Origin of the sequence: Pseudomonas sp. B10, assembly GCF_900156235.1 — a bacterium.
GTDB classification, from domain to species: domain Bacteria; phylum Pseudomonadota; class Gammaproteobacteria; order Pseudomonadales; family Pseudomonadaceae; genus Aquipseudomonas; species Aquipseudomonas siliginis.
This window is the reverse complement of sequence record NZ_LT707063.1, coordinates 2,373,417-2,486,140: the sequence shown is the minus strand read 5'-3', so window position 1 is coordinate 2,486,140 and position 112,724 is coordinate 2,373,417. Positions and strand designations below refer to the sequence as shown.

Genomic DNA, 112,724 nt, shown 5'->3' with positions numbered 1-112,724 from the left:
CTGTGTGGCAAGCCATGCGTCGGCTGATGGCGCGCTGGAAACAATCCGATGAGTGAGGCTGTAACCTTTCGCCCGATGACCGAGGCGGATCTGGACGCTGTGCTGAAGATCGAATACGCCGCGTACAGCCATCCGTGGACCCGGGGGATTTTTCTCGATGGCCTGGGCAAATACCAGATCTGGCTGATGTTCGAAGGCCAGCAACAGGTTGGCCATGGCGTGGTCCAGATCATTCTTGATGAGGCGCACCTGCTCAATATCACCGTCAAGCCGGAAAATCAGGGGCGCGGGTTGGGCCTGACGTTGCTTGAGCATCTGATGTCGCGAGCGTATGCGGCCGAGGCTCGCGAGTGTTTTCTCGAAGTGCGCGACAGCAACACGGCTGCGTTCAGGTTGTATGAGCGGTATGGCTTCAACGAGATCGGCCGGCGTCGCGATTATTATCCGGCGGTGGGTGGGCGTGAAGATGCGGTGGTTATGGCCTGTACCCTGGTTGACTGATCGACCTTGAAAGCTTCGCGAGCAGGCTCGCTCCCACATTTGATTCTGTAACCATCCTGAACCCTGTGGGAGCGAGCCTGCTCGCGAACGCGTCAGATCAGGCGCCTCTTATCTCCGCTTGCCATCCAGCGGATCCAGATCCGCCAGTTCCGCTTCATCCAGCCCGTCACCGCCGCCGATGTCGTTTTCACCGACCTCGCTCAAATCCCAATCCGCCGGATTGCCCTCGCCGATTTCCTCGGCATCTCTCGCACCATCCTCGCGAATCAACGTCTCAGGGCTCAGGTCATCGTCAGTCGGCTGATGATCATCCACCGAGGCACCGGTCATGCCAGCCTCACGCACTCGCTCAGCCGGCATCAATTGTTCACGTTCACGCTCGGGCAGCTCATCGCCGATCTTCGCGCTGGGCTCTTCATCGTCAAAGTCCAGCTCGTGCACCGAGCCCATGCGGTCTTCGTTATCATCGATGGGTTCCGGTTGCACCGCATCATAAGGGCGTCGTGAATCAGTCATGGCAATTCCTCATACTGTGGGCCTTACTGAGTGGACTCACCGGGCGCGCGAGAATTCCAACGAAAACACTTTGCGCTGGCGGCGTGACTTCGACGGGTGGTCGTCTATCAAACCTGCGCATCTTTCTTGAGGCCTTATCCATGCACGATCTACAAGACCTGATTGATAACAACGAGCGTTGGGCTGACGCGATCACCAAGGAAGACCCGGATTTCTTCGCCAAACTGGCGCGCCAGCAGACTCCGGAATATCTATGGATCGGCTGCTCCGACGCGCGCGTACCGGCCAACGAAATCGTCGGTATGCTGCCGGGCGATCTGTTCGTACACCGCAACGTCGCCAACGTCGTGCTGCACACCGACCTCAACTGCCTCTCGGTGATCCAGTACGCGGTGGATGTGCTCAAGGTCAAACACATCCTCGTCACCGGCCACTACGGCTGCGGCGGCGTGCGCGCGTCGATGCAGGATCGCCAGTTCGGCCTGATCGATGGCTGGCTGCGGTCGATCCGCGATCTTTATTACGAAAAGCGCGAAGAGCTGGCCAAGCTGGCGACCGAAGAAGAGCAGGTCGATCGCATGTGCGAACTCAACGTGATCCAGCAAGTGGCCAACGTCGCGCATACCAGCATCATCCAGAACGCCTGGCACCGCGGACAGCCGCTGTCGATCCACGGCTGCATCTACGGCATCAAGGACGGCCGCTGGAAAAGTCTCAATACCACCATAAGCGGTTTCGAACAGTTGCCGCCGCAATACCGCTTGCGTCCGGTCGGCGCGCCGTAACCGCGGCGTTCAGTTACGGCCTGGATGCCGCCAGCGCTGTAAAAAGCGCTGGCCTTCAGGCGTGGGTGGATCGTCGTAACCGGTGATCCAGCCACGGCAGCGCGACGAGCCGCAATCGCAGGCGAACTGGCGTAGCAGTTTGTCTTCGGTCGATGCGTAATCGATGCTCAGATGTTCGCCGCTGTGGATATCTTTCAAGGCCCACAGCCACAATTCGCTCATGTCGAGAAATACATTCGGGTCGCAGGCGTGTTCCAGCACCCCGCAAAAGCGCGGATCGTAAACGTGGATGCCGGCTTGCAGCTGACGGGTCTGTCGACAGCGATAGGGCAGCAATTGCCCGGAAACCCGGCACATTCGACTAATGCGCAGAAACTCGCGGCGTGCGACCACCGCCGTGGCCATGCCACGTTCGTCGTGGATAATCTGAAAGTCCTGGCAGGATGGAAAGCCCAGCCGCACCGGAAGTCCGGCGAACGGATAGATGCCTTCTGGATCGCGCGGCAGGTGCCGGCCCATGGCTTGATTGTTCATAACGATCCTTGTTGGTGAGTATTGCCTCCGGGTTGTGCCCACGCCCGCCAGGCGAAGCATGATTGGATCCAAGCGTCGCGCAATTGAAGGTACCGGTCTACTGTCAAACCTGACAGGCGCGATCACCGTTGGCCCGCGTCAGCATTGACTGACACGGGGGCTCCGGCAGCGACTACAGAGCGGGTGCGGGCACGGCGGCCGCAGGCAAGGGCGCTTTCAGCTGCTGCAGTTGTGTCTTGATTCGTGGCGTGGCGCACTTGGCGGCGGCTTGTTCTGCGCTGAGGTTGCGGATCGAGATATAGAACAACTCGCAGGTTTTGACCTTTTGCGTCACCTGCCATGTTTGTGTGCAACTGTTCAGCGTGGCCTGTGCATCGCTGCCCGGTTTGCTGCCCATCCCGGCCTGCCAGCAAGCCGCGCTCAAATCCTGGCCCATGACTTTCAGGCCCGCCGCGTCAGCCTTGGCCTGGGCATCGTCGCCGGTATAGCTCTTCGGATCGGCGGCGTACCAGATATAGCTCGGATGGTTGGAACCGAGCACTGGCACATTCACCCCTTCGGCCGAACTGATGCTCGCCAGCCCCAATACGCCAACCGTCGGCCCATATTGTTCCTTGATCCAGTTGCGCACCGGCGCCCCAAACGCAACCATCGGCAACGTCGTGCCACTGGCGGTCTGGCTGAACTGCTTGACCAGCGTGGTCTGGTAATCCTTGAAGTAGTCGTAGACGTCCTCCAGATCCCCGCCAGCATTGGACGGCGCGGCGATCGGCGCGATGTCGATGATGGTCTGGTAAGCCGGCGTCTGCCCGGCGGGGATACCGTTATCGGTCAGCAACGTCGCCCAGCGATCGGTGGTGTTCGAGCGCAGGTAGTCCTGCGCCTGGGTCAGTGAGTAGTCAGGCGGGAAGTGCAGCAACTCGACGCTCTTGCGATTTTCCAGAGCCATGCCCAGCGGCAGGAACAGATACCAGCTGTAGGCCCACTTGCCAGCGGCATTCAGCTTGCTGGCGCCGGCATACGCCAGGTCGCCGGCATCGAGCAACGCCGACAGCGGCTTGTCATAGCCGTCCGGCACTCCGGTGATCTCGGCGTAGAGCTGATCGTTGTCATTTTTCACCAGCACCTTGGCATCGGCGTAACCGTCGCGCTGGACGCTCTGGCTCAGGTAGTGAACAACGGTCTGCTCCAGCGTCCAGTTGCGAAAGCAGATCACGCTGCAATTGTTGGGGTAGGCGAAGAGGCGGGTGACGCGCTCGGTGCTGCCCAGTTTCACGTCGACATCGGCGTGGACGGCGGCGCTTAGCGTCAGTGCAACGAGGGTAAGTCCTGCGAGTTTGAACATGCTCAGATCCTTTTCAGCGTGGGTTCCCCTCGAGTTTGGGGGCGCTTCATAGTGGATCAGTGGTGTTTGACAGAAAAGCGGTTGGGTGTGGATTCTTGCCTGAATGCGGTATTACCCAAGCAGCGCACATATTGTTACGGCTGTGCCAACAAGCACGCTGCCTGGTGCGCGTCCGCACTGCTAGACTGCAGCGACATCGAATTTTCCAAGGGTGAGTCATGAAGCCTTCTACTGCTCTCGACATGCAAAGGTCCGCCGTCCGCGAAGTGATCAGGCGCTTTCGTGTGGCCAACCCGCGTGTATTTGGTTCAGCATTGCTGGGGACGGATCTGGACGGTAGCGATCTCGATCTGCTGGTTGACCCGCTGCCCGGCACGACGCTTTTTGATCTGGGCGGACTTCAGGTTGAGCTTGAAGACCTGCTGGGTGTTGCGGTCGAGGTGCTGACCCCCGGCGACCTGCCAGTGAAATTTCGTCAGCAGGTGCTTGATCAGGCGCGACCCGTCTAAAGCAACGATCAAACCAAGTTTTAAGAGCACCTGCCCTTGAGCAGGTGCGTTTTTATCGACTTACGGCATCACCGGCGGCGTATACGCCAATGTCGTCCCCAGCGCCCACAACAACAGCAGCACCAGCGGCGTGTGCACCAGCAGTTGCACGAACGAGAAGCCTATCAAGTCCCGCGCCTTCAACCCGAGCACGCCAAGCAGCGGCAGCATATAGAACGGGTTGATCAGGTTCGGCAGGGCTTCGGCGGCGTTGTAGATCTGCACCGCCCAGCCGAGGTGGTATTGCAGATCATTGGCGACTTGCATCACATAAGGCGCTTCGATGATCCATTTGCCGCCGCCGGACGGGATGAAGAAACCGAGAATCGCCGAATACACGCCCATCAGCAGCGCATAGGTGTCGTGGGAGGCGATGCTGACAAAGAAAGTCGAGATGTGATGCGCGAGGGTTTGCGCATCGGCGCCTTTGACCGTGGTCATCAGCGCGGCGATCGAGCCGTACAGCGGAAACTGGATCAACACGCCAGTGGTGGTCGGTACCGCACGGGCCACCGCATCAAGGAAGCTGCGCGGGCGCCAGTGCAACAGCGCGCCGAGCATGATGAACAGGAAGTTATAGGTGTTTAGGCCGGAAATCGCAGTGATCGCCGGTTTGGTCGAAAACTCGTGAAATAGCCAGCCCGCCGCCAGCAGCACCAGCACAATGATCAGCAACGGGCTGTGTTCCAGCCATTCACCGGGGCGAGTGCGCGGTTGCAGCGGCGGCAGGTTGAACGCCGGGTCGATGCCGCAGGCCTTGGCGTCGCGTGCCGAGTTCGGCCCGGGCGCGGTGGCGTAGGCGATGATGATCGAGATCACGATCAGCGCAAGCAGCATGACCCCGGACTGCCAGAGGAAAATGGTTTCGGTGAACGGGATCACGCCAGTGATCGACAGGATCGACGGCGGCAGGCTGCCCGGGTTGGCCTGCAACTGCGCGGCTGACGATGACAAGCCCAGCGCCCACACCGCGCCAAGTCCCAGATATGCCGCAGCTCCGGCCGCGCGGTAATCCATTTTCAGGTCGGTGCGGCGGGCGAGGGCGCGTACCAGCAGCCCGCCGAATACCAGCGACAGACCCCAATTGAGCAGGGAGGCGACCATCGAGATCAATGCTACCCAGGCCACGGCGGAGCGGCCGTTTTTCGGGATGCGTGCCAGTTTGTCGATCAGCTTGACTGCGGGCGGAGAGCTGGCGACGACGTAGCCGCCGATCACCACGAAGGCCATCTGCATGGTGAACGGGATCAGGCTCCAGAAGCCGTCGCCGAAGGCCATCGCTGCAGCGGTGGGTTTGGCGCCCATGGCCAAAGTGGCCAGCGCAACGATGATCACGGCCAACGCGGCGAACACCCAGGAGTCGGGAAACCAGCGTTCGGCAAAACTGGAACAGCGCAGGGCAAAGCGCGCGGAGCGGCTATCTTCGATATCAACGGCCACGGGAAGTACCTCGGATTTTTTATGGTTATTTTGATCCGCGGGAGCAGTCGCCCGGCTCGACAGCCACGGAGATCCCCTGTGGGAGCGAGCCTGCTCGCGAAGACGTCGGCACATTCAGCATCAGATTGTCTGAACTGACGTTTCGCGAGCAGGCTCGCTCCCACATGGGCGGCTGGTCGGTGTTGGCGTGGTCCCTTGGACAGGCGCTAACAGTAAATCAAGCGCCGCCCTTTTGTTGAGCAGGTTTTCGCAAACCGAGACTATGGTCTGACGGGTTGTCGATCCGCGCTTTTGCGTAGACCATGAGCGCCTTGGTTTTTGCCGATGCCTGAGTTCTTTGTCATGACTGCCAATTCTCCAGCCCGACCGGCGCCGTTCAGCCGTGCCGACTACAAGACCCTCGGCCTTGCCGCGCTCGGCGGGGCGCTGGAAATCTACGATTTCATCATCTTCGTATTCTTCGCGCTGACCCTGAGTCAGCTGTTCTTTCCGCCGGAAATGCCCGAGTGGCTGAGGTTGCTGCAAAGCTTCGGCATCTTCGTCACCGGTTATCTGGCGCGGCCTCTGGGCGGGATTCTGATGGCGCATTTCGCCGACCGTCTGGGCCGCAAAAAGGTGTTCAGCCTGAGCATCCTGATGATGGCCCTGCCGTGTCTGCTGATCGGGATCATGCCGACCTACGCACAGATCGGCTATTTCGCGCCCTTGCTGTTGCTGGCGCTGCGCATCCTGCAAGGCGCTGCGGTGGGCGGCGAAGTGCCAAGTGCCTGGGTGTTCGTCGCCGAGCATGCCCCGACCGGCCATCGCGGTTACGCCCTCGGTTTCCTGCAGGCCGGCCTGACCTTCGGTTACTTGATCGGCGCACTCACTGCGACCTTCCTCGCGCAGGTTTTCACGCCTGCCGAAATTCTCGATTACGCCTGGCGCTATCCATTCCTGCTCGGCGGTGTGTTTGGCGTGGTGGGCGTTTACCTGCGCCGCTGGCTCAGCGAAACCCCGGTGTTCATGGCCCTGGAAGCGCAGCGCGAGGCGCGGGTCGAGCTGCCGCTGCGCACGGTGCTGCGTGAACATCGTCTGGCCATGCTGCCGGCCATGTTGCTCACCTGCGTACTCACCTCGGCAGTGGTGGTGTTCGTCGTCATCACCCCGACCATGATGCAGAAAACCTTCGGCATGACCGCCAGCTACACCTTCGGCCTCAGTGCCTTGGGCATCGTCTTTCTCAACATTGGCTGCGTGATCGCGGGGCTGCTGGTCGATCGCATCGGCGCCTGGCGCACGGTCATGCTCTACAGCCTGTTGCTGCCATTGGGCATTGGCGTGTTGTATGGCTGTCTGATCATCGGCGGGCATTGGATCGGCATGGCCTATGCGGTCGCCGGTCTGGCTTGTGGGGTAGTGGGTGCGGTGCCTTCGGTGATGGTCGGGCTGTTTCCGGCGCGGATTCGAGTGTCGGGCATTTCCTTCACCTACAACATTGCCTACGCCGCCTGGGCAAGTATCACACCGCTGTTGCTGATTGGTCTGATGCCGTGGAGCCCGTGGGTCTGCGTAATCTTCTGTGCAGTGATGGGCGCGGTGGGAGTTCTGACAGCGGCGTATTTCGGTGCGCGCATGCCACGTAGCGGACCGTGTCAGGCGGCCGGCGCTGCCTGATCCGTAAGCGCCGGATTATTTTCGACTGACGGGTCTGGCGCTGGCTTCAGAAAAGCTGCGCAAGGCCGATGGCTAGGTTGTATCCGCTAACTACCCTGCCATCGGTGCTTTCCCATGTTCAATAAACGCTTGAAACAAGAGCTGGCCGCTCTGCGCGAAGAACTCTCCAGCCTTGTACAAGTGAAGGAAAGCCTGGAAAGCGAAATGCTCGCGCTGACCCTTGAGCCCGACGGGCGGATTCGTTCGGTCAACCAGAATTTTCTCGATGAAATGTTCTACAAGAGCCAGGACCTGATCGGCCGGGCAATCGAAGACATCGTGCCGGCCCACGTCAAAACCGACGAATTCCATCAGCGCTTCAAAAACTCGATGAGCCGTGGCGAGCATTTTGCCGGCGCCGTGCGCCTGTTGCGCGGCAATGGCGACGAGGCGTGGCTGCGTTCCATCGTGCAACCGGTGCGCTCGTCCGATGGCCGGATCAGACACATCTCCTTCTACGCCAGCGACCTGACCCGCACCATCGAGGCCTCCCGCGAGCATGAGAACCTGATCGGCGCGTTGGTGCGCTCCACCGCCGTGATCGAGTTCGATCTCAACGGCAATGTGCTCAGCGCCAATGATCGCTTCCTCAACGGCATGGGTTACAGCCTGGCGCAGATCAAAGGCAAACATCACCGCACATTCTGCGCCCCGGATGAGTACAACAGCGCCGAGTACCAGAACTTCTGGCGGCGCTTGAACAGCGGTGAGTTTGTCGCTGGCCGCTTCAAGCGTATCGACAGCCATGGTCGTACGGTGTGGCTGGAAGCGTCCTATAACCCGGTGGTTGATGCCAACGACAAACTGTACAAAGTGGTGAAGTTCGCCACGGTGATTACTGATCAGGTCAACCGCGAGCAGGCGGTTGCCGACGCGGCCAGCATCGCTTACAGCACTTCGCAACAAACCGACAGCACCGCGCAACGGGGCACCACGGTCGTCACCGAAGCGGTGAACGTGATGCGTGATTTGTCGCGGCACATGCAAGCCGCCGGCGAAGGTATCGAGGCGCTGAACGAGCAGTCGCTGGTGATCGGCACGATCGTCAAAACCATCAGCGGCATTGCCGAACAGACCAACCTGCTGGCGCTCAACGCCGCGATCGAAGCCGCCCGGGCCGGCGAGCAGGGCCGTGGTTTTGCCGTGGTCGCGGACGAGGTCCGGCAACTGGCCTCGCGCACCAGCCAGGCGACGGACGAAATCGTCGGCGTGGTACGGCAGAACCAGGAAATGGCCCGCAATGCCGTGGCGCTGATGACCGACGGCAAGCTTCAGGCTGAACAGGGCCTGGCGCTGGCGGCGGAGGCAGGCACGGTGATTGTCGAGATTCAGGACGGTGCGCAGAAAGTGGTGGATGCGGTGGGGCAGTTTGCCAATCAGCTCTCTCACTGACACCGCACTGATCGTTCCCACGCTCTGCGTGGGAATGCCGCCCGGGACGCTCCGCGTTCCTTCGCTGGCGTGACGCAGAGCGTCACAGGATGCATTCCCGCGCAGAGCGAGGGAACGATCACCGAGGGGCAGCGCCGCATCTGCTCACTCCCACAGGTTCTGTGTTTCGCCAGTGACAGCGCTACAATCGGCTCCTTTTCCTCCGGAGCAGATCCCCATGAGCGTCTCCCACCGCCGTCCGGTGCCCTTGAACAAAGCCTACCGCCTGCTCAACCACGGGCCGACCGTGCTGGTCAGCGCCGCTCACGACGGCCAACGCAACATCATGGCCGCCGCCTGGGCCATGCCGCTGGATTTCGAACCGCCGAAAGTCGCCGTCGTCCTCGACAAATCCACCTGGACCCGCCAGTTGCTTGAAGCCTCCGGCACCTTTGTGCTGAACGTGCCTTGCGTCAATCAGGCCGATATCGTGCAAACTGTCGGCAACACCTCCGGCCTGGAAATCACCCGCAACCAAGGTCACGACAAGTTTCAGGCGTACGGCCTACACACCTTTGCCGGCGAACAGGTTGAAGCGCCGCTGCTCGAGGGCTGTGTCGCCTGGCTCGAATGCCGCCTGCTGCCGGAGCCGCGCAATCACGAGCAATACGACCTGTTCCTCGCCGAAGTCATCGCCGGCCAGGCCGACGAGCGTGTGTTCAGCGACGGGCGCTGGCATTTCGAAGGGCACGATGGTTTGCGTACGTTGCACCACGTTGCGGGCGGGCATTTCCTGACGATTGGGGATGGGGTGGATGGCAAGACGTTGGCGGTCTGATTTACTCCCGGGAGAAGGCCTGCTGCTCGACAGGCCTTTTTTCAATGCAGTGTTTCAGTCCCCCAACGCCTCTCCCTCACGCCGAGGATCGGCACCCCCCGTCAATGTCGCTTTGCCCTGCGCGTCCTTCACCCGCACGATCGCCTGGGTGCCGCTGGTCATGTCGATTTCACTGACCGTGTGGCCTTTGTCTTTCAACGCCTGAATCAGCGCCGGGCTGAACTGTCCCTGTTCCAGTTCGGTGGGGCCATTGCGGCTGCCGAAGTTGGGCAGGTTGATCGCACTTTGTGCATCGAGGTTCCAGTCGAGCAGGCCGATGGTGGTTTTCGCCACGTATTCGATGATTTGCGAGCCGCCGGGGGAGCCGACCGTGGCGACAAATTCACCGGTGTTGCGATCAAAGATCAGCGTCGGCGCCATCGACGAGCGTGGGCGTTTGCCCGGTTCGACGCGGTTCGCGACTTTCTGCCCGTTCTCTTCGGGGATGAACGAGAAGTCGGTCATCTGGTTGTTCAGCAGAAAACCTTGAACCATCAGGTGCGAGCCGAACGCGGCTTCGATGGTGGTGGTCATCGACACGGCTGCGCCGAGATCATCCACCGCGACCACTTGGGAGGTCGAGATGCGCAACGGCGAGCGGTCCGGTGCGTAGGCAACCTGTACGCCCGGCGGTGTGCCCGGTTTGGCGCTGCCCATGCTGCGCTCGCCGATCAGGCTGGCGCGGCTGGCCAGATAGGCAGGATCGAGCAACCCTTTGATCGGCACCGGGACGAAGTCGGTGTCGGCCACGTATTGCGCGCGATCGGCATAGGCCAGACGTTCAGCCTCGGCGATCAGATGCACCGCTTGCGGCGCCGGTTCGATGCCGGCCGGCTTATTGGTGGTCACTGGTTTGAGTGGAGTCAGCGACAGGCGTGGGTCGCGAGTCTCCAGCGCCTGCAACGTGCCGAGAATCTGCGCCACGGCGATCCCGCCCGACGACGGTGGCGGCATGCCGCAGACCTGCCAACGCTTGTAGTCGGTACACAGCGGCGCGCGTTCCTTGGCCTGATAGCGCTGCAAATCGTTCAGCGACAGGCTGCCGGGGTTGGCGTGCTGTTGAACCTTGGCGACGATCTCTTCGGCGATCGGACCTTTGTACAGCGCATCGGCACCTTCGCTGGCGATACGTTTGAACACGGCCGCCAACTTCGGGTTCTGCAGGCGCGTGCCGACAGCTTTGACGCTGCCATCCTCATTCAGGAAGTAAGCAGCCATGTCTGGCGACTGGCGTATCAGTGGATCGGCAGTCAGCAGCGAATGCAGGCGCGGGGAAATCGCAAAGCCTTGCGCGGCCAGTTTGATCGCTGGCTCAAACAGCTTCGCCCATGGCAAGCGACCGTGCTGCCGATGCGCCAGCTCCAGCGCGCGCAATACCCCGGGCGTACCGACCGAGCGCCCGCCGATCTGCGCTTGCGTAAAGGCCATCGGTTTACCGTCAGCCTTCAGGAACAGCTTCTCGGTGGCCCCGGCCGGCGCCGTTTCGCGGCCGTCATAGGTGCGCACCTGCTTGCCATCCCACAACACAATCATCGCCCCGCCACCGATCCCGGAAGACTGCGGCTCAACCAGCGTCAACACCGCCTGCATCGCAATCGCCGCATCAATCGCCGAACCACCCTGACGCAACATCTCCCGCCCGGCTTCGGCCGCGAGTGGATTGGCAGCAGCGGCCATGTGTTTATTGGCGTGTCGGGTTTGCAGATCAGTGCGGTAACCGGATGCAGCTTCTGGTGCCAGTGGCAAGGAAGAAGAGGGCGGGGCGTTGCATGCGGTGAGGGTCAGAGCGCTGACAAGCAGTGTCAGGGCTGGCAGGCGAAAGCGCTTTAAGGGCTGGGCTGGAAACACGCGGGCTCTCCGTCCGTGGGGTAGAAGTCTTGAGGGACTTTATCGAGCGGGCGGACGGGGTGCAAACCGCGTGGGGATTACAGCCCTTCCGATCAGCGGCCGCGCCAATCGATTGGCCGAAAACGATGCCCTTGTGGGAGCGAGCCTGCTCGCGAAAGCGGTAACTCTGGCGATGCGATCTTCTTGAGAGTGATGCAGGGTTAGTGAGTCAGAAACTTATTGCTTGAAGCCGGGTAGACCATGGGTACAGCGCCACTTTTTCACGATTTCGGTAATGCCCTCGGCTGTTTGTTGTTTCATTTCCTCGGGCCAATAGATAAGGTCAGTGCCCGCTGGGTGCTCACACAGACGTACAAATTCAAACAACAGCGGATCGAGAATCTCGTCTGGGCTTGTGTTGGCTGCAAGAACAGATTGCACAAATTTCAAGAATTCCGCTTCGGTGTAGTCGGATATGTTAGTCATAACGTTCTCAAGTTGAAGTTCCACAGTTCAAATGAAACGGGCGGCAGGATTCATGTCTTGAACCCGGGTAGTCGATTCGCTTCGCGCCAAGCCATGACTGTACGAGCTATTCCGGCAGATGTTGTATCTGCTCCGGGCTCGGGGTAGAAGATCAGGTCTGTTCCAGCGGGGTGGCCGGTCAAAGCCCTGAATTCCGCCAGCAATCTGCCAAGCTCCTTGTCAGACCCACTTCTGTTGACTGCTCTTATATTTTTCACGAAACAGATGAATTCTGATTCTGTGTAGTCAGCTATGCTTTGCTTGGTGCGTTTTCTTATCATTGTTTGAAGCCCGACAGTCCATGGTCACTACGCCATTTCTTCAATGACTCAATGATTCCCTGTGCCGAGTCATCGGCGCCATCTTCAGGGTAAAAAATCAAATCGGATCCTGTTGGGTGTCCACAAATCAAATTGAAGTGAAGAACGAGCTTGCTTTCTTCTTCTTCGCTCCCCTCATTTCCGATAATGCGCTCAAGGATGTTGATGAATTCTTGCTCGGTGTAATCTGACAAATCGTCTTTAATAAGGAATTCCGTTGCCATTGCCTATCTCATGCACGAATCTTGGATGTGTTGAGACGCAATAAATCGTGACAGCCAAAGTTAACTCGATGGCTCGAACCCTCAACGACACGATTTATCAAGAGCCTTTGAACCCCGGCAATCCCTGTGCTTCTCGCCAGTCCCTGACACTTTGCATTACCCCCACAGGGGAGTTATCAGCACCAGGCTCCGGGTAGTAGATCAAGTCTGATCCTGCTGGATGCTCGCTGATTGTCTCGAAGTGCGCCAACAGTAAATCAGCACGATCATCGTTTTCAGCTTCTTCATCCTCTTTCGCGAGCTCTTGTAGTAGCGCGACGAATTCGGCCTCTGTGTATTCAGAAATGCTGGCTTTTAATAAGGTGTCTTTCATATTTGCCTATTCACGCCGGTGTATATCGATATGGTTCCGAGGAGTATTTACTCGAAGGTTATCTAGGTCATATACGCCACCACCCTTGGATATTTTTTCGAGATGGTGAATTTCATAAGACTTTCTACCGCCGACTCTATCGGCTTTACGCACACGTGGCGCCTTACCCTTACGCATGCGACCAACATTCTGTTCAATCAACTCACCCCCCGATGTTGACTCTGCAACAGTTTTCCAAAAGGTTGCTCTGAATGAGTCGAAGTTTTTGAATTCTCGTCCTCGTAGGGAGTTGGCAACGTCTGTTGGAATCGGAACCCCCACGTCCGAATCAGCACCCGCAAGCCATATCCCCGCCACATCCTCCCCCACCCCCGTAACGATCCCAGGCGTCTGCCTCGCCGGCCTCGAATAAACCACATACAGCGACTTCAGCCCGGTGTCCGCCGGGAACACCAGAATACAATCCTCGGCCGTTACATCCTCGCCCGGCAGACCCTCAATCTGGCTATCGGTATTGTCCGGAATCGGGTGGACGAGGATCGGGTCGAGTGCCTCACCGTGGTCGGGATAAACCAGCGGAGGCATCGACCCCAACGGCCCGCGTTGCGGCGTCCAAAGAATGGTGATGCCGTTGAGCTTGGCCTCCATGGCGGTCTTGTCGGCGTTCCACTTGACGTTCACCGTGCGTACGGCGTCGTCGCCAGAGGCGTCGGAGTGGATGCCGTAGACCCGCAGAACACCTTCGGCATCACGACGAAACTGGAAGCGCACGCGCGTGGTGGCGCGGCTCATGCGGCGTAGTTCTTCGTCGGTGTGAAGCGTGCCGTCGGCCATTTTGCTCGGCAGCATTCCCAGCACAAACACGCTGGCCGGCCCGCCGGCGCCACGGATGGCCCAGTTCAGGCGCTGTTGCAAAATCCCGCCGCCGGCCAGACGCCCCAAAGCCAGGTCGGCGCCTATTGCCGTCGCGACAGCGGTGCTGGCGGATGGCATGAGCATGGCGCCGGCGACCATGATCTTGCCGAAGTTGCTGGCTGGCTCCTTGGCAGTGCCAGCGTCCGTGCGACACCAGTTGTCCGGCGTGCAGGACTTGGCAAATACCCTGTCTTCGCGTGGCTTGGGCGCAGGCCACTCATCCTTCTCGATGTACACTGGCTCCGGCGCTTTCGGTGGAAGCAAAGTAAACCAGGCCCTGCCACCGCTATACGGATTTAATAACCAGTCATCGTCGAGAAGGTATTTGTATTGAGGCATGCCAACTCCCTGCATGGCGCTGAATCGAGCCAGGGGAGCTTGTCGGTATAGGAGCGATTCGGGGAGAGAGCGACAGGTGGCTGATGCTACGAAAGATCCGTTTCGTACCAGAGATCTACTTTTTTCTTACGGAGGTATCTGAATTGCATGCAGGGAGCGGGAGGAAAAGGACTTTTCCCAAGGCATAAAAAAACGGCCTACCTTTCGGTAAGCCGTTTTTAGTACTTGGTGGCTACACAGGGACTTGAACCCCGGACCCCAGCATTATGAATGCTATGCTCTAACCAACTGAGCTATGTAGCCAAGTGGCGCGCATTATTCCCCTGAAATGGCAAAGCGTCAAGCGTAAATCGAAAATATTTCTTCCTGTTTTCAACCGCTTATCCTCCAGCCCCGAAAATCGGGGCCGGGGAGGGCGTCAGCGCAGTTGGAATCTGGCGGTATTGGCGCTCAGGGCCTCGCTACCTTGGCTCAAGGTGTCCGCCGCGAGGTTCACCGCACGTGCGCCTTCAAGCAAACGCACCGCCGCTTGATCGACCTGCTGGATATTGCCGCTGACTTCGTCGGCGGTGCTGGCCTGTTCTTCCACAGCGGTGGCGATTTGCGCCAGGGTGTCGGTGACGCTCTGTACGGCGCTGGCGATTTCTCCCAAGCGTTCGCCGAGTCCGGTGACCGCCTCGGCATCCGATTGCGCCTGGCCGCAGGCGGCTTCCATCAGGCTCACCGCTTCGTTGACCGTGGCGCGCAGGCTGTCGACGGTGCCAGCGATCTGCGCGGTGGACGATTGCGTGCGTTGCGAGAGGCTGCGCACCTCGTCGGCGACCACCGCAAAGCCGCGACCCTGTTCGCCGGCGCGGGCGGCTTCGATGGCGGCGTTGAGCGCGAGCAGGTTGGTCTGCTCGGCGACGCCGCGAATGGTGTCCACGACCAGTTGAATCTGCTGGCCTTGCTCGCTGACCCGGCCGAGCGCGGCGGCGGTGTCGTTCAGGCGCTGATTGAGCTGCTGAATGCTGGCCGTGGTGCGCTGGCTGTCGCGGCTGCTGTCGGCGGCGATGCGCCGGGTTTGCTGGGCGCTGCCCGAGGCCTGTTCGCAACTCTGCGCGACGCCTTGCGAGGTGGCGGCCAATTGCGTGGCGGCAGCGGCGATCTGGCTGATCTGCAACTGCTGCGCCTCGACTTCGCTGAGGGCGCCGCTGGAGTGTTGGTTGAGGCTGCGTACCGCGTTGCTCAACTGCGAGGTTTCGTGGTCGACGCCGAGCATGCTGCTGCGCAGTTGCACCACAGCGACGTTGAGCGCGGTGCTGATCGCTGCCAGCTCATCGCGCCCCACCACCGGCACTTGCAGGCTCAGGTTGCCGTCGCGCAAGGCCTCAGCGAGCAAGGTGATGCCGCTGGCGCTACGGCGGATCGAGGCTTGCAGGCAGACGAACAGGTATAGCGCGGCCAGCAGCAGGCAACCGAAAATTGCGGCGACAAGAATGAACTGGCGAATCGCCGAGCTGTAATACGCATCGAGCCGCTGATCCAGCGCGACCAGGGATTGCTGGCGCAGGGAAGCGAGGTCGGAGAGCAGCGCGTCGAGGCTGCGTTCGAAGTCCTCTGGCTTGAGGTTGATGCTGCCGCCAAACACACCGTCGTCGAGGACTTTCAGGCCGCTGTCGAGGTGTTTCAGGCTGTCGTGATACTGACCGGCCCAGGCTTGCAGCTCGGCTGGCAGACGCGCCTCCAGCAGGCCGGCGGTTTTCACCAGTTGCTCGCGGGCGTCCCCGATGCGACTGCGCAGGTCGCGCAACTGCAAGCGGCTTTGCAGGGTGAACTGGCCGGAAACGACTGAGGCCTGACCGACCGCCGCCAGACGGCCGACCCGCTCGATCAGGTCCGGTGCGTGTTGCGTGGAAATCTGCGTCAGCAGGTAGGTTTCCAGCCACGGCGCGAGAGTCAGGCGATTGTCCATGACGATCTGCTCGCGCAAGGCTTGCAGCGCGCCCAGGGCATTGGTGAAGCGGTCATAACCGTCCGGCCACCAGCCGACACTGCTCAGGCTTTTCGAATCAAGGCCATTGAGCGCGGTTTGCAGCGCCTGAAAGCGTTCGAGGATTGCGCCGTCGGCGCCTTGCTGGTTCAGGGCATTGCCTAGCTCGGTGGTGGCTTGCAGCACCGCCGGTTGCACGGCGTCGAAGGCGGCCATGGCGGCGAGGGTGGCCGGTGTCGGCTGACGATTGGTCTCGGTGGCGCGCCAGCGGGCGGCGCGGTCGCGTTGCGCGGCGAGCAGGTTGTCCAGCGCATCCAGCGCGAGCAATTGACGCACACCGGCACGTTCGCCGGAAATCAGATTGAGCTTCTCGCGATAGTCATGGCCGATCATCAACAGGCTGCCGGCCAGCGGCAGAATGAACAGCAGAAACAATAATTGGAATTTACCTGCGAAGCCAAACCGCCCCAGCAATTTGATCCCCGGTGAAAGGAAAGCCTGCATGCCTCATGACTCCTCTGGACACCACGCACCATTGGCGTGCATCGCGAGCTGTTGGCTCACGACCCGTGCCCTCTAAAAGGCCTCGAAAGTTCACCCATGCCCGCTCTGTAGGCCGGCTCTGTAGCGAAACTTCCCATTGTCGAGCGCCTTTGTAAGGCGATCGTGTTCAAGGGCAGAAGCAAGGCAAGATTCAGACCATGGCGTTGCGCTATCACCGTTTGCTCGACGACCAGTCAGTTAGTTAGCTGCCTAAGGGGATAGCGCGAGCGCACCGAAAAATGGCACATTGACGCACCTGCCCGCGGGCACCCATCTGCTGTCCGGAATTTTCCATGGCTATCAGCAACGTTCAGACCGCCGCTGCCTCGGCGACCTCTGCTCCTCAAAGCAGCCCCTTGGTGATGCGCATCATCGGCGCGGTGGCGCTGGCGCATCTGATCAATGACCTGATCCAGTCGGTGCTGCCGTCGATCTACCCGATGCTCAAGGCCAACTATGGCCTGACCTTCACCCAGGTCGGCCTGATCACCTTGACCTTCCAGTTGACCGCATCGCTGTTGCAGCCGTGGGTCGGTTACCACACTGATCGCCACCCCAAACCGTGGCTTTTGCCGGCGGGCACCGTGTGTACGTTGATCGGCATTCTGATGATGTCGGTGGTCGGCAGCTTCCCATTGATTCTGCTGGCGGCGGCGCTGATTGGTATCGGCTCGTCGACCTTTCACCCGGAAGCCTCGCGTGTTGCGCGCCTGGCTTCGGGCGGCCGGTTTGGACTGGCGCAATCGACCTTTCAGGTCGGCGGCAATGCCGGTTCCGCGTTTGGCCCTTTGCTGGCGGCGGCGATCATCATTCCCTTCGGCCAGGGCAATGTGGCGTGGTTCGGTCTGTTCGCAGTGTTTGCGCTGTTCGTGCTGTACCGCATCAGCCGTTGGTACGCCAACCACCTGAACCTGTTCAAGCTCAAGGCCGGCCAAGCCGCGACGCACGGCTTATCGAAGGGCAGGGTGACCAGTGCCTTGGTGGTCCTGGGGCTGCTGGTGTTCTCCAAATATTTCTACATGGCCAGTTTCACCAGCTACTTCACTTTCTACCTGATCGAGAAGTTCGACCTGTCGGTGGCGAGTTCGCAATTGCACTTGTTCCTGTTTTTGGGCGCAGTGGCGGCAGGGACGTTCTTCGGCGGGCCTATCGGCGACAAGATCGGGCGCAAGGCAGTGATCTGGTTTTCCATTCTTGGCGTCGCGCCATTCACCTTGATCCTGCCGCATGTCGATCTGTTCTGGACCAGCATTCTCAGCGTGGTGATCGGCTTCATTCTGGCGTCGGCATTCTCGGCGATTGTGGTGTACGCGCAGGAACTGGTGCCAGGCAATGTCGGGATGATTGCCGGGATTTTCTTCGGGCTCATGTTTGGTTTCGGCGGGATTGGCGCAGCGCTGCTCGGGCATCTGGCGGATGTGCACGGGATTGAGTACGTGTATTTCCTTTGCTCGTTCTTGCCGTTGTTTGGTGTGTTGGCGATCTTTTTACCGCGTACCAGAAAGGCCTGAACAGACGAATCGAACTGTGGGAGCGAGCCTGCTCGCGAATGGGTGGGTCAGTTGACGAATGCTTAGCTTACACGCCGCATTCGCGAGCAGGCTCGCTCCCACAGGGAAATGTACTCAGTCACTGAATTTCAGGCACAAAAAAGCCGCGTATCAAACGCGGCTTTTTTATGTGCGGCTGTTGCTTAGACGTTGAAGCGGAAGTGCATCACGTCGCCGTCCTTGACGATGTAATCCTTGCCTTCCAGGCGCCACTTGCCGGCTTCTTTGGCGCCGGCTTCGCCCTTGTACTGGATGAAGTCGTTGTAGGCGATGACTTCGGCACGGATGAAGCCTTTTTCGAAGTCGGTGTGGATCACGCCAGCGGCCTGTGGTGCGGTAGCACCGACCTTGACGGTCCAGGCGCGGACTTCTTCGACACCGGCGGTGAAGTAGGTCTGCAGGTGCAGCATTTCGTAGCCGGCGCGGATCACGCGGTTCAGGCCAGGCTCTTCCAGGCCCAGGGCCTCGAGGAACATGTCCTTCTCTTCGCCATCATCGAGCTCGGCGATTTCCGCTTCGATCTTGTTGCACACCGGAACCACCATGGCGCCTTCTTCTTCGGCGATGGCCTTGACCACGTCCAGGTGCGGGTTGTTCTCGAAACCGTCTTCGGCAACGTTGGCGATGTACATGACCGGTTTGGTGGTCAGCAGGTGGAAGCCCTTGATCACGGCTTTCTCATCCGCGCTCATGTTCTTCATCAGGCTGCGCGCCGGTTTGGCTTCGGTGAAGTGCGCGATCAGTTGCTCAAGCAGAGCCTTCTGAACCACGGCGTCCTTGTCACCGCCCTTGGCGTTGCGCGCGACTTTCTGCAGTTGTTTCTCGCAGCTGTCGAGGTCGGCGAAGATCAGTTCCAGGTCGATGATTTCGATGTCGCGTTTCGGGTCGACACTGTTGGAAACGTGAATCACGTTGTCGTCTTCGAAGCAGCGCACCACGTGAGCGATAGCGTCGGTTTCGCGGATGTTGGCCAGGAACTTGTTGCCCAGGCCTTCACCTTTCGAGGCGCCGGCGACGAGGCCGGCGATGTCGACGAATTCCATGGTGGTCGGCAGGATGCGCTTCGGATTGACGATGGCCGCCAGAGCTTCCAGACGCGGATCCGGCATCGGCACGATGCCGCTGTTCGGCTCGATGGTGCAGAAGGGGAAGTTCTCGGCCGCGATACCGGATTTGGTCAGGGCGTTGAACAGGGTGGACTTGCCGACGTTAGGCAGGCCGACGATGCCGCAATTGAATCCCATGGTGTTTCCCCTCGGGTAAAAGTCAGGCCTTCTGGCTGTGCAGGTTTTTCATCGCGCGGTTCCATTCCCCGGCGAGGATATCCGGCAGCACGCCGAGGGCAAAGTCGATGCTGGCATCGAGTTTTTCCTGTTCGGCGCGTGGCGCACGACCCAGGACGAAATTTGAAACCATACTGGCAACGCCCGGGTGGCCGATGCCAAGCCGCAGGCGGTAGAACGTATTCTGATTGCCCAGTTGCGCAATGATGTCGCGCAACCCGTTGTGACCGCCATGGCCGCCGCCCTGCTTGAGCTTGGCAACGCCCGGAGGCAAGTCGAGTTCGTCATGCGCCACGAGGATTTCTTCAGGCTTGATGCGGAAGAAACCGGCGAGTGCCGCCACGGCCTGGCCGCTGCGGTTCATGTAGGTGGTGGGAATCAGCAGACGAACATCCTGACCCTGATGCGAGTAGCGCCCGGTCAGGCCGAAATATTTGCGATCGGCCACAAGATTCACATTCTGTGCGTGGGCGATGCGCTCAACAAAAAGGGCCCCTGCGTTATGCCGGGTCTGTTCGTATTCAGCGCCTGGATTTCCCAGGCCAACGATCAGTTTGATGGCAGTCACGATAGGGGCCCTTCCTTGGAGTGGTGGATAACATCGCCGCGATCGGGGAAAGCGGCGAAAGTGGACGAAAAATGCTCATTTACCATAGATGTAAACTCCGCGTTCTCGCCCGCTTTCTCGCTACGTTCCAGTCCGCGATGTTACTTGCTCACTCCGGCATGACAGAGTGAATTACTCTGCTTCGCCTTCTTCGGTAGGTTCTGCAGCAACACGTGGAGCGTGGACGTTGGCAACAGCCTTGTCATCGCCGTGTGCCAGAGCAACGAACTCAACACCTTTAGGAGCTTTGAGGTCCGACAGGTGAATGATGGTGCCGATTTCTGCTTTCGACAGATCGACTTCGATGAACTCAGGCAGATCTTTAGGCAGGCAGGTCACTTCGATTTCAGCAACAACGTGCGAAACTTCGCCGCCTTTCTTCACTGGAGCTTCTTCGCCAACAAAGTGTACAGGCACGATGGCGGTCAGTTTCTGGCCGGCAACAACGCGTACGAAGTCAGCGTGCATCACGTGGCCTTTGGCCGGGTGACGCTGCAGAGCCTTGATGATTACGTTCTGCTTGGTGCCACCAACGTTCAGCTCGATGATGTGGCTGTAAGCCGCTTCGTTTTCGAGCAGTTTGGCAACTTCTTTGGCCAGCATGCTGATGGATTCAGGGGCTTTGTCGCCACCGTAAACAACAGCTGGAACCAGAGCGGCGAGACGACGCAGGCGGCGGCTCGCACCTTTCCCCAGGTCGGAACGCACTTCAGCATTCAGAGTAAAATCGTTCATTTTGTATCTCCAAAATAGCCATGACCGAGTGGCGTTTGCGACCAGCGCCGAACACGGTATGGGCAAAAAAGCCCCGCCCCGACAGGAATGCCGGGGCGGGGCGCTTTTCGTCAACGAGACATTTCGCGAAGGGCAGGGCCCTTAACGGAACATCGCGCTGATCGATTCTTCATTGCTGATGCGGCGAACCGCTTCGGCAACAACCGGTGCGATATCCAGTTGACGGATACGTGCACAGGCTTGTGCTGCAGCGGACAGCGGGATGGTGTTAGTGACCACCAGCTCGTCCAGCACGGAATTTTCGATATTCTCGATGGCCCGGCCCGACAGCACAGGGTGTGTGCAGTAGGCAAAGACCTTGGCTGCGCCATGCTCTTTCAGGGCCTTGGCCGCGTGGCACAGGGTGCCGGCGGTATCGACCATGTCATCGACGAGAATACAGGTACGCCCTTCGACATCACCGATGATATGCATCACTTCAGAGTGATTGGCTTTCTCACGGCGTTTGTCGATGATCCCGAGATCGACGCCCAGCGACTTGGCAACAGCCCGTGCACGCACGACGCCACCAATGTCCGGAGACACGATCATCAGGTTTTCGAAGCGCTGATCTTCGATGTCATCCACCAGAACCGGGGAGCCGTAGATGTTATCTACCGGAATATCGAAGAAGCCCTGAATCTGGTCAGCATGCAGATCAACCGTGAGAACACGGTCGATGCCGACTACGGTAAGCATGTCAGCAACGACTTTCGCGCTGATAGCCACACGTGCGGAACGCGGACGGCGATCCTGACGGGCATAACCAAAATAAGGAATAACAGCAGTGATACGAGTAGCCGAGGAGCGGCGGAAGGCGTCAGCCATCACTACCAGTTCCATCAGGTTATCGTTGGTCGGAGCGCAGGTCGGCTGAATAATGAAGACGTCTTTACCGCGAACGTTTTCATTGATCTCGGCTGTGATTTCGCCGTCGGAAAACTTGCCGACAGAGATGTCACCGAGAGGGATATGCAGCTGACGTACGACACGCCGAGCCAGATCGGGGTTGGCATTCCCCGTAAAGACCATCATCTTGGACACGCGCAGTACCTAGAGGCTGAGGGTAACCTGGATGAGTAGAGAAAATGGCAGGGGCGGCTGGATTCGAACCAACGCATGGCAGGATCAAAACCTGCTGCCTTACCGCTTGGCGACGCCCCTGTATCTGTTGCTTTCAAGTGCCGGGCACTTGATTCCTTTAGAGCAGACTTTGCAGCTTGCGATGCAACATCGAAACGTTGCTTCCTTTCGCTACAAACCCTGTAAGGGTCTCTGTCAGAAGGGCCGAGACTTTATCAGCTTCAGCTTTGCTTGGGAAGCCCCCAAACACACAACTTCCAGTTCCGGTGAGCTTCGCTTCGGTAAATTTACCTAACAAATCCAATGCGTTACGTACCTCTGGATAACGCCTTGCTACCACCGGCAAGCAGTCATTTCGACTGTTTCCCTCGGGAACGGGGCGCACTTTAATGGGCGGTGTGTTACGTGTCAACAAAGGATCGGAAAAAATTTCTGCCGTACTAACAGCGACTTGCGGCACGAGCACCAGATACCACGGTTCTTCGGGGTCGACCGGGGTCAGTTTCTCGCCAACACCCTCGGCAAATGCTGCATGGCCACGGACGAACACCGGTACGTCGGCACCAAGTGACAGGCCCAGTTGCGCAAGACGATCTTCATCCCAGCCCAGTTGCCACAAATGGTTGAGACCGAGCAAAGTCGTCGCCGCATTCGAACTGCCGCCACCGATGCCGCCGCCCATGGGCAGGACTTTGTCGATCCAGATGTCGATGCCGAGCGCGCAGCCGGACTGTTGCTGCAACATCTTCGCCGCGCGCACGATCAGGTTGCTGTCGTGGGGCACGCCGGCGAACTCGGTGTGCAGCTGAATCACGCCGTCATCGCGCACGGCGAAAGTGAGTTCATCGCCGTAATCGAGGAACTGAAACAGCGTCTGCAATTCGTGATAACCGTCTTCACGGCGACCGAGAATGTGCAGCATCAAGTTGAGTTTGGCCGGCGAGGGCAGGGTCAGGCGTACAGCGGTCATGCTTTATTGCCCCAACTTGCGCGGTTGCCAGGTCTTGATCACCAGCGTCACGTCAAGGTCGGTGCCGTGCAGTTTGATGCGCTCGGGCAGCCAGTAACCATTCTGTTCGGTGTAGGCGGTGTATTCGACTTTCCAGCCGTCCTGCTCAAGGCTGGCCAGACGACTGTCGGCGTCCAGGTTCAAGCGACTTTTGCTTTCCGGAGCGGGCAGGCCACGAACCCACCAGGCCAGATTCGACACCGGTAATTTCCAGCCCAGCTGTTCTTCGAGCAGAGCTTCGGGTGATTGCGATTCGTAGCGGCCTTGGTTGGCGACTTCCAGCGACACCTTGCCCGGACGCCCGGTCAGGCGTGCCGCGCCGCGACCCAGCGGGCCGGACAGGCGAATGTCGTAATAGTCCTGGCGCTGCAGCCAGAACAGCGTGCCGCTGCCGGAATCCTTCGGCGCGCGGATGCCGATCTTGCCGTCGATCTGCCAGCCATCAAGGCCGGTCAGTTGCTGTTTATTCGCCGCCCACTGGGCCGGGCTGCCGTGGCCCTCGACCGATTCGCGAGTGCCGAAACCCGAGCAGCCGGCGAGCAGGGCGATGAAGCTGAAAACAATAATGTGGCGCAAAAGCATGGTTTAAAGATTCTCGGATCCGGTCAGGCGCTTGATGGTGCTGCGCAGAATGGTGCTGTCGGGCTGATCCTTGAGGAACTTGCCCCACACTTGTTTGGCTTCGCGCTGATTGCCCTTGGCCCAGAGGACTTCGCCCAGGTGCGCGGCGACTTCGTGGTCAGGGAAACGCTCGAGCGCCTGGCGCAGGTATTTCTCCGCGTCGTCCAGATTGCCCAGGCGATAGTTCACCCAGCCGAGGCTGTCGAGAACCGCCGGGTCTTCCGGATTGATCTGGTGCGCCTGCTCGATCAGGGTTTTCGCTTCAGCGTAACGGGTGGTGCGATCGGACAAGGTGTAGCCCAGCGCATTGAGCGCCATGGCGTTGTCCGGGTCGCGCTTGATGATCAGGCGCAGGTCTTTCTCCATTTGCGCCAGATCATTGCGTTTCTCCGCGAGCATGGCGCGGGTGTAAAGCAGATTGAGATCGTCCGGGTATTTCTGCAGCGCTTGTTGCAGAACCTTCCAGGCCTTGTCGTCCTGTTTGTTGGCCGACAGGCTTTCCGACTCGATCAGATACAGCTGGATCGCGTAATCGGGCTGCTCGTCACGCTCGGCCGCCAGTTTGCTCTGCGCTTCGGCGGTTTTGCCGTTGCTCATCAGGATATCGGCCTGACGCAGCTGTGCCGGCAGATAGTCATTGCCCGGGCCGACCTGGGCGTATTCGATGAGCGCGCCTTGCGGGTCGTTGCGCTCTTCGGCAATCCGACCGAGATTCAGATGCGCTGAATCGACGTGGCTTTCGCGTGCGATCAGGTCTTCCAGATAACCCTTGGCCTCTTCCCACGCCTTGGCTTCCAGGCACACCAGCGCCAGCGAATAACGCAGTTCGTCGTCTTCCGGGTATTGCTGAACGAGGGTGGAGAATTCGGCCTTGGCGTCGTCCATGCGGTCCTGTTCAACCAGCATGCGCGCGTAGGTCAGGCGCAGGCGTTTGTCTTCCGGGTATTTCCTGATGCTTTTTTGCAGCAGCGGCAGCGCTTCGTCGCCACGGTTGAGCAACTGAAGCAGGCGCGCGCGCAGCAGGATCGGTGCGATTTCGCCGTCTTCCGGTGGGTTGTCTTCGAGCAGAGTCAGCGCGCCTTGATTGTCGCCGTCCTGCTGGAGCAGCAGAGCCTTGCCGAAAATCAGCTGATTGTTGTTCGGGTGGCGCTCAAGCAAACGGTCGAAGCTTTTCATCAGGCCGTTGCGGGTTTCCTGATCGGTGTCGGCGGCCGACAGCGCGAGGAAGTCGAAATGGGTGTCGCCCTTGCCCTGCAGGACTTTCTCCATATAGACCATGGAGTCGTCGTAACGCCCGGCGCGAGCCAGTTGCACGGCAGCGGCGCGTTGCGCTTCGAGATCGTCCGGCGCGTTGCGCGCCCAGATCAGCGCGGTGTCGAGGGCCGGTTGATCGGCGCCCAGATATTCGGCGATGCGGAACGCACGCTCGGAAACGCCCGGATCCTGGGTGTTGATGGCCTGGGTCACGTAGTTGTCCAGGGCAATGTCGAAACGATTGCGCTGGCCGGCGAGTTCGGCGCTCAGCAGGCTGAACACGGTTTCCTCGCTGAATGAGCCGTAAACCTTGGGCTTTTCAGGTGCGGGCGTGGTGTCTTCGACCGGCGGGGTGCCGTCCGGCGCAACGGGCGCCATGGCCTGGCAGCCGCTGAGGAAGACAAAAGCGAGGAGCAACGCGGAAGATCTATTCATATAGGAAGAGGACGACTAACCTGCGGTCGGATCATCATGACACAAGCCTTCGGCCAAACATAACCGAGACTCAATTGTGGCCATTATAGGGGCTGACGATTGGGACAATAGTCAGCGGTAGTTGTTCTGAATCTTTCGAAGTAGGACAATTGCCGGCTTCACGTCACCACCAGCGACCTTGAATGGCCTTCCTTGCACTCGGTATTAACCACAAGACTGCTTCAGTAGACGTCCGCGAGCGCGTGGCCTTTACCCCTGAGCAACTGGTGGAGGCCTTGCAGCAGCTCTGCCGACTGACCGACAGCCGCGAAGCCGCGATCCTCTCCACCTGCAATCGCAGTGAGCTTTATATAGAACAGGATCAGCTGTCGGCCGATGTCGTGCTGCGCTGGCTGGCCGATTATCACCATCTGAGCCTCGACGAACTGCGCGCTAGTGCCTATGTGCATGAAGACGATGCGGCTGTTCGTCACATGATGCGCGTCGCCTCCGGGCTTGACTCGCTGGTGCTGGGCGAACCACAGATTCTCGGTCAGATGAAATCGGCCTACGCCGTGGCCCGCGAGGCCGGCACCATCGGTCCGCTGCTGGGGCGGCTGTTTCAGGCGACGTTCAATGCCGCCAAGCAGGTGCGTACCGATACTGCGATCGGCGAGAACCCGGTGTCGGTAGCGTTTGCCGCAGTGAGCCTGGCGAAACAGATTTTCAGCGATCTGCAACGCAGCCAGGCGCTGCTGATCGGTGCCGGCGAGACGATTACGCTGGTCGCGCGCCATTTGCATGAGCTGGGGGTCAAGCGCATCGTCGTTGCCAACCGCACGCTGGAGCGCGCCAGCCAGTTGGCCGAGCAATTCGGCGCTCACGCCGTGCTGCTCTCGGACATTCCGGCGGAGCTGGTGCGCAGCGATATCGTCATCAGTTCGACCGCCAGCCAGTTGCCAATCCTCGGCAAGGGTGCGGTGGAAAGTGCGCTGAAGCTGCGCAAGCACAAGCCGATTTTCATGGTCGACATTGCGGTACCGCGCGATATCGAGCCGGAAGTCGGCGAGCTCGACGACGTTTATCTGTACAGCGTTGACGATCTCCACGAAGTGGTCGCCGAGAACCTCAAGAGCCGCCAGGGCGCTGCGCAAGCGGCGGAGGAAATGGTCTCGGTCGGCGCCGACGATTTCATGGTGCGCCTGCGCGAACTGGCGGCGGTCGACGTGCTCAAGGCCTATCGTCAACAGAGCGAACGCCTGCGGGACGAGGAATTGCAGAAGGCCCTGCGTCTGCTGGCCAACGGCGGCAACGCCGAAGACGTGCTCGGGCAACTGGCCCGTGGCCTGACCAACAAACTTTTGCATGCGCCCAGCGTGCAGTTGAAAAAGCTGTCTGCCGAAGGCCGCCTCGATGCGCTGGCCATGGCCCAGGAACTCTTTGCCCTTGAGGGCTCACCGGATAGTTTTTCGGATAAAAAACCGCAATGAAAGCGTCACTGCTCAACAAGCTGGACATTCTCCAGGACCGTTTCGAGGAACTGACCGCGCTGCTCGGCGACGGTGAAGTCATTGCCGATCAGGCCAAATTCCGCGCCTATTCCAAGGAGTACGCCGAACTCGAGCCGGTAGTGGCCGCCTATAAAAAGCTGCTTGGCGTACAAAGCGATCTTGAAGGCGCGCAGGCACTGCTCAAGGACAACGACCCGGACATGCGCGAAATGGCCGTGGAAGAAGTTCGCGAAGCCAAGGAGTTGCTGGTCACGCTGGAGTCCGATCTGCAGCGCATGCTGCTGCCTAAAGATCCGAATGACGGGCGTAACGTGTTCCTCGAAATCCGCGCCGGCACCGGTGGCGACGAGGCGGCGATCTTCTCCGGCGACCTGTTTCGCATGTACTCGCGTTATGCCGAGCGGCGTGGCTGGCGCGTAGAGATCCTCTCGGAAAACGAAGGCGAACACGGTGGCTATAAAGAAGTCATCGCGCGCATCGAAGGCGACAACGTTTACGGCAAGCTGAAATTCGAGTCCGGCGCACACCGCGTCCAACGTGTCCCCGCCACCGAATCTCAAGGCCGGATCCACACGTCGGCCTGCACCGTGGCGGTGTTGCCCGAGCCGGATGAGCGCGAAGCCATCGAGATCAACCCGGCGGATCTGCGCGTCGACACTTACCGTTCCTCCGGGGCCGGTGGTCAGCACGTCAACACCACCGATTCGGCGATACGCATCACCCACATCCCGACCGGCACTGTCGTCGAATGCCAAGAGGAGCGCTCCCAGCACAAGAACCGCGCGCGGGCGATGGCGTGGCTGTCGGCCAAGCTCAACGATCAGCAAAACGCAGCGGCAGCCAACGCGATTGCCAGTGAGCGCAAGTTGCTGGTCGGCTCCGGCGATCGTTCCGAGCGTATCCGCACCTACAATTACGCCCAGGGCCGGGTCACCGACCATCGCGTCAACCTGACCCTGTATTCCCTGGATGAAATTCTCGCCGGTGGCGTCGAAGCCGTGATCGAGCCCTTGCTGGCCGAATATCAGGCTGACCAACTCGCAGCGATAGGTGAATAAATGACCATCATCGCCAGCCTGTTGCGCGCCGCCGAGCTGCCGGACTCGCCGACTGCGCGTCTGGACGCTGAATTGCTTCTCGCCGCCGCACTGGGCAAGTCGCGCAGCTTCCTGCACACCTGGCCCGAGCGCATCGTGCCGAGTGAAGCGGCGCTGACCTTTGCCGAGTATTTGCAACGGCGGCGTAGCGGTGAGCCAGTGGCTTACATTCTCGGCCAGCAGGGCTTCTGGAAACTCGATCTGGAAGTCGCGCCACATACGCTGATTCCGCGTCCCGACACCGAATTGCTGGTGGAGGCAGCCCTTGAGCTGCTGCCGGCAACCCCGGCCAAGGTCCTCGACTTGGGCACCGGCAGTGGCGCGATTGCTTTGGCTTTGGCCAGCGAACGCCCGGCGTGGAAGGTCACCGCTGTGGATCGCGTGCTCGAAGCCGTGGCCCTGGCCGAACGCAATCGCCAGCGTCTGCACCTGAACAACGCTACTGTGCTGAGCAGCCATTGGTTCAGCGCCCTTGAAGGCCAGCGCTTTCAACTGATCATCAGCAACCCGCCGTACATTGCCGCCGCCGATCCGCATCTGGTCGAGGGCGATGTACGCTTCGAACCGGCCAGTGCGCTGATCGCCGGTGAAGATGGCCTCGACGATCTGCGCCTGATTGTTGCGCAGGCGCCGGATCATCTTGAAGCCGGCGGCTGGCTGATGCTCGAACACGGCTATGATCAGGCCGAAGCCGTGCGTGATCTGCTGCTCACTCGTGGCTTTGAAGAAGTTCACAGCCGCACCGATCTGGGCGGCCATCAACGCATCAGTCTGGGGCGCCTGCCGTGCTGAATGATCAGGAATTGCTGCGCTACAGCCGGCAGATTCTGCTGCAACACATCGACATCGACGGGCAGCTGAAGCTCAAGGCCAGCCGCGTGCTGATCGTCGGCCTTGGCGGTCTCGGCGCGCCGGTGGCGTTGTATCTGGCGGCAGCCGGCGTCGGCGAGTTGCATCTGGCGGATTTCGACACGGTCGATCTGACCAACCTGCAACGGCAGATCATTCACGACACCGACAGTGTCGGCATGTCCAAGGTCGACTCGGCGCTCAAGCGCCTGGGCGCGATCAATCCCGAGATTCAACTGGTCGCCCATCGTCAGGCGCTGGACGCCGATTCCCTCGCCGCAGTGGTGGCGGCGGTGGATCTGGTGCTCGATTGCTCGGACAACTTCTCTACCCGTGAGGCGGTCAACGCCGCCTGTGTTGCCGCGCGCAAGCCCTTGGTCAGCGGTGCGGCAATTCGTCTGGAAGGGCAGCTGTCGGTGTTCGATCCACGGCGTGCCGAGAGCCCTTGCTACCACTGCCTTTACGGACACGGCAGCGAAGCCGAACTGACGTGCAGCGAGGCTGGCGTGGTCGGGCCATTGGTCGGTCTGGTCGGCAGCTTGCAGGCGCTGGAAGCGTTGAAGGTGCTGGTCGGCTTTGGCGAACCGTTGGTGGGGCGTTTGTTGCTGATCGATGCTCTGGGTTCGCGCTTCCGTGAGCTGCGGGTCAAGCGCGATCCGGGCTGCAGCGTCTGTGGCGCCCGCCATGCGTGAAGCGCCGATCGGCGTGTTCGATTCCGGGGTCGGCGGCTTGTCGGTCCTCGGCGAAATCCAGCGCTTGCTGCCCAATGAATCGCTGCTTTACGTCGCCGATTGCGGGAACATTCCTTACGGCGAGAAAACCCCGGAATTCATCCGCCAGCGTTGCAGTGCGATGGCAGGATTTTTTCGCGAGCAGGGTGCCAAGGCTCTGGTGCTGGCGTGCAATACCGCGACTGTGGCCGGTGTTGCCGACTTGCGTCGCGACTTTCCCGACTGGCCGATTGTCGGCATGGAACCGGCGGTCAAACCGGCCGCAGCGGCCACACGAAGCGGCGTGGTTGGCGTCCTGGCCACGACCGGCACGTTGCAGAGCGCGAAGTTTGCCGCGTTGCTGGATCGTTTCGCGGCTGACATAAAAGTCATCACCCAGCCCTGTCCGGGACTGGTCGAACTGATCGAAACGGGTGATCTGCACAGCGCCGAATTACGCACTTTATTGCAAGGTTACGTCGCTCCATTGCTGGCGCAAAACTGCGACACAATCATTCTTGGCTGCACCCATTATCCCTTCCTCAAGCCGTTACTCAGGTCGATGATCGCCGACGATGTCAGCCTGATCGATACCGGAGCTGCCGTGGCCCGGCAGTTGCAGCGCTTGCTCGCCGAGCGTGATCTGCTGGCGCAACGTCCGAGCCAGCCGGTGAAGTTCTGGACCAGCGGCGATCCGCAATCCTTCAGAAAAATCCTACCGTTGCTGGGCCAAACTGCGTCGAATGTGCAAAACTTCGACTTGTAAAAAAAATGTGAAATAACTAAAAAAACGCTGAACTTCTGACCAAGCGCGGATTTCTATAGCGACAGCAGCAACTAAAAACCAAACGATCGTTCCGGAAAAGGAAGTTTCAAAGTGAAGCGACTATTCTGCTTGGCCGCGATTGCGGCCGCACTGATGGGGCAAAGCATTACTGCACAAGCCGCTGGCGTTGAATTCGCCGTCGGCGGTACCAGCGATTCGACAATGACGTATCGCTTAGGGATGAATTTCGACTGGGACAAGAGCTGGCTGCAGAGCGACGTGGGTCGTCTGACCGGCTACTGGAGCGGTGCCTACACGTACTGGGAAGGTGACAAGACTTCCAGCAACAACAGCCTGTCGTTCTCACCTGTATTCGTTTACGAGTTTGCCGGCCAGTCGGTCAAGCCATACGTGGAAGCGGGTATCGGCGTGGCGTTGTTCTCCAACACCGAATACGAAAGCAACAACCTGGGCGGCTCCTTCCAGTTTGAAGACCGCATCGGTGTCGGCCTGCGTTTCAACGGCGGCCACGAAGTCGGCATCCGCGCCACGCACTACTCCAACGCCGGCCTGTCCAGCGACAACGATGGTGTAGAAAGCTACGCGCTGCATTACACAATGCCGCTGTAATCCGCCTACGCGGAACCAACGTGGGAGCGAGCCTGCTCGCGAAAGCAGAGTGTCAGTCAATTCAAATGGTGGCTGACACACCGCCTTCGCGAGCAGGCTCGCTCCCACAGTTGTTTCTGCGCCGTCAAACAAATCAGCGGTAGGCTGTCGCAATACCCCGGCGCTCTTCGATGCACTCCGGCGCGCCCATTTCAAACTCGCGGCAAATCAGCGGGCGTCGTTCATAGATCGTGCACATCATGCTGTCGCGATCCAGTGCCGCGCACCAGCCGTCGTCCAGACGCAGCATCACTTCGCCGCCCCATTCATCGGTATCGATAAAGCGATCAGGCACGCCGGTGTCGGTGATCAGCATCACTTCGAGCTGGCAGCAGCACGCCGCACAGGTCGAGCAGGTGACCGCCGGTTCGGCGATTTGTGTGTGAGGGATGGTTTTCATCGTGGCAGTGTAAGGCAGTGATCGCGGTGGGTGTGAAAGCGCTGACGGACGCTCACGGCGCCAGACGCCGCGCCATCAAATGCAACAGTGGGAACAAGCCTGCCCAGAGCAGCCCGATAACGATCAGCGTTGACACCTCGCCGTAGGGAAATTGCACGCCGGCCAGGCGTCCGCCACCGTAGTACGACAACGCCCCGCCCACCGCGCCAAGTCCGCTGGCCAGCCACCATGGCCGCGCGCTCCAGGCCAGGCAGTGGCGCAACGTGGTGGCGAGCAACGCCCACAGCAGCATCAGCCACAGCGGAATCAGCGGTGACGCGTCTGCAAAGCGGAACACGCCGAGATAACGCAAGACACTGTCCACCGCCGTGCCGACAATCACCACGCACAGTATCAAACGACCTTCCGCCGCCCAACTGCTGATCCAGCGCAGATGAATCACCAGCGCCGCCAGTGCCAGCAGCAGCCACAAACTGTTGCCGCCAAGTACGCAGGCCAGCCAGCCGAGCTGAAACAGCACGGCATTGGCGATTCGCTCACGCATCGAAGCGTCCGAGCAGGGGAGCGGTCATCGCCGCCGGTTTGGCCAGCAGCAATTGCGCGGTGCCGATGGTGCGTTCGAGGAATCCGCCCTCGCAGTAGCACAGATAGAACTCCCACAAACGCAGGAAATAATCGTCGTAGCCCAGTTCGCTCAGGCGACCGTGGGCGAGGCGAAAGTTCTCGTGCCACAGGCGCAGGGTCTTGGCGTAATGCAGGCCGAAATCTTCCATGTGCAGCAGGTTCATGTCGGTTTCGCGGCTGACCACATCGAGCATCTTGTGCACCGATGGCAGGGCGCCGCCGGGGAAGATGTAGCGCTGGATAAAGTCGACGCTGCGCTTGGCCTGTTCGTAGCGTTGCTCGCGAATGGTGATCGCCTGGAGCAGCATCAGGCCGTTGCTCTTGAGCAACTGCGCGCATTGCTTGAAGTAGGTGGGCAGGAACCGATGGCCGACCGCTTCGATCATCTCGATCGACACCAGTTTGTCGTACTCGCCACTCAGGTCGCGGTAATCCTTGAGCAGCAAGGTGACGCGGTCCTGCAAGCCCAATTGTTCGATGCGTTTGGCAGTGAACGCGAACTGCTCTTTCGACAGCGTCGTGGTGGTCACGCGGCAACCGTAATGCTGCGCCGCGTACAACGCCATGCTGCCCCAGCCGGTGCCGATTTCCAGCAGGTGGTCGCTGGGCTTGAGCGCGAGTTTCTGGCAGATGCGCTCGAGTTTGTTCAGTTGCGCCTGTTCCAGGGTGTCGCTCGGCGAAAGGAACTGGGCGGCGGAATACATCATGGTCGGGTCGAGAAACTGTTCGAACAGTTCATTGCCGAGGTCGTAGTGCGCGGCGATGTTTTTCTGCGAACCCTTGCGCGTGTTGCGGTTGAGCCAGTGCAGGCCTTGCACGAAGGGCCGGCCGAGACGCGCCAGGCCACCCTCCATGGCATCGAGTACATCGAGATTGCTGACGAATACGCGCACCACAGCAGTCAGGTCCGGCGAACTCCAATAGCCGTGGATGAATGCTTCGCCGGCGCCGATCGAGCCGCTGCTGGCGACCATGCCCCACAGGGCCGGATCGAGCACATGGACTTCACCAAGCAGAGCACTGCCCGGGGTGCCGAAAAGCATTTGTTCGCCATCCTCGACGACCATCAATTGTCCGTGTTTGAGCTGGGCCAATTGGCGCAACACGCCACGGCGCAGCAGCGAGCCGGTCAAACCGTTGGTGCTGAAGCGACCGAGCGGCAGGCTAGAGGATTTCATGGTGCGGCTCCTTCGGAGGCACAGTGGCGGTTTTAAAGCTGCCGTCGGCAGCCTGGTGAGGGAAGATCGGCGCGCGCTTGAGCAGCAGTCGCAGTGCTTGCCAATAAATCGCCAGAGCGGTTTTTGCGGTCATCCACGGGAAGCGCCGCAGATAGCGATGCAGGCTGCGACGATCGAGCGGTTCGCGGCGCAGATTCAGTGTGGCGTCGAACAGTTTCTCGCTGCCCTGCCAATCGGCCATGTGCACACCCAGGCTTTGCGCGGCCGGGCTGAAGCTCATGCGGTATTCGAGGTCACGGGGCAGAAACGGCGAGACGTGAAACGCCTTGGCTACAGCAAAATGTTGGTGGAAATCCACCAGACTGGTCGGCGTCTGCGCCGGCAACACGTAATGAAAACGCTCGCGCCATGGCGTATTGGTGACTTCACAAACGATCGCCGCGAGTTGTCCGTCGGCTTCATGGCAGTAGAAGAAGCTCACCGGATTGAACGACAGCCCCCAGCTGCGCGGCTGGGTCAGCAGGCATACCGCGCCTTGTGGTTCATGACCGATGGCTGCACCGACCTGCTGGCGCACGGCGTCGATCAGGCGCATGCCCTTGCCGGTGAAGGCTTTCAGGTAATCGGTTTCGCGAAACGAGAACGGCGCAAAGCGGCTGCGCCCCACCAGTGGCGACAAGGCCAGCACGGCGTCTTGTTCGCTCAGGTCGAGATAGAGCAGGCCAATGCGGTAGCGGAATTCGTGGCGGCGCGGCGCAAAACGTCGGTGGCCAATCACGCCGCTATACAGTGCGCTGTTCACAGGGTTTCACCGAACGCAGCGGCCACGCGCAAACCGCTGACCACGCCGTCTTCATGAAAGCCGTTGGCCCAGTAGGCGCCGCAATAATGCGTGTGCTGCTCGCCATCGAGTTCGCCCCATCGGTTTTGCGCGGCCGCTGCGGCGAGCGTGTATTGCGGGTGGGCGTAGGTGTAGCGGGCCAGTACCTTGTCCGGGCTGATGCCGGCGGTCTGGTTGAGGCTGACGCAGAACGTGGTGTCGCTTTCGATGCCCTGCAGGATGTTCATGTTGTAGGTGACCGCCGCGCGCGTATGGCCGGCGCCCCCGAGGCGATAATTCCAGCTGGCCCAGGCCAGTTTGCGCGTCGGCAGCAGGCGCGTGTCGGTGTGCAGCACGACGTCGTTGTCGGCGTAGAGCAGGGCGCCGAGAATCGAGCGCTCGGCGTCGCTCGGGTTGGCCAGCAGGTTCAGCGCCTGATCGCTGTGACAGGCGAACACCACTTTGTCGAAATGTTCGAGGCCGGCCGGGCTGTGGATAACCACGCCATGCTGATTGCGCTCGACGCGGCTGACCGGGCAGTTCAGGCGAATCCTGTCGCTGAACGAAGCGGTCAGCGGCGCGACGTAGGCACTGGAACCGCCTTCGATGACCTGCCACTGCGGCCTATCACTGACCGACAACAGGCCATGATTCTTGAAAAAACGCAGGAAAAACTGCAGCGGGAAATTGAGCATTTCCGCCATCGGCATCGACCAGATCGCCGCGCCCATCGGCACGATGTAATGCAGGATGAAACGCTCGCCGTAGCCGCCGGCCTTGAGGTAATCATCGAGCGTGGTATCGGCGGCGATGCGCAGTTCGATCAAGTCGCGCTGGGCTTCTTTGTTGAAGCGCAGAATATCGCGCAGCATGCCCCAGAACCCCGGCGACAACAGATTGCTACGCTGGGCGAACAGGCTGTTGAGGTTGTTGCCGTTGTACTCCACGCCAGTGTCCGGGTCGGTTACCGAAAAGCTCATTTCGGTCGGCTTGAACGCCACGCCGAGCTGGTTGAGCAAGCGAATGAAGTTCGGGTAGGTCCAGTCGTTGAACACGATGAAACCGGTATCTATGGCGAACGATTGCCCGGCCACGCTGACCGGTACGGTGTGGGTATGGCCGCCGACCCAGTCACTCGCTTCGAACACGGTGATGTCGTGGCGGCGGTTCAGCAGGTAGGCGCAGGTGAGCCCGGCGATACCGCTGCCAATTACGGCGATTTTCATATCGGGTCCCGCTGCGGTGGGTTCTTGCGCACCATGCGTTTGCCGATCGCCAGTTGCGCGCGAGCGGGCAGCTTGGACAGCGGCCACAGCGCGGCCATGAACAGCCCCGGGAAGGCAATTTCCAGCGGACGGTCCTTGAGTTTGGCGAAGATGTGCCGCGCCGCTTTATCCGCAGGCCAGCTCAGCGGCATCGGGAAATCGTTCCTCTCGGTCAGCGGCGTTTCGACAAAACCCGGGCTGATGATGGTGACTTCAATGCCTTCATCCGCCAGATCGATGCGCAGCGATTCGAACAGGTAACGCAGCCCGGCCTTCGATGCGCCATAGGCTTCGGCCCGTGGCAGCGGCAGGTAAGTCACCGAGCTGGCCATGCCGACCAGGTGCGGCGCCGTGCCTTTGCGCAGCAGCGGCAGGGCGGCTTCGATGCAATAGCTGCTGGCGAGCAGATTGGTGCGCACTACGTGCTCGATGATCGACGAGTCGAACTGGCGCGCGTCGACATATTCACAGGTGCCGGCGTTGAGAATCACGCTGTCCAGCGAACCCCAGGCCTCGGTGATCTGCTCACCGATTTCGCGCACGGTCTGACTGTTGGTCAGATCGCCGGGCACCACCAGCACCTGGCCCGGGTAGCGCTGGGACAAAACCTTGAGCGGCGCGGCCGAGCGCGAGCTGACCGCCAGGTGTGCGCCGCTTTTCAGAATGTCCTCACACAAGGCTGCACCGATGCCACTGCTGGCGCCGGTCAACCAATACCGCCGTGGAGGTGTACGACTCATCCCATTCTCCTTTTCAGCCAGGCAATCACCCGGCCCAATATTGGCAAGTGTTCATACAGCAGCGCCCCGGCATCGAAATAATCCCGATGGCGATAAACCTTGTCGCGCCAGAGCAGGTGCGAGCAGCCACCGACCCTGATTTCCCGACCGTTGGCCAGGCGCGGATGGCGATAACTCATGACCCAGCGCAGGTAACCCTCACCTTCGCGGGTCTGGTCAAAGCCGTGAAAATCGAAACGCAGATCGCTGACGTTGGCGTACAGCTCACTGAAGTAATCCCGCAGTTGTGCCAGGCCCTGAACTTCGTGCAGCGGATCGGTGAAATGAATGTCTTCGCTGTACAGCTCGCCGAGGCGATGCAGGTTGTCCTTGTTCAACCCGGAAAACTCGCGGGCGAAGCTGCGCAGGAATTCACTCATCGCTGCCGCCCACAGGCTGGCGCGACGGCAAGTTCTTGAACGCTGTCAGCGCACGCTCGCGTGAAGTGCTGAGGTTAACGATCGGCGCCGGATAATCGGCCACGCCGAACAGTCCTCCGGCTGCCGCCGGATTGTGCACTTCCTTCTTGTTGAGCCCGGCCAGTTCCGGCAACCAGTGCTTGATGAACACGCCTTCGGCATCGAATTTTTCCGACTGGCTCAACGGGTTGAAGATACGGAAGTACGGCGCCGAGTCGGTGCCGGTCGATGAGCTCCACTGCCAGCCACCGTTGTTGGCCGCCAGGTCGCCGTCGATCAGGTGGCGCATGAAAAAGCGTTCGCCCTCGCGCCAGTCGATTAACAGATTTTTGGTCAGGAACATCGCCACGACCATGCGCAGGCGATTGTGCATCCAGCCGGTTTCGAGCAATTGGCGCATCGCCGCATCGATGATCGGCAGTCCGGTGCGTGCCTCCTGCCAGGCCTTGAGTTCTTCCGGCGCATCGCGCCAGGCCAGCGCCTCGGTTTCCGGGCGGAAGGCGCGATGCCGGGAGACGCGTGGGTAGCCGACCAGAATGTGTTTATAGAACTCGCGCCACAGCAGCTCGTTGATCCAGGTCACCGCGCCGACCTTGCCGCTTTCGAACTCGCCCTGATTGCTTTGCAGCGCGGCGTGCAGGCACTGGCGTGGCGAGATCACCCCGGCGGCGAGGTATGCCGACAATTGGCTGGTGCCGGGTTTGGCCGGGAAATCGCGTTCGCTGCGGTAGTAGTCGATCTGCGCGTCGGTGAAGGTGTCGAGGCGGCGCCGCGCCTCTTGCTCGCCGGCCGGCCACAGGGCGCGCAGGGATTCGCTCGGCGTGGCGAAGCCTTTGACCGCCTCGGGAATTGCGTCACTTTCGATATCCAGCGCGGCCTGTTTGCCCGGTGCTTTGGTCAATGCAGGCATCGAGCGGTGCAGGCGTTCGTAGCAGACCTTGCGGAACTGACTGAACACCTGGAAATAGGTGCCGGTCTTGGTCAGGATCGTGCCGGGTTTGAACAGCAATTGATCCAGATAGCTGTGGAATTCGATGCCCTCGGCTCGCAACGTTTCGGCCACGGCTTCATCGCGGCGGCTTTCGTGAACGCCGTATTCCTCGTTGACGTGCACCGCCTCGATCTTCAATTGCCGGCACAGCTTGAGCAGTTCTGCCGGTGCCTGATCCCAGTGCGGTGCGCTGCGAATCAACAACGGGATGTTCAGCGCGCCGAGGCTCTGGCTCAGTTCGCGCAAATTGCGCAGCCAGAAATCCACTTTGCACGGCGCATCGTCGTGCTCCAGCCATTGCTGCGGACTCAACAGATACACCGCCACGGTCGGGCCGCGCGCTGCGGCGGCCGCGAGGGCAGTGTTGTCATGTTGGCGCAAGTCGCTGCGCAGCCAGATCAGTTGCATGTGATTAAACCCATCATCAAATCAATCCGCGCTCGAGCAGCGCCTGGTGTGCGGCAAGCGGATCTTCAGCCAGGAACAGACCGGCAGTCTGGGCGCTGCGTGCGGACAACTCGTCGTGGTGGATGTGCACCGCGGGGCCGGCAATCACGGTCGGGCAATTGACGTTCGCCAACAGCTTTGGCAACTGCGCCAGTTGCATGGCTTTGCTCGAATACAGCAGCACGCCACGGGCTTGCAGATGCTCGACGGTCAGCGCCAGTTCACCGGCCGGCAGTGGCCAGTCGAACACTTGCACCGGGCAATCGGCACTGCTGATCAGCCATGCGCACAGCCACAGATGCGGCTCCAGCGGCAGGTCGGAATGATTGATCAACAACAGCGGCGCCGAATGCAGCTGACGGTTGTTATGGTAGATGCGTGCGCCGAATTTGCTGCGCAACCAGGAAAAGAAAAACGTCCGTTCCATCTGTGCGCCGAACTGGCCCTGCCAGCGCTGTTCGAGCTCGGCCAGCAGCGGCATCAGCAATTGCTCGCACAACGTCCGTGGCGGATACAAGGCGATGGCCTGATTGACGCTGTCATCCAGCGCCCGCTCATTGAGCGCGGTGACCGCCGACAGCAAGGTCTGATGCAGACGCTGCCAATCGTTTTCCACGGTTTCCGTGAAGGCCTGCGGCGCATCGAGCAGTGGCTTGACCTGGCTGACCGCAACGCCACGGTTGAGCCAGGTGAGGATGGCCATGATTCGCTGCACATGTTCAGCGCTATACAGTCGATGGCCCTTGGGCGTGCGCTGGGGCACCACCAACCCATAGCGACGTTCCCACGCGCGCAGGGTGATGGCGTTGACGCCGGTCTGCCGCGCGACTTCGCGAATTGGCAACCAGCCCTCGTCGAGGGCTTTCTTGAAGTCGGCGCCGAGGTCTTCCTGGGCGCTGCTGTCGGTTTTATCGTTCATTAGATCGCGTTTCGCAGACTGAGGTTTTCCGGATGCGGCTGCAGGTAAACCTGCTGCGCGATGTACGGGTCCGGATGGAGTCGAAAATGGTGTTTGAGCAGCGTCAACGGCACCACCAGCGGCACGATGCCCTGGCGGTACTGGCCGATGATCTGCTGCATTTCCTGTTTGTCTTCGGCGCTCAGCGATTGTTTCAAATAACCGCTGAGGTGCAGCAGCACGTTGCAGTGGGTGCCGCGCGTGGCGCATTTCTTCAGCGCGGCCATCAGCTCGCTGAAGTAGCGCGGGCCGAGCTCGGCGGGATCGCTGTCAGCCATGTTGCCGAGCATCTTGCCGAGGTTTTTGTATTGCAGCGGGTTGTGCGCCATCAGCAGGTACTTGTAGCGCGAATGGAATTCGGTGAGGGCGCGGCGGCTCAGGCCCTCGGCGAGCACTTGCTGCCAGGCGCTGTAGGCGAGGACGCGGGTGATGAAGTTTTCCCGCAGCACCGGATCGTTGAGGCGCCCGGCTTCTTCCACCGGCAGATCCGGATGCTGTGCACAGAATGCCTGAGCATAGATGCCGCGTCCGCCACCGTTCACTGGCGCGCCGTTGTCGTGATAGACCTTGACCCGTTCCAGCCCGCAGGAGGGCGACTGCTGCATGAAGATGTAGCCGGACAGGTCCTGCAACTCGGCGGCCATTTTCTCGCCGTACTCGGCCAGCGGCCTGGTGACGTTGATGGTGCGGTCGACGGTGCCGACGGCCTCGGGTTGTTCAGGGTCGCCGACCAGCCGGATCGGCTCACGGGGAATGCCCATGCCGATGGCGACTTCCGGGCACAGCGGGACGAAGTCGAAATATTCGGTGAGGGTACGGCTGCACAGCCGCGATTCCTTGTGCCCACCGTTGTAGCGCACTTCTTCGCCCAACAGGCAGGCGCTGATGGCGATCTTCGGCTTGGACAGGGAAGCAGTAGACATGGGCACCTCGAATCTATACCTGTACAGAGAGTTATCGCTGTACAACTTTTCCTCAGCATAGATCGATGGATGTACAAGTCAAATGATTTGTATAAGATTTTTGTACGGAGCTGAATCTGTGGGAGCGAGCCGGCTCGCGAAAGCGGTGGGTCAGTAAAGGAATTCGCATCTGATACAGCGCTATCGCGAGCAGGCTCGCTCCCACAAGGGAAATCTATTTCCAGCCAAGTAACCAGTGCTCGCTGTCTTTCAGCACCTGCCAATCCAGTCGCTCGCTACGCTGGGTCAGCACCGCCTGCAATTCAACTTCCAGCACCGTACCTTCCTCGTCGCGGATCAGTTCGGTGACCAGAAAATGTTTTTCGCGATTTTGCGGGTGGGCTGCTGTCCACTTCGACAGCAGCAATTTGCGCGGATTGATGCGATTCATTGCAGGTGTTCGTGCAAGCGACGTGCAGCCTCCTGACCGCTCAGCCAAGCGCCTTCAACGCGGCCCGACAGGCACCAGTCGCCACAGGCGTACAAGCCCAGATCAACATCGGCAAGTGTGGTCCATTCATGGCCAGTGGCGGGGCGGGCGTAGAGCCAGCGGTGGGCGAGGCTGAAGGTCGGCGCAGGCATGGCGCTGTGCAGCAGTTCGGCGAACGCACCGTGCAGATGTTCGATTACTGCTTCCTTGGAGAGGTCGATGTGTTGCCGGCTCCAGGCGCTGGTTGCATGCAGCACCCACGTGTCGAGAGTGCTGTCGCGCCCGGGTTTGCTGCGGTTGCGCGCCAGCCAGTCGAGCGGGCTGTCCTGTACGAAGCAGCCTTCGATTGGCGTATCCAGCGGGGTTTCGAAGGCGAGAGCGACGGCCCAGGTCGGCTCCATCTTCACCCCGGCAGCGACGCCGGCAAGTTTCGGTGCGGCGGCCAGCAACGCGCTGGCTTGCGGTGCCGGCGTGGCGATCACCACATGGCTGAAGGGGCCGTGAGTGCAACCGTCGGCGTCCTGCAGATGCCAGTGTTCTTCACCGCGATAGACCTCGGTGATGCGGCAGGCAAACTGCACATCCAAGCCATCGAGCAGGCCGCGGGTGATGGCGCTCATGCGCGGCGTGCCGACCCAGCGGGTCTGCTCGTCCGGCGACATGTTCAATTGCCCGCCCTGGAAAGTGTAGAGCTGCGGCGCCCACTCGGCGGCCCAGCCCCGGCTCTGCCAGCGCTGCACCTCAGTGACGAAGCGCCGGTCGCGCGCGGTGAAGTACTGAGCACCCATGTCAAGCGAGCCAGCGTCGCTGCGCTTGCTCGACATGCGTCCGCCACTGCCGCGGCTTTTATCGAACAGTTGAACGGTATGCCCGGTCTCTGTCAGAGCCTGGGCGGCGGAGAGCCCGGCGATGCCGGTGCCGATGATTGCGATAGGTACAGTCATAGGGGCCTCGTTTACCTTTCTGTACAGACTACGCCGTCGATCAAACCTGTACAATTCTGTTTTTTGGTATAACTTCTAGCGTTCTCGTTCTGACAGCTTGGCCTATTGTTAAACCATAGAGCCTGCCCGATCGAAAAGATCCCTGCCTATAAAAATAGACTAGTGATCCGGGTTAAACGCCACGCGAGGAAGATGTCATGCACATATTGCTGACCGGCGGTACTGGTTTGATCGGACGTCAGCTCTGCCGGCACTGGCTGGAGCAGGGCCATCGGCTGACGGTGTGGAGTCGCCGCGCGGAAAAAGTCGCGCAGATCTGCGGCGCGCAGGTGCGCGGAATTTCGCGTCTGGAGGACCTCGGCGAAGAGCCGCTGGATGCGATCGTCAATCTCGCCGGCGCGCCGATTGCCGATCGCCCCTGGACCCATCGTCGCAAGGCGTTGCTGTGGAGCAGCCGCATCACGCTGACGGAAACGCTGCTGGCGTGGCTGGAAACTCGTGTGCAGAAACCGTCGCTGCTGATTTCCGGCTCGGCGATCGGCTGGTACGGCGACGGTGGCGAACGCGAGTTGACTGAAGAATCACCGCCCGGCATCGACGACTTCGCCAGTCAGTTGTGCATCGCCTGGGAAGAAACCGCGCTGCGTGCCGAGAACCTCGGCATCCGCGTGGTGCTGGTGCGAACCGGTCTGGTGCTGTCGGCTGAGGGCGGCTTTTTGTCGCGGCTGTTGCTGCCGTTCAAGCTCGGGCTGGGCGGGCCTTTGGGCAATGGTCGACAGTGGATGCCGTGGATTCACATCGACGATCAAATCGCCCTGATTGATTTTCTTCTGCACCGGAATCAGGCCAGCGGTCCTTATAATGCCTGCGCGCCGAAACCTGTGCGCAACCGCGAATTTGCCAAGACCCTGGGCAGTGTGTTGCACCGCCCGGCGTTCATGCCGATGCCGACCCTGGCGCTAAAGGTCATGCTCGGCGAGCTGTCACTGTTATTGCTCGGCGGCCAGCGTGCGACGCCGGCACGCCTGGTGGAAGCGGGGTTCAGCTTCCGCTTTACGGATTTACGCGCGGCTCTGGATGACCTCTCCAGCCGCCTCTGAAATAGGACGTTGCATGACCGATCACGCTTTGCTTCTGGTCAACCTGGGCTCTCCGGCCTCCACCTCGGTGGCCGATGTGCGCAGCTACCTCAATCAGTTTCTGATGGACCCCTACGTGATCGACTTGCCATGGCCGCTGCGGCGGCTGCTGGTGTCGCTGATCCTGATCAAGCGTCCCGAGCAATCGGCACACGCCTATGCCTCGATCTGGTGGGAGGAGGGTTCGCCGCTGGTGGTGCTCAGCCGCCGCTTGCAGGAGCAGATGACCCGCACGTGGAAACACGGCCCGGTGGATTTGGCGATGCGCTATGGCGAGCCGTCGATCGAAACCTGTCTGCTGCGTCTGGTCAAAGCGGGACATAAGAAGATCACCCTGGCGCCGCTGTACCCGCAGTTCGCCGACAGCACCACGACCACCGTGATCGAAGAAGCCCGGCGCGTGCTACGCGAGAAGAAGCTCGACGTGCAGTTGTCGATCCTGCAACCGTTCTACGATCAGCCGGAATATATCGAAGCACTGGCCGCCAGCGCGCGTCCGCATCTGCAGCAGGATTACGATCATCTGCTGCTGAGCTTTCACGGCTTGCCGGAGCGGCATCTGAGCAAACTCGACCCGACGGGCAATCACTGCCTCAAGGGCCCCGATTGCTGCCAGACCGCCTCGCCGGAGGTATTGGCAACCTGTTATCGCGCGCAGTGTTTCCGTACCGCCGCCGCCTTCGCCAAAAGCATGGGGCTGGCGGACGGCAAATGGTCGGTGTCGTTTCAGTCACGCCTGGGCCGGGCGAAATGGATCGAGCCGTACACCGAAGCGCGGCTGGATGAACTGGCCAAAAGCGGGGCGAAAAAGATTCTGGTGATGTGCCCGGCGTTCGTCGCCGATTGCATCGAGACGCTGGAAGAGATCGGCGATCGCGGCAAGGAACAGTTCCGCGAAGCGGGGGGCGAAGAGTTGGTGCTGGTGCCGTGCCTGAACGACGACCCGCAATGGGCCAAGGCGTTGGCGACCCTCTGCGAACGAGCGCCGCTGGCCCTCTGAGCAAGCCCGCTCACACAGTGATCGTTCCCACGCTCTGCGTGGGAATGCAGCCCGTGACGCTCCGCGTCACTGGACGCGGAGCGTCCCTTGAGGCATCCCCACGCGGAGCGTGGGAACGATCATTGCGGGGGGTTAAATCAGCGGCTCATCCGCCTTCTTCTGCTTCCAGCCATCATTGCCCGGCAGGATCAGGTTCAGCGCAATCGCCACCACCGCGCACAGCGCGATGCCTTTGAGGCCGAAGTCATCAGGACCGGTGCCGGTGCCGACCAGCACGCCGCCGATACCGAACACCAGCGTCACCGAAACAATCACCAGGTTGCGCGCTTCGCCCAGGTCGATCTTGTGGCGGATCAGGGTGTTCATGCCCACCGCTGCGATCGATCCGAACAAGAGACACAGAATCCCGCCCATTACCGGTACCGGAATGCTCTGCAGCAGCGCGCCGAACTTGCCGATGAACGCCAGGGTGATGGCGAAGATCGCCGCCCAGGTCATGATTTTCGGGTTGTAGTTCTTGGTCAGCATCACCGCGCCGGTCACTTCGGCGTAAGTGGTGTTGGGCGGGCCACCGAACAGGCCGGCGGCCGTGGTGGCGATGCCGTCACCGAGCAGGGTGCGATGCAGGCCTGGCTTTTTCAGGTAATCGCGACCGGTCACGCTACCGACGGCAATCACGCCGCCGATGTGTTCGATCGCCGGGGCCAGCGCCACTGGAACGATGAACAGAATCGCCTGCCAGTTGAACTCGGGCGCGGTGAAGTGCGGCAAGGCAAACCATGGCGCTGCAGCAATTTTCGCCGTATCGACCACGCCGAAATAGAACGACATGGCAAAACCTACCAGCACGCCGGAAATGATCGGCACCAGACGGAAGATGCCCTTGCCGAACACCGCCACGATCAGCGTGGTCAGCAGCGCCGGCATGGAAATCATCATCGCCGTCTGATAGTGGATCAGCTCGGTGCCGTCGCCGGCCTTGCCCATCGCCATGTTCGCGGCAATCGGCGCCATGGCCAGGCCGATGGAAATGATCACCGGACCAATCACCACCGGTGGCAGCAGACGGTCAATGAAGCCCGTGCCTTTGATCTTCACGGCGAGGCCGAGGAAGGTGTAGACGAAACCGGCCGCCATCACCCCGCCCATGGTCGCGGCGAGGCCGAACTGGCCCTTGGCGAGAATGATCGGCGTGATGAAGGCGAAGCTCGACGCGAGGAACACCGGCACCTGACGCCCGGTGACGATCTGGAACAGAATCGTGCCCAGACCTGCGGTGAACAGTGCCACGTTGGGGTCGAGGCCGGTGATCAGCGGCATCAGCACCAAGGCGCCGAAAGCCACGAACAGCATCTGCGCGCCGGACAGCACCGTGCGCCAGAGCGGATCGTTGAACTCTTGCTGCATGGTCACGCGTCCTTCTGCTTGGTGCCGAAGATCTTGTCACCGGCGTCGCCAAGCCCAGGAATGATGTAGCCGTGCTCGTTCAAGCGTTCATCGATGGACGCGGTGTAGATGGTCACGTCCGGGTGCGCCTGTTCGACGGCAGCAATGCCTTCCGGCGCGGCCACCAGGACCATGGCGCGGATGTCGCGGCAACCGGCCTTTTTCAGCAGGTCGATGGTGGCAACCATGGAGCTGCCGGTGGCGAGCATCGGGTCGATGATCATCGCCAGGCGCTCGTCGATTTCCGGTACCAGTTTTTCCAGATAGGTGTGCGCTTGCAGGGTTTCTTCATTGCGGGCAACGCCCACAGCGGAGACCTTGGCGCCCGGGATCAGGCTGAGCACGCCTTCGAGCATGCCGATGCCGGCACGCAGGATCGGCACGACGGTGATCTTCTTGCCGGCGATCTTCTCCACCGACACGGTGCCGCACCAGCCGGCAATGTCGTAGGATTCGAGCGGCAGATCTTTTGTAGCTTCATAGGTCAACAGGGCGCCGACTTCCTGAGCGAGCTCGCGGAAATTCTTGGTGCTGATGTCAGCGCGGCGCATCAGGCCGAGTTTATGACGGATCAGCGGATGGCGGATCTCGAGGATGGGCATGGGAAAGGCTCCGGCGGCGGGCAAAAAAACCGGCCTAGATTAATCTATCCGAGGGTGATGTCCTATAGGACATTCTGTACGTTAGTCCATAAGAGCTTGATTCGACCTCGCGGGATGCGTACCTTTGCCCGCTTTTCCAATTCCGCCAACCCCTGGAGAGCGCCATGTCCGCTGATCTCGAGCATATCCGTCAAATCATGCGAGAGGCTGACTGCCTGTACACCGAATCTGAAGTCGAGGCGGCCATCGCCCGCGTCGGTGCACAAATCAACGAGCAACTGGCTGACAGCAATCCGGTGGTGTTCTGCGTGATGAACGGCGGCCTGATCTTCTCCGGCAAACTGCTGACGCATCTGCAATTCCCGCTGGAAGCGTCCTACCTGCACGCGACCCGTTATCGCAACGAAACCAGCGGCGGCGACCTGTTCTGGAAAGCCAAGCCGGAAGTCTCGTTCATCGACCGCGACGTGCTGATCATCGACGACATCCTCGACGAAGGTCATACCCTGGGCGCGATCATCGACTTCTGCAAACACGCCGGCGCACGCAAAGTGCACACCGCCGTGCTGATCGACAAGGACCACGACCGTAAGGCACGTCCTGACCTGAAAGCCGATTTCGTCGGCCTGCCGTGCATCGACCGCTACATCTTCGGTTATGGCATGGACTACAAAGGCTACTGGCGCAATGCCAACGGGATTTACGCCGTTAAAGGCATGTAAGAACCTGCATTGCCCCCTGTGGGAGCGAGCCTGCTCGCGAAGGCGTCGTGTCAGTCAGCATCATTGAAAACTGACACACCGCTTTCGCGAGCAGGCTCGCTCCCACAGTTGTTTTTGTGTGTGCTGATCCTTGCGCGACAGCCATGCTAGAGTGCTCGGCCCCGCCCTCCGGAGCCTGTCATGCGCCTCTTGATCTGCAGTCTCGCCGCCCTGTTGCTGTCCCTCAGCCTGCCGCTGTCCGCCGCGCCGATGCACAGCCAGTTCCTGCCGCCGGACGATCTGACCCTGCGCGACGCTGAACCCGAGCAGCAGCAACTGCTGCAGGTCAGCGAGTATTCGGTGGTGGTCGGTGCGCAGCGCCAGTCCAATCAGCAGCCGATTCCGGTCACCTCATCCTTGTTGATCCGCCTCAAAGGCAAATCGCTGAACAAGGGCGCGAGCATTTCTCAGGTGTTGGTGAGTTTCGACGGCGAAAGCAAAAGCCTGAAAAAACCGGCCTACGACGACAAAAGCAAAACCCTGACGCTGTTCTATCCGCTCGCTCAGTACCGCGTGGTGATGGATCTGCTGCGCAATGACACTGTTTATGTGCAGTTCCTCAGTTATGCCAATGGCCATATCTGGGCCGATCTTCATACCGGGGCGATTCGTCCGCGTTGAGCCGGGCGGTCGGGCAGGGGTAAACTGCCCGCCCCGTGTCATGTCTGCGAGCTGGAGTCGGCAATGCGTAAAGATAAGAAACAAGTGATTGGTGACGAGATCGGCGATGAGCAGATCAAGCTGTTCCTCGATTTTGAGCCGGTCGACGCCACTTCGCCGTCGCTGCACAAACTGATCAAGGCCTATCGCGGTTTGCGCATCGATGATTTCGAGCGCTTTCTGGGCTTCTTCGTTGCGGCGGGTTATGACGTTGATGGCAAGGATGAGCAGGGCCAGACCTTTGTTGATCACATCAAGGATCAGCGTAATGCCGCCGAGTACATCGAGTTGATCGACAAGGCTCGCGGTTAAGGTCAAAAGACAAGATCTTTTGCTTTTTGACAGGCTAAAAAAAACGCCCCAATGGGGCGTTTTTTTATGCCGCAAGATCAGGCGAAGCTTGGCGTCTCGCTGCTTTCTTCAACCAGTTCCAGGGCGATATTGTTCTGCGTGCTGATCTTGCGATACAGCGCAGCATCGGTTTCCAGAACCTTTTCACGGGCCGGGAAGATCTCGGCCAGTTTGGTAGCCCACTCGCCGGACGCCTTGGCCGGGAAGCACTTCTCGATCAGCTCAAGCATGATCGAAACGGTCACCGACGCACCTGGCGAAGCGCCGAGCAGGGCAGCGAGGGAGCCGTCCTTCGCCGCGACCAGTTCGGTACCGAACTGCAGGATGCCGCCCTTTTTCGGATCCTTCTTGATGATCTGCACCCGTTGGCCGGCCACTTCCAGGCGCCAGTCTTCGGCTTTCGCCTGCGGGTAGAAACGCCGCAGCGATTCCAGGCGCTGTTCCATCGATTGCATCACTTCGCTGACCAGGTACTTGGTCAGGTCCATGTTGTTTTTCGCCACCGCCAGCATCGGCCCGATGTTGCCGGCGCGCACCGACATCGGCAGGTCCATGAAGGAGCCATGCTTGAGGAACTTGGTGGTGAAACCGGCGTATGGCCCGAACAGCAGGGATTTCTTGCCGTCGACGACGCGAGTGTCGAGGTGCGGCACCGACATCGGTGGCGAACCCACGGCCGCCTGGCTGTAGACCTTGGCCTGGTGGTGCTTGACCACTTCCGGGTTATCGCAGCGCAGCCACTGGCCACTGATCGGGAAGCCACCGAAGCCTTTGCTTTCTTCGATGCCCGAAGCCTGCAGCAACGGCAGGGCCGCGCCACCGGCACCGAGGAAGACAAACTTTGCGTCGACTTCGCGGGTGTTGCCGTTGTTGACGTCCTTGATGCTGACGGTCCAGCCGGCGCCGTTACGCTTGAGGCCGGTCACGCGCTTGCAGTATTTGACCTGAGTGTCCGGGGCGCTGCTCAGGTGCTTGAGCAACTGATTGGTCAGGGCGCCGAAGTTGACGTCGGTGCCGTTCATCACGCGGGTGGCGGCGAGGACTTCGTCCGGCGAGCGCCCCGGCATCATCAGCGGCATCCACTCGGCCATCTTGCCCTTGTCTTCGGTGTATTCCATGTCGGCAAACGCGTGGTGCTTGCTCAACACGTTGAAGCGCTCCTTGAGGAACGACACACCGCTCTCGCCCTGAACGAAACTCAGGTGCGGAACCGGGCTGATGAAGGATTTGCACGAGCCGAACGTGCCTTTTTTGGTCAGGTACGACCAGAACTGCTTCGACACCTCGAACTGGGTGTTGATGTGCACGGCTTTCTTGATGTCGACGCTGCCATCGGCAGCCTGCGGCGTGTAGTTCAGCTCGCACAGGCCGGCGTGACCGGTACCGGCGTTGTTCCACGGATTGGAACTCTCGGCGGCGCCGGAATCCATCAGCTCGACGACTTCCAGCTTGATCGCGGGGTCGAGCTCTTTGAGCAGTACGGCCAGGGTGGCACTCATGATGCCGGCCCCTACCAGAACTACGTCGACTGCTTCGTTATGCGCCATTTAACGCGTCTCCCAAATCTGCAGCACCAAATTGTCGGCATGGCTGCCAGGCGTTCCAGGGCAGGTCAGTGGGCCCGGGCTATCCGTGGTCAGGTTGGCCATGTCCGAATCTTCGCAATTTTTCGCAACTTCGACGGATGCGTGCGGCCTGGTTTCAAGCGTTCAATGAACGCATTTTCGCGCAGGGCTGGCAATTCGACTTATGGTCGAGTCATCCGTTTTCGTGCAACCAAATCCGTAGCGGACAGGCTTCAGGCTCCGGTGTTCGAGGTATACCCGGTCCTGTGTCGTTGGGCTGTTTCAGACGCTAATGGTGCATGTTCAGACGCAAAACTATTCATTTGCTCGCCACACTCTTGTGAAGTTGTGAAAACCCGTTTTTTTCACGCTCTTTTGAAGACGTGAACCTCAAAAAAGGGCTGCCTTGGCCTGGCACCTGCCCGCTAGGGCAAAACAACGCGGTGGCCGAGCGAATGACAGCTCTGCAGATTCGCGAAAAGCGGGTTTTTGCCGGAAGAACAGGCAAGCGCGCCAACTTCACTCGATCTGTGTGGGCGGCTCTCTGTGGGCGATTTTGATGTCGATGCATGCGCATTGACGCTGTTGCGGGGCCCGATCAGGAGACGTCCTTATAATCGGGGGGAGATTGTAGCGAAGAAATGCGCGCAGTTGCTCGTGTTTAATGACTTTTATTAGGCATCCGGTCAGATGCTCAACTGCATCTGACCCCGTGCGCGCATTTGTCGCGGTACGACCCGGGCGCTGGCGGGCAGCGGCTGGTTCAGCCAGGTCAGGCGGATTTCTTCGATTTCCACCCAGCCGTCGCCCATCGGTTGCAGGCTGCACTGCTTGAAGGCCAGGCAATGACCGTTGCGGTCGAGCAGGGCAAAGCTGCGATGCAGCGGGCGCGGGGCGAACAGTGAGATCAGATAACGCATGGCAGAGTTCCTTGAAGGAGGACTGCTGTGAAGCTTGCCGGTGGGCCGTGACGTCGCGGTGTATGGACGGTGAAGAATGTGTGACAGGAACCGCTTTCGGCGGGGTTTGTCAGACATTTCAGTATTCACTGTGCGACGCTGGTTACGCGCAGTGGCCCACCGCTATACTGCCGGCCTGTTTGTGCCTGATTCTGGAGAGAAGAGCATGTTGCAACGCCTGTTGTTCGGTTTGATCACTGTCGCCGGTTTGACCCTCGCCGGCTGCGCCCACAGCCCGCAACAACTGAATCCGGAGCCGAAGCTGACCACGCAACTGCCAGCGGTCGGTCGCGGCCAGCCTGTCATCGTGCGTGTGGTCGACGGTCGTCCGTCGCCAACCCTCGGTACCCGTGGCGGTCTGTACCCGGAAACCAGCGCCATCACCGTGCAGCGTGAGCAGATCCTGCCGAAGCTGCAGGCCCAGGCCGAAGCCGCCGTACGCCTGCTCGGCTTCACCCCGACCACCAACGCACCCAACGCGCCACAGCTGACCGTGACCCTGGCCGAGCTGAAATACCAGTCGCCGAAAGAAGGCATGTACGTGACCGAAGCCACCATCGGTGCGACATTCCGCTCCGACGTGCAGAACGCCAACCGCCGTTACAGCGGCCGTTACGGTGCGTCGCTGGACCAGCGCTTCGGCATGGCGCCGAATCAGGAGACCAATACCAAACTGGTCAGCGATGTATTGAGTGACGCACTGACGCGTCTGTTCAAGGACCCGACCGTGGGTCAGGTGCTCGCTGAGTAAGTTTGCAGCGAATATGAAAAAGCCCGGGGCCAGTGATGGTTCCGGGCTTTTTTGTGGCCGCATGTTTTGAATACCGCATAAACCTGTGGGAGCGAGCCTGCTCGCGAAAGCGCTGGCTCAGTCGAATCAATGTTGACTGACCCAATGCATTCGCGAGCAGGCTCGCACCCACCGGGGGGATCTGCGGTGTTTCAGGCAGCCTGGGAATAGAAATCAAGCACGCTCACGCCAGTCAGCAAATCGGTCTCGGGCAAGTCCGCATGCTGATGCCCGCCCAGCGCGCAATACACCAGCCAGTGCCGATCCTGCACGTTGAATGCAAGGCTGCCGACCAGGCTTTGCTGGTCGTCGTAAGGAGTGATGAGGTACAGGCGATCCTGGTTTTCCGCGTGCAGCATGTCGCATTCCATTCGGGTTTCGAGGCGCGCAGGGTGAAGCATCCAGATGACGATGCCATGACACAGGACAGCCATCGGTCGATTGTCAGGTTATTTGTCGCAAAGGCTGGGGCAGGGCGTCAGGGTTTGGGTAGAATCCGCGCCGCGGTCGTCGGTCTGGCGTCTGCCACACCGGTTAAGTTCGAGGTCTGTGATGTCGCTGCACTTGATGACGCTGTTTACCGCCCATCCCGCCAAGTTGATCAACCTGCTGGCCTTGCTGCTGGCCTTTCCGGGCAGTTGGCTGCTGCACGCGACCCGCCGCCGTGAGCAACGCGCCCAGGCCAGTCTCGCCGCCCAGCGCCAGGCGCAGCCCAATGCCGAGCCGATGCTCGATTGGGCGACGTTGCGCATGAACCGGTTTTTCTATCGTTTTGGTTTTGCTTGCCTGGGCCTGGCTTTGATCGTCTCGTGGATCAGCACGCGCTTCTGAAGCAATAGCAAACCTGTGGTGAGGGGATTTATCCCCGTTGGAGTGCGCAGCGCTCCCAAGTTTTTACCTGAGAAAAACAGGGCCTGCTACGCAGTCCAGCGGGGATAAATCCCCTCGCCACAGCTGTTGCCTACAGCGGCAATCCAGCCTTGACCCGATACTGATTGCGCACCGGCGTCGCATATTGCAGCACCAGGTACGGCCGATGCTCAGCGGGGCAGGCATCCAGTCGGCTTTGCCACTCATCCTGCGCCTTGGCCAGTTCGTCAGCCGGGAACACCTCGGCCGCCGTTGGCACATTCAGTTGCGGATCGGCATCCGCCCACTGCGCGTACGCCAGATAATGCACCGGGAACAACCGGTAGCCGCCGAGAATCTGCTTGTCCATCTCGATCGCCAATTGCTTGGTGTCTTCGAACACTTCGGTGATTGGCGCGGCAAAGTTCACGTGGACCCGGCCCTTGTAGCCGGTGATGCCCTTGGCGATGCTCACGTCATCCTCGCCCGGCGCCTTGGCGTAGGTGCCGGTGGTGGCGCGGATGTAGAGTTCGCGGGCCTTGGCCTGGTCACACGGGTCATACTCATAGCTGATCGACACCGGCGTCACGTTGAGCGAGCGGATCACTTCGCCGAACGGCTCGTCCTTGCGGCTCATGTGGAACATCTTGAGGATCGCCGACTCGGTACGGTCGTCGCCGTCCTTCGCCCGACCTTCAGCCTGAGCAATCCAGATCGAGGCGCAATCGTTGCGGATCGAGTGGTTGATGTACGCCGAAAGCAGTTGATACGCAGCCATTTTCTCGCGACGGCCGGTGATCGAACGGTGGACGATGAAGCTCTTGTTCAAGCGCATCAGGTCGCTGACAAACGGCTTTTGCAGCAGGTTGTCGCCAATCGCGATGCGCGGTGTCGGCAGGCCGGCGTGGTACACCGCGTAGTTGACGAAGGCCGGGTCCATGACGATATCGCGGTGGTTGGCGATGAACAGGTAGGCGCTGCCGGACTTGAACTGCTCGACACCGGTATACGTCACGCCGTCGGTGGCGCGCTCGATGGTGTGGTCGACGTAGAACTCGACTTTGTCCTGTAAGGTAGCCACGGAATTCACGTCGGCAAACTCACGACGCAGCCGATGGGCTATAAGAGGTTTGAGCATCCAGCCGAAGGCACCGGCAAAACGCGGGAAGCGGAAGTGGGTGAGGATATCTAGAAACGCCTTGTCGCCGAGCAGCCTTGCCAGTACCGCAGGTACTTCGCTGTCGTCGTAAGGTCGGATGGCATCGAATTCGCCCATCATGCTCTCTTGTTGGAAACGGCTAGGGTAAGTAAAGGGTTTGATCGAAAACCCGCGGGGCGCGGTCTGAAAAGTAGTCAGACAAAAATAGCCCTGCAAATAGACCGGCGATTATACGCACAAGTCACTGGGGAGACCGCGATGCTGGAAAATGCACTGTATGAATGTCCGTATTGCGGTGAGGAAGTCGAGACCACTCTGGATTTGTCCGGTGGGGATCAAACGTATATCGAAGACTGCCAGGTGTGCTGTCGTCCGATCACGTTCGTCCTGCAGGTGCATGAAGAAGAGTGGCATCTGGAAGTCTTCAGCGAAAACGAGTGAGGGCCGCGTATGCAGCGCATCTACGAACCGGCGAACCTGATGGAGGGCGAAATGCTCAAGGGCATGCTCGCCACTGAGGGGATCGAGGCGCATTTGATTGGCCGTGATCTGGTGGGCGGTGCGGGTGAATTGCCGATCTTCGGCCTGCTCTGGCTGTCGGTGGATAACGATCAGGCCGAATACGCCCGCGAGCTGATCACCGCGTACAATGCCGCGCTGCCGTTGCCTGGCGACGAACCGGAAAGCTTTCCCGGCACGCTGGTCTGTTAGGCTGGCCTTCGTTTTATTCAGAGTCGTGTTGCCCCATGTGTGGACGTTATGCCCTGTTTCGCTGGAACCGCGACTTCGCGGCCCTGCCAGGTTTTCCCGCCGATCAACAGGCGCAGTGGAACATTTCCCCCAATGATTCGGTGTTGATGCTGCGTGCCGAAGAAGACGGCCAGCGCACGCTGGCCCGTGCGCGCTGGGGGCTGACACCGCCGTGGCTGACCGATCTGTCGAAGACCCCGGCCCATGCTCGCGCCGAAACCGTGGCCGAGCAGCCGATGTTTCGTGAAGCGCTGCGTCTGCGGCGTTGCCTGCTGCCGGCCAACGGTTTCTACGAATGGCGCGGCACCCAGCGCAAGCGACCGTACTGGTTGACGCCGGGGGAGGGCTCGTCGTTGTTTTTCGCCGCGATCTGGGAAGCGTATCCGGTGCAGGAACAGGTCTGGCTGAGCACGGCGGTGATCACTCAATCGGCGGCGAGTCAGCGGCGGCCGTTGATTCTTGATGAAGCGGGGCAGGCTGCCTGGCTTGATCCTGAAACGCCGCTGCATGTGTTGCAGGGTTTGCTCGCCAGTGAACCGGCGGCGCTGCGCGAGCGGGTGCTGGCGAATCTGATAAATGATCCGAAGTTGAACGGGCCGGAGTGCCTGACCCCGGCTTGATGAGTGATCTGTGCCGGCATATTCGCGAGCAGGCTCGCTCCCACAGGGGAATGCAATCCAACTGTGAGAGCGAGCCTGCTCGCGATGGGGATCTAAAGATCAAACCTTGAACTGATTGATCAACCGCCGCTGCTGCTCGGCCAGTTTGGTCAACCCGGCGCTCGCCGAACTCGATTCATCTGCACCGCCCGCCACTTCATTCGCCACCTGACCGATATTGATCACATTGCGGTTGATGTCGTCGGCCACTGCACTTTGCTCTTCGGCTGCACTGGCAATCTGCGTGTTCATGTCGTTGATCACCGACACGGCCTGGGTGATCGTCTCCAGCGCTTCGGCCGCTTTCGCCGCGTGCTGCACGCTTTCGTCGGTGCGGTTCTGGCTGTCTTCCATCACGCGCACCACATCGCGCGTGCCCTGTTGCAACTGCTGGATCATGCTCTGGATTTCTTCAGTGGCCTTCTGGGTTTTCTGCGCCAGATTGCGCACCTCGTCGGCGACCACGGCAAAACCGCGACCCTGCTCGCCGGCTCGCGCGGCTTCGATCGCCGCGTTCAGTGCCAGCAGGTTGGTCTGTTCAGCGATGCCGCGAATGGCAGTGAGGATGGCATTGATGTTTTCGCTGTCCTTGGCCAGCGTCTGCACTACCTCGACAGCCTTGCCGATTTCCACCGCCAGTACGCCAATCGAATTCGAGGTGTCGCGGACGATCTGCATGCCTTGGCTGGCGGCCTGATCGGCGTGGCTTGCCGCCTGTGCGGCCTGGGTGGCGTTGCGCGCCACGTCCTGGGCGGTGGCGGTCATTTCCTGCACCGCTGTCGCCACTTGATCGATTTCGGCCATTTGTTTCTGCACGCCGATGTTGGTGCGGATGGCGATGTCGGCGGTGTGTTCCGAGGAATCGCTGACGCTCTGCACCGAGGTCACCACCTGGGTAATCATCGCCTGCAACTTCGCGAGGAAAGTGTTGAAGCCCTTGGCAATCGAGCCCAATTCGTCGCTGCGGTCACTGCTCAAGCGACGGGTCAGATCGCCTTCGCCCTGAGCGATGTCATCGAGCATGGCGACCATTTGCTTGAGTGGCCGCGCGATGCCGTGACCCACCAGCCAGATCACCAGCAGGCCGATGCCAGCGATGATCAGACCGACCATGGCCATGCCGAAGGTGTCGGATTTGCGCTGGGCATCAAGGTCGGCTTGCAGGTTTTGCAGATCGGCCATGACGGCGTTGAGCGGCAATTGCAGCATCAGCGTCCAGCGTGCGTCGGTCTGGCCGATGCCGAACGGCAGGTACAGTTCGATGCGGCCCTTGGCCTGATTCATCGAGTAGGTGACCTGGTCGCGCTTGAGACTGGCCAGATTGCTGGTTTGTTCGGCGTCGAGGATGTCGCTGACTTTTTCACCAAATTTGCTCGAGTCCTTGGTGTAGGCAACGATCCGCCCGTTGCCGCCGACCAGCGCCATTTCACCGGCGCCGCTGTAAAGCTTCTGATTGGCGGCGAGCAGCATGTCCTGAATGAAGTTCACCGAGAGGTCGGCGCCGACGATGCCCTGAAACGCCCCGTTGACCATGATCGGTTCAATGAACGAGGCAAGCATGACGATCTTGTCGCCGACCTTGTACGGTGCCGGGTCGATCACGCAGGCTTTCTTCGTCTCTTTCGAGCACAGGTAGTACTCGCTGGCGCGCACCCCGGTGGACAAGGTTTTCTGATCGTCGACATCGGCCAGTTTGTCCATGCCCAGACTGCCGTCGGTATTGCGGAACCACCACGGCAGGAAACGTCCATTGGCTGGATCGATACCGACCACGGCGCTGCCGATGTAGGCCGCGTCATTGTGGTCCAGTGCGTTTTTTTCCCAGCCGATGTAGGTGCCGAGAATCTTCGGGTTCTTTTCGACGTTTTCCTTGATCAGGCTGATCAGTTGTTCGCGGCTGACGCTCAGGCGCGGCTGGCCATCGGTGCCGTTTGTACCGAGCAGGGCGTTGACGCGCACCAGGCCGCCAGCAATCAGCAGCGGCGCTTCAAGTTCGCGCTGGATCTGGCTGACCTGGGTCTGCGCCAGCGAGGTCAGGCGCTGTTCGATGACTTGCTCGAACTGCGCCTGGGTGCGCTGTTGCACCATTTCTTGCGTGCGAGCGCCGGAGAACAGCGCGTACAGCACCAGCGCCGCGACCACGCTGAGAACGATGGCGCCGGCCAGAGCGGCGACGGAAAACTGGATCGACTTGAACTTCATGGGAGCTCCGCACGCAAGAGGACAATCTGCGAGGGATTTATCGGCGGGGTGTGCAGGGCCATGAGAGACGTTGGTCGGAATCGGCCAGCGATGTCGCTGATGGATCGGTGCACGGCGGATTCAATGCGCGTTGAGGAATTTCCAGCCAGACTTGCGGCCTTAGGTGGATGTACGCGCAATGCATCCGTTGTATCTGGCGCCGATACAATTAGCCGCCTAGGATACGCCTCAGGTTTTCAGGGAGCTTTTGAATGAACAAGACATTAGTGGTAAGTGCTTTGAGCGCAGCGCTGTTGCTGGCCGGTTGTCAGTCGGTCAACACCACCAGCGGCGGTGCCGTGGGCGTAGAGCGCAAGCAGTACATGTTCAGCATGCTGTCCTCGCAAGAGGTGGACCAGATGTACGCGCAGTCTTATCAGAAGACCGTCGGCGAGGCGTCGAGCAAAGGTGTGCTGGACAAGACCAGCCCGGAAGCCAAACGCGTGCAGACCATCGCCAACCGCTTGATCGCCCAGGCGCCGACCTTCCGCCCGGACGCGGCGCAGTGGCAATGGGAAGTCAATCTGATCAAGAGCGATGAGCTCAACGCCAACTGCGGTCCCGGCGGCAAGATCATCTTCTACACCGGGCTGATCGACAGCCTGAAACTCACCGACGATGAAATCGCTGCGGTCATGGGCCATGAAATCGCCCACGCCCTGCGCGAGCACGGTCGTGAGGCGATGTCCAAAGCCTATGGCATGGAAATGGCCAAGCAGGGCGCCGGCGCTTTGTTCGGTCTGGGCCAGGACAGCCTGGCGCTGGCCGACACCGTGGCCAACTACGGCATGACCTTGCCCAACAGTCGCGCCAACGAAAACGAAGCCGACCTGATCGGCCTGGAACTGGCCGCCCGCGCCGGCTACAACCCGAACGCGGCGATCACCCTGTGGGACAAGATGAGCAAGGCTTCCGAAGGCGCGCCACCGGAATTCATGAGCACTCACCCGGCATCCAGCAGCCGCATTGCTGCGTTGCAGGCAGCGATTCCGAAGGTGATGCCGTTGTACGAAAAAGCGCCGAAGTCCTGAGCCAATGATCGTTCCCACGCTCTGCGTGGGAATGCAGCCCGGGACGCTCTGCGTCCCATTGGAACGCGGAGCGTCCCTTGAGGCATTCCCACGCAGAGCGTGGGAACGATCCTTCAAATCCCCTCACCACAGGTTTTGGGTAGTTCAGTAGACGGGGTTAAACCCAGCCGCTGCTCTGCATCGCTTTATAAACCGCAACAATCGCCAGAATCATGAACGCCGAAGCCGCGAGGCGGCGGATCAAGGTCAGCGGCAGTTTCTCTGCGGCAAAGTTACCCGCCAGGACCACCGGCACGTTGGCAATCAGCATGCCCACGGTGGTGCCGATAATCACCAGCCAAAGTTCCGGATATTGCGCGGCGAGCATCACCGTGGCGATCTGCGTCTTGTCGCCGATTTCCGCGAGGAAGAACGCGATCAGCGTGGTCAGGAACGGCCCGAACTTGCGCGCCGTGCTGGCTTCGTCGTCATCCATTTTGTCCGGGACCAGCGTCCACAGTGCCGTGGCGGCGAAGCTGGCGGCGAGGATCCAGTGCAGAACGGCGTCGGAGAAGAAACTGCCGACCCAGGCACCTACCGCACCGGCTGCTGCGTGGTTGGCCAAAGTCGCGGCGACAATCCCGGCGATGATCGGCCAGGGTTTGCGAAAGCGAGCGGCGAGAATCAGCGCGAGCAGTTGCGTCTTGTCGCCGATTTCGGCCAAGGCAACGATTGCGGTGGGAACGAGTAACGAGTCCAGCATCAGGGATTTCCTAAGGGGCGGGTCGACACGGCTATGACACGTACAGCCTTCCCGCCCCGGGTAAGGTGTGCGTGTCATAGGTCTTGTCAAACCCTGCGATCCGTCTGGTGCGGACGCTTGGGTCGCATACGCCATGATCTGAGGATCAAGTATGTTGACGTATGCCGGACGAGCATGGCGCTCGTGGGAGACTACTCCCCTAGGACGGAGCGGATTCTGCCTAGGCAGATCCGATTGGGCAAGAACAAATTTTCAGCCGCGCTTGGCCCGGTAAATCCGGAAACCATTGCCTTCAGCCTTGATCGCACACACGCCCAAGTGCTCCTCGATCAGCGGTTGATACTTGAGAAAGCTGTTCGCCACAAGGCGCAGTTCGCCACCGTTTTTCAGATGTTTCGCCGCTTTTCGCAGCAGGTTCTCCGTAGCGAAATAATCGGTGTGCACGCCGACATGGAACGGCGGATTGCTCAGAATCGCGCTCAAACCCATCGGCGCGGCATCGATGCCGTCGCCGGTCAGCACTTCGGCTTCCAGGCCATTGGCTGCCAGGGTCAGACGACTGCTGGCGGCGGCGAACGCGTCGACATCCAGCAACGTCACCTGATTGTGCGGATAGCGACGTTTCACCGCAGCCCCGAGCACGCCGGCGCCGCAACCGAAATCGAGCAGATGGCCGCTCGGCAGTTTGTCCAGATGCTCCAGCAGCAGGGCGCTGCCGCGATCCAGGCGCCCATGGCTGAACACGCCCGGCAGGCTGATGACTTTCAACGGCCCTTCGGCCAGCGGCAGTTCGTAAGTCTGCGCCAGGCTTTCCAGCGGTTTCGCTTCAGGTGCATTGGCCACGGTGACTTGCCAGAGCTGGCAGTGGCGGGCACTGTCGAGTTTGCGCGGCTTGCCGAACGGGTTGAGCTGTTTGGACGCGCCTTCGATGCCGCTGCGTTTTTCCCCGACCAGAAACACTTCACGCCCGGCCAGACGCGACGCCACGGCGTTGAGGATGTAATCGGTCAGGTCCTTTGACTTGGGCAGGAACACCACAGCGCTGTCGAACTCGCGCTCCGGGACATTCACGCCGAACTGGCTGCGGCCCTCGAAACGCGCGTCCAGTGCGGCTTGGTCGCCAGCGTGCCAGCACCAGCCGAACGCATTCGGCAGACGCCCGAGCAGATCGTCGGCGGGCAGGCCGGCCAACAGCAGCGACCCCTGGAATAACTCGGCCTGACGAAGCAGTACTTCACTGCGCGGATCCATAACTGCTCCTTGAAAAAAAGTGCCGCAGTTTATCAACTGACGACCCGCAGCGCCTCACCGCTGAAGAACGCCTGGGCGTTTTCGCTCAGTTGCCCGACGATACGCTGGCGCGCCTCGCGACTGCCCCAAGCGTTATGCGGGGTGACGATCAGGCGCGGGATATCGGCGGCGAGCAGCGGATTGCCCTGGGTCGGTGGCTCGACACTCAACACATCGGTCGCCGCACCGCCGAGGTGGCCGCTACGCAAAGCGTCGGCCAGCGCCTGCTCGTCGATCAAGCCGCCACGAGCGGTATTGACCACAAATGCGCCGGGCTTCATCGCGGCCAGTTCACGGGCGCCGATGAAATGCCGGGTGTGCTCGTTGAGCGGGCAGTGCAGGGTAAGGGCGTCGATCTGCGGCAGCAGTTCTTCCAGCGGCAAGCGATCCGGCCGAGCCGGGCGCCCGGGAATCTGCCCGAGCAACACACGCATGCCGAACGCTTCGGCCAAACGCGCCACGGCGCCACCAAGTTCGCCATGCCCGAGCAGACCGAGGGTTTTGCCTTGCAGTTCGACGATCGGGTAGTCGAGCAGACAGAACTGTTTCGCCTCTTGCCAGCGGCCTTCGCCCACAGCCTTTTGATAGTCGGCCAGGCGCGTGGCGAGGTTGAGCAACAGCATGATCGTGTGTTGCGCCACCGACGGCGTGCCGTAAGCCTGGCAATTGCACACGGTGATGCCGTGAGCGCGGGCGGCAGTGAGGTCGACATTGTTGGTGCCAGTGGCGCTGATCAGGATCAGTTTCAGCTGCGGGTTGGCAGCCATTGCAGCGGCGTCGATCACGACTTTGTTGGTGATCGCCACACTGGCGCCGTGCAGGCGTTCGCTGACCTGTTCCGGCAGAGTCTGCGCGAACAGCTGCAAGTCGCTGAAGCATTCGCGCAACGGACCGAGGTCCAGATCGCCGAGATCCAGCGAAGGGTGATCAAGGAATACCGCGCGGCGCGTGTTCGTCATCAACTGTACCTTTTGTGCTGTGAGCGGAGGGCGTACTCTGCCGAGCCTACCAGATGAAACAAATCGTTACGCTGACCCCGCAGCGGACACATAACCCTGTGGCGAGGGGATTTAGCGAAACGTCGCACCGCCCCGATCGGCTGCGCAGCAGTCGCAAAATCATTGCCTGCGGGCCAGACAGAAGTTTTTGGGGCTGCTGCGCAACCCAACGGGGATGAATCCCCTCGCCACAGAACTGCGTTCTTTTCAGATTTTTTATTGACCAAGCTGCCCCAAAGGAGCCCCCATGTACTGGACCGAGTTCTTGACCGTTGCCCTGATCCATCTGCTCGCCGTGGCCAGCCCCGGACCGGACTTTGCAGTCGTCGTGCGCGAGAGCGTGACCCATGGGCGCCGCGCCGGCACCTGGACCGCGCTGGGCGTGGGCTCGGCGATTTTCCTGCATGTCGGCTATTCGTTGCTCGGCATCGGTCTGATCGTGTCGCAGTCGATCGTGCTGTTCAACGCGCTGAAGTGGGCCGCCGCCGCGTATCTGCTTTACATCGGCTTCAAGGCCTTGCGCGCGCAACCGGCGAAAACCGTCACCGATGACTTGCACCGGGAAACCGGCGTACGCACCGCGCGGGGCGCGTTTACCTCGGGCTTCGTCACCAACGGCCTGAACCCGAAAGCCACGCTGTTTTTCCTCTCGCTGTTCACCGTGGTGATCAACCCGCACACGCCGCTGGCCGTGCAGGCCGGTTACGGCGTTTACCTGGCGGTGGCGACGGCGATCTGGTTCTGCCTGGTGGCGATGCTGTTCAGCCAACACCGCGTGCGCGCCGGCTTCGCCCGCATGGGCCACTGGTTCGACCGCACTATGGGTGCCGTGCTGATTGCTCTCGGTGTGAAAATCGCGTTCACCGAGATGCATTGAGAACTGGAACACATCAATCCCTGTGAGAGCGAGCCTGCTCGCGAAAGCGCCAGTCCAGTCACCAAAAATGTCGACTGACCCGACGCCTTCGCGATCAGGCTCGCGCCCACCGGTCGTGTTTTCTTCAACTTCGGCCCGAAATGCTGGCGCAAAGCTAGCATTTGTACGGCTCTGCAAATCATTCCTTTGGCTGATTTGACTGTCATGCAGGCGCACTAGAGTACGAATCTCTCCGCCAACACCGTGCAGTCAGAAAAGGGATTCTTATGTTGCAGACTCGGGTCATTCCGCCGGCCGATGGGGCCTACCAGTATCCATTGCTGATCAAACGGCTGCTGATGTCCGGCGCCCGTTACGAGAAAACCCGCGAAATCATCTACCGCGACCAGTTGCGCTACAGCTATCCGACCCTGATCGAGCGGGTTGCGCGGCTGGCCAATGTGCTGACGGCTGCCGGCGTCAAGGCTGGTGACACCGTGGCGGTGATGGACTGGGACAGCCACCGTTACCTGGAATGCATGTTCGCCATTCCGATGATCGGCGCGGTGATCCACACCATCAACGTGCGCCTGTCGCCGGAGCAGATCCTCTACACCATGAACCACGCCGAAGACCGCTTCGTGCTGGTCAACAGCGAGTTCGTCGGGCTGTATCAGGCCATCGCGCCGCAGCTGACCACGGTCGAGAAAACCCTGCTGCTGAGCGATCTGCCGGAGAAAACCGCAGAGCTGCCGAACCTCGTCGGCGAATACGAGCAACTGCTGGCCGCCGCGAGTGCGCAATACGATTTCCAGGACTTCGACGAAAACTCGGTCGCCACCACGTTCTACACAACCGGCACCACGGGCAATCCGAAAGGCGTGTATTTCACCCATCGGCAACTGGTGCTGCACACCATCGGCGTGGCGACGATCATGGGTTCGATCGACAGCGTACGGCTGCTCGGCACCAACGATGTGTACATGCCGATCACGCCGATGTTCCACGTCCACGCCTGGGGGTTGCCGTACGTGGCGACCATGCTTGGGCTCAAGCAGGTCTACCCGGGGCGTTACGATCCGGAGTATCTGGTGGAGTTGTGGCGCAAGGAGAAGGTCACCTTTTCCCATTGCGTGCCGACCATCCTGCAGATGCTGCTCAACGCCAAGGCTGCGCAGGGTGCCGACTTCGGCGGCTGGAAAATCGTCATCGGCGGCAGCGCGCTCAATCGCAGCCTCTATGAAAACGCCAAGGCCCGTGGCATTCAGCTGACGGCCGCGTACGGCATGTCGGAAACCGGGCCGCTGGTGTCTTGCGCGCACCTCAACGACGAACTGATGGCCGGCAGCGAAGACGAGCGCACCACTTACCGGATCAAGGCCGGCGTGCCGGGGCCACTGGTCGAAGCGGCGATTGTCGACGGCGAGGGCAATTTCCTCCCCGCCGACGGCGAAACCCAGGGCGAGCTGGTGCTGCGCGCGCCGTGGCTGACCGAAGGCTATTTCAATGAACCGCAGAAGGGCGCCGAGCTCTGGGCCGGTGGCTGGTTGCACACCGGCGACGTCGCCACGCTCGACAGCATGGGCGTGATCGATATTCGTGACCGCATCAAGGACGTGATCAAGACCGGCGGCGAGTGGATCTCCTCACTCGACCTCGAAGACCTGATCAGCCGGCATGCGGCGGTACGCGAAGTAGCAGTGGTGGGCATCGCCGATCCGCAGTGGGGCGAGCGCCCGTTTGCCTTGCTGGTGGTCCGCGAAGGGCAGGTGATCGGTGCACGGGAACTGAAGGAACACCTCAAGCCGTTCGTCGAGCTGGGGCACCTGAGCAAGTGGGCGATCCCCAGTCAGATCGCCCTTGTTACCGAAATTCCCAAGACCAGTGTCGGCAAGCTCGACAAGAAGCGCATTCGCCTCGACATCACCGAGTGGCAAGCCAACAACAGCACCTTCCTTTCGACACTTTGAGTGCCTGCTGGCGCGCCGAAACCGGCGCGCCAGACCCACCAAGCAAGCGCTTGGCTTGTGAAATCGAAAAAATCAGCCATCCTTGCCGTGCCGACGTGTGTCGGACTGGCGAAAGGACTGTTCCAGAGTGGTTGGCGGCTGCAAATCACACTTTAGAGGGATCAAGCACTACCACCCGCTGGCTATAGTCCGCTCAAGGACTTTTTGAAAACGGAGCACACGCACTGAACGGGGCGAGCAACTCTGGAACGATTTCGGGCAGCCCTGGCGCCCGGTCCTCCACAGCGTTTTTAAAAGTACTCACTGCCATAACAATAATGCACATGGAGTAGCGTCGATGACCTCAGTAAACCAGTTCTGGCGCCGGGCGAAACTGCCTCTGGCGGTCAGTCTTGCCTCCTCGCTCGCCGGGCCTGCATTCGGCGTCAGTTTCAACGTCGGTGAAATCGAAGGCCAGTTCGACTCGTCCCTGTCGATCGGTGCCAGTTGGTCTACTCAGAGCCCGAACAAGAACCTTATCGGCGTCAACAACGGCGGCCGTGGCCTGTCGCAGACTTCCGATGACGGGCACGCCAACTTCAAGAGCGGCGAAACCTTTTCGAAGATCTTCAAGGGTATCCATGACCTTGAATTGAAATACGGCGACACCGGCGTGTTCGTCCGTGGCAAATACTGGTACGACTTCGAACTGAAGGACGAGAGCCGCGAGTTCAAGGACATCAGTGACAGCAACCGCAAAGAGGGCGCCAAGTCCTCCGGCGGGCAGATCCTCGACGCCTTCGTCTACCACAACTACGCGATTGCCGATCAGCCGGGCTCCGTGCGTCTGGGCAAGCAGGTAGTGAGCTGGGGTGAAAGTACCTTCATCGGCGGCGGCATCAACTCGATCAACCCGATCGACGTCTCCGCGTTCCGTCGTCCGGGCGCCGAGATCAAGGAAGGCCTGATTCCGGTCAACATGTTCTACGTGTCGCAGAGCCTCACCGATAACCTCTCGGCCGAAGCGTTCTACCAACTGGAATGGGACCAGACTGTCGTCGACAACTGCGGCACCTTCTTCTCCCAGCCGGACATCGTTGCCGACGGTTGCGACAACAATCTGCGCGTACTGAACAAGCGTTCGCAGATTCCGGCGATCGCTTTGGGGCCGTTGGCCGCCAACGGTGTGAACGTCGACCAAGAAGGCGTGCTGGTGCGCCGTGGGCCGGACCGTGACGCGCGCGACAGCGGTCAGTGGGGCGCGTCCCTCAAATACATGTTCGAGCCACTCGACACCGAGTTCGGCGCCTACTTCATGAACTACCACAGCCGTGCGCCGATCTTCAGTGCCACCGGTGCCCCGCAGTCGGTCTACAACACTGCCGCCGCGCTGCCGGGGCCGTTCGCCGCACTCGCACCGCTGCTGGTCGCGGGCAATTCGAATTACTTCATCGAATACCCGGAAGACATTCGTCTCTACGGCCTGAGTTTCTCCACCACCCTGCCTACCGGTACGGCGTGGAGCGGTGAGATCAGCTACCGTCCGAACGCGCCGGTACAACTCAACTCCACCGACATCCTGTTTGCCGGCGTGCGTCCATTGGGCGGTGCACTGACCAACGCTTCGCTGCTGACCGGCGTGCCGGGTCAGGATCTGCACGGTTACGAGCGCAAGGAAATCACCCAACTGCAAACGACCTTCACGCACTTCTTCGATCAGGTCATGGGCGCCAGCCGTCTGACCCTCGTCGGTGAAGTCGGGGCGACGTACGTCGGTGGCCTGGAAAGCCGTTCCGACAAGCGCTATGGCCGTGACCCGGTCTACGGTCCGGGTGAGTTGCCGGCCACTGGCGGTATCGATACCTGCGCCAACATCCTCAACAACAGCACCATCAACGGCGCCGGCCCGGGTTCGCCGCAGAACAACCGCAGCCGCAATTGCGAAAACGACGGCTTCACCACCTCGATGTCCTGGGGCTACCGTGGTCGGGCGATCTGGGAATACAACGACGTCTTCGCCGGCGTGAACCTGAAGCCGAACGTGGCCTGGTCCCACGACGTCAGCGGTTACTCGCCAGGCCCTGGCGGCAACTTCGAGGAAGGTCGCAAAGCGGTCAGCCTGGGCGTCGACGCCGAATACCAGAACACCTACACCGCGAGCCTGGCTTACACCAACTTCTTCGACGGCAAGTACACCACCGTGGATGACCGCGACTTCGTGGCGCTCAGCTTCGGCGTGAACTTCTAAGCACTGCATTTCAGGACGAACGAATTTATGAAAATAACAAAGAGTCTGTTCCACGCCGGTGTTCTGGGCCTGTCGCTGCTGGCGACCAGTGTCATGGCGGCGGTGCCTGCTGCCGAAGCGGATAAACTGGGCAAGAGCCTGACGCCGATGGGCGCGGAAATGGCCGGTAATGCCGACGGTTCGATCCCGGCCTGGAAACCGCTGCCGAAAAATGCCGGCAGCGTCGACAGCAAAGGCTTCCTGTCCAACCCTTACGCCAGTGAGCAACCGCTGTTCACCATCACCGCCAAGGATGTCGACAAGTACAAGGACAAGCTTGCCCCGGGCCAGTACGCAATGTTCAAGCGCTACCCGGAAACCTTCAAGATGCCGGTCTATCCGTCCCATCGCGGCGCCACCGTGCCGGATGACGTGTTCGCCGCGATCAAGAAGAACGCCACCAGCACCAACCTGGTGTCCGGCGGCAACGGTCTGGAAAACTTCGATACCGCCGTGCCGTTCCCGATCCCGAAAACCGGCGTGGAAGTGATCTGGAACCACATCACCCGCTATCGCGGCGGCAGCGTGACCCGTCTGGTGACCCAGGCCACGCCGCAACCGAACGGCTCGTACAGCCTGGTGTACTTCCAGGATCAGTTCGTGTTCCGCGACAAGATGAAGGACTACGATCCGGCGAACCCGGGCAACATCCTGTTCTACTTCAAGCAGAAAGTGACCGCGCCGGCGCGTCTGGCCGGTGGCGTACTGCTGGTGCACGAAACCCTCGACCAGGTCAAAGAGCCACGTTCGGCGTGGGTCTATAACGCCGGTCAGCGTCGTGTGCGTCGTGCACCGCAAGTGTCCTATGACGGTCCGGGTACCGCAGCGGATGGCCTGCGTACGTCCGACAACCTCGACATGTACAACGGTGCCCCGGATCGCTACGACTGGAAGCTTGAAGGCAAGAAGGAAATGTACATCGCCTCCGACAGCTACAAACTCGACGATCCGAAACTGAAGTACTCGGACATCATCAAGGCCGGTCACATCAACCAGGACCTGGCTCGTTACGAGCTGCGCCGCGTCTGGCACGTGGTCGCGACCCTGAAGGAAGGCCAGCGCCACATCTACGCCAAGCGTGACTTCTACATCGACGAGGACACCTGGCAGGCAGCGGTCATCGACCACTACGACGGTCGCGGCCAACTGTGGCGTGTAGCCGAGGCGCATGCCGAGAACTACTACGACAAGCAAGTGCCTTGGTATGCCCTCGAAACGCTTTATGACCTGCAGTCTGGCCGTTATCTGGCACTGGGCATGAAGAACGAAGAGAAGCAGGCGTACGACTTCGGCTTCACCGCCACTACCAGCGACTTCACCCCGGCCGCTCTGCGTCAGGATGGTGTTCGCTAAACCTGCGTAAACCCGAGGCCGCATCCTCATGAAAACGCCCCGATCGGTTCGGGGCGTTTTTGTATCTGTAGCCTTTTTGTAGCCATTTGTAGCAGCGACCTTCATTACCTCTTCGTTTAAGGCTAGGCTGCGGACATCTGCAACGCCGCCAATCGCCTTCGAACAAGAGCCGGCCATGACTGATCTGTCCCCACTTCCGGGTCCCGCAAGCTTCACCGTCGCAGCACTGGACGGGCGTTTTTTCCGCCCACCGCTGCCCGACGGCTATGTCTTGCGGCCGCGCCTTTGCCAGCGTCTGCAGGCCGGGCTCGAAGGTCGGTTGCTGTTGGTCAGCGCCCCGGCCGGGTTCGGCAAAAGCTCGCTGGCGGTGGAGTTCTGTCAGAGTCTGCCGGCGCACTGGCAAAGTCTCTGGCTGGGCTTGAGTCCACGGGACAGCGATCCCGGACGTTTTCTTGAGCGCTTGCTCGAAGGGCTGCAGGACTATTTTCCGGCCTTGGGCGCTGGCGCTCTCGGTCTGCTGAAAATGCGTCAGCGTCATCAGCCATTCGCTTTTGAAGAATGGCTCGACGGTCTGCTTGATGAGCTGGCGCTGCATCTCGATCCTGCCGCGCCGTTGCTGCTGGTCCTCGACGACTACCACCTCGCCCAAGGTCCGGTGCTGGATCGTTGCCTGCAATTCTTCCTCAATCATCTGCCCGATGGCTTGCTGGTGATGGTCACCAGCCGCCAGCGCCCGGACTGGCATCTGGCGCGTCTGCGCCTGTCGCGGCAGTTGCTCGAGCTGCACGAACAGGACTTGCGCCTGACCCACGACGAAGCCCTGACCTTGCTCGACCGCCACAGCAGCTCACTGCGCGGCGAAGCACTGGAAAGCCTGATCCAGCGCAGCGAAGGCTGGGTCGCCGGCCTGCGCTTCTGGCTGCTGGCGGTGGCCGAGGCGGGCAACGATGCCGCGCTGCCGCAAGCACTGAACGGCGGCGAAGGGCTGATCCGCGATTATCTGCTCGAAGAAGTCATCGATTGCCTGCCGGCCGAAGTGCAATCCTTCCTCTACGAAACCGCACCGCAGGAACGCTTTTGCAGCGAGCTGTGCGATGCGGTCCGCGAAGCCCACGACAGCGCCGAGATCCTGCGCTTTCTGCTCGCCCATCAGGTGTTTCTGGTGCCGCTGGACGAGCACGGTCACTGGTACCGCTATCATCATTTGTTTTCTGACTTGTTGCGCAGCCGGCCAATCGCCCAGGCGATGGTGCCCAACGCCACCCTGCATTTGCGCGCCTGCCGCTGGTTCAATGCGCAGGGCCTGCTCGACGAAGCGGTGGAGCAGGCGTTGCGTGCCGGGCATCTCGACGTCGCGGCGAATCTGGTACAGAACCTCTCCGAAGAACAGCTGCTCGCCGAGCAGAACGTCGGCATGCTGCTGCGCTGGAAAATGGACTTGCCCGACAGCCTGCTGATCAGCACGCCACGGCTGATTGTGCTCTACAGCTGGGCGCTGGGGCTGGCCTGTCAGCTCGATGCCGCTGAAGAGCTGGCCAGCCATTTGAGCCGTTTCCTGCCGGCGCCTTCGGCCACGGCGCAAAAATCCATGCTGGCGCAATGGCTGGCGCTTAGCGGGATCATCGCTCGCGGGCGCGGCCATCGCGATTTGACCCTGCGCTATTGCAGTGAAGCGCTGGAGAGCCTGCCGGCCAAACGTTATGGCCAGCGGCTGATGTGCCTGTCGACCTTGTCCAATCTGGCGATCGCCGACGGTGATCTGTGGCGCGCCCGTGGCCTGAACCGTGAATCCCTCGAGCTGGCGCAACGGGTCGGCAACCCATTATTCGAAGCACTGGCGCATTACGACAGGGCGCGGGTTCTGCAATCGCGGGGCGAGATCCTGCGCGCGCTGGATGAAGTGCATCAGGGCCTGGAGCGCTTGCGCGGTCTGTCGCCGCAACGCCTGTACGCCGTGCGCGCGCGGCTGACGTTGTACGAAGGTTTCCTGCTGGCGATGCGTTTGCAGCCGCAGGCTGCACGCGTACGCCTGCTGGCCGGCATTGGCGAAGCGCGGGCCTGTCGCGACATCAGCGTGCTGATCGGCCACTGCGTGATCGCTCGCCTGGACGGCGCCAGCGGCGAATTCGCCAAGGCCTTCGCCGAACTCGCCGAAGCCGAACGCCTGATGCACATCTGGGACGTACCGCCGATCTACTATCTGGCGATGATCACCCTGGTCAAATGCGAGCTGTGGCTGGCCCAGGGCCGCATCGATCTCGCCGAGGCGTGGCTTGCACGATTGGGCCAGACCTACACCGGCGAAAACGCTGCGGCACCACCGGAATTCCATCCGCAACTGCCGTTGCATGTGGAGCTGCAACAGGCGCTGCTCGATGTGATTCAGGGGCAGCCGATGCTCGCCGAAGGGCGCTTGAACGTGTTGCATGAAAACGGCCAGCGGACCGGGCGGCAGTTGCTCAGTGTGATGGCGTTGACGCAGAAGGTGGCGTTGTTGCTGTCCAGTGGGCGCGAGCCCGATGCGCGCAAGGTGTTGAGTCATGCGCTGGAAGCGGCGGCCGGCGGCGTTTACCAACCTTTTGATGCGCTGCTGAAAAACCATGCCGACTGGTTGCGCGGGCAGTTGCAGGCGCTTTCCTGCAACGCCGTCAGCCAGCAATTGCTCACACATTTCCCAACAGCCGCGCCGCGCCCGACCGTGGAAAGCTCCGCTACCGAACAGCTCAGCAGCCGGGAATTGGCCGTGCTGCGCCTGATCGCTCAAGGCTGTTCCAATCAGGAGATCAGCGAGCAGTTGTTCATTTCCCTGCACACCGTAAAAACCCATGCCAGTCACATCAACAGCAAGTTGGGGGTGGAGCGTCGAACTCAAGCGGTCGCGCGGGCCAAGGCGCTGGGTGTTCTTGATTAGCCGCCGTACCAGTCAATAAAAAACGCCCCGAACCAGTCGGGGCGTTTCTGTGGCTGCGGTCTGTTCTACAGACCGCGTGGAACAAGCGCGATGAAGATCACGCCACCAGATCAGTGGCGTTGAAGTTGTTGACACCGACCAGCTGGATTTCAAAATCCGCACCGGCGTTACCGCTGACATTGCCCGACAACACATGGTCGACGAAGCGCAATTGGCCTGCGCCTGTGAAGTCGTCGGCGCCAATGAAAGCGAAACCATTGAAGCCTGCGCTCAGCAGGTTGGCGTCGAAGTGGGTCAGATCGATCTTGTCACCTTGGGCACTGCTGAAGTCAGTGATGACGTCGCGCAGGTTGCCAAAGCCGCTCTCGTTCCAGGCATTGAACACAAACACATCCGCACCGATGCCGCCGGTCAGCGAGTCTGTCCCGAGTCCACCGATGAGCAGGTCATTGCCAGCACCGGCGTTCAGCAAGTTGTTACCGTCGTTGCCGGTCAGGCTGTTGTTCAATGCGTTACCCGAGCCATTGATGTGGGTACTGCCGGTGAGTACGAGGTTTTCCAGGTTGGCGCCCAGGGTCCAGTCGATGGAGGCGCGCACAGTATCGATTTCGCCCGCCAGGGTGCTGGTTTCAATCGTGCTGTCGTAGACGTTGTCGACGATGTAGGTGTCGTTGCCCAGACCACCGATCATGGTGTCGCCACCGAGCCGGCCGTCCAGCACGTTATCGCCACCGTTACCGATGAGGGTGTTGTTGGTCCAGTTGCCGGTGCCGTTGATGGCGTTGCCGATCAGGACTAGTTGCTCGACATTGGCCCCCAGGGTGTAGTCGATGGAGGAATACACTTGGTCGATTGCGGTCAGTGAAGTATCGGTCTCGATGACGACATCGCCGATGTTGTCGACGTAGTAGGTGTCGATGCCGTCCCCGCCGATCATGGTGTCAGCGCCGAGGCTGCCGTTGAGCGTATTGGCAGCGGCGTTGCCGGTCAGCGTGTTGTCCAGTGCATTGCCGTTGCCGTTGATGGCCGTGCCGGTCAGCACCAGGTTTTCCAGGTTGGCGCCCAGGGTCCAGTCCACCGAAGAGCGCACGGTGTCGATTTCACTGACCAGTGTGCTGTTTTCCCTCACGCTTTCGTTGACGTTGTCAACGATGTAGGTGTCGTTGCCCAGACCGCCGACCAGTACGTCGGCACCTAGGCCACCGTCGAGGACGTTATCGCCGTCATTGCCGATGATGCCGTTGTTCACCGCGTTGCCTGTGCCGTTGAGGTTGGCATTGCCGGTCAGTATGAGGTTTTCCAGGTTGGCGCCCAGAGTCCAGTCAATCGAGGCGCGTACGGTGTCGATTTCGCCCGCCAGGGTGCTGGTTTCAATCGTGCTGTCGTAGGCGTTGTCGACGATGTAGGTGTCGTTGCCCAGACCACCGATCATGGTATCGCCACCGAGCCGGCCGTCCAGCACGTTATCGCTGCTGTTACCGATGAGGGTGTTGTTCGTCCAGTTGCCGGTGCCGTTGATGGCGTTGCCGATCAGGACCAGTTGCTCGACATTGGCCCCCAGGGTGTAGTCGATGGAGGAATACACTTGGTCGATTGCGGTCAGTGAAGTATCGGTCTCGATGACGACATCGCCGATGTTGTCGACGTAGTAGGTGTCGATGCCGTCGCCGCCGATCATGGTGTCAGCACCGAAGCTGCCGTTGAGCGTGTTGGCGGCGGCGTTGCCGGTCAGCGTGTTGTTCAGTGCATTGCCGTTGCCGTTGATGGCCGTGCCGGTGAGTACGAGGTTTTCCAGGTTGGCGCCCAGGGTCCAGTCGATGGAGGCGCGCACAGTATCGATTTCGCCCGCCAGGGTGCTGGTTTCAATCGTGCTGTCGTAGACGTTGTCGACGATGTAGGTGTCGTTGCCCAGACCACCGATCATGGTGTCGCCACCGAGCCGGCCGTCCAGCACGTTATCGCCACCGTTACCGATGAGGGTGTTGTTGGTCCAGTTGCCGGCGCCGTTGATGGCGTTGCCGATCAGGACTAGTTGCTCGACATTGGCCCCCAGGGTGTAGTCGATGGAGGAATACACTTGGTCGATTGCGGTCAGTGAAGTATCGGTCTCGATGACGACATCGCCGATGTTGTCGACGTAGTAGGTGTCGATGCCGTCCCCGCCGATCATGGTGTCAGCGCCGAGGCTGCCGTTGAGCGTATTGGCAGCGGCGTTGCCGGTCAGCGTGTTGTCCAGTGCATTGCCGTTGCCGTTGATGGCCGTGCCGGTCAGCACCAGGTTTTCCAGGTTGGCGCCCAGGGTCCAGTCCACCGAAGAGCGCACGGTGTCGATTTCACTGACCAGTGTGCTGTTTTCCCTCACGCTTTCGTTGACGTTGTCAACGATGTAGGTGTCGTTGCCCAGACCGCCGACCAGTACGTCGGCACCTAGGCCACCGTCGAGGACGTTATCGCCGTCATTGCCGATGATGCCGTTGTTCACCGCGTTGCCTGTGCCGTTGAGGTTGGCATTGCCGGTCAGTATGAGGTTTTCCAGGTTGGCGCCCAGAGTCCAGTCAATCGAGGCGCGTACGGTGTCGATTTCGCCCGCCAGGGTGCTGGTTTCAATCGTGCTGTCGTAGGCGTTGTCGACGATGTAGGTGTCGTTGCCCAGACCACCGATCATGGTATCGCCACCGAGCCGGCCGTCCAGCACGTTATCGCTGCTGTTACCGATGAGGGTGTTGTTCGTCCAGTTGCCGGTGCCGTTGATGGCGTTGCCGATCAGGACCAGTTGCTCGACATTGGCCCCCAGGGTGTAGTCGATGGAGGAATACACTTGGTCGATTGCGGTCAGTGAAGTATCGGTCTCGATGACGACATCGCCGATGTTGTCGACGTAGTAGGTGTCGATGCCGTCCCCGCCGATCATGGTGTCAGCGCCGAGGCTGCCGTTGAGCGTATTGGCAGCGGCGTTGCCGGTCAGCGTGTTGTCCAGTGCATTGCCGTTGCCGTTGATGGCCGTGCCGGTCAGCACCAGGTTTTCCAGGTTGGCGCCCAGGGTCCAGTCCACCGAAGAGCGCACGGTGTCGATTTCACTGACCAGTGTGCTGTTTTCCCTCACGCTTTCGTTGACGTTGTCAACGATGTAGGTGTCGTTGCCCAGACCGCCGACCAGTACGTCGGCACCTAGGCCACCGTCGAGGACGTTATCGCCGTCATTGCCGATGATGCCGTTGTTCACCGCGTTGCCTGTGCCGTTGAGGTTGGCATTGCCGGTCAGTATGAGGTTTTCCAGGTTGGCGCCCAGAGTCCAGTCAATCGAGGCGCGTACGGTGTCGATTTCGCCCGCCAGGGTGCTGGTTTCAATCGTGCTGTCGTAGGCGTTGTCGACGATGTAGGTGTCGTTGCCCAGACCACCGATCATGGTATCGCCACCGAGCCGGCCGTCCAGCACGTTATCGCTGCTGTTACCGATGAGGGTGTTGTTCGTCCAGTTGCCGGTGCCGTTGATGGCGTTGCCGATCAGGACCAGTTGCTCGACATTGGCCCCCAGGGTGTAGTCGATGGAGGAATACACTTGGTCGATTGCGGTCAGTGAAGTATCGGTCTCGATGACGACATCGCCGATGTTGTCGACGTAGTAGGTGTCGATGCCGTCGCCGCCGCTCATGGTGTCAGCGCCGATATAGCCATTCAGCGTATTGTTCAGTGCGTTGCCGGTCAGGATGTCGTTGAACTCGGAACCGACGGCGTTCTCGATCTTGGCACCGTAGGCAATCGCCAGCCCGTCATTGATGGCCGTCAGGTTGTTGTAATCGACGAATGCCTTGCCGATCTGGCTGTAGGCGCCTTCATTCAGGTTGATGCTGACGGCGGCGAGCTGATTGCTGCCATCGATGGTGTCGTTGCCACCACCGTCCCAGATGGTTTCGAAAATCGACTGGTTGGCGGCCCACTTGTAAACGGTGTCGCCGGCCTGCCAGGCCATGTTGGCGCCATACAGACTCTGGATCGCAATGATGTCCAGCACCATCGGTGTGGTTGGCTGGTACGAATAGTTGCTGTTGTAACTCATCACGGTGAAGTGAACATCGTCCAGTGTCGGGTCCAGCAAGGTTTTGTTGGTTGAACTGGTATCGAAAGGATGTTTGAGGCCCAGCGCGTGGCCGATCTCATGAACGAACGTCAGGTAGTCGTAACTTCCTTGGCCCGGATTCGCATCATTGGTTTGCGGACCGATCCAGACGTCGCCGGCTACCGGTGTGTTTGACGGAAAATAAGCCCACGCAGCGGTCTTGTCGTCCATCAGTTGATAGCCGCCAAACCGCATGTCACCCACGTTGTTGATTGAGTCGGTGGTCAGGGTGAAATTCAGATTGGCAACAGCGCTCCACGCTCCGAGGGCGCTGGTGACAGCATTTTTTTGCCCCGCTGTGAGCTCATACAAAGCGTTGTATTCATTGTCAGGGCTATAGTCGATAACAAAATAAGACGTGCCCGGCGCCATGAAGCTGTAACTGAGATTGGTCGGACCGGTTGGGGTCCATTTGGCGCCCAGCCAATACGTACCTGAAATGAGGCTGTCGACGATGGCATTTCCGGTCAACGTGGAGGGCAAACTGAAAGAATAAGTCTTGGGCGTAGGCATGTAGGTTCCTGATGACTATGCGGCCCTTCCTGAATGCGACCGCTACAAAAAAGAATCGATTTTGCACCAGAATTGGCTGTTTGACATCATTGCGCCACTACTTTCTGATGTATGACGCCAAATTTCTGGCCGGGAACATTTGTATCGGCGCGTCAAGTAGAATGCTGAACGAGCTTGTTCATCCGCATGTTGAGAATTCAATGTCTACTCAAAGACCCCAACTCATCCGCGAAACCTTCCCCGTCGGCCCGCTCCAGTGCAACTGCACCATCATCGGCGACCCGCTCACAAAAAAAGCCATCGTCGTCGATCCGGGCGGCAACCCTGACTTGATCATGGCGCGTCTCGATGCCCATGGCCTGAAAGTCGTCAGCATCATCCATACCCACGCGCATCTCGATCACTTTCTCGCTTCAGGGCAGATGAAGGAGAAAACCGGTGCGACCCTGCATCTGCACAAGGAAGACCAGTTCCTTTGGGACAATCTGGAGATGCAATGCCAGATGTTCGGCGTGCCTTACACCCCGGTGCCGTCGCCGGATCGCTGGTTGAGCGATGACGAAGAACTCGCCTGCGGTTGTGGCGTGGCACTGCACACACCGGGACATACACCAGGTTCCATGAGCTTCTGGTTTTCCGAGGCTAAGCTGTTGATAGCCGGCGACACGCTTTTTCGTCGCGGGGTAGGGCGCACGGATTTGTGGGGTGGCGATCAGGCGACCATCGTGCGTTCGATCAAGCAGCGGCTGTATACGCTGGACGAGGATGCAACGGTTGTCACCGGGCACGGCCCGGATACGCGTCTGGGTGATGAGATGCGCGAGAACCCGTTTGTGCGTGCCTGAATTTTTTGTCACGGGCAGCGGGCGGAATTTTTAGGCATTGTCATGATCCAACGCCCGCGCAGGTCCATTGATCGATCAGTGGCCGCTGCACCACAGAATGCAAAAAGACCAGGAGCTCTCCATGTTCACCACGCGTCGTTTGATTATTGTCGCTACTGCCGTGGCCGTGCTGTCCGGCTGCGCCTCGCCTAATCCGTATGACAATCAGGGTCAGGCCGACGGTGGCTCGCAAGGCATGAGCAAAACCGCCAAATACGGTGGCCTCGGCGCGCTGGCCGGTGCACTCGCCGGCGCCGCCATCGGCCACGACAACCGTGGCAAGGGCGCCTTGATCGGCGCTGCTGTCGTCGGTGCCTCCGCTGCCGGCTACGGCTACTACGCCGACCAGCAGGAAAAGAAACTGCGCGCGAGCATGGCCAACACTGGCGTTGAAGTGCAGCGGCAGGGCGATCAGATCAAGCTGATCATGCCGGGCAACATCACCTTCGCCACCGATTCGGCGAACATCGCACCGAGCTTCTACCAGCCTCTGAACAACCTGGCCAACTCGTTGAAAGAGTTCAGCCAGAACCAGATCGAAATCGTCGGCTACACCGACAGCACCGGCAGCCGCCAGCACAACATGGACCTGTCCCAGCGTCGTGCGCAGAGCGTCGCGACCTACCTGACCTCGCAAGGCGTCAGCGGTGCCAACCTGTCGGCCCGTGGCGCCGGCCCGGATAACCCGATTGCCAGCAACGGCGACGTCAACGGCCGCGCGCAGAACCGCCGGGTCGAGGTCAACCTGAAGGCAATTCCGGGTCAGCAGTATGGTGGTCAGCAGCAACAGCCGGGTACGGTGCAGCAGTATCCGTAAGCGATTGCCTGAATGAAGAAATGCCCGGTCTTGTGATCGGGCATTTTTTTGTTTCATCGGTGCGACCCCTTTCGGGAGCAGGCTCGTTCCCACATTTGAGATGCATTCCCCTTGTGGGAGCGAGCCTGCTCGCGAAGAGGCCGGCGAGGGCAGCGAAGATTGCAGATACAAAAAAGCCCCCGGACATATCACTGTCCGGGGGCTTTTTGTTGGGCGCGAAACCCGATTACTTCTTCAAACCATAATGCTCATCAAGCATGCCAGGGGAATTTGGCGATTTCGGTGCATAGTCACGCGGTGGTTCCTGATCGCGCGGTGGCGTCAGGCGTTCACGTGGTGCCTGCGCTGCGTCGGCGTGCAGGGCGGCGATCAGGCGCTGGCGGGTCTGCTCGTCCAGGGCCAGACGATTGGCGCCCTCGGCGAGGTGGTCCTGCACTTCCTGATAGCTCTGGGTCAGTTTCTTGACCAGCATCGCGGTGCTGTTGAAGTGGGTGACCACTTCGTTCTGATAACTGTCGAAACGCTCCTGGATATCATCCAGTTGACGCTGCGTGCGGCTCGGTGCGGCGTTCGGCGCAACGCGCGCGATCAGGAATCCAATGGCGACACCCACAACCAGGGCAAGAGTCGGTAACAACCAAACTAAGAGCGAGTGTTCCACGAGTCCTTCCTCTATAAACGGCTTTGCTTTACGTTAACGGCTCGAACCTGCGCTGTATACCGCGATTCACTCGCAATAGATTGGCACAGACAATTTGCTAGACGAGTCGACCCGATTCGAGGTCACGGAGTTCCTCCCTTGCTGATGCGTGAAACCCCTGTAGTGATTGACGGCCCTGTCGGCCAAATTGAAGCTTTGTATCTGGATAACGAGCAGCCGCGCGGCATCGCGCTGATCTGCCATCCGAACCCGGTGCAGGGCGGCACCATGCTCAACAAGGTCGTCTCGACCCTGCAGCGCACTGCGCGCGACGCAGGCCTGATCACCTTGCGTTTCAACTATCGCGGCGTCGGCGCGAGCGAGGGCACGCATGACATGGGCACCGGTGAAGTTGACGACGCTCAGGCCGCCGCTACATGGCTGCGGGAAAAACACCCGGATCTGCCGCTGACCCTGTTCGGTTTCTCCTTCGGCGGATTTGTTGCAGCAAGTCTCGGCGGCCGTCTCGAAGCCCAAGGCGTCCAGCTTGCCCACCTGTTCATGGTTGCCCCGGCGGTGATGCGTCTGGGCGAGCAGGATCAACTGCCGCAGCACGGCGGGTTGACCGTGATCCAGCCGGAAACCGATGAAGTCATCGATCCGCAACTGGTCTACCAGTGGTCGGAACAACTCCAGCGCCCCCATGAGCTGCTGAAAGTGGCAGAATGCGGACACTTTTTTCACGGCAAGCTGACCGATCTCAAGGATCTGCTGCTGCCGCGTCTCTCGAATTGATTGCAGTCTGACAAGCGATTACCCATGACCAACCGTACCCGCATTCTCACCGGCATCACCACCACCGGCACGCCGCACCTGGGCAACTACGCCGGCGCGATTCGCCCGGCAATCCTCGCCAGCCGCGACAGCCAGGCCGATTCGTTCTATTTCCTGGCCGACTACCACGCCCTGATCAAATGCGATGACCCGCTGCGCATCCAACGCTCGCGTCTGGAAATCGCCGCGACCTGGCTGGCCGGTGGCCTCGATGTCGACCGCGTGACGTTCTACCGCCAGTCCGACATCCCGGAAATCCCCGAGCTGACCTGGCTGCTGACTTGCGTCGCTGCCAAGGGCCTGCTCAACCGCGCGCACGCCTACAAGGCCTCGGTGGACAAGAACGTTGAGACGGGTGAAGACCCGGACGCCGGTATCACCATGGGCCTCTACAGCTATCCGGTGCTGATGGCGGCGGACATCCTGATGTTCAACGCGCACAAGGTGCCGGTCGGTCGCGATCAGATTCAGCACGTGGAAATGGCCCGCGATATCGGTCAGCGTTTCAACCATCTGTTCGGCCAGGGCAAAGAGTTCTTCACCATGCCCGAAGCGCTGATCGAAGAAAGCGTGGCGACCTTGCCGGGCCTCGACGGTCGCAAGATGTCGAAGAGCTACGACAACACCATTCCGTTGTTCAGCAGCGCGAAAGAAATGAAGGACGCGATCTCGCGGATCGTCACCGACTCCAAGGCCCCGGGCGAAGCGAAAGATCCCGATAACTCGCACCTGTTCACTCTGTTCCAGGCCTTCGCCACCCCTGCGCAGGCTGACGAATTCCGCAGCGAACTGCTCGGTGGTCTGGGTTGGGGCGAGGCGAAGAATCGCCTGTTCCAGTTGCTCGACAATGAGCTGGGCGAGGCGCGCGAGAAGTATCACCAGTTGATCGAGCGTCCGGCGGACCTGGAAGACATCCTGCAGATCGGTGCGAAGAAGGCCCGCGCCGTGGCCACGCCGTTCCTCAATGAATTGCGCGAAGCCGTTGGCCTGCGTTCTTTCGTCAATCAGGTTCAGGTGGCCGCGACTACCAAGAAAAAAGCCGCGAAAGCCGCGCGTTTCGTCAGCTTCCGCGAGGACGACGGCAGCTTCCGTTTCCGTCTGCTGGCGGCCGATGGCGAGCAATTGCTGCTGTCGCGTAACTTCGCCGACGGCAAAACCGCCGGCCAGGCGACCAAACAGTTGCAGTCCGGCGAGCCGCTGGATGTGCGTACTGAAGAACTGAGCTTCAGCGTCTGGCTGGCCGGTGAGTGCGTGGGCGACAGCCCGGCGTTTGCCGACATCGGTGCGCGGGACGCCGCCATCGAGGCGTTGCGCGTCGCACTGACTCCAGCTCAAGACTGATCGGCGGCACGACCCGACCAAGGGCCGATTGCCATTCCCACAGGCCGTCGCTACAGTGACGGCCCGTTTTTGTTGCCTTGCTAACGAATTATGACGCCCCTAGAACGATATCAAGCTGATCTGAAACGCCCGGATTTCTTCCATGACGCCGCGCAGGAAACTGCTGTGCGTCACTTGCAGCGTCTGTACGACGACTTGATCGCCGCTGACCAGAACAAGCCGGGTTTGCTCGGCAAGCTGTTTGGCAAAAAGGATCAGGCACCGGTCAAGGGCCTGTATTTCTGGGGCGGCGTCGGTCGCGGCAAGACATACCTGGTTGACACCTTCTTCGAAGCGCTGCCGTTCAAGGAAAAGACCCGCACGCACTTCCACCGCTTCATGAAGCGTGTGCACGAAGAAATGAAGACCCTGGGCGGCGAGAAAAACCCGCTGACCATCATCGCCAAGCGCTTCGCGGCCGAGTCGCGGGTGATCTGCTTCGATGAATTCTTCGTCTCCGACATCACCGACGCGATGATCCTCGGCACGCTGATGGAGGAGTTGTTCAAGAACGGCGTGACCCTGGTCGCGACGTCGAACATCGTTCCGGACGGTCTGTACAAGGATGGCCTGCAACGTGCGCGTTTCCTCCCGGCCATCGCGCTGATCAAGCAGAACACCGAGATCGTCAACGTCGACAGCGGCGTCGATTATCGTCTGCGTCACCTCGAGCAAGCCGAGCTGTTCCACTATCCGCTCGACGAAGCCGCGCACGAAAGCCTGCGCAAGAGCTTCAAGGCACTGACACCGGAGTGCACGGCGGCGGTGGAAAACGATGTGCTGATCATCGAGAACCGCGAAATCCGCGCTCTGCGCACCTGCGACGACGTGGCCTGGTTCGACTTCCGCGAACTGTGCGACGGCCCGCGCAGCCAGAACGACTACATCGAACTGGGCAAGATCTTCCACGCCGTGCTGCTTAGCGGCGTCGAGCAGATGAGCGTCACCACCGACGACATCGCCCGCCGCTTCATCAACATGGTCGACGAGTTCTACGATCGCAACGTCAAACTGATCATTTCTGCCGAAGTCGAGCTGAAGGATCTGTACACCGGCGGACGCCTGACCTTCGAGTTCCAGCGCACGCTGAGCCGACTGCTGGAGATGCAATCCCACGAGTTTCTGTCGCGGGCGCACAAGCCTTAAGCGGAGTCTCGGCAAAAAAAAGGCCTGCGATTGCAGGCCTTTTTTTATGGGGCCAGTTCAGCGAGGCAGGTTGCCAACGTTGATTGCTGTTGGCAGCCAACCAGAAGCCAGAGCAGAATTCTCGCTTTGCGCGGGCATAGGAACCCAGCCATCACGGCACCTTTACGCGTCATATCGATTTCACTGCCGACGAAGCCATAGGTCACTTGCGCCGTCGCGCCACAACCGGTGCGGGTGGCGATGATCACTGGAATATGTCGGGCAATGCCTTCGATGACGTTGGCCCAGTTCGCTGAAACATGGCCGGCACCGAAGCCAGCGATCACTAGGCCGGCGTAACCTAGCTCCACAACCTTCTCTAACAGCAGACTGTCTGCACCGAGCGAAGCTTCCAGCAAAGCAATATTCTGGCGGGTGTCTTGGGGGATCGGCAAAACATGGCGCGCAACCGGCGCATGGAAGTAGCGCGGAGCGCCTTCTACTATCAAGCCAGCAGGGCCGGTCAAGGGCGAGGCGAAGGCGTGCATGGCCATTGAATCGACTTTGCGCACGCTACTGGCGCGGTGAATCTCGCCGTTGATAACCACCTGTGCTCCGCGCCCATGACTGCATGCCGCCAACGCAACGCGACCGGCATCCAGCAGGTTTGCCGGGCCGTCAGCCCCTGCTTGCATGGCAGAGCGCATGGCGCCAGTCAGCACCAGTGGCTCGTCGTGCGCCCACAGGTAATCGAAGAAAGTGGCGGATTCCTCCAGGGTGTCCGTGCCCTGGATGATGATGACTGCGGCCACGCCTCGGCTGATCTGCGCGTTGGCCCAGTCCAGCACGTTCAAGAGATATTCGAAATCCAGTGACGCGCTGGGCAACAGTCCGAAAGTTTCGACGGTCAGTTGCCCAAGCGTTTTCAGTTCAGGCACGGTGTTCAGCAGCATTTCCCCGGACACCGCGGGGACGACGCCTCGATCGACGTGCGTCGATTGCATGCTGACAGTACCGCCGAGCGCGGCAATGGCCAGTTTTGGCAGTTCCATGTGATACCTCGCGAAGAAAGACCGGCTGTACCGGGGACTATCCAGATGCCAGCCGGGGCAGGGGAAAGATCAGTGGCTGGCCAGCCATCCGACGATTGGCAGGATCAATAGCGTACTGAGAGCCATCGACAACACGTTACCGATAAAGCCATGCATGAAGCCTGGCAGCCGCTGCGCGAGGGCGCAGGCCAGTGGCGGGGCGATCAGCGCGCCGAGCAGCGCACTGGAGATGATCACTTGCCAAGCGCCGCCGAAGGTAAGGATCGCAGCCGGAACAACGGACACCAGCGGTACATAGGTCGGATACCAACCGCGCGCCATCCACTGCTTGCGCCAGATCACCACGCCCAAGGCCGAGGTCAGCGCCTGACCGGCCAGCAGTTGCGGCAGCAGACCGGTGCCGTAGACCGGGCTCATCGGGTTGAGTGTAAATGCGAGCAACGCACCGACAATCAGTCCCAGACTGGCCCACTCATTGCCGAAGAAAGGCGCTTCGGAAAAATCTGCCAAGACCCGGCGCATGCTCCACACCAGGCCGTAATCCGGCGCCTTGGTGGGCACGGTGGCGCTGGCTTGCATGGCGACCTGCTCGGGTTCCGCGGATTTCACCAGGCTCGGCACACAGCGATAGAGCACGAAGGCGCCGATGCTGGCGATGGCCATGCCCGAAACATTGCCAATCACCACGGGCAGCCCGAGTGGGTTGCATACGTAATTGACCATCAGCAGACACAGAGGTGTCACGAACAGGGCGCCCATGATGGCGCCGTTAATGGCAACTTTCCAGCCGGCACCGAACATCAGCACCATGGCCGCAGGCAACGACACGAATGCCGCGAAGGTGGGCTGCCAACTGGTCGCGGTGACAGTCCAGCCCCATAGCAGATTGCTCAGCACCAGGCCCAGCAATGAGCTTGTGACCAGCCACGGCCAGAGCCCGCTGCCGTAACAGATGGTGAAGCCTTGCCAGGCTTTTCCCGTTCGATTCGCCCAATAGCCCAGATATGCACCAGCCAGTAGGCCGATCGAGGCAAACTCGTGTTTATAGAATGCTACCTCGCTGATATCCCCGAGCACCCAGCGCAGCCAGGCAGCAGCGTCGGGAAAGCTCGAGACCATATGGCCGTAATCCGGCCAGCGTGCCGACCACAACGAATGATGGGTGAGCGATAGCCAGGCAATCAATGCGGCCGCACCCAGAATCAGGCCGATGATGGTGCTATCCATCGCGGTTCTGGCCACGATTGTTTTGCGTTGCTTTGCGTGAATGTCCATAGCCCGGCCTCCGGTCAACGCGGCAGGCACGGATGCTGGGTGTAACCGAGCATTCGATCGTAGACATCACAGCGCCGATCACGGTGCAAATCGTTCAGGTCGTTCCAGATTGGCGCACTGCGCGAGCTGGTCAGGTCGATATCGGCGTAGAGGATTTCCTGCTGGTCGGCGGACGCCACGCGGCCAATCGGCCAGCCGTTAGTGCCAGCAATCAAAGAGCATCCAAGGTAACGAGCGCCACGCTCTTCGCCGATTCGGCTGGCCGCCGCGATGAACACGTTGTTGACGTGCGCTGCGGTCATGGTCAGGTACGAAGCCATGCACTTGCCGGCGTCATCGAACAAGGGCGGTGGTGTCCAGACCCAGTTGTCCAGGCTGCAGATGATGTCCGCGCCCTGCTGGCTGAGGATCCTCGGTACTTCGGGAAACCAGATGTCCCAGCAGATCAGCAGACCGATGCGACCGATCGGCGTTTCGAACACCGGGAAACCGCTATCGCCTGCAGTGAACCAGAGCTTCTCCAGATTCCACAGGTGCGCCTTGCGGTATTTGCCGATGAAACCGTCAGGTCCCAACAACACGGCTGTGTTGTACAACCGTGCCCCTTCGCGCTCGGTCAGCCCTGCCACCAGATACACCTGATGCTGGCGGGCAAAATCCTCCCATCGGCTCACGCTCGGCCCATCCGGAACCGATTCGGCGTGATCGAACGCATCCTGTCGAGTGCGAAAGAAATAACCGGTGTTTGTCAGCTCGGGCAAAACGATGAGGTTGGCACCACCATTGACCGCCTGCAGTGCCAACTCCAGGCTATTACTCAGATTCGCTGCACGATTTTGCGTACCGACCTGCGGATCACATTGCACAACCGCAACACGAACAGGGCTTGTTGACTCACTCATTTTTCATGATCCCTTATTGTTGTTTTCACGCCATCGGGTGGCGGGGAACATAAGAGTCGAGTCAGCACTGGAAGGTAAGTCGGCGCTTTCCGGTTAAGTTGTAGTACGCCTCCTAGGACGATTAAACACATATCGACGATGCACGCTCAGGACGCTGAATTGCGTGACTGAAAACTTCATGGTCCGGCCTGGTAGTGTGGATAGTCGGTTATCTGGAAGCCGCCATTGAACTGCGCCGAGGTTTTTTCGCAAATATGAATCACCGCATCGATGGCACCGCGAAAGCAGGGCTCGGTCCAGCCGGCATCCACTGAAAACGACTCGCCAGAAAGATACAGCCCGGAAACACTGGAATAGTCGCGGTTGTATTTCATCAGGCTAACAGCGTCGTAGTAGGCGCCGGGGCGGTAAAGTTTGGCGCACCCCAGTGAGTTCTTATCGGTGATCCAGCGCTGTACGACGGCCTGATTGAGGCCAATGAAAGGCGAGATGCGCTGCCCGATATTGCTGCAGTTCATCAGGATTCGATCAAGTTCTTCGGCACATTTGGCGACCAGCTCCTTGTCGCTGAAACAGCAGAGTTTGGTAGCGTCATCTTCCCAGGTGTAACTGAGAAGAATGCAGTCGTAGCTGTAGTGATCGTTATAGCGGTAGGTATAAACATCGTGGATAAAACTGTCCGTGACGATCGCTTGGGGGATGGCGGTATTGCCGGACAGGAAGGATTTCTTCAGCGGCGCGAACACTTTGCAGCTGGTTTCCCAATGTGCAGTCTTGTACGCATTGATCGTTTCGAACGGCAGCATTTGTGCAGTGAAGTTTTCAAGCCTGATTCGTGTTTCGATCAACCACGAAGGCAGCGTCATGATCACGGAGTCATAATCGCTGAAATGTTCCTGGGCCTGATGGGGGCGACTTTGCTTCCAGTTGTAGTAGACACGGGTTTTACCGCTGTCGAGCTTTTTCAGCCGAGTGACGGAGCTATCAGTCAGCAAACCTTCGCGGTATTGCAGGCTGTGTTCGTGGAAAGACATCGCTGTTTCATCAGGTTTGATGAACATAAGGCTTTCACTCAGCGCCGCGAGACCGAGGTAGCGCGGGCCTTCAAACTGCAGGCCGGTTGAATCGAAAACCGCATTGCTGCGGATATGCGGTGAGTCAGGCAGAGGATCGCCTTGTTCATCTACCCGACCCAGCACCAGTTGCAAGTGACTGCTGAACCCGAATATGGCAGTGCGCAGAGGGTAGAGTGCACAGACGTCATAGAATGCGCCCCAGCTGCCGTCACCGATGCCGATGGCATAAAAAATGGCCGATTCCTCTGGCGACATTCCCATCCCGCCAAAATCGCCCGGCGCGTCTTTTTCCCAGCGTTGCAGCACCGGCATGCTCACCAGATCACGGAAGGAAATGGCGTGATACCTGGCGACAATAGCTGCCCACACGGACTCCCATTCCTCGCTCGCATAACTGTCGCAAACGTGCCGGGTCATGCGGTCGGCGAACGCTCTCCATTTTGCATACACCGCTTGTAGCTCCTCGCCGGGAGGGCGGGTCTGACCGTCGGCGTTTTTCCAGATAAGCATTTGCGGCGTAGCCTGCTCTGACAGGCTGCCCTCGCGCAGATAGATGCCGGTTGATTTGACCCATTGGCTGCCGGGATTGGCAAAGTCTGAAAGGGCCAGGTCGAATATCGTCGTGTAGTAGGCCATCAGCGAACGACCTTCCTTCGGCGATTCTCCTTCGCGATTGAACAAAGGCATACGCATCGCACCCATTTCGAACGGGGTATGGCTGGCCTTGGATTGAGGACTGCCGGGAACGGTCAGGTGCCTGCCGCCGATTCGCGAGGACTGTTCGATCAGCGTGATCTGGGTGAAGCCGCAGCGCAGCAATTCTCTCGCTGCCGTCAGGCCTGTGATGCCTGCGCCGATGATGCAGATTCGATGGCTCGAATCAGTCGCTCGGGCGATTCCGCCTGGCTGCTCCAGTAACGCGCGGTAGTCAAAACACAGGTCCGGCGGATTGGGGAAACGGGCTTTCCAGTTGTCCTGTGGCGAACGTTTTTTGCGTTTTTCAAGGCCAGGAGCCTGTGAGGGATAGTTGTAGCTGGAGCCGATGGTCACTGTTGATCTTCCCTGATGCGATGTGCTTGGGAAGTAGTCTGGTCGGCGCAGGCACGTCCGAACAGTCGTAAAACACAGCCAGACGCTGTTCTGTTTTCGTTCATTTGTGTCGGACGAATCACAACTTACAAGCCGGTCCCCGTGGAAGGACTACACCCACAGGGACGTCAGTCTGGCGGAAGTTTACGCAGCCTGCTGAAACTGTTGCCGATACTGGTTAGGCGACAGTTCGGTGTGCTGGCGGAACAGTCGCGCGAAGAAGCTCGCATCGTCGTAACCGACCTCATAACTGATGGTCTTGATGCTCTTGCGCGTGCCCGAAAGCAGGCCCTTGGCCGTCTCGATGCGCAGGCGTTGCAAGTAATGCAGCGGCTTGTCGCCGGTGGCGGTCTGGAAGCGGCGCATGAAGTTGCGAATGCTCATGCCGTGCTCGCGGGCGACGTCTTCGAAGCGGAATTTGTCGGCGAAATGTTCTTCGAGCCATTGCTGGATCTGCAGGATGATCACGTCCTGATGCAGCTTCTGCCCACCAAAACCGATACGTCCCGGCGAATAGCTGCGCTGCACTTCATAAAGGATGTCGCGGGCGACGGCTTGCGCCACGTTCGCGCCGCAGAAGCGTTCGATCAGATAGATATAGAGATCGCAGGCCGAGGTAGTACCGCCGGCGCAGTAGAGATTGTCGGCGTCGGTCAGGTGCTTGTCCTGATTCAGATAGACCTTGGGGAAGCGCTCGGCGAAGGCATTGAAGAAGCGCCAGTAGGTGGTCGCTTCCTTGCCGTTGAGCAGCCCGGCTTCGGCGAGCCAGAACACCCCGGTGGCTTCGCCGCATAACACCGCGCCGCGCGCATGCTGTTCGCGCAGCCACGGCAGGATTTGCGGGTAACGGCCACACAGCGTATCGAAGTCGTCCCAGAACGCCGGGAGGATGATCACATCGGCGTTTTCCAGGCCACCGTCGACCGGCATGACCACGTCGCTGAAGCTTTTTACCGGTTTGCCATCCGGGCTGACCAGGCGCGTTTCGAACGCCGGTGTCAGGCCGTGGCCCAGTTGTTTGCCGTAACGCAGGCTGGCCACATGGAAAAAATCCTTGGCCTGCATGAGGGTGTAAGCGAAAACCCGGTCGATGGCCAGGATGCTGACGCGCCGCAAGGGCGGGGAGACGTGCTTAGACATAATTCAACTTTTGTTTTGTTTTTATAAGGGAAAGTGGTCACCAGACGGCTGGATCGTCTTATTTTTTGTCGGATGTGTCCAGTGTCCCGTAGCAGGAGTCGGGCTTAGTCTCTGAGAGCCGTATCCCTCCAACAACAAAGAAAGGTGCCGCATGATCCCCAGAACCCTGTTCAGCTCCGAGCACGAATTGTTCCGCGACAGCGTGCGAACTTTCCTCGAAAAAGAGGCCGTGCCGTATCACGCGCAGTGGGAGAAGCAGGGACACATTGATCGCGCGCTGTGGAACAAGGCGGGGGAGGCGGGGATGCTCTGTTCGCATCTGCCGGAAGAGTACGGCGGGCTTGGCGCGGATTTCCTCTACAGCACCGTGGTCATCGAGGAAGTCGGGCGTCTGGGTCTGACCGGTATCGGTTTCTCGCTGCACTCAGACATCGTCGCACCGTACATCCTGCATTACGGCAGCGAGGCGCTGAAACACAAATACCTGCCGAAACTGGTCTCGGGGGAAATGGTCACGGCGATTGCCATGACCGAGCCTGGCGCCGGTTCCGACCTGCAAGGGGTGAAAACCACGGCGGTGCTGGACGGTGACGAATATGTGATCAACGGCTCGAAAACCTTTATCACCAACGGCTTTCTGGCTGACCTGGTCATCGTGGTGGCCAAGACCGATCCCAAGGCCGGGGCCAAGGGCACCAGCCTGTTTCTGGTGGAAGCGAATACGCCGGGCTTCGAGAAGGGCAAGCGCCTGGAGAAGGTCGGCATGAAGGCGCAGGACACCTCGGAACTGTTCTTTCAGGACGTGCGCGTGCCGAAAGAAAACCTTCTCGGGCAGGCGGGTGCCGGGTTTGCCTATCTGATGCAGGAGTTACCGCAAGAGCGCCTGACCGTGGCGATTGGCGGCCTGGCCTCGGCTGAAGCGGCGCTGCAATGGACGCTGGATTACACCCGCGATCGCAAGGCGTTCGGCAAGGCGATTGCCGACTTTCAGAACACCCGCTTCAAACTGGCCGAAATGGCTACCGAGATCCAGATCGGCCGGGTTTTTGTCGACCGCTGCCTGGAGCTGCACCTGCAAGGCAAACTCGATGTGCCGACGGCGGCAATGGCCAAATACTGGGGCACCGACCTGCAATGCAAAGTGCTCGACGAGTGCGTGCAACTGCATGGCGGCTACGGCTTCATGTGGGAATACCCGGTGGCCCGGGCGTGGGCGGATGCGCGGGTTCAGCGGATTTATGCCGGCACCAATGAAATCATGAAGGAGATTATTGCGCGGTCGCTTTGATGATCGTTCCCACGCTCTGCGTGGGAATGCCGCCGGGGACGCTACGCGTTCCGCTGTTGAGGTAATCCGACTGGCCTCTTCGCGAGCAGGCTCGCTCCCACAGGGGATCACCGTACCTGTGGGAGCGAGCCTGCTCGCGAAGCTTTTGGCGGTCAGTTATGGCGCCGGATTCGGATGATCCTTGTGAATCGCCTCGATCCCGGCCAGCACTTCATCGGACAGTTTCAGATCAAAACTGGCAATGTTGCTGTCCAGTTGCTCAAGCGTCGTTGCGCCAATGATGTTGCTGGTGACGAAGGGTTGCTGGGTCACGAAGGCCAGTGCCATTTGCGCCGGGTCCAGACCGTGTTCACGGGCCAGGGCTACGTAACGGCTGCACGCCGCTTCGGATTGCGGGTTGAAATAGCGGCTGAAGCGGCTGTAGAGGCTCAGGCGGCCTTTCGCTGGACGGGCGCCGCCCTCGTACTTGCCGGAGAGGAAACCGAACGCCAGCGGCGAATAGGCGAGCAGGCCGCACTGTTCGCGGATGGCGATCTCGGCCAAGCCGACTTCGAAGCTGCGGTTGAGCAGGTTGTACGGGTTCTGGATCGACACTGCACGCGGCCAGCCACGAGCTTCGGCCAGAGCCAGAAAGCGCATGGTGCCCCACGGCGTCTCGTTGGACAGGCCGATGTGGCGGATCTTGCCGGCCTTCACCTGCTCATCGAGTGCTTCGAGGGTGTCTTCCAGTGGCGTCAGGTTGGCTTCGATCTTGTGCTTGTAGCCCAGCTGTCCGAAAAAGTTGGTGCTGCGTTCCGGCCAGTGCAGTTGATACAGATCGATGTAATCGGTCTGCAGACGCTTGAGGCTGCCGTCCAGTGCCTCGGTGATGTGCTGACGGTTGTGGCGCAGGTTTTTATCGCGGATGTAATCGATGGTGTTGCCGGGGCCGGCGATCTTGCTGGCGAGGATCCAGTCGGCACGGTCACCGCGACTCTTGAAGTAATTGCCGATGTAGCGCTCGGTGGTGGCGTAGGTTTCGGCTTTGGGCGGCACCGGATACATTTCGGCGGTGTCGAGGAAATTGATCCCGGCTTCCTTGGCCCGTTCGATCTGGGCGAAGGCTTCAGCCTCAGTGTTTTGCTCGCCCCAGGTCATGGTGCCGAGGCAGATTGCACTCACGTTCAGGTCGGTACGGCCTAGCTGGCGATAGTCCATCGGGTGCTCCTTGGGCAAAACAATCATAAAAGCAGGTTGAAAAATTTTTCGCAATCTGCATAATTGCCGACCTCTTTCTGCAGTGGAAGTGATGCGCCGCCGCCGAAGAATCTTGCCGTTGAACGGACGCGCCGACCCGAGCCCCCGAAAGCGTCTGTATCCGGCTGCCTTTGACTTGTCAAAGTACGCACTATTCAGTAAGATCCGCCGTCTTATTTACAGGCGGCCCCTGAGGCTATAAAGAATGAAAACTTTTACTGCTAAACCGGAAACAGTAAAGCGCGACTGGTTTGTCGTCGACGCTGCTGGTCAGACCCTGGGTCGTCTGGCCACCGAAATCGCGAGCCGTCTGCGTGGCAAGCACAAGCCTGAGTACACTCCTCACGTTGACACCGGCGACTACATCGTCGTCATCAACGCCGAGCAGATCCGTGTTACCGGCGCTAAAACCACTGACAAAATGTACTACTCCCACTCCGGTTTCCCGGGCGGCATCAAGTCGATCAACTTTGAAAAGCTGATCGCCAAAGCCCCTGAGCGCGTGATCGAGACCGCGGTTAAAGGCATGCTGCCTAAAAACCCACTGGGTCGCGACATGTACCGTAAGCTGAAAGTCTATGCGGGCGCTGCACACCCTCATACTGCTCAGCAGCCCCAAGAACTGAAGATTTAACGGAATAGTTCATTATGTCGGCGACTCAAAATTACGGCACTGGCCGTCGCAAGACCGCAACCGCACGCGTTTTCCTGCGTCCGGGTACTGGTAACATCTCCATCAACAACCGTTCGCTGGATAACTTCTTCGGCCGCGAAACTGCCCGCATGGTAGTTCGTCAGCCGCTGGAGCTGACCGAGACTGTCGAGAAGTTCGACATCTACGTCACCGTGATCGGCGGTGGTGTAAGTGGTCAGGCTGGCGCAATCCGCCACGGCATCACTCGCGCTCTGATGGACTACGACGAAACCCTGCGTAGCGCTCTGCGCAAAGCTGGCTTCGTTACCCGCGACGCCCGTGAAGTTGAACGTAAGAAAGTTGGTCTGCGTAAAGCGCGTAAGCGTCCGCAGTACTCGAAGCGTTAATTTCGCTTCCACGTTCAAAAAAGAACGCCCGCCTCCTCACGGAAGCGGGCGTTTTTTTATGCGTGCGATTTATCAAAGAATTGCGTTGTGACAACTTGCCACAGCCGTAGACCCCCTATACTCCAAGGCTTGAGGGGTTGATCCCCGGGGAATTAACCTTGTCAGAATTGGGGGTTTTCATTACCATTCGGGCAAAATTTTTATAAGTAACATTTGATTTATTTAGTAGACGCCTGATTTAACAGGCCAAAAAAGCTGATGGGAGAGGACTGAATGAGCAATGACGGCGTGAATGCAGGCCGGCGTCGCTTCCTAGTGGCAGCCACATCCGTGGTGGGTGCTGCAGGAGCGGTGGGGGCTGCGGTCCCGTTCGTGGGGTCATGGTTTCCCAGTGCCAAGGCGAAAGCTGCCGGTGCACCGGTGAAAGTGAATGTCAGCAAAATCGAGCCAGGCCAGCAGATGATTGCTGAATGGCGCGGCCAGCCGGTGTTCATTGTCCGCCGTACCGAGGAAATCCTGGGGAATCTCAAGAAGATCGAGGGTCAACTCTCCGATCCGACCTCCAAAAACTCCACGCAACCCACTTATGTCGACCCGGAAGTGCGCTCGATCAAGCCGGAAATTCTCCTGCTGATCGGGATCTGTACGCACCTGGGTTGCTCACCGACCTTCCGTCCCGAAGTGGCACCTGCGGATCTGGGCAAAGACTGGGTAGGCGGCTATTTCTGCCCGTGCCACGGTTCCCATTACGATCTGGCTGGCCGCGTCTACAAGTCGCAACCTGCGCCTTTGAACCTGCCAGTTCCCCCGCATTCCTATGAGACCGATGACCTGATTGTCATTGGCGTCGATACGGAGAAAGCGTGATGAGCAAGTTCATGGATTGGGTTGATGCGCGCTTTCCTGCGACCAAAATGTGGGAAGACCATCTCAGCAAATATTACGCACCAAAAAACTTCAACTTCTTCTATTTCTTCGGCTCGCTGGCACTGCTGGTGCTGGTCAATCAGATCGTCACCGGTGTCTGGCTGACGATGAGCTACACGCCGTCGGCAGAAGAGGCCTTCGCTTCCGTCGAATACATCATGCGCGACGTCGAGTACGGTTCGATCCTGCGTCTGCTGCACTCGACCGGCGCTTCGGCGTTTTTCATCGTCGTCTATCTGCACATGTTCCGCGGCCTGCTCTACGGTTCGTACCAGAAACCGCGCGAGCTGGTCTGGGTGTTCGGCATGCTGATCTACCTGGCACTGATGGCCGAAGCGTTCATGGGTTACCTGCTGCCTTGGGGCCAGATGTCGTACTGGGGCGCCCAGGTGATCATCTCGCTGTTCGGTGCGATTCCGCTGATCGGCGATGACCTGACCCAGTGGATTCGTGGTGACTACCTGATCTCCGGAATCACCCTGAACCGATTCTTCGCCTTGCACGTTGTCGCGCTGCCGATCGTGATTCTCGGTCTGGTGGTGTTGCACATTCTGGCGCTGCACGAAGTGGGCTCGAACAACCCTGACGGCGTCGATATCAAGAAGCACAAAGACGAAAACGGCATCCCGCTGGACGGCATCGCGTTCCACCCGTACTACACGGTGAAGGACATTGTCGGCGTCGTGGTGTTCCTGTTCATCTTCTGCTTCATTGTGTTCTTCTTCCCGGAAATGGGCGGCTACTTCCTCGAAAAACCAAACTTCGAGCCGGCTAACCCGTTCAAGACGCCTGAGCACATTGCCCCGGTCTGGTACTTCACTCCGTTCTACGCAATCCTGCGTGCGGTGCCGGACAAGCTCATGGGTGTTATCGCCATGGGCGCGGCGATTGCGGTGCTGTTCGTGCTGCCATGGCTGGACCGCAGTCCGGTGAGATCGATGCGCTACAAGGGCTGGATGAGCAAAATCTGGCTGGTGGTGTTCTGCATTTCTTTCGTGATTCTCGGCATCCTCGGCGTTCTTGCGCCGACGCCGGGGCGCACGTTGCTGTCGCAGGTCTGCACCTTCCTGTATTTCGCCTACTTCATTCTGATGCCGTTCTACACCCGGCTCGAGAAGACCAAACCGGTTCCGGAAAGGGTGACTGGCTGATGAAAAAGTTATTTCTTGCTCTGATTTTTACTGCGCTGCCTTCCCTGTCCTTTGCTGCCGGGGGCCATGGTCCGGAACTGGAAAGTGTCGATATCGACGTCTCCGACAAAGCTGCCCTGCAGGATGGCGCGCGGACCTTTGCCAACTATTGCATGGGTTGTCACAGTGCCAAGTTCCAGCGTTACGAGCGCGTCGCCGATGACCTTGGCATCCCGCACGAGCTGATGCTGGAGAAGCTGGTGTTCACCGGTGCCAAGATTGGCGACCACATGAACATCGGCATGCAGCCGGCCGACGCCAAGACCTGGTTCGGCGCAGCGCCGCCGGACCTGACTCTGGTAGCGCGGGTACGCGGCACCGACTGGCTCTACGGTTACCTGAAGTCGTTCTACGAAGACCCGGCGCGTCCATGGGGCGTGAACAACAAGGTCTTCCCGAACGTCGGCATGCCTAACGTGCTGGTCGGCCTGCAGGGTCGTCAGGTCGTCGGCTGCAAACAGGTGCAGATCGTCGAGGACGGCAAGAAGCAATACGATCCGCTGACCGGCACGCCGCTGACCCATGAAGCGTGTGATCAGTTGACCATCGTGCCGAAGTCCGGTGCTCTGAACGAAGAGCAGTTCGATGAGAAGGTCAAGAATCTGGTAACCTTCCTGGCTTACTCGGCTAACCCGGTTAAGCTGCAACATCAGCGCATCGGTACTTATGTCTTGCTGTACCTGGCGTTCTTCTTTGTGTTCGCCTACCTGCTCAAGCGTGAATACTGGAAAGACGTGCACTGATACGCTTCAAGCATTGCTGTTAATCGCGCGCGCCCAAGGGCGCCTCCGCTAAAGCAGGGTCTGCTCAGTCAGACCCTGCGGGAGGTGCCCTCTGGGCGCGCGCGTTTTTCCGGTTCCGACAAATTCAACAAGCGAGGAGGATCGCCATGGGCGTGACCAATCGGTTGGCCTGTTACTCCGACCCCGCCGACCACTATTCCCACCGAGTGCGCATCGTGCTTGCAGAGAAGGGTGTCAGCGCCGAAATCATTTACGTGGAAGCGGGCCGCCAGCCGCCTAAACTGATTGAGGTGAACCCTTACGGCAGTCTGCCGACGCTGGTCGATCGTGACCTGGCGTTGTGGGAGTCGACCGTGGTGATGGAGTATCTGGATGAGCGTTACCCGCACCCGCCGCTGATGCCGGTTTATCCGGTGGCGCGGGCCAACAGCCGTCTGCTGATCCACAGGATTCAGCGTGACTGGTGCGGGTTGGTGGATCTGATTCTGGATCCCAAGAGCAAAGAGGCTGCACGGGTCGTGGCGCGCAAGGAACTGCGCGAAAGCCTGACCGGCGTTTCGCCGCTGTTCGCCGACAAACCGTTCTTCCTCAGTGAGGAACAAAGTCTGGTGGATTGCTGCCTATTACCCATACTCTGGCGTTTGCCGATTCTGGGTATTGAACTGCCGCGGCCGGCCAAGCCGCTGCTTGATTATATGGAGCGTCAGTTTGCGCGTGAGGCTTTCCAGGCAAGTCTGTCTGGTGTCGAACGCGATATGCGCTAAGGCTTAAGGAGCCGCTATGAACTCCAGTCGACCTTATCTGGTCCGCGCGCTCTACGAGTGGATTGTGGATAACGATTGCACCCCGCACATGCTGGTCAACTCCGAGTACCCGGCGGTGCAGGTGCCACAGGGTTTTGCCAGTGACGGCCAGATCGTCCTGAACATCTCGCCGAGTGCCGTGCGTCATTTGCACATGGACAACGACGTGGTGACGTTCGAAGGCCGCTTCGGCGGTGTTCCGCACAGTCTCTACGTGCCGATCAGCGCGATCCTGGGCATTTATGCGCGGGAGAACGGCCAGGGCATGGTGTTTGACCTCGAGTTGCCAATGGACGACGAGGAAGACATCGATCCGGATGACGACTCGCCGCCACCGGGCAGCGAGCCGCCACGTCCGAGTGGCCGGCCAAGCTTGAAGGTTGTGAAATAAAAAAAGGCGATCCGGATGGATCGCCTTTTTTGTGCCTGACGTTTACGGTCAGTCGATGTATTCGAACAGCTTCACGATCTTCTGCACACCGGACACACCCTGAACCAGATTGGTTGCCTGAGTGGCTTCCTGTTTGGTCAGCAGGCCCAGCAGGTAGACGATGCCATTCTCGGTCACAACCTTGATGCGCGAGCCAGGAATGCTGGCGTCGGTGAGCATCTGGGTCTTGATCTTGGTGGTCAGCCACGCGTCGTTCTGGCGCGCGAGCAGGGAGGACGGTTGCAGCACTTGCAGTTCGTTATGCACCTTCTTCACGCGCTGGACATTGGCGGCGGCTTGCTCAGCCTTGGCCTTGAGGTCTTCGCGTGGTGTCTGGCCGGCGAGCAATACCACGCCGTTGAAGCTGGTGATGACGATGTGCGAATCGTTGTCCAGGGCCGGGTCGGCCTTGGCGATGTTCACGCCTGCTTTGGTTTCGATCAGCGAGTCGTCGATCTTGCTGCCGAAGGTGCGCGTGCCACGGTCGTCTTCGATCGGCGCTTCACGGCTGGCATTTACCACCGAGGTGCAGCCGCTGATGCCGAGGCACAGGGTCAAGGCCAGAAGGCCAAGGCGATTAGGGGTCATTCTTCACTCCCGAACAGTTGGCTGTCGATCAGATCGCAAAGGCAATGGATCGCCAGCAAGTGGACTTCCTGAATACGTGCAGTGACGTTGGCCGGTACGCGAATCTCGACGTCCTCGGGCAACAGCAGCGACGCCATGCCGCCGCCATCGCGTCCGGTCAAAGCTACGACAATCATTTCGCGATCATGTGCGGCCTGGATCGCTTGAATAATGTTCGCCGAGTTGCCACTGGTCGAAATCGCCAGCAACACATCGCCCGGCTGGCCGAGCGCACGGATCTGCTTGGAGAACACTTCGTTGTAGCTGTAATCGTTGGCGATCGAGGTGATCGTCGAAGTGTCGGTAGTCAGCGCAATCGCCGGCAGGCTCGGACGCTCGCGCTCGAAGCGGTTGAGCAGTTCCGAGGAGAAATGCTGGGCGTCGCCGGCCGAGCCACCGTTGCCGCACGAGAGCATTTTGCCTTCGTTGAGCAGAGCGTTGACCATGATCTGGCTGGCTTGCTCGATGTGCGGTGCAAGTACGTCCATCGCCTGTTGCTTGGTGTCGATACTGGCCTGAAATAGCTGGCGAATTCGGGATTGCATGTCCATCTGTGTGACCTTAAGTGGCGCGGCTGTTCGGCACGTGAATGTGCAGCCGGCAAAGCAAAGAGCAAAATGTGTCGGACGAAAACGGGGCTGGGCGCAGGCAATCAACTGTCGAAAGCATTCTGCAACCAGTTCAGCTGATTCGGGTGGCTGTCGATTGCCACCACATCGAAGCGGCAGGGGGAATTGGCCCAACGCGACTCGCGCTGAAGAAAATACTGTGCTGCAAAGATCAGTTTCTGCTGCTTGCGCTCGTCGATACTGGCGAGCGCGCCACCCCATTGAGTGTTTTTTCTGTAGCGAACTTCAACGAATACTACTGTATCGCCATCAAGCATGACCAGATCAAGCTCGCCGCGTTTGCATAACCAGTTCTGCGCCAGCAGGCGCAGCCCTTGTTGTTGCAGATGTTCGAGCGCCTGGTGCTCGGCATCCTTGCCGCTTTGCGAGCGTGACCTGTCGGGCATCAGCGCGGGGTGTCCGGCAGACGCTGCACCTGACCGCTGACGAACTGTGCCCACGGCAACTGGCGCACAACGCGCTGGGTCTGGGTCATGCCGAGGCTGCCCGACTGACCTTCGATGCGGCTGTCCGGCAGGGCCTTGAGTTGGCCCAGGCGCGGTGCCAGGCGATAGGCGTCGGCGCCCATGGCGTACAGGCGGCCGAGGCTGCCATTGGCTTGCGGCCACTGCGCAGCCACTTGCTGGCGCAGCGGATCGCTGGTTTCCAGCAGCCATGGGGTTTCGCAGAAGCGAATGCCGTTCATGTCGTTGTACTGATTGACGTCGCCGCTGGCGCTGTAGACGTGGGAGGTCGCGTAGACCGGCACGTCACCGGCGTACTGGAAATTCAGGGTCGGCTTGATCTGCTGGGCCTGTTGCGGCGTGGCGGCCAAGAAGATGAATTCGATGTCCTGGCGACGCGAAGGCTGGGCGGCGACATTGGTGCCGGCAACATTCTGCAGGCTCTTGGCGCGGGCTTCGCTCTGACGCAGCTGGAACATGTCGGCGATCTGCTGGGCCAGTTGCACCGGCTGATCGACACGTTCGGTGGCAACGATGCTGCCGCCATTGGCTTGCCAGTCCTGGCTGAAGGCGCGCAGGACGCGATCGCCCCATTCGCCTTTCGGCACCATGATCGCGGCGCGATGCAGGCCGTCGGCGCGGGCGCGACGGGAGACTTCGCGAGCTTCATCTTCAGCAGCGAGGCCGAACTGGAACAGTTGCGCCGGGCCTTGTTCGCCTTCGCTGTAGTTCAGCGCCAGGGTGGTGATCGGCAGTTGCGGGCGAGTGCTCAGTTGCTTGACCAGTGGTTTTTCCAGTGGGCCGACCACCAGTTGCACGCCGTCAGCCTGAGCCTTGCGATAGAACTCGTCCATCGAAGTCAGCTTCGAGCTGTCGTAGAACTCGATGGCAGGTGGGTTCTGGCCGGCCTGTTGCGCCTGAAAATGCGCGGCCATGAAGCCTTCACGCAGCGCTTTGCCGACCGATGCCAACTGGCCGTCCTGTGGCAGCAGCAGGGCGATTTTGCTCAGTGGCTGGCTGGCCAGTTCCTTGAGTTTGGTCAATGGCAGCGGCAGGTTGACAGCCGCCGGGTGCTTTGGATTCTGCGCACGCCAGTTGTCGATCGCGGCTTGTTGCTGTTCCAGCGTGCCTGCGGTTTTCACCGCTTGCGCCAGAGCCATCCAACCGCCGAGATCGTCGGTGTTGTTCGGTTGCAATTGATCGGTTGGCAGCGAAGCGATCAGGGTCCAGATCGCTTCGTGGTTCTTGCTCGCCGCTTCGCCTTCCAGCATCGGTGCGATGAACACACGCTCACGGGCAGCGGCCAGCGTCTGGCCATCGGCTTCAAGGGCGCGGGCGTGAACAGTGCCAGTGCGCACTTGCTGCTCTTCCGGCATTTCCCCGAGCTTCTGGAAGCTCGGATGGCTCAGGGCGGTCAGCGCAGCTTTTGGCTGATTGCGCGTCATGGCCAGTTCGGCGGACAGCGTATTGGCGAAAATCTGCTGGCCTGGCTTGAGTTGCTCCACCGGCACTTGTTGCAGGATTTGCGCGGACTGGCCGGCATTGCCTTGGCGGTAGGCCTGGTCCGCCGCGCTCAGGCGCAGCAGGGCGGCTTGTTCCGGGGTTTTAGCCTGGGCGGCCTGTTCGAGCAGTTGCTCGATGCTGGCGTCCGGAGTCCGTGGAAGTTCGCCAAGGCTGGAGGAAGGGGAGCTGGCACACGCGGCCAACAAGGCAGCGAGGCAGAGGGCAGTGAACAGCCGCAGGCAAGCGATCATGTAAGTGTTCCTGATACTCGATCAAATTAGCGTGGAATTGTACCCAAGCACTGGCCGGGGCGCGATGTTACTGGCGTGAATCGGTCAATTTAGCTGGAGTAAATGTTGCGCAAGCGCACAACCGGACGAAAAACCTCACTCGGCCGGAGCGCATTGCAAGCCTCATGACGCGCTACAATGGCCGCTTTTACCGATCACGAGGTGTGCGCTTTGACTGCTCCAGGTCCTTTGAATTCCGCTGCTGGCTCGCTTTATGTGGTGGCGACGCCCATCGGCAACCTGGACGACATCAGCGCCCGGGCCTTGAAAATCCTCCGTGAAGTGGCATTGATTGCAGCGGAAGACACGCGGCATTCGGCGCGCCTGATGCAGCACTTCGGCATCGGCACGCCCTTGGCCGCATGTCACGAACACAACGAACGGGATGAGGGTAGCCGCTTTATTACCCGGTTGTTGGCGGGCGACAACGTCGCGCTGATCTCCGATGCCGGTACGCCGCTGATTTCCGATCCGGGTTATCACCTGGTGCGTCAGGCCCGTGCGGCCGGCATCAACGTAGTGCCCGTGCCGGGTGCCTGTGCGTTGATCGCAGCGCTGTCGGCGGCGGGCTTGCCGTCCGACCGTTTTATCTTCGAAGGCTTTCTGCCGGCCAAGTCGGTCGGACGCAAGGCGCGTCTGGAAGCGGTTAAAGAAGAGCCGCGCACATTGATTTTCTATGAAGCGCCGCATCGCATTCTCGAATGCCTGCAGGATATGGAAGCGGTGTTTGGCGGCGAGCGTCAGGCTCTGCTGGCGCGGGAAATCACCAAGACCTTCGAAACCCTCAAAGGCCTGCCGCTCAGCGAACTGCGTGCGTTCGTCGAGTCCGACAGCAATCAGCAGCGCGGCGAGTGCGTGGTTCTGGTGGCCGGCTGGACGGCGCCGGAGTCGGAGGACGCGGTCAGCAGCGAAGCCATGCGCATCCTCGATTTGCTTCTGGAGGAAATGCCGCTCAAGCGCGCCGCCGCACTGGCAGCGCAAATCACTGGCGAGCGCAAAAACGTGTTGTATCAGGTGGCGCTGGATAAACAGAAAGGCGTGTAAGCCGTCGCCCATGGCGTTCCTGAGGGTTTTAGCGCTTGTTCTTCCGGCGCTCTGCCGTTAACCTTCGCGGCGGAGAGTCGATCGGACAGTCGCTGCCCTCTATGAAAATTAGGGGGGGGAGGAAAGTCCGGGCTCCATAGGGCGAAGTGCCAGGTAATGCCTGGGAGGCGTGAGCCTACGGAAAGTGCCACAGAAAATAACCGCCTAAGCGCGCAAGCGCCGGTAAGGGTGAAAAGGTGCGGTAAGAGCGCACCGCACGTCTGGCAACAGTTCGTGGCTAGGTAAACCCCACTTGGAGCAAGACCAAATAGGGTCCCAAGGCGTGGCCCGCGCTGGGACCGGGTAGGTTGCTAAAGATGTCCAGTGATGGCCATCGTAGACGAATGACTGTTCAAGACAGAACCCGGCTTACAGATCGACTCTCCACCTTTTTCTTTCCCTGCTTGAAACAAAGAAGACGCGGCTGTGTAATATCAGCCGGCCTGGTCTGAAATTCCGGCAGCGGCAAACGCGGTAATAGCCTTTTCCCACCCTGCTTCAATCAACAGCCGAAGCGCCTTTGTAATACCGAAAAAATCTTACTCTTAACAAACTACTTTAACTTTCGAGCGCAGCTTTCAGTGCTGCATCAAGTTATTGGTCGAAACTTCACGTCAGATTCTCGTTAAGCCTCCTTTTACGTCGCTAAATCTCCGTTCTGTAAGGCTTTTCCTTTAATCCGCGCCTTGACGGTGTGGTGGGCGCATTCCTATAGTGTGCGCAAGTGGCGGAAAGTGGCATGAAGTGGGTTTTTTGAGCTCAAAACGATAAAAATTGGAGAAACGCAGAAGTGTTTCGCGGAGCTAACGCTATCAGTCTCGATGCAAAGGGCCGTCTCGCCATGCCGAGCCGGTACCGTGACGAGCTCGATTCGCGCAGTTCCGGTCAATTGATCGTGACCATTGATGCCGTTGATCCATGCCTGTGTGTCTATCCGCTCGATGAGTGGGAAATTATTGAAACCAAGTTGCGCGCACTCCCTTCGCTTCGCGAAGAGAACCGTCGCCTGCAACGTTTATTGATTGGTAATGCCGTCGACCTCGAACTCGATGGCAGTGGTCGTTTCCTGGTTCCGCCGCGTTTGCGCGAATACGCCAAGCTCGATAAGCGCGCGATGCTGGTCGGCCAACTGAACAAGTTCCAATTGTGGGACGAGGATGCATGGAATGCGGTATCTGCCGCTGACCTTGCTGCTATTCAACAACCGGGCGCGATGCCTGATGAACTGCGTGATTTGATCCTGTGACTATTGATAGCGGCTTTAACCACATCACCGTACTGCTTGACGAAGCCGTCGAGGCTCTCGCCGTACGTCCTGATGGCTGCTATCTGGATGGCACGTTCGGGCGCGGCGGGCACAGTCGGTTGATCCTCAGCCAGCTCGGGCCGGACGGTCGACTCATCGGATTCGACAAGGATCCTCAAGCGATTGCCACCGGGCAAACGCTAGCGGCCGAAGACGGCCGCTTTGTCGTTGTGCAGCGCAGCTTTGCCGAGCTCGGTTCGGTGGTTGCCGAGCAAGGCCTGACCGGCAAGGTCAGCGGCATTCTGCTCGACCTCGGCGTGTCGTCGCCGCAGCTCGATGACGCCGAGCGCGGCTTCAGTTTCCTCAATGACGGGCCGCTGGACATGCGCATGGACCCGTCCCGTGGCATCAGCGCTGCCGAATTCGTCAACACCGCGCCGGTGGAAGAAATCGCCCGGGTGTTCAAGGAATATGGCGAAGAACGTTTCTCCGGGCGTATGGCCCGTGCCGTTGCCGAGCGTCGTGACATCAAGCCGTTCGAGCGCACCGCCGATCTGGCCGAAGTGCTGAAAGTCGCCAACCCGGCGTGGGAAAAGGGCAAGAACCCGGCTACCCGCGCGTTCCAGGGTTTGCGCATTCACGTCAATAACGAACTCGGCGACCTGGAAGCCGGCCTCGACGCCGCGCTGGAAGCGCTGGAAGTTGGCGGCCGCCTGGTGGTGATCAGCTTCCACTCGCTGGAAGACCGCATCGTCAAACTGTTCATGCGCAAGCTGGTGAAAGGCGAGGCCGACAACCTGCCGCGCAACCTGCCGGTTCGCCACGTCGCCTTCGAACCGAAAATCAAAATCCACGGCAAAGCGCAGACGGCCTCCGACGCCGAACTCAAAGCCAACCCACGTTCCCGTAGCGCCGTCATGCGTGTCGCGGAGAAGTTGCGGTGAGCAAGCTTTTCGCCAAACCACTGCCCGGCGGCAGCTTTCTGATGCTGCTGCTGTTTATCGGCGTGCTGTTTTCGGCCATTGCCGTGTCGTACAGCGCGCACTGGAACCGGCAGTTGCTCAACACCCTTTATAACGAACTCAGCGTGCGCGACAAGGCGCAGGCCGAGTGGGGTCGCTTGATTCTCGAGCAGAGCACCTGGACCGCGCACAGCCGCATCGAAGTGCTGGCCACCGAACAACTGAAGATGCACATCCCTGGCGCGGCCGACGTGAAGATGGTGGCGCCATGATGAAACTCGAAGGCGCAATGTTCCCATGGCGCTTCCGCCTGATGGTGGCGCTGCTCGGTCTGATGGTCGCAGCGATCTGCTGGCGGATCATCGACCTGCAAGTGGTCGACCGTGACTTCCTCAAAGGGCAGGGCGATGCGCGCAGCCTGCGGCACATTCCGATTCCGGCGCACCGTGGCCTGATCACCGACCGTAACGGCGAACCTCTGGCGGTCAGTACGCCGGTGACCACGCTGTGGGCCAACGCCAAGGAAATGCAGTCGGCCAAAGAGAAGTGGCCGGCACTCGCCGCCGCGTTGGGCCAGAACCCGAAAGCGCTGAGCGAACGCCTCGAAGCCCAGGCCAACAAAGAATTCATTTATCTGGTGCGCGGGCTGACCCCCGAGCAGGGCCAGGCTGTGCTCGATCTGAAAGTGCCGGGCGTCTATGGCATCGAAGAATTCCGTCGTTTCTATCCGGCCGGTGAAGTCACCGCGCACATGGTCGGCTTTACCGACATCGACGATCACGGCCGTGAAGGTGTCGAGCTGGCCTATGACGAATGGCTGGCCGGGGTGCCGGGCAAACGACAAGTCATCAAGGATCGCCGTGGCCGGTTGATCAAGGATGTTCAAGTCACCAAGAACGCCAAGGCCGGCAAGCCCTTGGCGTTGTCGATTGACCTGCGTCTGCAATACCTGGCCAACCGCGAGCTGCGCAACGCGATCATCGAGAACGGCGCTAAGGCCGGCAGTCTGGTGATCATGGACGTGAAGACCGGCGAGATCCTGGCCATGGTCAACCAGCCGACCTACAACCCGAACAACCGTCGCAACCTGCAACCGGCGATGATGCGCAACCGCGCCATGATCGACGTGTTCGAGCCGGGTTCGACCATGAAAGCGATTTCCATGAGCGCGGCGATCGAAACCGGCCGCTGGAAACCGAGTGACACCGTCGAGGTGTATCCGGGCTCGTTGCAGATCGGCAAATACACCATCAAAGACGTGTCGAAGACCGAAGGGCCGGTGCTCGATCTGACCGGCATCCTGATCAATTCCAGTAACGTCGGCATGAGTAAAGTCGCCTTCGATATCGGCGGCGAAACGATTTTCCGTCTCGCGCAGAAAGTCGGCCTCGGTCAGGACACCGGCCTGGGCTTCCCCGGCGAACGTGTCGGCAATCTGCCCAACTACCGCGAATGGCGCAAGGCTGAAACTGCAACCTTGTCTTACGGCTACGGTATTTCCGTGACTGCGATCCAGTTGGTGCATGCGTTCTCGGCGCTGGCCAACAACGGTCGCCTCGCGCCGCTGACCCTGATCAAAACCGACAAGATGCCGCAGACCACCCAAGTGCTGCCGGAAGCCGTTGCGAAAACCATGCAGGGCATGTTGCAGCAGGTAATCGAAGCGCCGCGCGGCGTGTTCCGTGCGCAGGTGCCGGCTTATCACGTCGGCGGCAAGTCGGGTACCGCGCGCAAGACCTCGGTCGGCACCAAGGGCTACGCGGAAAACTCCTACCGTTCGCTGTTCGCCGGCTTCGGTCCGATGAGCGATCCGCGTTACGCGATTGTTGTGGTGATCGATGAACCGACCAAGGCCGGTTACTTCGGTGGTCTGGTGTCGGCGCCGGTGTTCAGCCGTGTGATGTCCGGCACCCTGCGCCTGATGAACGTGACCCCGGACAACCTGCCGACCACCCAACAGGCCAACGCCACCCCTGTCGTTCCGCTGAAAGCCAATGGAGGGCGCGGCTGATGTCATTAAGTCTGAACAAGATATTTCCCCACGCCGGCCACGATCTGTTGATCCGTGAACTGGCGCTGGACAGCCGCAACGTGCGCGCCGGCGATCTGTTTCTCGCCGTGCCCGGTGGCCGCTTCGATGGCCGTGCGCACATCGCCGATGCCTTGCAACGCGGCGCGGCTGCCGTGGCTTATGAAGTCGAAGGCGCCACCGTGCTGCCGATCACTGACGTGCCGCTGATTCCGGTCAAAGGTCTGGCGGCGCAGCTGTCGGACATCGCCGGGCGTTTTTACGGTGAGCCGAGTCATCACCTGAACCTGATTGGCGTCACCGGCACCAATGGCAAGACCAGCGTGACCCAACTGGTCGCGCAGGCGCTGGATCTGCTCGGCCAGCATTGCGGCATCGTCGGTACGCTGGGTTCCGGTTTCTACGGCGCGCTGGAAAGCGGCCTGCACACCACGCCGAATCCGATTGCCGTGCAAGCGACGCTGGGCGACCTGAAAAAGGCCGGCGCCAAAGCCGTGGCCATGGAAGTGTCGTCCCACGGTCTGGATCAGGGCCGGGTCACCGCGCTGGCGTTCGATGTGGCGGTGATGACCAACCTGTCCCGCGATCATCTGGATTATCACGGCACCATGCAGGCGTACGCCGAGGCCAAGGCCCGGCTGTTCGCCTGGAATGACCTGAAGTGCCGCGTGGTCAACCTCGACGACGATTTCGGCCGGCAACTGGCGGCGGAAAAACGCGAGTCGCGTTTGATCACCTACAGCCTGCTGGATAGCAGCGCCTACCTGTTTTGCCGCGAAGCGCAGTTCGACGATCATGGCGTGCGCGCCACGCTGGTCACGCCGCAGGGCGAGCATCACCTGCGCAGTACGCTGCTTGGTCGTTTCAACCTGAGTAACGTGCTGGCCGCAGTCGGCGCCTTGCTCGGTCTGGATTACGCCCTCGACGAAATTCTCAAAGTGCTGCCGAAGCTCGAAGGCCCGGCCGGTCGCATGCAGCGTCTGGGTGGTGGTACGCAACCGCTGGTGGTGGTCGATTACGCCCACACCCCGGATGCACTGGAAAAAGTTCTCACCGCGCTGCGCCCGCACGTCAAAGGCCAACTCCTGTGCCTGTTCGGTTGCGGTGGCGATCGTGATCGCGGCAAACGCCCGTTGATGGCCGAAGTGGTCGAGCGTCTGGCTGACCAAGTGCTGGTCACCGACGACAACCCGCGCACCGAAGATCCGGCAGTGATCTTCGACGACATCCGTGCCGGTTTCACCGCTGTGGATAAAGTCACTTTCGTCGCTGGTCGCGGCCAGGCCATTGCGCAATTGATTGCCGGCGCGACCGCTGACGACGTGATTGTTCTCGCCGGCAAAGGTCACGAGGACTATCAGGAAATCAGCGGCGTGCGCCATGCGTTTTCCGATCTGGTCGAGGCTGATCATGCCCTGACCGCGTGGGAGGTGGCCCATGCTTAAGGCCCTGACACTCAGTGAACTGACCAACGCCCTCGAAGCCCGTTTGATCGGCGCTGACGCGAGTTTCGACGGCGTCAGTATCGACAGTCGTGCGATCCAGCCCGGCCAGTTATTCATCGCCCTGACCGGCCCGCGTTTCGACGGTCATGATTATCTGAACGACGTTGCCGGCAAAGGCGCCGTAGCGGCACTGGTCGAGCGCGAAGTCGCCGACAGCGCGTTGCCGCAATTGCTGGTCAAGGACACCCGTCAGGCGCTGGGCCAACTCGGCGCCTTGAACCGTGCTGCGTTCACCCAGCCAGTGGCGGCGGTGACCGGTTCCAGTGGCAAGACCACGGTCAAGGAAATGCTCGCGAGCATCCTGCGCACGCGCGGTCCGGTGCTGGCGACCCGTGGCAATCTGAACAACGACCTCGGCGTCCCGCTGACCCTGATCGAACTGGCGCCGGAACACACCTCGGCTGTCATCGAACTGGGCGCTTCACGTCTGGGCGAGATCGCTTACACCGTCGGCCTGACCAAGCCGCACGTAGCGATCCTGAACAACGCCGGCACCGCTCACGTTGGTGAGTTCGGCGGTCCGGAAAAAATCGTCGAAGCCAAAGGCGAAATCATCGAAGGTCTGGCCGCCGATGGCATCGCCGTGCTCAACCTCGATGACAAGGCTTTCGGCATCTGGAAGACCCGCGCGGCTGGCCGCCAAGTGCTGACTTTCGCCCTGAGCAACAGCGAGGCGAATTTCCACGCCAGCGATCTGGCCACCGATGCCCGCGGTTGCCCGGCGTTCAATCTGCACACGCCTGAAGGCAGTGAGCGCGTGCAACTGAATCTGCTCGGTACCCATAACGTCGCCAATGCCCTGGCTGCCGCCGCTGCTGCGCACGCCTTGGGCGTGTCGCTGTTCGGCATCGCCACCGGCCTCGGCGCGGTGCAACCGGTCAAGGGGCGCACCGTCGCGCAACTGGCGAAAAACGGCATGCGCGTGATCGATGATACGTACAACGCAAACCCCACCTCGATGTGCGCGGCCGTTGATATACTCGCCGGCTTTTCCGGCCGCACCGTCCTGGTGCTCGGGGATATCGGCGAGTTGGGCGACTGGGCGGAGCAGGGGCACCGCGATGTGGGCGAGTACGCCCGAGGCAAGGTTTCCGCGCTTTACGCGGTCGGGCCGAACATGGTCCACGCGGTAAACGCTTTCGGTGAGCAGGCGCAGCACTTCGGCACACAGGCCGAGCTGATCCAGGCCCTCGCCGCCGAGCAGGACACAAACACCACCATTTTGATCAAGGGTTCGCGCAGTGCAGCGATGGAAAACATCGTTGCGGCTCTGTGCGGGTCCAGTCTGGAGAAACATTAATGCTGCTGCTGCTAGCGGAGTATCTGCAACAGTTCTACAAAGGCTTCGCGGTCTTCCAGTACCTGACCCTGCGCGGGATTCTCGGTGTGCTGACCGCGCTGGTCTTGTCGCTGTGCTATGGCCCGTGGATGATCCGTACTCTGCAGAACCGTCAGATCGGCCAATCGGTACGTAACGACGGCCCGCAATCGCACCTGTCCAAATCCGGCACGCCGACCATGGGTGGCGCGCTGATTCTGTCGTCGATCGGCGTCAGCACCTTGCTCTGGGCTGACCTGAGCAACCGCTACGTTTGGGTGGTGCTGCTGGTGACCCTGCTGTTCGGCGCCATCGGCTGGGTCGACGATTACCGCAAAGTCATCGAGAAGAACTCCCGTGGCCTGCCGAGCCGCTGGAAATATTTCTGGCAGTCGGTGTTCGGCCTCGGCGCTGCGATCTTCCTTTATATGACTGCCGCGACGCCGGTGGAAACGACCTTGATTCTGCCGATGCTCAAGGACTACAGCATTCCGTTGGGCGCCGGGTTCATCGTGCTGACCTACTTCGTGATTGTCGGTTCGAGCAACGCGGTCAACCTGACTGACGGCCTCGACGGCCTGGCGATCATGCCGACGGTGATGGTCGGCGGTGGCCTGGGGATTTTCTGCTACCTGTCGGGCAACGTGAAATTCGCCGAGTACCTGCTGATCCCTTACGTGCCGGGCGCAGGCGAATTGATCGTGTTCTGCGGCGCGCTGATCGGTGCCGGTCTCGGTTTCCTCTGGTTCAACACCTATCCGGCGCAGGTGTTCATGGGCGACGTCGGTGCCCTGGCACTCGGCGCGGCACTGGGCACCATTGCGGTGATCGTCCGTCAGGAAATCGTCCTGTTCATCATGGGCGGCGTGTTCGTGATGGAAACCCTGTCAGTGGTCATTCAGGTTGCCTCCTTTAAGCTGACCGGTCGCCGCGTGTTCCGCATGGCGCCGATTCACCACCACTTTGAACTCAAGGGCTGGCCCGAGCCGCGCGTGATCGTCCGTTTCTGGATCATCACCGTGATTCTTGTCCTGGTCGGCCTTGCCACCCTGAAGCTGAGGTAGAACGAGTGTCTCTGATCGCTTCTGACCACTTCCGCATCGTTGTCGGCCTCGGCAAGAGCGGCATGTCCCTGGTTCGCTTCCTGGCGAACCGGGGCACGTCGTTTGCTGTGGCCGACACGCGGGAAAATCCACCGGAACTGGCCACGCTCAAGCGTGACTATCCGCACGTGGAAGTGCGTTGTGGCGAGCTGGACGTCGAATTCCTCTGCCGTGCCGACGAGCTCTACGTGAGCCCCGGCCTGGCGCTGGCGACCCCGGCCCTGCAAGCCGCCGCTGCCCGTGGCGTGAAAATGTCCGGCGACATCGAGTTGTTCGCGCGTAACGCGCGGGCGCCGATCGTCGCGATCACCGGCTCCAACGCGAAAAGCACCGTGACCACGCTGGTCGGCGAGATGGCAGCTGCGGCCGGCAAGCGCGTCGCTGTCGGCGGCAACCTCGGCACTCCGGCGCTGGACCTGCTCAGCGATGACGTCGAGCTGTACGTCATGGAGTTGTCGAGTTTCCAGCTGGAAACCACCGACCAGCTCAACGCCGAAGTCGCCACCGTACTGAACATCAGCGAAGACCACATGGATCGCTACAGCGGTCTGCCGGCGTATCACCTGGCCAAGCACCGGATCTTCCGGGGCGCGAAGCAGTTTGTGGTCAACCGTCAGGACGCCCTGAGCCGTCCATTGATCGGCGAAGGCCAGCCATGCTGGACCTTTGGCCTGAGCAAACCGGATTTCAAGGCGTTCGGCATTCGCGAAGAAGACGGCGAGAAGTACCTGGCCTTCGAATTCCAGAACCTGATGCCGGTGCGTGAACTGAAGATTCGCGGTGCGCACAACCAGTCCAACGCTCTCGCCGCATTGGCACTGGGTCACGCGGTGGGCCTGCCGTTCGACGCCATGCTCTCTGCATTGCGTACGTTTGCCGGCCTCGAGCATCGTTGCCAGTGGGTGCGCGATCTCGACGGCGTGGCCTATTACAACGATTCCAAAGCCACCAACGTTGGCGCCGCTCTGGCCGCCATCGAAGGTTTGGGCGCAGACATCGATGGCAAGGTCATTCTGATCGCTGGCGGTGACGGCAAAGGCGCCGAATTCAACGATCTGCGTGATCCGGTGGCGGCCAACTGCCGCGCTGTGGTGCTGATGGGCCGCGACTCCGACAAGATCGGCGAGGCCATTGGCGATGCCGTGCCGCTGATTCGCGCGACCTCGCTGGTCGACGCCGTCGCGCAATGCCGCGCCGCTGCCCAGCCGGGCGATGTGGTGCTGCTGTCGCCGGCCTGCGCCAGTTTCGACATGTTCAAGAATTACGAAGACCGTGGTCACCAGTTCGTCCGCGCTGTGGAGGAACTGGCATGAACCTGAGAAACATCATCAAGCCGTACCCGTCGCCGCTGATCACCGGGCGTGGCATCGACCTCGACTTCCCGATGCTCGCCGGTTGCCTGGCGTTGCTCGGTCTCGGCCTGATCATGATCGCCTCGGCGTCCACCGAAGTGGCGGCGGCGCAGTCGGGCAGCCCGCTGTATTACATGATTCGCCACCTTATCTACGTGGTGCTGGGTCTGGGTGCGTGCATCGTCACCATGATGATCCCGATCGCCACCTGGCAGCGCCTCGGCTGGATGATGCTGATCGGTGCGTTCGGCTTGCTGGTCATGGTGATCATCCCCGGCATCGGCCGCGAAGTGAACGGTTCGATGCGCTGGATCGGTTTCAGCTTTTTCAACGTGCAGCCGTCGGAAATCGCCAAGGTGTTCGTGGTGATCTACCTCGCCGGTTATCTGGTGCGCCGGCAGAAAGAAGTGCGCGAGAGCTGGATGGGCTTCTTCAAGCCATTCATCGTCCTGCTGCCGATGGCGGGTCTGTTGCTGATGGAACCGGACTTCGGTGCCACCGTAGTCATGATGGGCGCGGCGGCGGCGATGCTGTTCCTTGGCGGGGTCGGGCTGTTCCGCTTCTCGCTGATGGTGGTGCTGGCGGTTGGCGCGGTGGTTTTGCTGATCCAGATGCAGCCGTATCGAATGGCGCGTCTGACCAACTTCGCCGACCCGTGGGCCGACCAGTTCGGCGCCGGTTATCAGTTGTCGCAGGCCTTGATCGCGTTCGGTCGCGGCGAGTGGCTGGGCGTCGGCCTGGGCAACAGCGTGCAGAAACAGTTTTATCTGCCGGAAGCGCACACCGACTTCGTATTCTCGGTACTTGCCGAAGAACTGGGCGCCGTGGGTTCGTTGTGCACCGTCGCGCTGTTCGTGTTCGTGTGTATTCGCGGCATGTACATCGGCTTGTGGGCGGAGAAGGCCAAGCAGTTCTTTGCCGCTTACGTGGCTTACGGCTTGTCGTTCCTGTGGATTGGTCAGTTCCTGATCAACATCGGTGTGAACGTCGGCCTGCTGCCAACCAAGGGTCTGACCTTGCCGTTCCTCAGTTACGGCGGCAGCTCGCTGGTGATCTGCTGCGCCTGTCTGGGCCTGTTGCTGCGCATCGAGTGGGAGAGTCGAACCCACCTGGGCAGCGAAGAGATGGAATTCCAGGAGAGCGACTTCGCCGAGGAGCCGACTCATGGGCGCTAACGTATTGATCATGGCCGGCGGTACCGGCGGCCACGTGTTCCCGGCGCTGGCCTGTGCCCGCGAGTTTCAGGCGCGCGGCTACACCGTGCACTGGCTCGGCACGCCACGCGGGATCGAAAACGAACTGGTCCCGGCGGCAGGGCTTGAACTGCACCGGATCAACGCCAGCGGTTTGCGCGGCAAGGGCAAGCTGTCGCTGCTCAAGGCGCCGCTGATGCTGCTGAAATCGGTGTGGCAGGCGCGGGCGATCATGCGCCGTCTGAAACCGGTGTGCGTGGTTGGCTTCGGCGGTTACGTGACCGGCCCCGGCGGTCTTGCCGCAAAACTGGCCGGCGTGCCGGTGATCGTTCACGAGCAGAACGCTGTCGCCGGCACCGCCAATCGGTTGCTGGTGCCGTTCGCCGCCCGAGTGTGTGAAGCGTTCCCCGACACCTTTACTCTGTCGGACAGCCGCCGTACCACCGGTAATCCGGTGCGCAGCGAGCTGTTCCTCGACACATCGCGGCCGGCACTGGCCGGGCGCAAAGCGCGTTTGCTGATCCTTGGCGGCAGCCTGGGCGCAGAACCGTTGAACAAATTGCTGCCTGAAGCCCTGGCCCAAGTCGCTGCCGACCTGCGCCCGGAAGTGTTTCATCAGGCCGGCAAAAATCACGATGAAGTGACTGCCGAGCGTTACCGCGCCGTGGGTGTGGAAGCGCAGGTGCAGCCGTTCATCAAAGACATGGCCCAGGCCTATGGCTGGGCTGACCTGGTGGTGTGCCGCGCTGGCGCGTTGACCATCAGTGAGCTGGCGGCCGCCGGTCTGCCCTCGATGCTGGTGCCTTTGCCCCACGCGATCGACGATCACCAGACCCGCAACGCCGATTATTTGGCCCGCGAAGGCGCTGCCTTCCTGATGCCGCAAAGAACGACTGGTGCCGCGGATCTTGCCGCGCGCCTGACAGAGGTCTTGATGCAACCGCAACGACTCGAAGCAATGGCCCAAGCGGCCCGCCGACTGGCCAAACCCGATGCCACCCGTAGCGTGGTCGATACCTGTCTGGAGGTGGCCCATGGTTGAGAATCAGAAAGCCATGCCACAACCGGAAATGCGCCGCATCCGTCGCATCCACTTCGTCGGCATCGGCGGCGTGGGCATGTGCGGTATCGCTGAAGTGTTGTTGAACCTGGGCTATCAAGTCTCCGGTTCCGACCTGAAAGCCTCGCCGGTCACCGAGCGCCTGGAATCCTTTGGCGCGCAGATCTTCATCGGTCACCGTGCTGAGAACTCCGCTACCGCCGACGTGCTGGTGGTGTCGAGCGCAGTGAACACGTCCAACCCGGAAGTGGCGACTGCCCTTGAACGCCGCATTCCAGTGGTGCCGCGCGCAGAAATGCTCGCCGAGCTGATGCGCTATCGCCACGGCATCGCCGTCGCCGGTACCCATGGCAAAACCACCACCACCAGCCTGATCGCTTCGGTGTTCGCGGCCGGTGGTCTGGACCCGACATTCGTGATCGGTGGTCGCCTGAATGCTGCGGGCACCAATGCCCAGCTCGGCACCAGCCGTTACCTGATCGCCGAAGCCGACGAAAGCGATGCGAGCTTCCTGCATCTGCAGCCGCTGGTGGCCGTGGTCACCAACATCGACGCCGACCACATGGCGACCTACGACGGTGACTTCAACAAACTGAAGAAAACCTTCGTCGAGTTCCTGCACAACCTGCCGTTCTACGGTTTGGCGGTGATGTGCCTGGACGATCCGGTGGTGCGTGAAATCCTGCCGCTGGTGAAACGTCCGACCGTGACCTACGGCTTCAGCGAAGACGCCGATGTGCGCGCGATCAATGTGCGCCAGCAGGGCATGCAGACCTTCTTCACCGTGCTGCGCCCGGATCGCGAGCCGCTGGACGTGTCGGTGAACATGCCCGGCAACCACAACGTGCTCAACTCGCTGGCGACCATCTGCATCGCCACCGATGAAGGCGTCAGCGATGAAGCCATCGTTCAGGGCCTGTCGGGCTTCCAGGGTGTTGGCCGACGCTTCCAGGTCTACGGCGAACTGCCGGTGGACGGCGGCAACGTGATGCTGGTCGACGACTACGGTCACCACCCGACCGAAGTCGCTGCGGTGATCAAAGCCGTGCGCGGTGGCTGGCCGGAGCGTCGTCTGGTGATGGTCTACCAGCCGCATCGCTACAGCCGCACCCGTGATCTGTACGACGACTTCGTCAATGTACTGGCCGACGCCAACGTGCTGCTGCTGATGGAAGTCTATCCGGCCGGCGAAGAGCCGATCCCGGGCGCCGACAGCCGCAAGCTGTGCAACAGCATCCGTCAGCGCGGTCAGCTCGACCCGATCTACATCGAGCGTGGCGTTGACCTGGCGCCGTTGGTCAAGCCGCTGCTGCGCGCGGGCGACATTCTGCTGTGCCAGGGCGCTGGTGATATCGGCGGTCTCGCGCCGAAGCTGTTGAAAAGTGAATTGTTCGCCGGCGCCGTGGCGGCGCCGGTCGAGGGGAAGTTGAAATGACTGCTGCCTACGCCAAGCTGTTCTCCACCATCGCGCCGAAAGACTTCGGCCGCGTCGCCGTGCTCTTCGGCGGGCTGAGTGCCGAGCGTGAGGTTTCGCTGAAATCCGGCAACGCCGTGCTCGAGGCGCTGCAAAGTGCTGGCGTCGACGCGTTCGGCATCGATGTCGGTGAAGACTTCCTGCAGCGTCTGCTCAGCGAAAAGATCGACCGCGCGTTCATCATTCTCCACGGCCGCGGCGGTGAAGACGGCAGCATGCAGGGCCTGCTCGAGTGCGCGGGCATCCCGTACACCGGCAGCGGCATCCTCGCCTCGGCACTGGCGATGGACAAGCTGCGCACCAAGCAGGTCTGGCACAGCCTTGGGATTCCGACGCCGCGTCACGCCGTGCTGTGCAGCGAAGCCGATTGTATTTCGGCGGCGACGGAACTGGGCTTGCCTTTGATCGTCAAACCGGCGCATGAAGGTTCAAGTATCGGGATGGCCAAAGTGAATTCTGCGTCCGAGTTGATCGACGCATGGAAAGCGGCCAGTACCTACGATTCGCAAGTGTTGGTCGAGCAATGGATTCAAGGTCCGGAGTTCACCATCGCCACCCTGCGTGACCAGGTGTTGCCTCCTATCGCCCTGGGTACACCGCACACGTTCTACGACTACGACGCCAAGTACATCGCCAACGATACCCAGTACCGCATTCCATGCGGGCTCGACGCGGCCAAGGAACAGGAACTCATGGAACTCACGGCCAAGGCCTGTGAGGCGCTGGGTATCGCCGGTTGGGGCCGGGCGGACGTGATGCAGGACGCCGAGGGGCAGTTCTGGTTCCTCGAAGTTAATACCGCACCGGGCATGACCGATCACAGCTTGGTGCCGATGGCGGCGCGGGCTGCCGGTCTGGATTTCCAGCAACTGGTTCTGGCCATTCTGGCCGCCAGCGTTGAAGACGCAGGCGCAACAGAGGCGCGAGGTTAAGACCATGCAAGGCGCTCATCTCAGACATCAGCCACCCGCACCCGGCCGCAAGCCGGTGCCG

The 112,724-nt window shown here is 60.3% G+C and carries 108 protein-coding genes, 2 tRNA genes, 1 other RNA gene, 4 pseudogenes and 1 riboswitch (2 of these 116 cut by a window edge); of the genes and pseudogenes, 59 read left to right on the top strand and 56 right to left on the bottom strand.

Annotated features, from left to right (window positions below):
* Positions 1 to 56: the end of a hypothetical protein gene (locus tag BXA01_RS11120; protein WP_051600542.1), read on the top strand. Its footprint begins 691 nt before the window's first position; the window shows 56 of its 747 coding nt (coding positions 692-747); the start codon falls outside the window, past its left edge; it ends in the stop codon at positions 54 to 56.
* Complete coding sequence (gene rimI / locus BXA01_RS11115; protein ID WP_076564123.1) at positions 49 to 501, top strand: ribosomal protein S18-alanine N-acetyltransferase; 453 nt, start codon at positions 49 to 51, stop codon at positions 499 to 501. The genes BXA01_RS11120 and rimI overlap by 8 nt, the downstream gene beginning before the upstream one ends.
* A 108-nt stretch (positions 502 to 609) precedes the next feature.
* Here rimI and BXA01_RS11110 read toward each other — a convergent pair whose 3' ends face one another.
* On the bottom strand, positions 610 to 1,017 hold the full coding sequence (locus tag BXA01_RS11110) for a serine kinase/phosphatase (protein WP_076564122.1): 408 nt from the start codon (positions 1,015 to 1,017) through the stop codon (positions 610 to 612).
* Between the two features lie 140 nt (positions 1,018 to 1,157).
* On the opposite strand from BXA01_RS11110, the gene can reads away from it, so the two are divergent.
* A complete protein-coding gene (can, locus tag BXA01_RS11105) occupies positions 1,158 to 1,802 on the top strand; it encodes a carbonate dehydratase (RefSeq protein WP_039761245.1) in 645 nt (214 codons plus the stop codon).
* A 9-nt stretch (positions 1,803 to 1,811) separates the two neighbouring features.
* On the opposite strand, the gene BXA01_RS11100 is transcribed toward can, so the two are convergent.
* Together BXA01_RS11100 and BXA01_RS11095 are read right to left on the bottom strand one after the other, a co-directional pair.
* Positions 1,812 to 2,336, bottom strand: coding sequence for a lysine methyltransferase (locus BXA01_RS11100; protein WP_076564121.1), 525 nt, complete (start codon positions 2,334 to 2,336; stop codon positions 1,812 to 1,814).
* A 172-nt stretch (positions 2,337 to 2,508) separates the two neighbouring features.
* A complete protein-coding gene (locus tag BXA01_RS11095; protein WP_076564120.1) occupies positions 2,509 to 3,681 on the bottom strand; it encodes a hypothetical protein in 1,173 nt (390 codons plus the stop codon).
* 218 nt (positions 3,682 to 3,899) lie between these two features.
* Here BXA01_RS11095 and BXA01_RS11090 point away from each other — a divergent pair, with 218 nt between their 5' ends.
* Positions 3,900 to 4,190, top strand: a complete 291-nt coding sequence (locus BXA01_RS11090) for a nucleotidyltransferase family protein (protein WP_076564119.1) — start codon at positions 3,900 to 3,902, stop codon at positions 4,188 to 4,190.
* Positions 4,191 to 4,250: 60 nt separating this feature from the next.
* Here BXA01_RS11090 and BXA01_RS11085 read toward each other — a convergent pair whose 3' ends face one another.
* The gene (locus tag BXA01_RS11085; RefSeq protein ID WP_016773194.1) at positions 4,251 to 5,669 is read right to left on the bottom strand and encodes a short-chain fatty acid transporter; all 1,419 of its coding nucleotides are present in this window, start codon (positions 5,667 to 5,669) and stop codon (positions 4,251 to 4,253) included.
* A gap of 342 nt (positions 5,670 to 6,011) precedes the next feature.
* On the opposite strand from BXA01_RS11085, the gene BXA01_RS11080 reads away from it, so the two are divergent.
* The 4 genes and pseudogenes from BXA01_RS11080 to BXA01_RS11070 all read left to right on the top strand — a co-directional run bounded on the left by BXA01_RS11080 (position 6,012) and on the right by BXA01_RS11070 (position 9,573).
* Positions 6,012 to 7,325 (top strand): MFS transporter, encoded by a 1,314-nt coding sequence (locus BXA01_RS11080; protein ID WP_076567706.1) that lies wholly within the window; start codon positions 6,012 to 6,014, stop codon positions 7,323 to 7,325.
* A gap of 114 nt (positions 7,326 to 7,439) precedes the next feature.
* Positions 7,440 to 8,168: pseudogene (locus BXA01_RS27700) on the top strand (PAS domain-containing protein); the annotation flags it as partial.
* Entirely contained in the window at positions 8,148 to 8,756 is a 609-nt protein-coding gene (locus tag BXA01_RS27695; protein ID WP_420480646.1) for a methyl-accepting chemotaxis protein, read from the top strand. The pseudogene BXA01_RS27700 and the gene BXA01_RS27695, both read left to right, overlap by 21 nt.
* Positions 8,757 to 8,973: 217 nt before the next feature.
* Positions 8,974 to 9,573: a flavin reductase family protein gene (locus BXA01_RS11070; protein ID WP_076564117.1), complete on the top strand. Its 600-nt coding sequence runs from the start codon at positions 8,974 to 8,976 to the stop codon at positions 9,571 to 9,573.
* A 54-nt stretch (positions 9,574 to 9,627) separates the two neighbouring features.
* On the opposite strand, the gene ggt is transcribed toward BXA01_RS11070, so the two are convergent.
* From ggt to BXA01_RS11030, 8 genes are all read right to left on the bottom strand, one after another.
* Positions 9,628 to 11,460, bottom strand: a complete 1,833-nt coding sequence (gene ggt, locus BXA01_RS11065) for a gamma-glutamyltransferase (RefSeq protein ID WP_076564116.1) — start codon at positions 11,458 to 11,460, stop codon at positions 9,628 to 9,630.
* 216 nt (positions 11,461 to 11,676) lie between these two features.
* A complete protein-coding gene (locus tag BXA01_RS11060) occupies positions 11,677 to 11,925 on the bottom strand; it encodes a bacteriocin immunity protein (RefSeq protein ID WP_076564115.1) in 249 nt (82 codons plus the stop codon).
* 50 nt (positions 11,926 to 11,975) lie between these two features.
* A complete protein-coding gene (locus BXA01_RS11055; protein WP_076564114.1) occupies positions 11,976 to 12,245 on the bottom strand; it encodes a bacteriocin immunity protein in 270 nt (89 codons plus the stop codon).
* On the bottom strand, positions 12,242 to 12,508 hold the full coding sequence (locus BXA01_RS11050; protein ID WP_076564113.1) for a bacteriocin immunity protein: 267 nt from the start codon (positions 12,506 to 12,508) through the stop codon (positions 12,242 to 12,244). Before BXA01_RS11050 ends, BXA01_RS11055 begins: the two co-directional genes overlap by 4 nt.
* A gap of 97 nt (positions 12,509 to 12,605) precedes the next feature.
* Positions 12,606 to 12,881, bottom strand: coding sequence for a bacteriocin immunity protein (locus tag BXA01_RS11045; RefSeq protein WP_076564112.1), 276 nt, complete (start codon positions 12,879 to 12,881; stop codon positions 12,606 to 12,608).
* A gap of 6 nt (positions 12,882 to 12,887) precedes the next feature.
* A complete protein-coding gene (locus BXA01_RS11040) occupies positions 12,888 to 14,135 on the bottom strand; it encodes an S-type pyocin domain-containing protein (protein WP_076564111.1) in 1,248 nt (415 codons plus the stop codon).
* A 226-nt stretch (positions 14,136 to 14,361) separates the two neighbouring features.
* Positions 14,362 to 14,438, bottom strand: a tRNA-Met gene (locus BXA01_RS11035).
* Between the two features lie 115 nt (positions 14,439 to 14,553).
* Complete coding sequence (locus BXA01_RS11030) at positions 14,554 to 16,611, bottom strand: methyl-accepting chemotaxis protein (protein WP_076564110.1); 2,058 nt, start codon at positions 16,609 to 16,611, stop codon at positions 14,554 to 14,556.
* A 332-nt stretch (positions 16,612 to 16,943) separates the two neighbouring features.
* On the opposite strand from BXA01_RS11030, the gene BXA01_RS11025 reads away from it, so the two are divergent.
* Positions 16,944 to 18,161, top strand: a complete 1,218-nt coding sequence (locus BXA01_RS11025) for an MFS transporter (protein WP_076564109.1) — start codon at positions 16,944 to 16,946, stop codon at positions 18,159 to 18,161.
* 182 nt (positions 18,162 to 18,343) lie between these two features.
* Here the strand turns inward: BXA01_RS11025 and ychF are convergent, their stop codons facing one another.
* From ychF to BXA01_RS10985, 8 genes are all read right to left on the bottom strand, one after another.
* Positions 18,344 to 19,444 carry a redox-regulated ATPase YchF gene (gene ychF, locus BXA01_RS11020; protein WP_016773202.1) on the bottom strand — a complete coding sequence of 367 codons (1,101 nt, stop codon included), beginning with the start codon at positions 19,442 to 19,444 and terminating at the stop codon, positions 18,344 to 18,346.
* A gap of 22 nt (positions 19,445 to 19,466) precedes the next feature.
* Positions 19,467 to 20,051 carry an aminoacyl-tRNA hydrolase gene (pth, locus tag BXA01_RS11015; RefSeq protein WP_016773203.1) on the bottom strand — a complete coding sequence of 195 codons (585 nt, stop codon included), beginning with the start codon at positions 20,049 to 20,051 and terminating at the stop codon, positions 19,467 to 19,469.
* A gap of 171 nt (positions 20,052 to 20,222) precedes the next feature.
* Positions 20,223 to 20,825, bottom strand: a complete 603-nt coding sequence (locus tag BXA01_RS11010) for a 50S ribosomal protein L25/general stress protein Ctc (protein ID WP_024014298.1) — start codon at positions 20,823 to 20,825, stop codon at positions 20,223 to 20,225.
* A gap of 141 nt (positions 20,826 to 20,966) precedes the next feature.
* A complete protein-coding gene (locus BXA01_RS11005; protein ID WP_003171603.1) occupies positions 20,967 to 21,908 on the bottom strand; it encodes a ribose-phosphate pyrophosphokinase in 942 nt (313 codons plus the stop codon).
* 45 nt (positions 21,909 to 21,953) lie between these two features.
* A tRNA-Gln gene (locus tag BXA01_RS11000) sits at positions 21,954 to 22,028 on the bottom strand.
* A gap of 37 nt (positions 22,029 to 22,065) precedes the next feature.
* The gene (ispE, locus tag BXA01_RS10995) at positions 22,066 to 22,917 is read right to left on the bottom strand and encodes a 4-(cytidine 5'-diphospho)-2-C-methyl-D-erythritol kinase (RefSeq protein ID WP_076564108.1); all 852 of its coding nucleotides are present in this window, start codon (positions 22,915 to 22,917) and stop codon (positions 22,066 to 22,068) included.
* A gap of 3 nt (positions 22,918 to 22,920) precedes the next feature.
* Positions 22,921 to 23,538, bottom strand: coding sequence for a lipoprotein insertase outer membrane protein LolB (lolB, locus tag BXA01_RS10990; protein WP_076564107.1), 618 nt, complete (start codon positions 23,536 to 23,538; stop codon positions 22,921 to 22,923).
* A 3-nt stretch (positions 23,539 to 23,541) separates the two neighbouring features.
* A complete protein-coding gene (locus BXA01_RS10985; protein ID WP_076564106.1) occupies positions 23,542 to 25,266 on the bottom strand; it encodes a tetratricopeptide repeat protein in 1,725 nt (574 codons plus the stop codon).
* 182 nt (positions 25,267 to 25,448) lie between these two features.
* Here BXA01_RS10985 and hemA point away from each other — a divergent pair, with 182 nt between their 5' ends.
* From hemA to BXA01_RS10955, 6 genes are all read left to right on the top strand, one after another.
* A complete protein-coding gene (gene hemA, locus BXA01_RS10980) occupies positions 25,449 to 26,735 on the top strand; it encodes a glutamyl-tRNA reductase (RefSeq protein WP_016773209.1) in 1,287 nt (428 codons plus the stop codon).
* A complete protein-coding gene (prfA, locus tag BXA01_RS10975; protein ID WP_016773210.1) occupies positions 26,732 to 27,814 on the top strand; it encodes a peptide chain release factor 1 in 1,083 nt (360 codons plus the stop codon). The genes hemA and prfA overlap by 4 nt, the downstream gene beginning before the upstream one ends.
* The gene (gene prmC / locus BXA01_RS10970; RefSeq protein WP_016773211.1) at positions 27,815 to 28,645 is read left to right on the top strand and encodes a peptide chain release factor N(5)-glutamine methyltransferase; all 831 of its coding nucleotides are present in this window, start codon (positions 27,815 to 27,817) and stop codon (positions 28,643 to 28,645) included.
* Complete coding sequence (locus BXA01_RS10965; protein WP_024014293.1) at positions 28,639 to 29,394, top strand: molybdopterin-synthase adenylyltransferase MoeB; 756 nt, start codon at positions 28,639 to 28,641, stop codon at positions 29,392 to 29,394. The genes prmC and BXA01_RS10965 overlap by 7 nt, the downstream gene beginning before the upstream one ends.
* Positions 29,387 to 30,178, top strand: a complete 792-nt coding sequence (gene murI / locus BXA01_RS10960) for a glutamate racemase (RefSeq protein ID WP_076564105.1) — start codon at positions 29,387 to 29,389, stop codon at positions 30,176 to 30,178. Before BXA01_RS10965 ends, murI begins: the two co-directional genes overlap by 8 nt.
* A 111-nt stretch (positions 30,179 to 30,289) precedes the next feature.
* Positions 30,290 to 30,808 (top strand): acyloxyacyl hydrolase, encoded by a 519-nt coding sequence (locus BXA01_RS10955; protein WP_076564104.1) that lies wholly within the window; start codon positions 30,290 to 30,292, stop codon positions 30,806 to 30,808.
* A 133-nt stretch (positions 30,809 to 30,941) separates the two neighbouring features.
* Here BXA01_RS10955 and BXA01_RS10950 read toward each other — a convergent pair whose 3' ends face one another.
* The 12 genes from BXA01_RS10950 to BXA01_RS10895 all read right to left on the bottom strand — a co-directional run bounded on the left by BXA01_RS10950 (position 30,942) and on the right by BXA01_RS10895 (position 41,064).
* Positions 30,942 to 31,247, bottom strand: coding sequence for a YkgJ family cysteine cluster protein (locus BXA01_RS10950; RefSeq protein ID WP_024014290.1), 306 nt, complete (start codon positions 31,245 to 31,247; stop codon positions 30,942 to 30,944).
* A 52-nt stretch (positions 31,248 to 31,299) separates the two neighbouring features.
* Positions 31,300 to 31,791: a DUF2878 domain-containing protein gene (locus BXA01_RS10945; protein ID WP_076564103.1), complete on the bottom strand. Its 492-nt coding sequence runs from the start codon at positions 31,789 to 31,791 to the stop codon at positions 31,300 to 31,302.
* Positions 31,784 to 33,049, bottom strand: a complete 1,266-nt coding sequence (locus tag BXA01_RS10940) for an SAM-dependent methyltransferase (RefSeq protein WP_016773216.1) — start codon at positions 33,047 to 33,049, stop codon at positions 31,784 to 31,786. The genes BXA01_RS10945 and BXA01_RS10940 overlap by 8 nt, the downstream gene beginning before the upstream one ends.
* A complete protein-coding gene (locus BXA01_RS10935) occupies positions 33,036 to 33,851 on the bottom strand; it encodes a DUF1365 domain-containing protein (protein WP_076564102.1) in 816 nt (271 codons plus the stop codon). Before BXA01_RS10935 ends, BXA01_RS10940 begins: the two co-directional genes overlap by 14 nt.
* Positions 33,848 to 35,095, bottom strand: coding sequence for an NAD(P)/FAD-dependent oxidoreductase (locus tag BXA01_RS10930; protein WP_076564101.1), 1,248 nt, complete (start codon positions 35,093 to 35,095; stop codon positions 33,848 to 33,850). Before BXA01_RS10930 ends, BXA01_RS10935 begins: the two co-directional genes overlap by 4 nt.
* Positions 35,092 to 35,874 carry an SDR family NAD(P)-dependent oxidoreductase gene (locus BXA01_RS10925; protein ID WP_041479996.1) on the bottom strand — a complete coding sequence of 261 codons (783 nt, stop codon included), beginning with the start codon at positions 35,872 to 35,874 and terminating at the stop codon, positions 35,092 to 35,094. The genes BXA01_RS10930 and BXA01_RS10925 overlap by 4 nt, the downstream gene beginning before the upstream one ends.
* Entirely contained in the window at positions 35,871 to 36,293 is a 423-nt protein-coding gene (locus tag BXA01_RS10920) for a nuclear transport factor 2 family protein (protein ID WP_076564100.1), read from the bottom strand. Before BXA01_RS10920 ends, BXA01_RS10925 begins: the two co-directional genes overlap by 4 nt.
* The gene (gene phrB, locus BXA01_RS10915) at positions 36,286 to 37,731 is read right to left on the bottom strand and encodes a deoxyribodipyrimidine photo-lyase (RefSeq protein WP_076564099.1); all 1,446 of its coding nucleotides are present in this window, start codon (positions 37,729 to 37,731) and stop codon (positions 36,286 to 36,288) included. Before phrB ends, BXA01_RS10920 begins: the two co-directional genes overlap by 8 nt.
* A gap of 16 nt (positions 37,732 to 37,747) precedes the next feature.
* Positions 37,748 to 38,689 (bottom strand): MerR family transcriptional regulator, encoded by a 942-nt coding sequence (locus tag BXA01_RS10910; RefSeq protein ID WP_076564098.1) that lies wholly within the window; start codon positions 38,687 to 38,689, stop codon positions 37,748 to 37,750.
* Positions 38,689 to 39,651 carry a YbgA family protein gene (locus BXA01_RS10905; RefSeq protein ID WP_041479992.1) on the bottom strand — a complete coding sequence of 321 codons (963 nt, stop codon included), beginning with the start codon at positions 39,649 to 39,651 and terminating at the stop codon, positions 38,689 to 38,691. The genes BXA01_RS10910 and BXA01_RS10905 overlap by 1 nt, the downstream gene beginning before the upstream one ends.
* 214 nt (positions 39,652 to 39,865) lie before the next feature.
* The gene (locus BXA01_RS10900) at positions 39,866 to 40,081 is read right to left on the bottom strand and encodes a TIGR02450 family Trp-rich protein (RefSeq protein ID WP_076564097.1); all 216 of its coding nucleotides are present in this window, start codon (positions 40,079 to 40,081) and stop codon (positions 39,866 to 39,868) included.
* The gene (locus BXA01_RS10895; RefSeq protein ID WP_076564096.1) at positions 40,078 to 41,064 is read right to left on the bottom strand and encodes an NAD(P)/FAD-dependent oxidoreductase; all 987 of its coding nucleotides are present in this window, start codon (positions 41,062 to 41,064) and stop codon (positions 40,078 to 40,080) included. Before BXA01_RS10895 ends, BXA01_RS10900 begins: the two co-directional genes overlap by 4 nt.
* A gap of 197 nt (positions 41,065 to 41,261) precedes the next feature.
* On the opposite strand from BXA01_RS10895, the gene BXA01_RS10890 reads away from it, so the two are divergent.
* Both BXA01_RS10890 and hemH read left to right on the top strand, forming a co-directional pair.
* On the top strand, positions 41,262 to 42,164 hold the full coding sequence (locus tag BXA01_RS10890; RefSeq protein ID WP_076564095.1) for a TIGR01777 family oxidoreductase: 903 nt from the start codon (positions 41,262 to 41,264) through the stop codon (positions 42,162 to 42,164).
* 13 nt (positions 42,165 to 42,177) lie between these two features.
* Positions 42,178 to 43,203 (top strand): ferrochelatase, encoded by a 1,026-nt coding sequence (gene hemH, locus BXA01_RS10885; RefSeq protein WP_076564094.1) that lies wholly within the window; start codon positions 42,178 to 42,180, stop codon positions 43,201 to 43,203.
* Positions 43,204 to 43,335: 132 nt separating this feature from the next.
* On the opposite strand, the gene BXA01_RS10880 is transcribed toward hemH, so the two are convergent.
* A complete protein-coding gene (locus tag BXA01_RS10880) occupies positions 43,336 to 44,610 on the bottom strand; it encodes a uracil-xanthine permease family protein (RefSeq protein WP_016773229.1) in 1,275 nt (424 codons plus the stop codon).
* Between the two features lie 2 nt (positions 44,611 to 44,612).
* Entirely contained in the window at positions 44,613 to 45,251 is a 639-nt protein-coding gene (gene upp / locus BXA01_RS10875; protein ID WP_024014279.1) for a uracil phosphoribosyltransferase, read from the bottom strand.
* 164 nt (positions 45,252 to 45,415) lie between these two features.
* Between upp and BXA01_RS10870 the strand changes: the two genes are divergently transcribed.
* The 3 genes from BXA01_RS10870 (at position 45,416) to BXA01_RS10860 (ending at position 46,984) form a co-directional block, all read left to right on the top strand.
* Positions 45,416 to 45,973, top strand: coding sequence for a hypoxanthine-guanine phosphoribosyltransferase (locus BXA01_RS10870; RefSeq protein WP_016773231.1), 558 nt, complete (start codon positions 45,416 to 45,418; stop codon positions 45,971 to 45,973).
* 180 nt (positions 45,974 to 46,153) lie between these two features.
* Positions 46,154 to 46,633: a hypothetical protein gene (locus tag BXA01_RS10865; RefSeq protein WP_016773232.1), complete on the top strand. Its 480-nt coding sequence runs from the start codon at positions 46,154 to 46,156 to the stop codon at positions 46,631 to 46,633.
* Positions 46,634 to 46,696: 63 nt separating this feature from the next.
* A complete protein-coding gene (locus tag BXA01_RS10860; protein ID WP_076564093.1) occupies positions 46,697 to 46,984 on the top strand; it encodes a PA4642 family protein in 288 nt (95 codons plus the stop codon).
* Between the two features lie 77 nt (positions 46,985 to 47,061).
* Here the strand turns inward: BXA01_RS10860 and mqo are convergent, their stop codons facing one another.
* Both mqo and BXA01_RS10850 read right to left on the bottom strand, forming a co-directional pair.
* Positions 47,062 to 48,570, bottom strand: a complete 1,509-nt coding sequence (mqo, locus tag BXA01_RS10855; RefSeq protein WP_076564092.1) for a malate dehydrogenase (quinone) — start codon at positions 48,568 to 48,570, stop codon at positions 47,062 to 47,064.
* Between the two features lie 704 nt (positions 48,571 to 49,274).
* Positions 49,275 to 49,508 carry a hypothetical protein gene (locus tag BXA01_RS10850; protein ID WP_076564091.1) on the bottom strand — a complete coding sequence of 78 codons (234 nt, stop codon included), beginning with the start codon at positions 49,506 to 49,508 and terminating at the stop codon, positions 49,275 to 49,277.
* 205 nt (positions 49,509 to 49,713) lie between these two features.
* On the opposite strand from BXA01_RS10850, the gene BXA01_RS10845 reads away from it, so the two are divergent.
* The gene (locus BXA01_RS10845; protein WP_024014276.1) at positions 49,714 to 50,298 is read left to right on the top strand and encodes a YajG family lipoprotein; all 585 of its coding nucleotides are present in this window, start codon (positions 49,714 to 49,716) and stop codon (positions 50,296 to 50,298) included.
* Positions 50,299 to 50,489: 191 nt separating this feature from the next.
* On the opposite strand, the gene BXA01_RS10840 is transcribed toward BXA01_RS10845, so the two are convergent.
* Positions 50,490 to 50,696 (bottom strand): hypothetical protein, encoded by a 207-nt coding sequence (locus tag BXA01_RS10840; RefSeq protein ID WP_016770662.1) that lies wholly within the window; start codon positions 50,694 to 50,696, stop codon positions 50,490 to 50,492.
* Between the two features lie 193 nt (positions 50,697 to 50,889).
* Here BXA01_RS10840 and BXA01_RS10835 point away from each other — a divergent pair, with 193 nt between their 5' ends.
* Positions 50,890 to 51,168 carry a hypothetical protein gene (locus tag BXA01_RS10835; RefSeq protein WP_016770663.1) on the top strand — a complete coding sequence of 93 codons (279 nt, stop codon included), beginning with the start codon at positions 50,890 to 50,892 and terminating at the stop codon, positions 51,166 to 51,168.
* 130 nt (positions 51,169 to 51,298) lie between these two features.
* Here BXA01_RS10835 and BXA01_RS10830 read toward each other — a convergent pair whose 3' ends face one another.
* Positions 51,299 to 52,465: a 1-acyl-sn-glycerol-3-phosphate acyltransferase gene (locus tag BXA01_RS10830; protein ID WP_041479984.1), complete on the bottom strand. Its 1,167-nt coding sequence runs from the start codon at positions 52,463 to 52,465 to the stop codon at positions 51,299 to 51,301.
* A 138-nt stretch (positions 52,466 to 52,603) separates the two neighbouring features.
* Between BXA01_RS10830 and BXA01_RS10825 the strand changes: the two genes are divergently transcribed.
* Genes BXA01_RS10825 through BXA01_RS10815 form a run of 3 tightly spaced genes read left to right on the top strand, consistent with a single transcriptional unit; the run spans position 52,604 to position 53,715 of the window.
* Complete coding sequence (locus BXA01_RS10825) at positions 52,604 to 52,786, top strand: CPXCG motif-containing cysteine-rich protein (protein ID WP_024014273.1); 183 nt, start codon at positions 52,604 to 52,606, stop codon at positions 52,784 to 52,786.
* A 9-nt stretch (positions 52,787 to 52,795) separates the two neighbouring features.
* On the top strand, positions 52,796 to 53,056 hold the full coding sequence (locus tag BXA01_RS10820) for a putative signal transducing protein (RefSeq protein ID WP_016773239.1): 261 nt from the start codon (positions 52,796 to 52,798) through the stop codon (positions 53,054 to 53,056).
* A 35-nt stretch (positions 53,057 to 53,091) separates the two neighbouring features.
* Complete coding sequence (locus BXA01_RS10815) at positions 53,092 to 53,715, top strand: SOS response-associated peptidase (protein WP_076564090.1); 624 nt, start codon at positions 53,092 to 53,094, stop codon at positions 53,713 to 53,715.
* A 99-nt stretch (positions 53,716 to 53,814) separates the two neighbouring features.
* Here the strand turns inward: BXA01_RS10815 and BXA01_RS27690 are convergent, their stop codons facing one another.
* Entirely contained in the window at positions 53,815 to 54,519 is a 705-nt protein-coding gene (locus BXA01_RS27690; protein ID WP_370695149.1) for a methyl-accepting chemotaxis protein, read from the bottom strand.
* Positions 54,520 to 54,717: 198 nt separating this feature from the next.
* Positions 54,718 to 54,777 (bottom strand): annotated as a pseudogene (locus tag BXA01_RS27685) (hypothetical protein); the annotation flags it as partial.
* Between the two features lie 1,430 nt (positions 54,778 to 56,207).
* Between BXA01_RS27685 and BXA01_RS10805 the strand changes: the two are divergent.
* A complete protein-coding gene (locus BXA01_RS10805) occupies positions 56,208 to 57,026 on the top strand; it encodes a M48 family metallopeptidase (protein WP_016773242.1) in 819 nt (272 codons plus the stop codon).
* Between the two features lie 157 nt (positions 57,027 to 57,183).
* Here BXA01_RS10805 and BXA01_RS10800 read toward each other — a convergent pair whose 3' ends face one another.
* The 3 genes from BXA01_RS10800 to BXA01_RS10790 form a co-directional block, all read right to left on the bottom strand.
* The gene (locus BXA01_RS10800; RefSeq protein ID WP_041479980.1) at positions 57,184 to 57,768 is read right to left on the bottom strand and encodes a TMEM165/GDT1 family protein; all 585 of its coding nucleotides are present in this window, start codon (positions 57,766 to 57,768) and stop codon (positions 57,184 to 57,186) included.
* Between the two features lie 88 nt (positions 57,769 to 57,856).
* Positions 57,857 to 57,981, bottom strand: a riboswitch (yybP-ykoY riboswitch).
* A 39-nt stretch (positions 57,982 to 58,020) separates the two neighbouring features.
* Positions 58,021 to 59,019 carry a class I SAM-dependent methyltransferase gene (locus BXA01_RS10795; protein ID WP_016773244.1) on the bottom strand — a complete coding sequence of 333 codons (999 nt, stop codon included), beginning with the start codon at positions 59,017 to 59,019 and terminating at the stop codon, positions 58,021 to 58,023.
* Between the two features lie 32 nt (positions 59,020 to 59,051).
* Entirely contained in the window at positions 59,052 to 60,017 is a 966-nt protein-coding gene (locus BXA01_RS10790) for a 2-hydroxyacid dehydrogenase (RefSeq protein ID WP_076564088.1), read from the bottom strand.
* 286 nt (positions 60,018 to 60,303) lie between these two features.
* Between BXA01_RS10790 and BXA01_RS10785 the strand changes: the two genes are divergently transcribed.
* From BXA01_RS10785 to BXA01_RS10765, 5 genes are all read left to right on the top strand, one after another.
* The gene (locus tag BXA01_RS10785; protein WP_056790244.1) at positions 60,304 to 60,933 is read left to right on the top strand and encodes a LysE family translocator; all 630 of its coding nucleotides are present in this window, start codon (positions 60,304 to 60,306) and stop codon (positions 60,931 to 60,933) included.
* A 266-nt stretch (positions 60,934 to 61,199) separates the two neighbouring features.
* Positions 61,200 to 62,882, top strand: coding sequence for a fatty acid--CoA ligase (locus tag BXA01_RS10780; protein ID WP_076564087.1), 1,683 nt, complete (start codon positions 61,200 to 61,202; stop codon positions 62,880 to 62,882).
* 337 nt (positions 62,883 to 63,219) lie between these two features.
* Positions 63,220 to 65,109, top strand: coding sequence for a DUF1302 domain-containing protein (locus BXA01_RS10775; protein WP_076564086.1), 1,890 nt, complete (start codon positions 63,220 to 63,222; stop codon positions 65,107 to 65,109).
* 27 nt (positions 65,110 to 65,136) lie between these two features.
* Positions 65,137 to 66,501 carry a DUF1329 domain-containing protein gene (locus BXA01_RS10770; RefSeq protein ID WP_024014265.1) on the top strand — a complete coding sequence of 455 codons (1,365 nt, stop codon included), beginning with the start codon at positions 65,137 to 65,139 and terminating at the stop codon, positions 66,499 to 66,501.
* Positions 66,502 to 66,676: 175 nt separating this feature from the next.
* On the top strand, positions 66,677 to 69,412 hold the full coding sequence (locus tag BXA01_RS10765; RefSeq protein ID WP_076564085.1) for a LuxR C-terminal-related transcriptional regulator: 2,736 nt from the start codon (positions 66,677 to 66,679) through the stop codon (positions 69,410 to 69,412).
* A gap of 97 nt (positions 69,413 to 69,509) precedes the next feature.
* Here BXA01_RS10765 and BXA01_RS27680 read toward each other — a convergent pair.
* Positions 69,510 to 69,857 (bottom strand): annotated as a pseudogene (locus BXA01_RS27680) (type I secretion C-terminal target domain-containing protein); the annotation flags it as partial.
* Positions 69,858 to 73,832: pseudogene (locus tag BXA01_RS10760) on the bottom strand (M10 family metallopeptidase C-terminal domain-containing protein); the annotation flags it as partial.
* Positions 73,833 to 74,242: 410 nt separating this feature from the next.
* Between BXA01_RS10760 and BXA01_RS10755 the strand changes: the two are divergent.
* Positions 74,243 to 74,887, top strand: coding sequence for an MBL fold metallo-hydrolase (locus tag BXA01_RS10755; RefSeq protein WP_076564083.1), 645 nt, complete (start codon positions 74,243 to 74,245; stop codon positions 74,885 to 74,887).
* A gap of 121 nt (positions 74,888 to 75,008) precedes the next feature.
* Positions 75,009 to 75,743 carry an OmpA family protein gene (locus BXA01_RS10750; RefSeq protein WP_076564082.1) on the top strand — a complete coding sequence of 245 codons (735 nt, stop codon included), beginning with the start codon at positions 75,009 to 75,011 and terminating at the stop codon, positions 75,741 to 75,743.
* A 226-nt stretch (positions 75,744 to 75,969) separates the two neighbouring features.
* On the opposite strand, the gene BXA01_RS10745 is transcribed toward BXA01_RS10750, so the two are convergent.
* The gene (locus BXA01_RS10745; protein ID WP_016773251.1) at positions 75,970 to 76,404 is read right to left on the bottom strand and encodes a YhcB family protein; all 435 of its coding nucleotides are present in this window, start codon (positions 76,402 to 76,404) and stop codon (positions 75,970 to 75,972) included.
* A 144-nt stretch (positions 76,405 to 76,548) separates the two neighbouring features.
* Between BXA01_RS10745 and BXA01_RS10740 the strand changes: the two genes are divergently transcribed.
* The 3 genes from BXA01_RS10740 to zapE all read left to right on the top strand — a co-directional run bounded on the left by BXA01_RS10740 (position 76,549) and on the right by zapE (position 79,743).
* On the top strand, positions 76,549 to 77,178 hold the full coding sequence (locus tag BXA01_RS10740) for an alpha/beta hydrolase (protein WP_076567704.1): 630 nt from the start codon (positions 76,549 to 76,551) through the stop codon (positions 77,176 to 77,178).
* A 24-nt stretch (positions 77,179 to 77,202) separates the two neighbouring features.
* Positions 77,203 to 78,558, top strand: a complete 1,356-nt coding sequence (locus tag BXA01_RS10735; protein WP_076564081.1) for a tryptophan--tRNA ligase — start codon at positions 77,203 to 77,205, stop codon at positions 78,556 to 78,558.
* Between the two features lie 90 nt (positions 78,559 to 78,648).
* On the top strand, positions 78,649 to 79,743 hold the full coding sequence (zapE, locus tag BXA01_RS10730) for a cell division protein ZapE (protein WP_016773254.1): 1,095 nt from the start codon (positions 78,649 to 78,651) through the stop codon (positions 79,741 to 79,743).
* 44 nt (positions 79,744 to 79,787) lie between these two features.
* Here the strand turns inward: zapE and BXA01_RS10725 are convergent, their stop codons facing one another.
* From BXA01_RS10725 to BXA01_RS10705, 5 genes are all read right to left on the bottom strand, one after another.
* Complete coding sequence (locus tag BXA01_RS10725; RefSeq protein WP_076564080.1) at positions 79,788 to 80,774, bottom strand: asparaginase; 987 nt, start codon at positions 80,772 to 80,774, stop codon at positions 79,788 to 79,790.
* A 69-nt stretch (positions 80,775 to 80,843) separates the two neighbouring features.
* Positions 80,844 to 82,001 carry a hypothetical protein gene (locus BXA01_RS10720; protein ID WP_231991025.1) on the bottom strand — a complete coding sequence of 386 codons (1,158 nt, stop codon included), beginning with the start codon at positions 81,999 to 82,001 and terminating at the stop codon, positions 80,844 to 80,846.
* A gap of 62 nt (positions 82,002 to 82,063) precedes the next feature.
* Entirely contained in the window at positions 82,064 to 82,951 is an 888-nt protein-coding gene (locus BXA01_RS10715; protein WP_076564078.1) for a nitrilase family protein, read from the bottom strand.
* A 176-nt stretch (positions 82,952 to 83,127) separates the two neighbouring features.
* Positions 83,128 to 85,077, bottom strand: a complete 1,950-nt coding sequence (locus BXA01_RS10710; RefSeq protein ID WP_076564077.1) for a flavin monoamine oxidase family protein — start codon at positions 85,075 to 85,077, stop codon at positions 83,128 to 83,130.
* A 183-nt stretch (positions 85,078 to 85,260) separates the two neighbouring features.
* Complete coding sequence (locus BXA01_RS10705) at positions 85,261 to 86,157, bottom strand: GlxA family transcriptional regulator (protein WP_163012735.1); 897 nt, start codon at positions 86,155 to 86,157, stop codon at positions 85,261 to 85,263.
* Positions 86,158 to 86,407: 250 nt separating this feature from the next.
* Between BXA01_RS10705 and BXA01_RS10700 the strand changes: the two genes are divergently transcribed.
* Complete coding sequence (locus BXA01_RS10700; RefSeq protein WP_024014254.1) at positions 86,408 to 87,544, top strand: acyl-CoA dehydrogenase family protein; 1,137 nt, start codon at positions 86,408 to 86,410, stop codon at positions 87,542 to 87,544.
* A gap of 156 nt (positions 87,545 to 87,700) precedes the next feature.
* Here BXA01_RS10700 and BXA01_RS10695 read toward each other — a convergent pair whose 3' ends face one another.
* Positions 87,701 to 88,741 carry an NADP(H)-dependent aldo-keto reductase gene (locus tag BXA01_RS10695; protein WP_056790225.1) on the bottom strand — a complete coding sequence of 347 codons (1,041 nt, stop codon included), beginning with the start codon at positions 88,739 to 88,741 and terminating at the stop codon, positions 87,701 to 87,703.
* Positions 88,742 to 88,985: 244 nt separating this feature from the next.
* Here BXA01_RS10695 and rplM point away from each other — a divergent pair, with 244 nt between their 5' ends.
* The 7 genes from rplM to BXA01_RS10660 all read left to right on the top strand — a co-directional run bounded on the left by rplM (position 88,986) and on the right by BXA01_RS10660 (position 93,875).
* A complete protein-coding gene (gene rplM / locus BXA01_RS10690; RefSeq protein ID WP_003228062.1) occupies positions 88,986 to 89,414 on the top strand; it encodes a 50S ribosomal protein L13 in 429 nt (142 codons plus the stop codon).
* A 14-nt stretch (positions 89,415 to 89,428) separates the two neighbouring features.
* Positions 89,429 to 89,821 carry a 30S ribosomal protein S9 gene (rpsI, locus tag BXA01_RS10685; protein ID WP_003228056.1) on the top strand — a complete coding sequence of 131 codons (393 nt, stop codon included), beginning with the start codon at positions 89,429 to 89,431 and terminating at the stop codon, positions 89,819 to 89,821.
* A gap of 273 nt (positions 89,822 to 90,094) precedes the next feature.
* Positions 90,095 to 90,688, top strand: coding sequence for a ubiquinol-cytochrome c reductase iron-sulfur subunit (gene petA / locus BXA01_RS10680; protein ID WP_007917031.1), 594 nt, complete (start codon positions 90,095 to 90,097; stop codon positions 90,686 to 90,688).
* Positions 90,688 to 91,899, top strand: a complete 1,212-nt coding sequence (locus tag BXA01_RS10675) for a cytochrome b (protein WP_016773261.1) — start codon at positions 90,688 to 90,690, stop codon at positions 91,897 to 91,899. The genes petA and BXA01_RS10675 overlap by 1 nt, the downstream gene beginning before the upstream one ends.
* A complete protein-coding gene (locus BXA01_RS10670; protein WP_076564076.1) occupies positions 91,899 to 92,681 on the top strand; it encodes a cytochrome c1 in 783 nt (260 codons plus the stop codon). The genes BXA01_RS10675 and BXA01_RS10670 overlap by 1 nt, the downstream gene beginning before the upstream one ends.
* A 146-nt stretch (positions 92,682 to 92,827) precedes the next feature.
* Complete coding sequence (locus BXA01_RS10665; protein WP_007961620.1) at positions 92,828 to 93,445, top strand: glutathione S-transferase N-terminal domain-containing protein; 618 nt, start codon at positions 92,828 to 92,830, stop codon at positions 93,443 to 93,445.
* A gap of 16 nt (positions 93,446 to 93,461) precedes the next feature.
* Entirely contained in the window at positions 93,462 to 93,875 is a 414-nt protein-coding gene (locus BXA01_RS10660; protein WP_016773263.1) for a ClpXP protease specificity-enhancing factor, read from the top strand.
* A 48-nt stretch (positions 93,876 to 93,923) separates the two neighbouring features.
* On the opposite strand, the gene BXA01_RS10655 is transcribed toward BXA01_RS10660, so the two are convergent.
* The 4 genes from BXA01_RS10655 to BXA01_RS10640 all read right to left on the bottom strand — a co-directional run bounded on the left by BXA01_RS10655 (position 93,924) and on the right by BXA01_RS10640 (position 97,367).
* Positions 93,924 to 94,502: a BON domain-containing protein gene (locus BXA01_RS10655; protein WP_024014250.1), complete on the bottom strand. Its 579-nt coding sequence runs from the start codon at positions 94,500 to 94,502 to the stop codon at positions 93,924 to 93,926.
* Positions 94,499 to 95,092 (bottom strand): phosphoheptose isomerase, encoded by a 594-nt coding sequence (locus BXA01_RS10650; RefSeq protein WP_008082788.1) that lies wholly within the window; start codon positions 95,090 to 95,092, stop codon positions 94,499 to 94,501. The genes BXA01_RS10655 and BXA01_RS10650 overlap by 4 nt, the downstream gene beginning before the upstream one ends.
* A gap of 101 nt (positions 95,093 to 95,193) precedes the next feature.
* Positions 95,194 to 95,556, bottom strand: a complete 363-nt coding sequence (locus tag BXA01_RS10645; RefSeq protein ID WP_076564075.1) for a YraN family protein — start codon at positions 95,554 to 95,556, stop codon at positions 95,194 to 95,196.
* On the bottom strand, positions 95,556 to 97,367 hold the full coding sequence (locus tag BXA01_RS10640; RefSeq protein WP_076564074.1) for a penicillin-binding protein activator: 1,812 nt from the start codon (positions 97,365 to 97,367) through the stop codon (positions 95,556 to 95,558). The genes BXA01_RS10645 and BXA01_RS10640 overlap by 1 nt, the downstream gene beginning before the upstream one ends.
* Before the next feature lie 177 nt (positions 97,368 to 97,544).
* Here BXA01_RS10640 and rsmI point away from each other — a divergent pair, with 177 nt between their 5' ends.
* The 15 genes from rsmI to BXA01_RS10565 all read left to right on the top strand — a co-directional run.
* On the top strand, positions 97,545 to 98,450 hold the full coding sequence (gene rsmI / locus BXA01_RS10635; protein ID WP_016773267.1) for a 16S rRNA (cytidine(1402)-2'-O)-methyltransferase: 906 nt from the start codon (positions 97,545 to 97,547) through the stop codon (positions 98,448 to 98,450).
* Positions 98,451 to 98,523: 73 nt separating this feature from the next.
* An RNA gene (gene rnpB / locus BXA01_RS10630) (RNase P RNA component class A) lies at positions 98,524 to 98,877 on the top strand.
* A gap of 402 nt (positions 98,878 to 99,279) precedes the next feature.
* A complete protein-coding gene (gene mraZ / locus BXA01_RS10625) occupies positions 99,280 to 99,735 on the top strand; it encodes a division/cell wall cluster transcriptional repressor MraZ (protein WP_007917012.1) in 456 nt (151 codons plus the stop codon).
* A complete protein-coding gene (gene rsmH / locus BXA01_RS10620) occupies positions 99,732 to 100,679 on the top strand; it encodes a 16S rRNA (cytosine(1402)-N(4))-methyltransferase RsmH (RefSeq protein WP_024014247.1) in 948 nt (315 codons plus the stop codon). The genes mraZ and rsmH overlap by 4 nt, the downstream gene beginning before the upstream one ends.
* Positions 100,676 to 100,969 (top strand): cell division protein FtsL, encoded by a 294-nt coding sequence (gene ftsL / locus BXA01_RS10615; RefSeq protein ID WP_016773269.1) that lies wholly within the window; start codon positions 100,676 to 100,678, stop codon positions 100,967 to 100,969. Before rsmH ends, ftsL begins: the two co-directional genes overlap by 4 nt.
* Positions 100,969 to 102,708, top strand: a complete 1,740-nt coding sequence (locus BXA01_RS10610; RefSeq protein ID WP_172834036.1) for a peptidoglycan D,D-transpeptidase FtsI family protein — start codon at positions 100,969 to 100,971, stop codon at positions 102,706 to 102,708. Before ftsL ends, BXA01_RS10610 begins: the two co-directional genes overlap by 1 nt.
* Positions 102,708 to 104,171: a UDP-N-acetylmuramoyl-L-alanyl-D-glutamate--2,6-diaminopimelate ligase gene (locus tag BXA01_RS10605; protein ID WP_076564072.1), complete on the top strand. Its 1,464-nt coding sequence runs from the start codon at positions 102,708 to 102,710 to the stop codon at positions 104,169 to 104,171. Before BXA01_RS10610 ends, BXA01_RS10605 begins: the two co-directional genes overlap by 1 nt.
* Positions 104,164 to 105,531, top strand: a complete 1,368-nt coding sequence (locus BXA01_RS10600) for a UDP-N-acetylmuramoyl-tripeptide--D-alanyl-D-alanine ligase (RefSeq protein ID WP_024014246.1) — start codon at positions 104,164 to 104,166, stop codon at positions 105,529 to 105,531. Before BXA01_RS10605 ends, BXA01_RS10600 begins: the two co-directional genes overlap by 8 nt.
* Positions 105,531 to 106,613: a phospho-N-acetylmuramoyl-pentapeptide-transferase gene (mraY, locus tag BXA01_RS10595; protein WP_016773275.1), complete on the top strand. Its 1,083-nt coding sequence runs from the start codon at positions 105,531 to 105,533 to the stop codon at positions 106,611 to 106,613. Before BXA01_RS10600 ends, mraY begins: the two co-directional genes overlap by 1 nt.
* A 5-nt stretch (positions 106,614 to 106,618) precedes the next feature.
* Positions 106,619 to 107,965 (top strand): UDP-N-acetylmuramoyl-L-alanine--D-glutamate ligase, encoded by a 1,347-nt coding sequence (gene murD / locus BXA01_RS10590; RefSeq protein WP_076564071.1) that lies wholly within the window; start codon positions 106,619 to 106,621, stop codon positions 107,963 to 107,965.
* Entirely contained in the window at positions 107,962 to 109,179 is a 1,218-nt protein-coding gene (gene ftsW, locus BXA01_RS10585) for a putative lipid II flippase FtsW (RefSeq protein ID WP_016773276.1), read from the top strand. Before murD ends, ftsW begins: the two co-directional genes overlap by 4 nt.
* Complete coding sequence (murG, locus tag BXA01_RS10580; protein ID WP_016773277.1) at positions 109,169 to 110,239, top strand: undecaprenyldiphospho-muramoylpentapeptide beta-N-acetylglucosaminyltransferase; 1,071 nt, start codon at positions 109,169 to 109,171, stop codon at positions 110,237 to 110,239. The genes ftsW and murG overlap by 11 nt, the downstream gene beginning before the upstream one ends.
* Positions 110,232 to 111,692: a UDP-N-acetylmuramate--L-alanine ligase gene (gene murC / locus BXA01_RS10575; RefSeq protein WP_076564070.1), complete on the top strand. Its 1,461-nt coding sequence runs from the start codon at positions 110,232 to 110,234 to the stop codon at positions 111,690 to 111,692. The genes murG and murC overlap by 8 nt, the downstream gene beginning before the upstream one ends.
* A complete protein-coding gene (locus tag BXA01_RS10570) occupies positions 111,689 to 112,663 on the top strand; it encodes a D-alanine--D-alanine ligase (protein ID WP_076564069.1) in 975 nt (324 codons plus the stop codon). Before murC ends, BXA01_RS10570 begins: the two co-directional genes overlap by 4 nt.
* Before the next feature lie 4 nt (positions 112,664 to 112,667).
* A protein-coding gene (locus BXA01_RS10565) for a cell division protein FtsQ/DivIB (RefSeq protein ID WP_039761388.1) crosses the window boundary here: on the top strand, positions 112,668 to 112,724 show its 5' portion. 810 nt of this gene lie beyond the right edge of the window; 57 of the gene's 867 nt are visible here — the first part of the coding sequence; it begins with the start codon at positions 112,668 to 112,670; the stop codon falls past the right edge of the window.

Coding starts and splice junctions, on each gene's coding strand:
- lolB (WP_076564107.1), bottom strand. CDS start 23,538: ATGCTTTTGCGCCACATTATTGTTTTCAGCTTCATCGCCCTGCTCGCC.
- prmC (WP_016773211.1), top strand. CDS start 27,815: ATGACCATCATCGCCAGCCTGTTGCGCGCCGCCGAGCTGCCGGACTCG.
- BXA01_RS10950 (WP_024014290.1), bottom strand. CDS start 31,247: ATGAAAACCATCCCTCACACACAAATCGCCGAACCGGCGGTCACCTGC.
- BXA01_RS10610 (WP_172834036.1), top strand. CDS start 100,969: ATGAAACTCGAAGGCGCAATGTTCCCATGGCGCTTCCGCCTGATGGTG.
- BXA01_RS27690 (WP_370695149.1), bottom strand. CDS start 54,519: ATGACCGCCACCGCCCAGGACGTGGCGCGCAACGCCACCCAGGCCGCA.
- BXA01_RS10645 (WP_076564075.1), bottom strand. CDS start 95,556: ATGCCCGACAGGTCACGCTCGCAAAGCGGCAAGGATGCCGAGCACCAG.
- BXA01_RS10750 (WP_076564082.1), top strand. CDS start 75,009: ATGTTCACCACGCGTCGTTTGATTATTGTCGCTACTGCCGTGGCCGTG.
- BXA01_RS10790 (WP_076564088.1), bottom strand. CDS start 60,017: ATGACGAACACGCGCCGCGCGGTATTCCTTGATCACCCTTCGCTGGAT.
- BXA01_RS10985 (WP_076564106.1), bottom strand. CDS start 25,266: ATGAATAGATCTTCCGCGTTGCTCCTCGCTTTTGTCTTCCTCAGCGGC.
- BXA01_RS10940 (WP_016773216.1), bottom strand. CDS start 33,049: ATGAAATCCTCTAGCCTGCCGCTCGGTCGCTTCAGCACCAACGGTTTG.
- BXA01_RS10890 (WP_076564095.1), top strand. CDS start 41,262: ATGCACATATTGCTGACCGGCGGTACTGGTTTGATCGGACGTCAGCTC.
- BXA01_RS10925 (WP_041479996.1), bottom strand. CDS start 35,874: ATGAGTCGTACACCTCCACGGCGGTATTGGTTGACCGGCGCCAGCAGT.
- BXA01_RS11095 (WP_076564120.1), bottom strand. CDS start 3,681: ATGTTCAAACTCGCAGGACTTACCCTCGTTGCACTGACGCTAAGCGCC.
- BXA01_RS10785 (WP_056790244.1), top strand. CDS start 60,304: ATGTACTGGACCGAGTTCTTGACCGTTGCCCTGATCCATCTGCTCGCC.
- BXA01_RS10945 (WP_076564103.1), bottom strand. CDS start 31,791: ATGCGTGAGCGAATCGCCAATGCCGTGCTGTTTCAGCTCGGCTGGCTG.
- BXA01_RS10920 (WP_076564100.1), bottom strand. CDS start 36,293: ATGAGTGAATTCCTGCGCAGCTTCGCCCGCGAGTTTTCCGGGTTGAAC.
- phrB (WP_076564099.1), bottom strand. CDS start 37,731: ATGCAACTGATCTGGCTGCGCAGCGACTTGCGCCAACATGACAACACT.
- BXA01_RS10845 (WP_024014276.1), top strand. CDS start 49,714: ATGTTGCAACGCCTGTTGTTCGGTTTGATCACTGTCGCCGGTTTGACC.
- BXA01_RS10765 (WP_076564085.1), top strand. CDS start 66,677: ATGACTGATCTGTCCCCACTTCCGGGTCCCGCAAGCTTCACCGTCGCA.
- rimI (WP_076564123.1), top strand. CDS start 49: ATGAGTGAGGCTGTAACCTTTCGCCCGATGACCGAGGCGGATCTGGAC.
- rsmI (WP_016773267.1), top strand. CDS start 97,545: ATGGCCGCTTTTACCGATCACGAGGTGTGCGCTTTGACTGCTCCAGGT.
- murG (WP_016773277.1), top strand. CDS start 109,169: ATGGGCGCTAACGTATTGATCATGGCCGGCGGTACCGGCGGCCACGTG.
- BXA01_RS10655 (WP_024014250.1), bottom strand. CDS start 94,502: ATGACCCCTAATCGCCTTGGCCTTCTGGCCTTGACCCTGTGCCTCGGC.
- BXA01_RS10735 (WP_076564081.1), top strand. CDS start 77,203: ATGACCAACCGTACCCGCATTCTCACCGGCATCACCACCACCGGCACG.
- BXA01_RS10800 (WP_041479980.1), bottom strand. CDS start 57,768: ATGCTGGACTCGTTACTCGTTCCCACCGCAATCGTTGCCTTGGCCGAA.
- BXA01_RS11060 (WP_076564115.1), bottom strand. CDS start 11,925: ATGACTAACATATCCGACTACACCGAAGCGGAATTCTTGAAATTTGTG.
- mraY (WP_016773275.1), top strand. CDS start 105,531: ATGCTGCTGCTGCTAGCGGAGTATCTGCAACAGTTCTACAAAGGCTTC.
- BXA01_RS10780 (WP_076564087.1), top strand. CDS start 61,200: ATGTTGCAGACTCGGGTCATTCCGCCGGCCGATGGGGCCTACCAGTAT.
- ftsW (WP_016773276.1), top strand. CDS start 107,962: ATGAACCTGAGAAACATCATCAAGCCGTACCCGTCGCCGCTGATCACC.
- hemH (WP_076564094.1), top strand. CDS start 42,178: ATGACCGATCACGCTTTGCTTCTGGTCAACCTGGGCTCTCCGGCCTCC.
- upp (WP_024014279.1), bottom strand. CDS start 45,251: ATGCCCATCCTCGAGATCCGCCATCCGCTGATCCGTCATAAACTCGGC.
- BXA01_RS10640 (WP_076564074.1), bottom strand. CDS start 97,367: ATGATCGCTTGCCTGCGGCTGTTCACTGCCCTCTGCCTCGCTGCCTTG.
- BXA01_RS11050 (WP_076564113.1), bottom strand. CDS start 12,508: ATGGCAACGGAATTCCTTATTAAAGACGATTTGTCAGATTACACCGAG.
- ychF (WP_016773202.1), bottom strand. CDS start 19,444: ATGGGATTCAATTGCGGCATCGTCGGCCTGCCTAACGTCGGCAAGTCC.
- BXA01_RS10865 (WP_016773232.1), top strand. CDS start 46,154: ATGCGCCTCTTGATCTGCAGTCTCGCCGCCCTGTTGCTGTCCCTCAGC.
- can (WP_039761245.1), top strand. CDS start 1,158: ATGCACGATCTACAAGACCTGATTGATAACAACGAGCGTTGGGCTGAC.
- BXA01_RS10795 (WP_016773244.1), bottom strand. CDS start 59,019: ATGGATCCGCGCAGTGAAGTACTGCTTCGTCAGGCCGAGTTATTCCAG.
- BXA01_RS10820 (WP_016773239.1), top strand. CDS start 52,796: ATGCAGCGCATCTACGAACCGGCGAACCTGATGGAGGGCGAAATGCTC.
- BXA01_RS11070 (WP_076564117.1), top strand. CDS start 8,974: ATGAGCGTCTCCCACCGCCGTCCGGTGCCCTTGAACAAAGCCTACCGC.
- BXA01_RS10835 (WP_016770663.1), top strand. CDS start 50,890: ATGTCGCTGCACTTGATGACGCTGTTTACCGCCCATCCCGCCAAGTTG.
- BXA01_RS11110 (WP_076564122.1), bottom strand. CDS start 1,017: ATGACTGATTCACGACGCCCTTATGATGCGGTGCAACCGGAACCCATC.
- BXA01_RS10880 (WP_016773229.1), bottom strand. CDS start 44,610: ATGCAGCAAGAGTTCAACGATCCGCTCTGGCGCACGGTGCTGTCCGGC.
- BXA01_RS10665 (WP_007961620.1), top strand. CDS start 92,828: ATGGGCGTGACCAATCGGTTGGCCTGTTACTCCGACCCCGCCGACCAC.
- BXA01_RS11025 (WP_076564109.1), top strand. CDS start 16,944: ATGGCTATCAGCAACGTTCAGACCGCCGCTGCCTCGGCGACCTCTGCT.
- BXA01_RS10700 (WP_024014254.1), top strand. CDS start 86,408: ATGATCCCCAGAACCCTGTTCAGCTCCGAGCACGAATTGTTCCGCGAC.
- BXA01_RS11045 (WP_076564112.1), bottom strand. CDS start 12,881: ATGAAAGACACCTTATTAAAAGCCAGCATTTCTGAATACACAGAGGCC.
- BXA01_RS10570 (WP_076564069.1), top strand. CDS start 111,689: ATGACTGCTGCCTACGCCAAGCTGTTCTCCACCATCGCGCCGAAAGAC.
- BXA01_RS10830 (WP_041479984.1), bottom strand. CDS start 52,465: ATGATGGGCGAATTCGATGCCATCCGACCTTACGACGACAGCGAAGTA.
- BXA01_RS10825 (WP_024014273.1), top strand. CDS start 52,604: ATGCTGGAAAATGCACTGTATGAATGTCCGTATTGCGGTGAGGAAGTC.
- BXA01_RS11100 (WP_076564121.1), bottom strand. CDS start 2,336: ATGAACAATCAAGCCATGGGCCGGCACCTGCCGCGCGATCCAGAAGGC.
- BXA01_RS10815 (WP_076564090.1), top strand. CDS start 53,092: ATGTGTGGACGTTATGCCCTGTTTCGCTGGAACCGCGACTTCGCGGCC.
- BXA01_RS10650 (WP_008082788.1), bottom strand. CDS start 95,092: ATGGACATGCAATCCCGAATTCGCCAGCTATTTCAGGCCAGTATCGAC.
- BXA01_RS10675 (WP_016773261.1), top strand. CDS start 90,688: ATGAGCAAGTTCATGGATTGGGTTGATGCGCGCTTTCCTGCGACCAAA.
- BXA01_RS10715 (WP_076564078.1), bottom strand. CDS start 82,951: ATGAGTGAGTCAACAAGCCCTGTTCGTGTTGCGGTTGTGCAATGTGAT.
- mqo (WP_076564092.1), bottom strand. CDS start 48,570: ATGGCGCATAACGAAGCAGTCGACGTAGTTCTGGTAGGGGCCGGCATC.
- BXA01_RS10695 (WP_056790225.1), bottom strand. CDS start 88,741: ATGGACTATCGCCAGCTAGGCCGTACCGACCTGAACGTGAGTGCAATC.
- BXA01_RS10895 (WP_076564096.1), bottom strand. CDS start 41,064: ATGACTGTACCTATCGCAATCATCGGCACCGGCATCGCCGGGCTCTCC.
- BXA01_RS10770 (WP_024014265.1), top strand. CDS start 65,137: ATGAAAATAACAAAGAGTCTGTTCCACGCCGGTGTTCTGGGCCTGTCG.
- hemA (WP_016773209.1), top strand. CDS start 25,449: ATGGCCTTCCTTGCACTCGGTATTAACCACAAGACTGCTTCAGTAGAC.
- BXA01_RS11055 (WP_076564114.1), bottom strand. CDS start 12,245: ATGATAAGAAAACGCACCAAGCAAAGCATAGCTGACTACACAGAATCA.
- BXA01_RS10930 (WP_076564101.1), bottom strand. CDS start 35,095: ATGAAAATCGCCGTAATTGGCAGCGGTATCGCCGGGCTCACCTGCGCC.
- BXA01_RS10840 (WP_016770662.1), bottom strand. CDS start 50,696: ATGCTGCACGCGGAAAACCAGGATCGCCTGTACCTCATCACTCCTTAC.
- BXA01_RS10850 (WP_076564091.1), bottom strand. CDS start 49,508: ATGCGTTATCTGATCTCACTGTTCGCCCCGCGCCCGCTGCATCGCAGC.
- BXA01_RS10860 (WP_076564093.1), top strand. CDS start 46,697: ATGCGTAAAGATAAGAAACAAGTGATTGGTGACGAGATCGGCGATGAG.
- BXA01_RS10740 (WP_076567704.1), top strand. CDS start 76,549: ATGCGTGAAACCCCTGTAGTGATTGACGGCCCTGTCGGCCAAATTGAA.
- BXA01_RS10725 (WP_076564080.1), bottom strand. CDS start 80,774: ATGGAACTGCCAAAACTGGCCATTGCCGCGCTCGGCGGTACTGTCAGC.
- BXA01_RS10720 (WP_231991025.1), bottom strand. CDS start 82,001: ATGGATAGCACCATCATCGGCCTGATTCTGGGTGCGGCCGCATTGATT.
- BXA01_RS10805 (WP_016773242.1), top strand. CDS start 56,208: ATGAACAAGACATTAGTGGTAAGTGCTTTGAGCGCAGCGCTGTTGCTG.
- BXA01_RS11090 (WP_076564119.1), top strand. CDS start 3,900: ATGAAGCCTTCTACTGCTCTCGACATGCAAAGGTCCGCCGTCCGCGAA.
- petA (WP_007917031.1), top strand. CDS start 90,095: ATGAGCAATGACGGCGTGAATGCAGGCCGGCGTCGCTTCCTAGTGGCA.
- ispE (WP_076564108.1), bottom strand. CDS start 22,917: ATGACCGCTGTACGCCTGACCCTGCCCTCGCCGGCCAAACTCAACTTG.
- BXA01_RS11010 (WP_024014298.1), bottom strand. CDS start 20,825: ATGAACGATTTTACTCTGAATGCTGAAGTGCGTTCCGACCTGGGGAAA.
- BXA01_RS11030 (WP_076564110.1), bottom strand. CDS start 16,611: ATGCAGGCTTTCCTTTCACCGGGGATCAAATTGCTGGGGCGGTTTGGC.
- murI (WP_076564105.1), top strand. CDS start 29,387: ATGCGTGAAGCGCCGATCGGCGTGTTCGATTCCGGGGTCGGCGGCTTG.
- murC (WP_076564070.1), top strand. CDS start 110,232: ATGGTTGAGAATCAGAAAGCCATGCCACAACCGGAAATGCGCCGCATC.
- BXA01_RS11080 (WP_076567706.1), top strand. CDS start 6,012: ATGACTGCCAATTCTCCAGCCCGACCGGCGCCGTTCAGCCGTGCCGAC.
- BXA01_RS10910 (WP_076564098.1), bottom strand. CDS start 38,689: ATGAACGATAAAACCGACAGCAGCGCCCAGGAAGACCTCGGCGCCGAC.
- BXA01_RS10600 (WP_024014246.1), top strand. CDS start 104,164: ATGCTTAAGGCCCTGACACTCAGTGAACTGACCAACGCCCTCGAAGCC.
- rplM (WP_003228062.1), top strand. CDS start 88,986: ATGAAAACTTTTACTGCTAAACCGGAAACAGTAAAGCGCGACTGGTTT.
- BXA01_RS10870 (WP_016773231.1), top strand. CDS start 45,416: ATGTCCGCTGATCTCGAGCATATCCGTCAAATCATGCGAGAGGCTGAC.
- BXA01_RS10660 (WP_016773263.1), top strand. CDS start 93,462: ATGAACTCCAGTCGACCTTATCTGGTCCGCGCGCTCTACGAGTGGATT.
- BXA01_RS10905 (WP_041479992.1), bottom strand. CDS start 39,651: ATGTCTACTGCTTCCCTGTCCAAGCCGAAGATCGCCATCAGCGCCTGC.
- prfA (WP_016773210.1), top strand. CDS start 26,732: ATGAAAGCGTCACTGCTCAACAAGCTGGACATTCTCCAGGACCGTTTC.
- BXA01_RS10755 (WP_076564083.1), top strand. CDS start 74,243: ATGTCTACTCAAAGACCCCAACTCATCCGCGAAACCTTCCCCGTCGGC.
- BXA01_RS10900 (WP_076564097.1), bottom strand. CDS start 40,081: ATGAATCGCATCAATCCGCGCAAATTGCTGCTGTCGAAGTGGACAGCA.
- BXA01_RS10775 (WP_076564086.1), top strand. CDS start 63,220: ATGACCTCAGTAAACCAGTTCTGGCGCCGGGCGAAACTGCCTCTGGCG.
- BXA01_RS10670 (WP_076564076.1), top strand. CDS start 91,899: ATGAAAAAGTTATTTCTTGCTCTGATTTTTACTGCGCTGCCTTCCCTG.
- zapE (WP_016773254.1), top strand. CDS start 78,649: ATGACGCCCCTAGAACGATATCAAGCTGATCTGAAACGCCCGGATTTC.
- BXA01_RS10605 (WP_076564072.1), top strand. CDS start 102,708: ATGTCATTAAGTCTGAACAAGATATTTCCCCACGCCGGCCACGATCTG.
- BXA01_RS11040 (WP_076564111.1), bottom strand. CDS start 14,135: ATGCCTCAATACAAATACCTTCTCGACGATGACTGGTTATTAAATCCG.
- rpsI (WP_003228056.1), top strand. CDS start 89,429: ATGTCGGCGACTCAAAATTACGGCACTGGCCGTCGCAAGACCGCAACC.